Raw genomic sequence first — 115,343 nt, forward strand, 5'->3', positions numbered from 1 at the left:
GCCCGCGAGAACACACGAGCCCCCTTTCATTACGCCGTGGTTGCCATGATCATCAACGCGGCCTTGTCCTTCGGCCTCTACCCGGTGGTGGGCTGGATCGCGCCAGCCATCGCTGCGTCGGTTGCGGCCTGGGCCATGGTGTTCCTGCTGGGTATCGGTGCCCGATCGATGGGAGACGTGGCCCGGTTCGATAACCGATTTCATCAGCGGATCTGGGGTATCGTGCTTTCGACAGCGATCATGGGGGCGGTGTTGTGGGGCTCACTTCAGGTGCTTGGCTGGACGACGCAGCTGCCACATTGGCGCTACGTTGCTCTTGCCGGGTTCATCGGCCTCGGCGCAGTCAGCTATTTCGGGGCCGCCCACCTGACAGGAGCGTTACGGTTGTCCGAGTTGAAACAAGCACTGCGCCGCGGTCGCTGACGCAGGCCGCGCTCTGGTTCAAACGTCGCCTTGCCCTCATCAATCGTGACGAATCCGCCGCCGAATTCGCGCCCAGCCGCCGGGCGCGACAAAGAAGCTCAAAAGAAATCCGGTGCCGAAGCCGGCCAGGTCCGCCACCCAGTCCTTGGTGCCGCCAAAGAGCAGGCCAAAGACCAGCTGTATTCCCATCAGGAAGAGAATCAGAGTGAAGGCCCGCGCCTGATTTTCCCCAACCAGAGACAACCGTCGCCAGAGGATCCAGGTGAAGGCACCGATCAGACCATAGACAGGAGGGAAACCGCCGATCAGCCACGCTTCGTCCAGCAACAGGCCCCACACCAGTGCTCCGCCAATGCCTGACAAGACGAAGACCGCCAGCATGGCGACGCCGCCGAACAGTTCCGCCACCATCTTGCCCATCGCCAGAAGAAAGACGCAGACGAAAAGCGCTTGGGTGAAGCTGCCATTCACGAAGGGGTAGCTGATGAACCGTATCAAGTGCATCGCAGGCGCCTGCCCGGTCGCGAGCATCCAGTCGAATATCTGGCCCGAGAACCCATAGCTCTGTAATGCGTCCAGTCGCCACCCGACTGCAGGAGGTCCTCCGACAATTCCGCGCGCGCCAAGAGTAAATGCCAATTCGACCCCCATCGTGAACAGGGCCAGCGCGACCACGACTGGCGGCAATGGGTTGATCGGCGAAGGTTCTGCACTGCTCATCGGCCTGTTCCTTTCTTTGCGGGAACGCCGGGCCATGTTGACGTCCCTTTGCCCCATGGGTAAGCGACGGTGGCCGATTTTTCCAGACGGGGAGAGCCCATTCATGACCGAGTCCCAATTCACGCAGCGCGTGTTTTCCGGCATCCAGCCCTCGGGCGGGCTGACGCTGGGCAATTACCTCGGCGCGTTGAAACGATTTGCGCAGAGCCAGAACAGCGGCGTGCAGTCTATCTACTGCATGGTCGATCTGCATGCCATCACCGTCTGGCAGGACCCCGCCGCGCTGACCCGAAACACGCGCGAACTGTGCGCCGGGTTCATCGCATCGGGCATCGACCCCGAGCGTTCGATCCTGTTCAATCAGAGCGGGGTCCCCGAACATGCACAGCTGGCCTGGATCTTCAACTGTGTCGCGCGGATGGGCTGGATGAAGCGCATGACGCAATGGAAGGACAAGGCCGGCAAGAATTCGGAAAACGCGTCGCTGGGCCTTTTTGCCTATCCGGCGCTCATGGCCGCCGACATCCTGATTTACCATGCCACGCATGTGCCGGTCGGAGAGGACCAGAAACAGCATCTTGAGTTGACGCGCGACATTGCGATCAAGTTCAACAACGATTTCGGCGTTGATTTTTTTCCGATCACCGAGCCGGTGATCGAAGGCGCGGCAACCCGTGTCATGTCGCTGCGCGACGGTACGAAGAAGATGTCGAAGTCCGATCCCTCGGACATGAGCCGCATCAACATGACCGACGATGCCGATGCTATCGCACTCAAGATCCGCAAGGCACGGACCGACCCCGATCCGCTGCCCGAGACACTTGATGGCCTGAACGACCGGCCCGAGGCGCGGAACCTGGTGAATATCTATGCCGCTCTTGCCGACATCACGCCCGAGCAAGTGATCGCAGAACATGCGGGGCAACAGTTCGGAACGTTCAAACCGTCGCTGGCCGACCTTGCTGTTGCCAAGCTATCGCCGATTTCGACCGAGATGGCGCGCCTGATGGATGATCCGACCGAGATCGACCGGATCCTCGCCGGTGGGGTGGAGCGCGCGCGCGAGATCGCCGCACCCGTGCTCAAGCGGACCTATGAAATCGTCGGGATGGTTGGTTCCTGACACGATAAAGGCCGAAGCGTTCCAACAACGCTTCGGCCCCCTCCCCCTGGCACCGGTCCGCGATCAGGCGGCCTCGCGTGCCAGCATCTCGTCAACGATCGCTTCTGCCACGTCATTAGGGCTGACACCGCGCTGCGCCGCGCGGGTCAGAATGCGATCCATCGTGAGGTCCAACGCGGCGAGCTTCTCGGCCACCCAGTTCTGGCGCGCATCGACCCGCAATATCTCGGTCGCGACATTGATGATGCCGCCTCCGTTTGCGACGAAGTCAGGCGCGTACAGGATACCCCGAGCATGCAACCGCCCGGCATCTTCGGCAGTCGCCAGCTGGTTGTTCGCACCACCGGCCACGACCGAGACGTGCAAGTCACGAATCGTATTTTCGTGGAGGATTGCACCTATCGCGCAGGGTGCGAGAATATCAGCCTCGACCGACAGGATCGCCTCCGGCGAAACCGGTGTCGCACCGAAACGAGAGACCGCCTCGGCCACCGCGGATTCGGCCACATCGGCGACTGTCAACGACGCACCGGCGTCGTCGAGCAGCGCACAAAGATGCATGCCGACATGCCCCAAGCCCTGCACCGCCACGCGACGTCCGGCAAGTGCGTCCGAGCCGAACCGATGGCGCGCAGCAGTACGGATCGCGTTGTAGATCCCGCGGGCTGTCACGGGTGACGGATCGCCGCTTGCATAGGCGCCATCGGCAAGCCCGGCGACGAAGCGCGTGCGCGTACCGATGATGGCCATGTCGGCAGGCGTCATGCCCATGTCCTCGGCGGTCCAGTACCGACCATCGAGCGCCTCGACGGCCTCGCCGAATGCCGCCAGCAGGCCGGGTGACTTGTGCTTTCGCGGATCGCCGATGATGACAGCCTTGCCGCCACCCAGCGGCAGATCCGCCGCCGCGTTCTTGTAGGTCATGCCGCGCGACAAGCGCAGTGCGTCCTCAAGGGCCGCGTCTTCGCCGGGATAAGGGCGCATGCGCAGCCCACCCGCCGCCGGTCCGCGCTGCGTCGAATGTATGGCGATGAAGCCGACCAACCCGCTTGCCGACTCCTCGACCCTAACCACCTCTTCATGGCCCGCCACAGCAACTGGCGAAATCTTCATGGCTCTGCCTCCCTAAAAGATGACGCGAGTTGTGCCATGTCCCGGGGAGTGGTTTTCACCAAATATTCATCGACCAATGACGCATTTTAGAGTTTTCTGCCAAAGAATCGACAAATCATGGAGGAAACAACCATGGATGCCACAGACCGCAGGATCGTACGTGCCTTGCAGCGTGACGGACGCATGAAGATCGCCGACCTTGCCGAGTCGGTCGGCCTGTCGCCGACACCATGCGCAAGACGTCTGGACCGGCTGCAGGAGCAGGGCATCATCACCGGGTATGCCGCCCAGGTCGATCCCCTGAAACTCGGCCTGCCAGTGACGATTTTCATTTCCGTCGAACTCGACCATCAGGACCGGCGCGCCATCGATGCCTTCGAAGCCGCCATAAAACGCTGCGATGAGGTCATGGAGTGCTACCTGATGACCGGATCGCGCGATATCCTGTTGCGGGTCGTGGCCGCGGATCTCGCTGCCTTTGACCATTTCCTTGAGAACCGGTTGATGCAGATCCCCGGAATTCGGAACCTGCGCTCGAACTTTGCCCTGCGCACGATGGTCAAGCGTGACGCCCTGCCCCTGCCGCGCTAGGGCTGGACCTTCCCAAGGGATGGACCTAGGCTCCGCCCGATATGCGAGGGAGAGACCGCGATGGCGACCGGCAAGAACATCCGCACATGGTTCAACGGCACTTGGCATGAGGGCGACGTCCCGATCATGAACGCGGCCGATCACGGGGCGTGGCTGGGTTCGGGTGTTTTTGACGGCGCTCGTTTCGTGAACGGCCTGACGCCCGACCTCGACAAACATTGCGCCCGGGTAAACCGGTCTGCCGAGGCGCTCATGCTGAGGCCCACGGTCACCACCGAGGACATGGTCGAGATCACGCGCGAAGGCCTAAAAGCATATCCCAATGAAGCCGCCGTATACATCCGGCCGATGTACTGGGGCATAGACGGCGACATCACCGCGATCATACCGCAGCCGGAGACAACGGGCTTTGCCATCTGTCTCGAAGAGATTCCGATGGCGCCGGAAACGGCTTCGGCCACTTTGACCCGAACCCGGTTCCGCCGGCCGGTTCTTGAGGATGCCGTCGTGAACGCCAAGGCTGGCTGCCTCTATCCGAACAACGCACGGATGCTGGCCGAGGCGCGCTCCAAGGGCTTTGCGAACGCACTGGTTGCGGATGCGATGGGCAACGTGGCGGAAACGGCCACCGCGAATATCTTCATGGTCAAGGATGGCGAAGTTTTCACGCCTATTCCGAACGGCACATTCCTTGCGGGGATCACACGGGCGCGGCACATCGCGAACCTTAAGGCGGACGGCGTGGTCGTTCATGAAACCGTTCTTGGCTTTGACGACTTCCACGAAGCGGACGAAGTGTTCATGTCCGGGAACATGAACAAGGTCACGCCGGTCACTGCGTTCGACGACACTCAGTACCAGATGGGTCCGGTCACGCGTCGCGTTCGTGAGATGTATTGGGATTGGGCCACCGGCACGGGTTGATCCGGTTGCCAGCCCCGAATGGCTGATGCATCATCGGACCGGCAGATGGGATAAGAAGCAATGCGCAAATTCCTCGTCGTTCTCGACGACAGCCGCGAATGCCTGAACGCCATGCGCTTCGCGGCGATGCGCGCCTCCAACACCGGGGGCGGCGTGACCATATTGTCTGTCATTCCACCGGACGAGTTCAATCACTGGATCGGCGTCGGAGAGGTCATGCGCGAGGAAGCCCGCGAACGGATCGAAGCTCATTTCGAAGTCTTCGCCAAGTGGATGCGGGACCGGCAACAGGTCGAACCCGAACTGGTGATCCGCGAGGGTGAACCGGTCAACCAGATCATGGCGCAGATTGCCGAAGATCCGGACATCGGCGTTCTGGTCTTGGGCGCGGGCACCGGGCGCAAGGGGCCGGGACCGCTCGTGACACAACTGTCACGGAACGCGGGCACACTGCCCATTCCGATCACGATCGTTCCCGGTGACCTCAGCAAGGAAAAGCTGGAAGCGATCACCTGAGCGTCAAACGGTTTCCGCAGGGTTCGCAAGCTCACTTAGAACGCTTCTAAACCTTGACTTGCCGCTTCTGCGCCCGCATATCCGGTGCACCCATTATGGAGGTTGCCCATGTTCATTCAGACCGAATCCACGCCGAACCCGGCCACGCTCAAATTCCTGCCGGGCCAAACCGTTCTGGATGCTGGCACCGCAGATTTCCCGTCGCCAGAGGCTGGCGAAAAATCACCTCTGGCGCGCCGGATCTTTAGCGTCGATGGCGTATCCGGCGTATTCTTCGGGAATGACTTCGTGACGGTCACAAAGCGCGACGGAGTCGAGTGGGACCACATCAAGCCGTCGATCCTGGGCGCGATCATGGAGCATTACCAGTCGGGCCAGCCCGTTATGGGCGCCGATGCACAGACCGGTGCCGGACATGCCGAGCATTCCGGCGAAGACGCCCATGTCGTCGATCAGATCAAGGAACTGCTGGACAGCCGTGTGCGTCCTGCGGTCGCTCAGGACGGCGGGGATATCACGTTCCATGGGTTTGACCGTGGCGTTGTCTACCTGCACATGCAAGGTGCCTGCGCCGGTTGCCCGTCTTCGACATTGACCCTGAAAATGGGTATCGAGAACTTGTTGCGCCACTACATCCCCGAAGTGACCGAGGTTCGGCCGGTTGCCGTCTGACCCCCTCATTCTTGGATTCGACACGTCGGCCGCGCATTGCGCGGCCGCTTTGCTGCGCGGCGAAACGATTGTCGCCTGCATGGCCGAAGAGATGGCGAAGGGTCAGGCAGAACGCCTGATCCCCCTTCTTGAAGAAGTATTGGCTACGGGCGAAGCGCGCTGGTCCGACCTTTCGGCGATTGGCGTTGGCGTGGGACCCGGAAATTTCACCGGTATCCGCATCGCCGTGTCGGCCGCGCGCGGCCTGGCACTTGGCCTTGGCGTACCGGCGGTCGGAGTAGACGGCTTTGCCGCGCGTGCGCTTTCATGCCCGCCGGGCGCAATACCGATCATTCCTGCGCCGCGCGACCAAGTGTACGTTCGGCCACCGGGGGAACAGGCCCGACTGATGCCACGCATTGATGCGACCACTTTCGGCGTTCTGCACGAAAGAGCGACGCCCTCCTCCATCGCGGAAGCGATCGCGCGCGAGGCTGCGATGCGCTGGCAGCACACAACACAGCCACCCGCACCTCTCTACCTGAAGCCGGCGGATGCCGCACCTTCGCGTGATCAAGCGCCGATACTGATCGACCCATGACACCTGCGCAAATGGCATCGGTCCATGCCGCAGCTTTCACGCAATCCCGTCCCTGGAGCGCGGAGGAATTCGAGGAACTGCTGGCTCGGTCCGATACATTCGTTTTCGGTGACGAAATTTGTTTTGCGATCGTAAGGGTTCTGGGACCAGAGGCGGAATTACTGACCATTGCAACGGACCCGGCGCATCGACTTAAGGGGCACGCGCTGGCGGTAATGAAAGAATGGCACTCTGCCGCTCAAACCCGGGGGGCCGAGCGCGCGTTTCTGGACGTAGCGTCGGATAATGCTCCAGCACTTGCACTCTATGCCAGCTGCGGTTACGCGGCCTGCGGTCGCCGCAAGGGGTACTACAGGCGCGGTCCGGATGAACGGGTTGATGCTATTGTCATGCAACTCGATCTTTCCGCAAGCTGCGCTGGGGTCCATGCAAGCGATCAAGAAACCGGTTGACCGGCTGCCTTGCCTGCGGCCTTAATTGCCTCACCATCGCGGCCGCGGACGATCGACGGAAACGGCCATGCGAAATGACAAAACCCAACGGGAGTATAACATGACCCTCATGAAATCGCTGATGAGCGCGGCCGCAGCTATGGCCCTGACCGCGGGCGCAGCATTGGCCGAACCTGCGTTGATCTTCGATCTTGGCGGCAAGTTCGACAAGTCCTTCAACGAGGCTGCCTTCAACGGCGCGAAACGCTGGGCAGACGAAACCGGCGGCAGCTTCCGCGAGATCGAATTGCAGTCGGAGGCACAGCGTGAACAGGCCCTTCGCCGCTTTGCCGAAGCCGGAGCAAACCCGGTCATCACAGTGGGCTTTGCCATGGCCGATCCGTTGAGCACGGTTGCACCCGATTATCCCGACACGAAATTCGTCGCCATTGACGTCAACTGGCTGGACGTTCCGAACATCCGGCAGGTCAGTTTTGCCGAACATGAAGGCTCCTACCTCGTCGGGATGATGGCCGCGATGGCCAGCGAGTCGGACACGATCGGCTTCATCGGTGGCATGGACGTGCCGCTGATCCGCCACTTTGGCTGCGGCTATGCGCAGGGCGCCAAGGCGGTGAACCCTGATGTCCAGATCATCGCGAACATGACCGGCACAACCCCGGCGGCATGGAACGACCCGGTCAAGGGATCGGAACTGACCAAGGCACAGATCAGCCAAGGTGCCGACGTGATCTATGCCGCCGCTGGCGGAACCGGTGTGGGCGTCCTGCAGACGGCCGCGGATGAAGGGATCCTGTCCATCGGCGTGGACAGCAACCAGAACCATCTGCACCCGGGCAAGGTTCTGACCTCGATGCTCAAGCGCGTGGACGTTGCCGTGTATGAAGCCATGGAGGCCGGCACCGACATGGAAACCGGGGTGTTCACCCTTGGCCTTGCCGAAGAGGGCGTCGGCTATGCGCTGGATGAAAACAATGCGGAGCTGGTCTCGGATGAGATGAAATCGGCCGTCGACCAGGCACGTCAGGACATCATTGATGGCAAGATCAGTGTCGTAAGCTATTACGAGAACGACAGCTGCCCGGCCCTGAACTTCTGAAACAACTGCGCCGGTCCTGATCGGGCCGGCGCCCTATCCGCTCATCGAGCCCTGTTGGGCTTTCTTCTTTGAGAAGAGGCCGAAACGGTCGCTGAGCCCTCCCGGCCATCGAGGTAAACCATGACCATCCCCGCTATCGAGCTCAAAGGGATCTCGAAATCCTTTGGTCCAGTGCAGGCCAACAAGGACATTTCGATCCGCGTCGCGCCCGGCACGATCCACGGCATCATCGGGGAGAACGGCGCCGGGAAATCGACCCTGATGAGCATTCTCTATGGCTTTTACAAAGCGGATTCCGGGGAGATCTGGATCAACGGGAAGAAGACCGAGATCCCTGACAGCCAGGCGGCAATTGCTGCAGGTATCGGCATGGTCTTTCAGCATTTCAAGCTGGTGCAGAACTTCACCGTGCTCGAAAACATCATCTTGGGCGCCGAGGATGGCGGGTTGCTCAACCCCTCTCTCGCGAAGGCGCGCGGTGCCCTCAAGGATCTGGCCGACGAGTACGAGTTGAACGTGGACCCAGACGCGCGGATCGATGCGATCGGCGTCGGGATGCAGCAGCGGGTAGAAATCCTCAAGGCGCTTTACCGCCAAGCCGACATCCTGATCCTGGATGAGCCGACCGGTGTCTTGACCCCTGCTGAGGCGGATCAGCTTTTCCGCATCCTTCATCGTCTCAAGGACGAGGGGAAGACGATCGTCCTTATCACGCACAAATTGCGTGAGGTTATGGAAGCGACGGATACCGTTTCGGTCATGCGCCGTGGTCAGATGACGGCGACGGTCAAGACCTCGGAAACCAGCCCCGAGCAATTGGCCGAGTTGATGGTGGGCCGCAAGGTGCTGCTGCGGGTCGACAAGGTTCCCGCGCAACCAGGCAAACCAATTCTGGAAATCGAGAACCTGCGTGTCACGGACAACAAGGGCGTCGAGCGCGTCAAAGGCATCGACCTGACGGTGCGCGCCGGTGAAATCCTGGGCATCGCGGGTGTCGCCGGCAACGGGCAGTCGGAACTTCTGGAAGTTTTGGGCGGGATGCGCGAGGGAATGGGCACTGTACGCGTTAACGGCGCCCCGCTGGAATTGAGCGGCAAAGGGGCCGACGGACAGGCAAGGCGCGCACGCCATATCGCACATGTGCCCGAAGACCGGCAGCGCGAAGGGCTGATCATGGATTTCCACGCATGGGAAAACGTCGCCTTTGGATATCACCGTGACCCGGCTTATCGATCCGGCATTTTCATGAACAACGCGGCCTTGCGCGCAGATACCGAACGCAAGATCGAAAAGTTTGACGTGCGCCCTGCAGATGGCTGGCTGGCTGCCAAGAATTTCTCGGGCGGTAACCAGCAAAAGATCGTTGTTGCGCGCGAAATCGAGCGCAATCCTGACCTACTCTTGGTTGGACAGCCGACGCGCGGAGTTGACATCGGCGCCATCGAGTTCATTCACAAGCAGATCGTCGCCCTTCGCGACGAAGGCAAAGCCGTACTGCTCGTCTCTGTCGAGTTGGAAGAGATCTTTGGCCTCGCCGACCGGATCGCCGTCATGTTCGATGGCCGGATCATGGGAGAACGCCTGCCGGATCAGACCAACGAAAAGGAACTGGGTCTCATGATGGCGGGAATTGCTGGGGAGGCTGCCTAAGATGGATAGAATGCCGAAATGGGCCGACGTCGTCCTCATCCCTCTGTTCAGCCTGATCCTCGCCGCAGCACTGTCGGCCCTGGTCATTCTCGCGATCGGCGAAGACCCTGTCGCCGCCGTCAAGTTGATGGTTCAGGGCGCGTTGGGGTCGACCTATGGCTGGGGCTACACGCTCTACTACGCGACCAATTTCATGTTTACTGGGCTCGCCGTGGCCGTGGCCTTTCATGCGCGGCTTTTCAATATCGGCGGTGAAGGGCAGGCGATGCTGGGCGGATTGGGGGTGGCACTGGTCTGCCTTTACATCCCCTGGCCACACTGGACGCTCGCGCTGATCGGCGCTTGCACTGGCGCGATGTTGTTCGGCGCAGCGTGGGCGGCCATCCCGGCCTATCTGCAAGCCAAACGCGGAAGCCATATCGTCATCACCACGATTATGTTCAATTTCATCGCTGCCGCGGTGCTGAACTACATGCTTGTGAACGTGATGCGCCCACAAGGCTCGATGGACCCGGCCTCGGCCCGCTTCCCCGAGGCCGTGCATTTGCCCACACTGCACGAGTTGCTTTTGCCACTTGGCATCAACTTCTCCAAAGCAGCGCCCGCGAACGTGTCGTTGATCCTTGCGGTTATTGCCTGTGTTGTCGTCTGGGCGCTCATCTGGCGCACGCGGCTCGGCTACGAGATCCGGGCTTATGGTCATTCCGAGACTGGCGCGCTTTACGCCGGTATTTCGCCTGTCCGCATCACGATGGTCGCGATGCTGATCTCGGGGGCGCTCGCCGGCCTGATGGCCACCAACAATGTCATGGGCGAAGCCGAGAGGCTTGTTTTGAACTCGACGGAAGGTGCCGGTTTCATCGGTATCGCGGTCGCACTGATGGGGCGCAGCCATCCCTTTGGCGTATTTCTTGCCGCGATCCTGTTCGGCTTCCTCTATCAGGGCGGCGCGGAACTCGCCCTGTGGACAACAATCCCGCGCGAATTGATCGTCGTGATCCAGGCATTGGTCATCCTGTTCACCGGAGCGTTGGACAACATGGTTCGTATCCCGCTGGAGCGGATATTCATGTCCATCAGCAACCGGCGGCGCAACCGGGGCGAACCCGCGCCGCTGCCTGAACGCAAACCAACGCAGCCGTCGGAATGAGGGACCGCAGATGGATTTCCTGACGATCATCCAAGTGCTCGATTCAACCATCCGTCTTTCGACGCCGTTGTTGCTGGCCTGCCTCGCCGGACTGTTTTCGGAACGCTCCGGTGTTTTCGATATCGGGCTTGAAGGCAAGATGCTTATCGCGGCCTTCTTTTCAGCGGCAATCGCTGCCGTGACCGGCTCTGTTTGGCTGGGCCTTCTCGCCGGGATCGCCTCTTCTATGGTGCTCGCCGGGCTTCACGGGCTGGCATCGATCACCTTCAGGGGCAACCAACTGATTTCAGGAGTGGCTATCAATTTCCTTGCGGCTGGGATGACTGTGCTTATCGCGCAGGATTGGTTCCAGCAGGGAGGACGGACACCCTCGCTGATTGGTGGAGGGCGTTTCACGCCGATCGAATTGCCGTTTGCAAGTGCATTGGAAGAGGTACCCATCCTTGGCCCGATCTATTCCGAGCTACTCTCGGGCCATTCCATCCTTGTGTATTTTGCGTTTGCGGCCGTTCCCGCCACCTGGTGGATCCTGTTTCGCACCAGGTTCGGGCTGAGACTGCGCGCCGTAGGAGAAAACCCGGCGGCCGTCGATACCGCCGGCGTCTCGGTTGTGGGGCTGCGATATGCGGCCGTTGCCATCGCCGGGGTATTGTGCGGCATCGCCGGTGCATACCTTGCCACCGCGCTGCAGGCAGGTTTCGTCAAGGATATGACGGCGGGGCGGGGCTTCATTGCACTGGCCGCGCTGATTTTCGCCAAGTGGCGCCCGTGGCACGCGATGGGTGCCTGTCTGCTGTTCGGTTTTCTTCAGGCCATCGCGCTGAGGTTCCAGAATATCGACCTTGGCGGCGTGGTGATTCCGGTACAGGCGATGGATGCGCTACCCTATGTTCTGACGGTTGTCATTCTGGCCGGTTTCGTGGGCAAGGCCATCCCGCCGCGCGCGGGTGGGGAACCCTATGTGAAGGAGCGCTGATAGAGCCAGTTCAGCGCTTCAGATCAGTCCTGTTTGCTGCACGGCAGCAAGCCATGTTGATTTCGATCCCGGCAAAGGTCTAACTGGTGATATGCAGATCTACCTCCCCATTGCCGAAGTCTCCGTAAACGCGTTCCTGCTCTTGGGGCTCGGCGGAATGGTGGGGGTATTGTCCGGCATGTTTGGTGTGGGGGGCGGCTTTCTGATGACGCCCCTGCTGTTCTTCATAGGCATTCCGCCTGCAGTCGCCGTGGCGACCGAGGCGAACCAAATCGTCGCATCCTCCTTTTCCGGTGTGCTGGCACACTTCAGGCGAAAAACGGTGGATCTGCGAATGGGCACCGTTCTGCTGACGGGAGGGCTGACTGGTGCTGCCGTCGGCGTGCTGGTTTTCAACTACCTGAAAAGTCTTGGGCAGGTCGATCTACTTGTAAAACTCTGTTACGTCGTCTTCCTCGGCGTCGTTGGCGGGTTGATGTTCATCGAAAGCTTGCAAGCCCTGCGCAAAGCCCGCAAGGCGGGCGGTAGCCCTGCGCCGAGCCGCAAACAACGCGGGTGGGTACACGCCCTGCCCTTCAAGATGCGGTTCAGAACGTCCGGACTTTACATTTCGGTCATCCCACCTTTGGTGGTCGGCGTTTTCGTCGGCATCCTATCGGCGATCATGGGCGTCGGCGGCGGCTTCATCATGGTCCCGGCCATGATCTACATCCTTGGCATGCCTACCAAGGTCGTTGTTGGCACGTCTCTTTTCCAGATCATTTTCGTCACCGCATTCACAACGATGCTGCATGCCACGACCAACTACACGGTCGACATTGTTCTTGCCGTTCTTTTGCTGGTTGGTGGAGTTATCGGCGCGCAGATCGGCACCGTAATCGGGGCGCGGATGAAAGCCGAACAGTTGCGAATTCTTTTGGCCGGCCTCGTGCTCGTGGTATGCGCAAAACTGGCCCTTGACCTGCTCCTGCAACCGACCGAGCTGTATTCGCTCGGTGCCGTAGGGGGGCACTGATGCGCTGGGTGTTCGCACTTCTCCTGACGCTTTTGCCTGCGCTGCCCGAAGCAGAAGAAGTCGTGCTTGGGCTGAGCCAAGAGAATGTGGCCATCACGACGAGCTTCGATGGGTCCGAGATTCTCATTTTCGGGGCGGTCAAACGCGAGGCGCCGATTGATGACGTCAACCCGTTGGAGGTCGTGATTTCGGTGGCTGGCCCGTCCGAGCCGGTCGTCGTACGGCGCAAGGAACGAAAGCTGGGGATCTGGGTGAACACAGACTCGGTTGAGGTCGATCTCGCGCCGAGCTTCTACGCCGTGGCGACGACAGGGCCGTTCAACGAAGTGCTCAGCAATACCGAAGACTTTCGCCACAAGGTATCAATCGACAGGGCAATCCGTTCCGTCGGCGCGCCAGACAACATATCGGACTCCGAGGCATTTACCGCGGCGCTGATCCGCATCAACCGAAGCAAGCATCTTTATCAATTGCTTGAGGGACAGGTGGCGCTGGATGAACAAACCTTGTTTCGTACCCGTATCGACCTTCCCGCTGACCTGACCGAAGGAAATTACTCTACCCGCATCTTTCTGACACGCGGCGGCGAGATCGTCTCGCAATACGAAACTGCGATTGCGGTCGAGAAAGTCGGGATGGAACGGTTCCTCTTTGCGTTGTCGAGGGAAAATCCGATTGTTTACGGCCTGATGTCTTTGGTCATTGCAATCGCAGCGGGATGGGGGGCCTCGGCTGCCTTCCAGCTTCTGCGGAATTCGTGACCGTCAACCGCGGCCGATGTAAGGCATCGACGTCGCCATCACCGTCATGAATTGAACATTGGCCTCCAGTGGAAGCGAGGCCATATGCAGGACCGAGCGCGCTGCATCTTCAACCGCCATGGTCGGATCGGGTGCCCTACCCGCTTTTTGTGCAGAACGGTTAACATCTTCGATCATCGGCGTGCGGGCGTTGCCTATGTCGATCTGACCGCAAGCGATGTTGAAATCACGCCCGTCGAGTGACAAAGCTCGCGTCAAACCGGTTATCGCGTGCTTGGTAGCAGTGTAGTGCACCGACCTGGGCCGAGGGACATGAGCGGCGATGGATCCGTTATTGATTATCCGTCCCCCTTGTGGATCTTGACGCCGCATTCGGGCAAAGGCCGCGCGTGCGCAGAGAAACATGCCGTTCAGATTGACGTCGACGGATTGGTACCAATCCTCAATTTCAATCTCGTCGATCGTTCCGCCCGGCGCAAAAACACCCGCATTATTGAACAGCACGTCAAGACGTCCGGCAACTTGGACAAAGCTGTCAAATGCGGCCTCGATGCCTTTCGGGTCAGTAACATCCGTGACCAGTACGCATGCTCTGTCGCGGTCCTGCGCCAATTCAGTCAATAATTCGGCCCGCCGAGCGAGAAGCCCGACATGCCAACCGTTGTCCAAAAAGAGTTCGGCCGTTGCCCGTCCGATGCCCGAGCTTGCCCCCGTAACGACAATCGATTTCATGTCTCTTCGACCTCCAATGTCAAAGCTGCGGCCGGTGCCTGCAAATCGTCGACACGCAAGGGGTAAGTGGGTTTTGCCAACCGATTGCGAACAACCCAGATCAATCGTTCCTGCGCCCGGGTGATCGCAACATAAGCCAAACGCTTCCACAGAGGTTGTCCCGCCTCGCTTCGCCCCATGCGCGCCGCGGCATAAATATCGGGCGCAAAGACCTGCACGGTGTCCCATTGCGACCCCTGCGCCTTATGGATCGTGACAGCCGCGCCGTGCAGGAACGTCGCCCCCATACGCGCTGCATAGGGGATGAACGGTTCCTCTTCATCGGGCTTTTCGATCTTTACGATCGATGCTGCGCTGACCCTCGGGTCCTCGGCCCCCATCACGTGCAGGCGGGAAAAGCCGGGCCGCTTACCGGGACCCAGATAGATGACTTGTGCGCCCTTGATCAGTCCTCGAGCTTCGAGGTCGAGCCGTTTCTTGCGATGTTTGAGCGGTAGCTCCAGCCCGTCGCAGATCAACGGTTCGCCCTCTATCAGTTCGGTTTCAGGCGCACCGTGTACCTGACGAAACGCATTGATAAGCCGGATACGAGTTGCGTTACGCCAAACAAGGACAGGGCTGCGTGCCATCAGGTCAACCTCGACCCGTTGCCCCCAGATCACGCGGTCGTCGGAACGAGCTTTGTCCTCGATCATCCGCTCGAAATCTTCGAAACCTATTGCTGGGTCAGCCAAAGCATGAGCGAGGTCGAGAATGGGGTTGTCTGCATCCTGCCTGTGGATGCGATGCAGCATGAGCTTGCGCGGTTCCGGCAGCGCCTCGAACACCATCGACCCGGACTGGTTTACCGGTGCCAGCTGAGCAGGATCGCCAAATAACAGAAGTGTAGGAAATATCTCCTTCAGGTCCTCGAACTGCCGATCATCAAGCATAGAGGCCTCATCGACAAACCCGACGTCAAGCGGTTCTTCGCGCCTTTTCCAGCCGGTGATGAAATCCGATCCACGCAGTCCGGCAGCGGCAAGCGCTCCGGGAATGGACTTCATTTTCTCATAGAAGGCTGCGGCGCGATCGAGCGCCTCGTCTGTCAGTTCTTCGATCGCGGGGCGTTCGCCATCACCGGCCAACCATTCCGCAATACGCTCGTATTCCGGGTGGTAGACTGGCGTGTAGAGGATCCGATGTATGGTGGTGGCTGGCACACCCCGCAGGCGCAACACGCTCGCGGCCTTGTTGGTAGGGGCCAGGATGGCGAGCGTCCGTCTGTCCCGGGACCGCCGGCTTTCGTAATCCCCCGAGACGACCTGCACACCGGCTTGTTCCAGGGCCTTGTACAGTTCCGCAAGCAAGAGCGTCTTTCCCGAACCTGCCTTGCCTATCACCGCCATCACGCCGGCCGTGCTAGCACCCTCCGCGCGCAGCAGCGCTTCGTCGTCAAGGTCAATGCCGGACGTACGCAACAACTCTGTCACGCTGTCATACGCGGCGGCCTGATCGTCGGAAAACTGAACCGGAAGGTTGGACATGGCGCGACCCTACAATCCCGCGCCAATGCCTTCCAGCGCAATCAGGCGCGGCGCGCGACGCGAGGTTGTGCAGTCTTTCCGAAGGCGCTCTGGAACCAGAGACGAGACAAGGCGCGCGGCAGTCCTGCCTTTTCGGCAACGCGATCATTGACCTCGACAGAACAGGGCCAAAGACCGACCGAAATACGATCACGACCCTCACCCTCGGAGCCAAGGATCTCCGGAGAAGCACCCAGCATCCGATAGATCCGCACCATCCGAGCGTCGAACACGCCAGCGATGTGGGTCAGTCCAAAGCCCTCCATCAGCTCGCCTGCCGTCAACATGATCGCTCCGGCGACGCGCGCTTGTGCTGTCCGAGACAAACAAAACCGCGTCGCTTCCCAGATGAAAGGAGAGGAAATGGGCGAACCACCGGTCAGATGACCAAAGATATCGTTTACCATGACTGGGCCGGTGGTCGGCAGGAACCGCATTGAACCACCATGCGATCCGTCCTCTTCCTCCCAAATCGCGTAAATCGGGTTGAGCGTGTCGTACTGGTCGCGCTCTTCTCCATTGGTATTGACCTCAACCTCCCAGCCAAGACGCGTTCGAAACTGATCGGCCCGGTCCTTGAACATCGAATGCGCAAGTTTCGGGTGCCGATGCAACTCGTCGCCATACAAGTAACGCAGCATAAGATTTCCCCTTCTCGTCCGCCAATGGAACAAAGGGGGTACGGAGGAAGGGTTAATATTCGCCTATCGGGTCGTGCGGGGTTAAACCACGATCAACCCTCGACTCATCGCAGTGGCTATCGCGTGCGTCGTGTTCAGGGCACCAAGTTTGAAGCGGGCGCTTTCAATATACACGCGCAACGTGTGCTCTGAGATTGAAAGCGAATGTGCAACCTGCGCCCGGTTGTATCCCAAGGCCAATAGGGTCATTGCATCTACTTCGCGGGGCGAAAGCGACCGACTGATTTCTGGCTTTCGGTTGGCTTCGAACTCAAGGGCCTTCCTGTTGAAGTAATGCGCAATCAGGATCAGATCGCGCCCGTAGGCCTCCATGAAGTCAGCCCAAACATCATCTTCACAGGTATGATTCGCCGTGAACAAGGCGAATTGCCCGTTCGGCCCTCGGATCGGGATCGAGTATCCTTGATTGCCGACCCCATGTTCGAGCGCATCCTTGAGAAAAATTCGCGCCGCTTTCGAAGACCAGTCAAGACGCTTCCAATCGACAGGGTGAAAGCGCTGGAAGCATCCCAAGATGACCGGATCTATTCGAAGATAATTCTGGTCAGCGTATCTTTCTATCCAAGTGTCGGAATATGTGGCCGCTCCGTACTGATCGCCCGCGCTGTCGACCCAGTGATAGACGACATGATCGACGCCCAGAGTGTTTCGCAACTGGACGGTTACGCGCTCGAGATCCTCAAGCGCGCTGGTGGCTACGAGCGCTTCGATAATCGGATCGAGATCTACCTTTGTCTCCATCGGCGAGCGTCCAAACCCCTTCCCCGTTGGACGCCAGTTCGGTGGCCGCGACCAACCGGGTATCATCCAGTTGCGCCGCAAGCGCGCTCAAGCCATTTGCAGACGCAAAGGCTTTGAGGTCCGACAGTACGTCCAAGATCCACTCATTCTGCGCCATCACAGTCTCCCCCAAAGAGTTAACGAAAGGTTAAATCAACTATAGCATGTGCAGAAAACGTTAGGATATTCGCCGGTTTCTACTCCCCAAATCTGGTGAGGATGAATCTTGCAAGTCATTGAAACAATTCGGCGCCGAGAAAAAGCCCGCGAACACAAGTGTGATTCGCGGGCTTCTTCAGCGATAGAGAAACGAACTTTTGTCCGGTCAGGACTCGAGAACTTCCTCGAGGGTACGCAGACCGGTCTTCGGGGACTGTACCAAGACGGCCATGTTCCCCGGCTTGTGTTCATTCCGAAGCATCTTCATATGCGCCTCGGGCAGGTCATCCCAAGTGAACACTTCGGACATGCACGGATCCAGCCTCCGCTCGACCATCAACTTGTTGGCCGCCGATGCCTGCTTGAGATGCGCGAAATGCGAGCCTTGCAGGCGCTTTTGGTGCATCCACATGTAGCGCACGTCAAAGGTGCAGTTGAACCCGGTCGTGCCCGCACAGATCACAACCATGCCGCCCTTTTTGACAACGAAGGTCGACACCGGAAAGGTGCTTTCGCCGGGGTGTTCAAACACCATGTCGACGTTAACGCCTTTGCCCGTGATATCCCAGATCGCCTTGCCGAACTTGCGCGCTTCCTTGAACCATTCGGCGTATTCCGGTGTATTCACTGTGGGCAGCTGACCCCAGCAATTGAAGTCCTTTCGGTTCAGAACACCCTTGGCCCCGAGCTCCATCACGAATTCGCGTTTGCTCTCGTCCGAAATCACCCCGATCGCATTTGCGCCTGCGGTGTTGATCAACTGGATTGCATATGACCCCAATCCGCCCGATGCGCCCCAGACCAATACGTTTTGACCGGGCTTCAGATCATGCGGTTCGTGGCCGAATAGCATACGATAGGCAGTTGCAAGCGTCAGTGTGTAGCAAGCACTTTCTTCCCAAGTAAGGTGCTTGGGGCGCGGCATCAACTGCTGCGCTTGCACGTTCGTGAACTGAGCGAACGATCCATCTGGAGTTTCATATCCCCAGATCCGCTGGCTGGTCGAGTACATTGGATCGCCGCCGTTGCATTCTTCGTCATCACCGTCGTCCTGGTTGCAGTGAATTACGACCTCGTCCCCGACCTTCCAGCGTTTCACCTTGTCGCCAACCGCCCAGACGATGCCCGACGCGTCGGATCCGGCAATGTGATAGGGTGCCTTGTGGCCATCAAACGGGCTGATAGGCTGGCCCAACGCAGCCCAGACGCCGTTATAGTTGACGCCGGCAGCCATCACCAGGACGAGGACCTCGTGGCTGTCCAACTCCGGGACATCCACGACCTCTTTCTGCATGGCAGTGTTCGGCTCACCGTGCCGCTCCTTGCGGATGGCCCACGCGTACATCTTTTTGGGCACATAGCCCATCGGCGGGATCTCTCCCATCTCATAGAGGTCTTTCTCGGGCGCGTCATACGACGCGATGCCGCCGTCGGTGTCCAAAGCCATGCTGGCCTCCTTTGCGTAACCTGAATGCCGCGGTGCAGAACCGCGCGTCTGAGAATGGGATATTGGGCGCCGCGCAACATTGCAATAGCAATAGTGCGTAGTTTTGAAATTTTATGACCCAGCAGGTGCAGAAATTTGCTTTGCAACCGCAGCATGTCGGAAAGGCTCGATCGCAGGCGCAACGGAAGCCGCATAATAGTCAAGAAGCGCCCGCCGCGCCTCGCTTGGGGCATAAAGATCGCCCGCCCGCACAACGACACCACGCTTGTTCAGCTCGCTCATCGTATCAGGCAGCGAAGTTATCATTGCGTCAGCCGAAAGGTGAAGATCGGGGTCACGCGCAGACACCAGAAGCTTCCGAATCCGATCGGCGATCTGACTTTCACTCATTGCCCCTTCTTCCCGAAGTAGCCAACAAACCAATGGCGCGGTTACGATCGGCAGGACCTCAACGATTCGCTTCATCAGGTCTCGCGCCAAGGGGATTGAGGGATCCCCCGGTGAATTTCGAAAGTCGCTTAAGGAAACCGGCCGACCAAAATTCACTGCGGCAGTACCAAACCGCTGATAGCGACCGACCGACTTACGCCACACCTGTTTGACGAACCACCAAGTGATAACGCCGATTCGGGCCCGAAAACGTCGTTCGCGCCTAGAGGCTGCATCGGTCAGAACGCTGTCTTCGAGGACCCGATCATAGTTCAACGCAACCGGAACAAAGACAACCTCTCTTTCACCGGAACCATCGACTATGTACTTCAACAAACCCAGTTTCGGCTGCATCAGTGCCCCAGTGAGACTCAAGCCGCCTTCCGGAAAGATCGCTTGTGTCACCCCGGCCTCCGTTGCTTGACGCACGTAAGTGGCCAGCACCGCACGGTACAATTCGCTCCCGGAGCGTCGCCGGATGAAGTACGCCCCCAAGGCGCGGATCAGCCGGCTGAGCGGCCAGACCCGTGCCCATTCCCCCACAGCATAAGACAACGCGGATTGTTCGGCCGAAAGGTAGGTAACAAGGACATAATCCATGTTGCTACGATGGTTCATGACGTAAACGACAGTGGCATCGGGGTCGATTGCGCGGAACCCCGCCTCGTCAGCGTAGGCCAGCCTCACATCGTAGAGCGCGTTACCGATCAAACGCGCTGCCCGGGTTGCGAAACTGAAATATGTGAATGCGGAAAATGATGGCACGATCTCGCCTGCAAAGCGCCGTGCCTGTTCGAACACAACAGCCTCTGGTGTACCTGTCGCGCGCGCGTGGTCTTGTACCGCATGACTGACTTCCGGATCATAAATGACGCGTTGGATCGTATCGTGGCGGCGTGCCAGCTTGAACGGCTGAATCGGGCGTTGCAGGCGCGTGTTCAACCGCGAAACAGCCCGCTCCAGCCGACGGCGAAAGAACCACCGCACGGACGGGAACAGGAAATGCGACGCGAAGGTCACCGCCGCGAAAACCACGATAAGGATGAAAAGCCACAATGGCAGTTCGACCGTTTGCGTCATGTCCGGAAAGTGGCACCGAGCGGTTGCCGGGTAAAGCGAATAGCGTCCTATGCCGTCGGCAGAAACGCAAGGTGACGCCGCAACGCAGCGAATTGACACTTCCTCAAAGTTTCAAGTATGTCTCCCGTGACGCAATAAAGTTGCCCAACCCTGATTCACGAGGTGTCCGATGACGCAACCCCAGAAAGACCGCCCTTGGCTGATCCGCACCTATGCGGGGCACTCGACTGCCAAGGCGTCGAACACGTTGTATCGTGGCAACCTCGCAAAAGGCCAAACCGGCCTTTCGGTCGCATTCGACCTTCCAACGCAGACGGGCTATGACAGTGACCACGTTCTGGCGAAAGGCGAGGTCGGCAAGGTTGGTGTGCCGGTCTGTCATCTGGGTGACATGCGCGTGCTGTTCGACCAGATCCCCCTGGAGCAGATGAACACCTCGATGACGATCAATGCTACGGCCCCATGGCTGCTGGCGCTCTACATCGCGGTGGCCGAAGAACAGGGCGCAGACATCTCCAAGCTTCAAGGCACCGTTCAGAACGACCTTATCAAGGAGTACCTGAGCCGCGGTACCTACATTTGCCCCCCCAAACCATCGCTCAAGATGATCGCGGACGTGGCCGAGTATTGCTATTCGAACGTCCCGAAATGGAATCCCATGAACGTGTGCTCCTATCACTTGCAAGAGGCCGGTGCGACGCCAGAACAGGAACTTGCCTATGCGCTCGCAACCGCGCAGGCCGTTCTTGACGAGTTGCGACCGCGTGTCCCTGCCGAGGACTTCCCGGCATTGGTTGGCCGCATATCCTTTTTCGTAAACGCTGGCATCCGCTTCGTGACCGAGATGTGCAAGATGCGTGCCTTCGTCGACCTGTGGGATGAGATTTGCGAAAAACGCTACGGTGTGACCGATCCCAAGTTCCGACGCTTTCGGTACGGTGTGCAGGTAAATTCGCTTGGCCTCACCGAGCAGCAGCCGGAAAACAACGTCTACCGAATCCTGATCGAAATGTTGGCGGTTACGCTTTCGAAAAAAGCCCGCGCCCGCGCTGTCCAATTGCCAGCCTGGAACGAAGCCTTGGGCCTTCCACGACCTTGGGACCAGCAATGGTCGATGCGCATGCAGCAGATCCTGGCATATGAGACTGACCTGCTCGAATTTGATGACCTCTTCGACGGAAACGCCGTGGTAGACGCCAAGGTCGAGGCCCTGAAAGAAGGTGCCCGGGCGGAGCTGGCCAACCTCGACTCGATGGGTGGGGCCGTGGCCTCGATCGAGTACATGAAGTCACGACTGGTGGAATCGAATGCTGACCGCCTTAACCGGATCGAGCGCAACGAAACCATCGTCGTTGGCGTGAACAAATGGACCGAAGGAGAGCCCTCCCCACTGCAATCCGAAGATGGTGGGATCATGGTTGTCGACCCCGCCGTCGAACAGGAACAGATCAATCGACTGACAGAATGGCGCGAAAGTCGGAACGAAGCCGCAGTCGAATCCGCCCTGAAGGATCTACGCGAAGCGGCTAGAACCGGGGCGAACGTAATGGCGCCTTCGATTGCGGCAGCCAAGGCCGGCGTCACCACCGGCGAATGGGCAGAGGAGATGCGGAAGGCTTATGGCACCTATCGCGGCCCCACCGGCGTATCTGGTTCGGTCTCCAACAAGACCGAAGGTCTGGACGACCTGCGAATGCAGGTTGATGCGGTTAGTGACCGGTTGGGTCGGCGCCTGAAGTTTCTCGTCGGCAAGCCCGGCCTTGATGGTCACTCGAACGGTGCAGAACAAATCGCTTTTCGCGCGCGTGATTGCGGAATGGACATCACCTACGATGGAATTCGACTGACACCCGAAGAGATCGTGAACGCCGCAATCGATGAAAAAGCGCATGTGATCGGCCTTTCAATCCTTTCAGGCAGCCACTTGCCACTGGTCGAAGATGTAATGCAGCGTCTCCACGATGCAGGAATGTCACATATTCCGGTTATTGTCGGCGGGATCATTCCTGACGAAGATGCACAGCGACTGAGAGAGATCGGCGTCGCCAAGGTCTACACGCCAAAAGACTTCTCGCTTAACGTCATAATGACCGATATCATCGTCCTGGCAGACACTGTGACCGTAGCCGCCGAATAAAATGGCGTTTTCTCCGAAAAGGTGACGCTGTAATGCGCCATAAATTGCATTAGCGTCCAGCCTTAGGCTTCACGACAGGCGGGCCGAAGAGGAGAAAGAAAATGCAGATTGAACTGGAAAAGATGTCGCGCAAGGAACTCGTAGATTTGCGCGACAAGCTCGATGTGGCAATTCGCGACGCGGAAAAGCGGGAACGACAGGAAGCGCTTGCGGCTGCTGAGAAGGCAGCGGCGGAATTCGGCTTTTCGCTCTCCGAGCTTTCGGCGGACACACGCTCATCCACTAAGGGGACAAAGGCACGCGCAAAATATCGTAATCCTGAGAACCCCGAGCAAACCTGGACGGGACGTGGGCGCAAGCCGCAATGGATTCACGAGGCGCTTGCCCGCGGTGTCGACATTTCCGACCTCGAGATTTGATATTCCAGAATGACAATTCATATAGGCGCAAAAAAAGGCGAAATTGCAGAAACCGTTCTACTCCCGGGAGATCCCTATCGGGCCAAGTGGGCCGCAGAAACGTTTCTGACTGATACTAAATTGGTCAATGAAACGCGCGGAATGCTCGGATTCACGGGCACTTGGAAAGGACATCGCGTCACGATCCAAGGTAGCGGAATGGGCATGCCCTCGCTTTCGATTTACGTCAATGAATTGATCCGGGATTTCGGCGCCAAGACGCTCGTGCGTATCGGCTCTTGCGGCGGGATGCAGGACCGGGTGAATATTCGCGACATTATTATCGCGATGACATCAACAACGCTCGGCAATCCATCTCGTGGCATCTTCAGGGAACTGAACTATGCACCCTGCGCCGATTGGAGCTTGCTGCGTGCGGCCGTAACGGCCGCCGAAACCCGCGATGCGGCTGTTCACGTCGGCGGCATTTATTCATCTGACGTTTTCTATGATGAGCGCCCGGACCTGAATGAACAGATGGTCCGGCATGGCATCTTGGGCGTCGAGATGGAGGCAGCCGAACTCTACACTCTCGCTGCGCGGCATGGTTGCCGCGCGCTTGCTGTACTTACCGTGTCCGATCACCTTTTGACGGGTGCAGCACTACCATCCGACGAACGCGAGCGCAGTTTTGGCGATATGGTTGAAATTGCCTTGGAAGCGGCATTCGCCTGATACACGACTGATCGCGACCACCTTGAACTTGTAGTTATTCAAGTCATCTACCGTGGCTGCCATCGTACCCATTGGGCGATGGCAGCCGCCACTCGCCTAGTGCCCCGTCTTCAGGCGCAAACACTTCAACGAGCAAAGGGAAGCAGGCGGCTACGTCCGAGGAGTGTTCGGACGAGCAATCGCCTCCTGGACAGGCACTCAAAGCCCCGAGCAGGTCGATCTCGGCAAAAAACTCGAGATAATCGCCGGGCCTCACAGGACTGGCCTTCATGAAGTACTGACCTGTATCGCGCGTGAAACCTGTGCACATGAAAACGTTCAGTACGTCGTGCACATTTTGTTCGGCCTTGGCGAGGTCTAGCGCTGCATGATCGGCCAGCGCTCGCGTGAGATTGGAGTGGCAGCAATGATGGTACTGGGTGCCCGACAACAGATTGCCCGTGTAAGGGTCGCATCGCGTCCCGATCACATCGTGAACCGATCCGCCATAGGCATCGATCCCGTACCACCCCAGGGTATCACCGATGATCGTCGCCATTGGGCGCATGGCGGGAAAAGTGCTCCACATTCGGTCGCCAGTGGTTAGATGCGTCCCATGCAAGGCCCGGGTCTTACCAGAGTAGAAACGTTCATCAAGGTCGGACCTGTTCCAGAGATTGAGATCGCCAACCTGCGGACCCTCTATTGAGGTGATCCTGAAAAACTGTCCGGCATCAACCTCGAAACAGGCAGCATCCCGAGGTTTTACCAGCGTTTCCCCAATTTTCCGGGCGCCCCGCCGTGCCTCCATGTACAAAGATAGGTTCGGCTGAGGAAGCGTGTGCGTCGGATAACAGATGACCGGCGGGACGGCCCGACGCCTTTCGGCATCTTCCGGAGCGGTATGCGAATGGGTTGTCACGAGTGGCGACCTCATCTTAACTTCGCCCGCCACCCTGCTTGACCTGTGCGCTGCGGTAAAGACCTCAGGCTGCTTTTCGCCGCCGGTTGCGGGGACGACCGCGCTTTTGCTGCGGTTTTTGCGCGCCCGGCGCCCCACCCTTACGTCGTCCGCGTGGTTCGGAAGTCACTCCTTCCCAAGGGCGACCGCTTGCCACCGGGATGTCCAACTTCATCACCTTCTGGATGGCGCGGAACTCACTTGCTTCATCAGGCGCACAAAACGCGACTGCGCGACCTTCTGCACCTGCACGTGCAGTACGCCCAATGCGGTGGACGTAATTGTCCGGCACGTTGGGCAGGTCGAAATTGTAGACATGTCGAACGTCTGGAATATCGATGCCTCGCGCGGCCACGTCCGTGGCGACCAAAACTCGTAATTCGCCCTCTCGAAATGCCCGAAGAGCGCGATCGCGCTGCCCCTGGCTTTTGTTTCCGTGTATCGAACCGGCGGCGAATCCGGTCGCCTCGAGATTTCTCTTGAGACGTTCGGCCCCGTGTTTCGTTCTCGCAAAAACAAGTGCCAACTCATCACGATGCGCGCCCAGAAGTTCCTTCAACAGCGCTGTTTTTTCGGACTGCGCGATGAAGTGAACGCTTTGCTCGATCTTGTCGGCGGCCTTCCCCGGTGGCGAAACTTCGACCCGAACGGGATCGTTCAGGAAAGCTGCCGCAATTTCGTTCATCTGTTTTGGCATAGTTGCCGAAAACAGCATGGTCTGGCGCTGCTCAGGCAGCAAAGCCGCGATCTTTCTCAGACTGTGAATGAACCCGAGATCGAGCATCTGGTCCGCCTCGTCGAGCACGAGGAAACGCGTCTCGTCAAGCATGACGGCTTTTCGCTCTAGCAGGTCCATCAGTCGGCCAGGCGTTGCGATCAGAATATCGGTTCCACGCTCAAGCCGGTTGATCTGCGCGTTCATCGACTGGCCACCGACGACAAGACCGAGCTTCAGATGGCTCTTGCCTAGGTAGGACAAAAGGTTTTCCAAGATCTGTTTCGCCAATTCGCGCGTCGGTGCCAAAACGAGGCCACGGACGGTGCGTGGTGCAGGCTTACCATTATGAGCGAGCATGGACTGCGCCAAGGGCAGACCAAAGGCCGCCGTCTTGCCGGTTCCAGTCTGTGCGAGCCCCATGAGATCACGCCCGTCCAGAGCGACCGGGATGGCCTGTTTCTGGATCGGAGTCGGATCAGTGATGCCCGCTTCGGCAAGCCGGGACACCAAGCGCTCGGCCAAGCCGAGCTGTGCAAAATTCGTCAAATTCTTTCCTTTCAGGGAAGGCGTTATGCCTGTCCCGGGTCATTGGCCACAAAGGGCGCGCATCAGGTGCGGGTCATGTCTCGTGGTTCAGACTTCCCCGGCGGACCCCTGCGTGAAGTGGACCCAGTTGAGTTTGCCTACATCTGCGCCAAGCATTTTGAGACAGGCGACCCCGCTCACGCGGCGGGGGATGACGGCAATGCTGGGCAGATGATACTTCGAACGAACAAAGTCAATGGCTTCAATTGAATCATGGAACTCGCGGACAGAGGACCAGCAGCCCTCAGCCTTCGGACCTTGCAGCTTCGTAGGCCAATAGCGCCCGCTTGACAGGCAGCCCCCAATGATACCCGCCAAGCCCGCCAGATTTGCGCAGCGCACGATGGCACGGGATCAACCAGCTGATGGGATTTCGCCCAACCGCAGTTCCAACAGCGCGAACCGCGCGTGGCTGACCAATCGCTTGGGCAATTTCGGAATAGGTTGAAACGTGCCCTGATGGAATACGCAGCAAAGCCTCCCACACCTTGATTTGCAGGGGCGAACCAATGAGGTAAAGCGGAACCGGATCGAGGCGATCCGAAGCCGCACCAAAGGCCCGCAAGACCCAATCGCGCAGGCGCATCGGATCTTCGATGAACCGAGCCTGAGGCCAACGCGATAGCAGATCCTCCATCGCGGCCTCTTCTCCGGTCTCGGATGCGAAACCGATGCCGCAGATTCCTTTGTCAGTACCCATCACGAGAGCGGGACCAAACGGGCTTTCGAACCAACCCCAATAGATAGTAAGGCCCCTGCCCTGCCTTGCATAATCACCCGGGCTCATTGCCTCCCAGCGGAGGAACAGATCGTGCAGGCGACCACCGCCCGAAAGCCCGACACTGTGTGCTGCATCCAGGGTTGTGAACCGTTCGCGCAGCAACGCCTTGGCGTGCCCCAGCGTGAGGTACTGCTGATACTTTTTCGGCGAGACACCGACCCAGCGAGAGAAAACACGCTGAAAATGTGTCGGGCTCATGTTCATTTCACGCGCCAAATCCTCGAGTGACAATGGTGTCTCGGCACTGTCGATCAGGTCGATGGCACGGCGCATCACATGGAAATGATAGCTGTTGTCCAATCGTTCAGGGCGTGAAGAAACGTTCATGAGGTCACCTCTCTTTGCGCAACCAGTCTAAATGCAGCGACCCTCTGCCGCGACCCGGAACTTGCTGTTTGCTTGCTGCAGCCGCCTTTGGACTTGCTTGCACACGGGCAGGTCGGCATACGTTTCGAGATGGCAAAGCAACTCGACTATCACAAGATCCGCGAGATTTTCGATCGCTTCCAAGCGGCCGAGCCCGAACCAAAGGGCGAGTTGGAGCACGTAAACGCCTATACACTGGTCGTCGCTGTGGCCCTCAGCGCTCAGGCGACCGATGCGGGTGTGAACAAGGCCACACGCGCGCTGTTTCAAGTTGCCGACACGCCGCAAAAGATGCTCGACCTAGGCGAGGAGCGTCTGATCGAGCACATCAAGACGATCGGGCTCTATCGAAACAAGGCCAAAAACGTAATGAAGCTGAGCCGCATTCTCGTCGATGAGTATGGCGGCGAAGTCCCGAACTCACGCGCGGCCTTGCAATCCTTGCCAGGCGTTGGGCGCAAGACGGCCAATGTCGTTCTGAACATGTGGTGGCGGTACCCTGCACAGGCGGTCGATACCCACATTTTTCGCGTGGGCAATCGCACTGGCATCGCCCCCGGTAAGGATGTCGATGCTGTCGAACGAGCCATCGAAGACAACATTCCGGCCGACTACCAGCTTCACGCACATCACTGGCTCATCCTGCATGGTCGTTACCATTGCAAGGCCCGGAAGCCGATGTGCCCAACCTGCATCATTCGCGATCTCTGCCAATACGAGGACAAGACCCAATGAAGACCTACCAGATCGTGGGCATCGGAAATGCCGTCGTCGACGTTATCAGCCAATGCGACGACTCCTTTCTGCAGATCATGGGGATCGAGAAGGGCATCATGCAGCTTGTAGAGCGTGAGCGTGGTGAACTGCTGTTTGCCGCGATGAAGGATCGGGTGCAGACCCCCGGCGGATCCGTGGCAAACACCATCGCCGGCGCGGGGGCTTTGGGTTTGGAAGCCGCATTCATCGGCCGGGTGCATGACGATGCGCTGGGACGCTTTTATGCCGATGCAATGAATGAAGAAGGCGTTGATTTCGTCAATCCGCCCATCCCCGACGGAGAGTTGCCTACCTCGAACTCAATGATTTTCGTTTCGCCGGACGGTGAGCGATCGATGAATACTTATCTGGGGATTTCCTCGGAATTGAGTTCGGAAGACGTTTCGAAAGAGGTTGCCGGAAACGCGCAGATCATGTTCCTCGAGGGCTATTTGTTCGACAAGGACAAGGGCAAGACAGCCTTTATGGAGGCCGCCCGCGATTGTCGCGAAGGCGGCGGCAAGACGGGTATCGCCATTTCCGACCCGTTCTGCGTGGAACGGCATCGCGCCGATTTCCTGTCACTGATCGAGAACGAACTGGATTTCGTCATCGGGAATGAGGCGGAAATCCGGTCACTGTTCGAGACCGACGACCTGGAAGAGGCGCTTGGGAAAACCGCCGCAATCTGCCCTCTGGTGATCTGCACGCGCTCCGGTGACGGGGTTAGCGTCGTATCGGGCGACACGCGGATCGATGTACCTGTCGAAAAGGTCGTTCCCGTGGACGCTACCGGCGCGGGCGACCAGTTTGCCGCCGGGTTTCTCTACGGTATGGCGACGGGGCGCGACCTCGAGACCTGCGCTAAAATCGGCAATGTCTGCGCGCGTGAGGTGATCGGACATATCGGCCCGCGCCCGGAAACCAACGTGCTGGAACTGCTAAAGGAAGACGGGCTGGTTTGAAGCTTTTTCTGTCGGCTACCTAGCGAGGATCAAGGGTTCAGGGCGCGTTTCGTTGTGACGGATCTCGGGTGAACGCCTCGGTCGGAGACGTGACTTGATGCTGGGCCTTGGCGGCTTCGGCCCACCATGCGAGTTGCCGAAAGGTTCCACCGAAGTAGCCCTTCCATCTTTCTTCGTCGACGTCGGCAGCGAATGTTCCATTGTCGACCAGCACATCTTGCGCATGCGGAACGTGGACCATCGCGGACACCGGTAAGCAGCCCAACTCACTCAGAAAAGTACGCATGTTAACCGCCGCCCGTGCACCGCCCCACTGCCCGGCAGAGTAGGTCACGATGGCGCTGGGCTTGTACGAAAACAACGAACTGCCAAAGTGATTGAGCAGGTTCGCCAATGCTGGGCTCATGGAGTGATTGTATTCGGGACTCACCGCTACGTAGGCATCCGCCGCACCTATCTTCGCCGCCACCCCCCGCAGATCCGCCGGAACGCGTGACGCAGAATAGGCGAAATGGGGCTTGAAAGGCGGAGTTTGATCGATCTCCAGCGGATCTACGATCTCAACCTCGATACCCATCTCGGATAGCTGCAGGGCGCAGGCCTTGGCCACGCGCGCTCCCAGACGCATTGGCCGCGGAGGGGTACTTTCCCGGACGGACCCCAAGAATACGAGAGTTTTCATTTTCGTCATAATCCCTTGGCATGATGCAAACACATGCGTCCGTCCCGGATATCGCATGCGCAGGAAAGAGTTTCATTTGCTCTGAACAGAATGCAGGCCCATGATAGTAATCCACCATAATCCCGATTGCGGAACATCCAGAAATGTCCTGTCCCTGATCAGGGCGGCCGGATATTCGCCCGAAACAATCCCTTATCTCGATACCGGCTGGACCCGCCCACAATTGCTCGGCCTCTTCGCGGCGGCAAACCTTACGCCACGTGCGGCTTTACGAACAACGAAAAGCCCGGCGGAACAACTGGGCCTGCTCGATCCGTCCGTCGGCGGAGACGTCCTGCTGGATGCGATGCTGGAACATCCCGTGTTGGTCAATCGTCCGATCGTATGCACGCCAAAGGGAGTACGCCTCTGCCGGCCTTCCGAGTTCGTACTGGACCTTCTGGACCGCTGGCCCGAAGGCCCTGTGTTCAAGGAAGACGGGCAGATGATCTTGGATGGCTCGGGACACAGGGTAATCTGAAGGACTATCTATCGAAGCTTCCACAGGCCGGATCGCCAAAATTCTGCCGAATTGCGCTTCTATCCAATCGAGACTTTGATCGATTGGCGGGCAAGTTCATGATGTTACGTGTAGCGGTACTGGTCGACGGCGATAACTTGAGCCCGTCTCTGGCTGATGACGTACTGGAATATGCCCGAACAAAAGGCACATTGGACCTTGCCCGGGTGTATCTCGACGCCCAGCGAACGTGCGCATGGCATGATCAGTCAGATTTCCGGCTGCAACACGCAGGTACCGGCAAGAACGCATCTGACCTCTTGATGGCTGTCGAGGCGATGGAACTCGCCCTACGAGAGGGGTTCGATTGTCTGGTGCTGGCCTCTTCGGATGGCGATTTCTCACATCTCGCGCGCCGGTTGCGAGAGTTGGGATGTCTTGTCTGCGGCGTCGGCACGGCAAAAGCGCCGGCCAACCTGCGAGCCGCCTGCTCTAGTTTTCATGAAGTCGGTCAGCGCGGCGAAGCTCTCAATGGTCAACTAACAGCGTCTAGTTCGACGTCCTCCGAACGCGCGGTGCTTTCACCGCTCGATGGAAAGGTCAGGACCATCATCACTACGAATGGTAAGAATGGTCGCGGTATGACCATCTCTGACTTTGGGCAGCTGATGCACAAGGAGTATTCGGTCTCGGCAAAAAGCCTGCAAGAAGGAAACTGGCGCGCCTATCTTTCGGCGCGCCCCGCGCTCTACGAGCTAGACCCGAAAGGTCCAAATGCAAAAGTACGGCTGGCATGTGAAGGCCTGTCAACCAAGCCAGAACTAGCGGCGGAATGAGATCCATTTTGAGCCAGTCAGAGCCTTTCCTGCCCGTGTCAGCGCTTGAAATCGAGATGATCTGAAAAAGCCTGCAGGACCTGAGCATAAACTTCACGCTTGAACGGAACGATCTGGTCGATCAGGCGATCTGGTTCCTGCCATTTCCAATGTGTGAACTCGGGATGCTCGGTGTCGATCTTCACCTGATCGTCCCGGCCTGTGAAACGTAGTAGAAACCACTTTTGCTTCTGCCCCCGGAAGCGTCCCTTCCAGATGTTCGGCACCAAGGACAAAGGCAGATCATAAGTCAGCCAGTCTTCGGTCTGGTCCACCGGCTCGACGAGATCAGGGGTTACTCCGGTCTCTTCCCACAACTCGCGCAGCGCGCCCTCGAGCGGGGTTTCGCCGTCATCAAGTCCGCCTTGCGGCATCTGCCAGGCTTCCTCTTCCATGTCGTTGCGCTGTCCGGTGAAGATAAACCCCCGTTCGTTCATCAACATGACGCCGACACAGGGGCGATAGGGCAGTTTCGCTATTTCGTCTGGGGTCATGACAGATCTCTCGTTGTTCCCGTCGTTTCTCTAGCAACGCGACGCGACGGCGGGAAGGGTTTGACGCAAGGTTGGGCGTGACACGCCGGGGGAAAGGGCGTCATCGTCTTCGACAAATCCGAGGGAGAGTTTCACCATGACTGCGTACCCAAATCTGCTGGCCCCGCTCGATCTGGGCTTTACCACCCTGAAGAACCGCGTGCTGATGGGCTCTATGCATACCGGCTTGGAAGAGACAGGCGATTGGAACCGGGTGGCCGAGTTCTATGCCGACCGTGCGCGCGGCGGTGTCGCGTTGATGGTTACCGGCGGAATCGGCCCCAACCTGGAAGGCTCGGTCTTGCCGGGAGCGGCGATGATGACCACGGAAAAGGATGTCGAGAACCATTCGGTCGTGACGCAGCGGGTGCATGAGGCTGGCGGCAAGATCGCGATGCAGATTCTCCACGCCGGTCGCTATGCCTATGGGCCGAAATGCGTGGCACCATCGCCCGTGAAATCACCCATCTCTCCTTTCCCTCCTAATGAACTGGACGAGGACGGGATTGAAAAACAGATTGCCGACATCGTGAATGCGGCCGTGCTCGCGCAACGCGCCGGATATGACGGCGTCGAGGTCATGGGGTCCGAGGGCTATTTCCTCAACCAGTTTCTGGTAACTCATACCAACAAGCGCGAGGATCGGTGGGGCGGATCTTACGAAAACCGGATGCGCCTACCGCTGGAGGTTGTTCGTCGCACACGTGAAGCCGTGGGTTCGGACTTCATAATTATCTATCGACTCTCGATGATTGATCTGGTGCCCAACGGCTCGACCTTTGACGAGGTCGTCACTTTGGCGAAAGAGGTCGAAAAAGCAGGCGCGACGATCATCAATACCGGTATCGGGTGGCACGAGGCGCGGATTCCGACCATTGCTACCAGCGTACCCCGCCGCGCTTTTGCTTGGGTCACGAAAAAGCTGATGGGTCAGGTGTCGATCCCGGTCATCACCTCGAACCGGATCAACACGCCCCAAGTGGCCGAGGATGTTCTGTCCGAAGGTTGCGCAGACATGGTTTCGTTGGCCCGCCCCATGCTGGCGGATGCGGATTTCGTGAAGAAGGCCGAACTGGGTAAAGCAGATCGTATCGCGCCCTGTATTGCCTGCAACCAGGCCTGTCTCGATCACACATTCGGGGGAAAACTGACATCCTGTTTGGTCAACCCTCGCGCCTGTCACGAAACCGAACTTGTTATCACGCAGGTTGTCTCTCCCAAAAGAGTGGCCGTCGTCGGCGCTGGTCCCGCAGGGCTTTCTACTGCGATCACCGCTGCAGAGCGCGGCCATCGTGTGACACTCTTCGACCGCGCAAGTGAGATTGGCGGACAATTGAACATGGCCAAACAGGTACCCGGGAAAGAGGAGTTTTGGGGACTTGTCGACTGGTACCGAGCGATGCTGGATGACATGGGCGTCACAGTCGAGCTGGGTCGCAACGTGACGGCGGATGATCTTGACGGGTTCGACGAGGTTGTGATCGCGACCGGGGTGAACCCGCGCGATCCAAAGATACCTGGCCAAGACAACGAGAATGTCGCGAGCTATGTCGATGTGCTTCGCGGCAAAGCCAAGGTCGGCAAGCGCGCCGCAGTGATCGGAGCAGGAGGTATCGGGTTCGATGTCTCAGAGTTCCTGTTGCACGAAGGCGAAAGCCCGACCGAGAATCTGCCTTTGTGGATGAAGGAATGGGGTGTAACGGATCCGGGCGACCATCGGTCTGGACTGGCCCCCGAAGGTCCACAGCCCGAAGCGCCAGCGCGCGAAGTGACGCTGTTGCAGCGCAAGGCCAGCCGCCATGGTAAAGGCCTGGGCAAGACGACCGGCTGGATCCATCGCGCCGCGCTCAAGATGAAAGACGTAAAATTTGTGGGTGGCGTCAACTACGAGAAAATCGATGCCAATGGCCTGCATGTTACCTTTGGTGAGGGACGGGAGAACCCAACCCTGATCGAGGCCGAAACAATCGTTCTGTGCGCCGGGCAGGAATCAGAACGGTCGCTGGCCGATGCCCTGCTGAGCAAGGGAATCACGCCTCATGTGATCGGTGGTGCGGACGTTGCCGCGGAACTCGACGCAAAGCGCGCGATTAACCAAGGTGTCCGACTGGCGGCGGCACTTTGAACCCCAGTTATCGAGAGGGCGCAACGCGCCCTCTCGATCAAACGCGGTAAGGCTGCCGCCCAGGGATCGAGTGCGCTGGCAACCGTGCCCCACGGTGGATTGGCAGGTAGCCAAGAAACCTTTGCCACGGCCAGTGTAAGCCAAACGCTAGCCTGTTTCCTTTGGCTCAACGATCATCGGCTAAATCGCGATATTATCCAACCTGCGCCCATATCTCGCCCAGATTGGCAGCGATACCTTGTCCTCGACACAGGATTGAACCGAGGACCCCGGCATGGACCGACTGACCGAAATGGAAGCTTTCGCCAACGTGGTGGATCAGGGCGGATTCACGGATGCGGCAAAGAAGATGGGCATCTCCAAATCAGCCGTTTCCAAGCATGTTTCGAGTCTTGAGGCACGACTGGGTGCCCGTTTGTTGAATCGGACCACGCGCAGGGTATCACCAACCGAAATCGGGCTGGCCTATTACGACCGGGCGCGGCGCGTTCTCAACGACGCGGGAGAGGCCGATGCACTGGTCACCTCGATGCAGTCGGCACCATCAGGCCTCCTTCGGATCAGCGTCGCTACAGATTTTGGTGTAAACCACCTCTCCCCTGTTCTGTCGAACTTCCTTGCCGATTTTCCGGATATCACCGTCAACATGGTGCTCAACAACCGATACGTGGAACTGATTTCCGAAGGCTTCGACATGGCGGTTCGCATCGGCGAACTCGAAGACAGCACCCTGCGAGCGCGGAAATTGACCGAAACGACCAAACGCATGATTGCTTCGCCAGCCTATTTCGAGAAGTACGGTCGCCCGCAGAAAATCGACGAATTGAACGAACACAAGCTGCTGCACTATTCAAGCCAATCAAGCGGCAACGTCTGGCGACTGACTGCGCCTTCGGGCGAGAAACGCCAGGTGCGCACTGCCGGTTGGCTGAGCGTGAATGATGGCCAGTCGCTGCTGAATGCCGCGATCTCGGGGCTGGGGATTGCTTACCTGCCAAGCTATCTCTACGCGCCGGCCCTCAAGGCGGGGCTGGTCGAAGACGCTATGCCCAGCTTGCCCGATGAGCTGCAGGGGATTTATGCCGTGTACCCACCGGGCCGGTTCACGCAACCGAAGGTGCGGGCTTTCATCGACTTTCTTGTTCAGTCCTTTGCCGACAAAGGCGCAATGGATTGGTAGATTTTCACGTTGCTTCCCTTGGCAACCAACTGCGACCCGCGCTCTGCGCGGGTCATCTTTGTTCACACACCAAACAAATGCAAAGCTGGGCACGAGGCAACCGAAGGTTCAGTTCGCAATTACCACCGCTTCGACCCTGCGATTGGCGCGACGTCCTTCATCCGAGGCATTCGTCGCACGTGGGGCCAGATAACCCACGCCTCGGGCCGTAATTCGATCAGCGGCAGCGCCATACGTCTCGACCAGCCTGTTTCGGACCGCCTCTGCCCGCCTTTGGCTTAGCGCGATATTGTCATCAAGGTCTCCGACCGTGTCGGTGTGGCCAACAAGCACGACGTATAGATCGGGATTGAGTGCAAGCATTTCCGTCAGAACCGAAAGCGAGGGAAAAGGGCCTTCCCCCAGTTCATCCGCCCCTGTTCTGAATTCCAGATCTTCAAGCACCAGCCTGCCGGTATTCTCAAAGCCACCAGCCAGAAGTTCACTTTGTTCGGCTTCGGCGGCTCGGGGACGTGATGGCGCAAGCGGTTGCGATGGAAGGGTGTCAACCGGCAGGACGTGTATCATCTGTATATAGATGTCGGGCACGTCGCGGCTGATCAGGAGGCTCAGAGCCTCGCCGGTGCGGGTGGCCGAGAGGAAACGATAGTCGCGAATAGCAACATACATATCCGGAGCCGGGACGACCTCGGTCGAGAAACGAAAATCGAAACCGCCGCAAGCGCGCGCTGCGCAGTCCAGAACCACGTCCCATCCCTGAGCAGCAAGCCGCTCGCGCAAGGGCGAAAGGATCTGCAGCGTCGTCGCCGATCCTGCTTGCAAACGCCAGGTGAAGCGCTCAACCCGCCCTTCGAACCTGCGCGAGGGAACCGTTTCGCCGTCGAACGCCTCAACCGGTAAGTTATAGCTTTCGAGCGGACTGATGCGCTCCGACAAAAGGCGTGCGCCCTCGGGCAACGGCAAATCTTGAGCGTGCAGGGGAATCGCCCCAAAAACCAAAAAAGCCAGCGCCACCCGCAAGCGCACGAACTTCCTATCTGGACTGCGCGTGATACTCATCATTCGGTTTCATTGCCGTCGCCGACGCCACCCTGTTCGTCATATTGAAGAAACCGGCAACATTGGCGATATCCCAGATGTCCCGGTCGGAGAAGCCGACCTCTCGAAGGGTTTGTCGGTGCTCCTCTTCGATCTCGGCGCTGGCCGTCGTCATCTTGGCAGCGAAATCGAGCATTGCGCGTTGCCGGGCATCCAACGGTGCGACACGGTAGTTCATGACAAGCATTTCGCCGAGTATCGGGTCACCCGACAGTTCACGAACAGCCGCGCCGTGAGCAACAAGACAATAGAAGCACTTGTTGATCGATGAAACGACCACAGCGATCATTTCCCGCTCCAGCTTCGTCAGCCTGCTTTCGGCAAGCATCAGATCGTTATACATCGCGGTGAAGGCGTTCAGTTTGGCAATGTCAAAAGCATTGGCCTTCAGCACGTTGGGGATCATCCCAAGCTTTTCTGTGCAGATATCGAAGTATTTCTGCGTCTCGGGCGGCAATGGATCCACCATTGGCAGGTCCAGCGCGGTCGGGCTGTTCTTGTCGGTCACTTTGGTCTTTCTCCCTCAGGGCTTCAGGCGATAGTGATACGCTCCGACGACCTCCATTCCGAGGGAGCGATAAAGGGCGTTGGCCCCTTCGTTTGCCTTTGTGCAGATCACGCTAAGCGTATCGGCCCCGTTGTCCAGCGCCCAAAAGGCCGCGCCGCGCATCATCCACTGGCCCAGCCCCTGCTTGCGCTGATGCGGCAAGATCTCGACCGCGTGAACCATGGCTACACCCTCGTGTATGGCGACGAACGCAGCACCGCCTGGCTTATCATTGTAGCGGGACAAAAGTCCGGCTTTCGGTGCAGAAGCACGATCCATGACAGCTTGGCGAGCAGGACCAATGCCGCCGGCGGCCCAGATCTCTCGCATTATGGCCAATGGCTCCCACAGGGTGAACACCGTGACCCGTGGGATCGGCTTGTCGGTCAACAGCCCGGCGGCACAAGCATAGATGTTTACCGGGTCCAGCACGTCGTAGCCAAGGGCGGCAAGTCGCGCATCAAGCGCGTCCTGGCCGGGGCGGACCTGAAACAATCGACGCTGCCCCATGTCGAGCATGATTTTTTCTGCATCTGCGATCTGTTCGTCGGACACATTCCCCTCGATAGAGGCGGCCGATACCCGCGACCCACCTCCCTGCCCTTCTCTTAGTGTGATGTTGCCGATCCGTTTCACACTGGCAGCAGGCCAGGTCCCGTCAACGACCGCCGGCCAGTTTACAATCACTGTTCGAGATCCCTGCTCAACCGTGTGACCGCCGCATCGACCCGCGCGCCATCTCTACCGCGTACAACGATATTGGCACCGAAGATTCCGTCCTTCTGAAACGGATAACACCCGATGGATAGATCAGGAAAATCTCCGGCAAGGTCAGTCAGCAGGCTGGCAATGTCGCCTTCACCCCGGTTCACTCTGAGCGATTGAGAAAGAAGCGGCGCGCCGCCGGTTATCGTTGGCAACACCGAGGCAACCATTGCTTCGAACACGGCGGGGACTCCTGCCATCACATGCACGTTTTCAATGGTGAAACCAGGTGCCGTGGAAACCGGATTCTCGATCAGTTTTGCTCCGTCGGGAATGCGTGCCATGCGCAAGCGGGCGGCATTCAACTCAAGACCGGTGCGTCGGTAATGCTCTTCGAGCAGGGCACGTGCATCGTCGCGAACATCGATGGGCGTGTCAAAGGCACGCGCGATACAATCGGCTGTTATGTCATCATGGGTCGGACCGATACCACCGCTTGTAAACACGTGGTCATAGGTTGTGCTCAACTCTCTAACTGCCCTTTCGATGGCCGCCGCGTCATCACTCACAACGCGTGCTTCCCTAAGGTCGACACCGTGTTTGGTGAGTTCCTTGGCAAGGTAGTTCATGTTGGCATCACGTGTGCGGCCCGAGAGGATTTCGTCCCCGATCACAAGCATTGCGGCGGTTGGATTGGCCATGGGCGCCCCTTCTCTCGTTGGATGGTGGAGGCAGGTATAGGCCGCGGCGTAGAGGCTTTCAAACCCCACTTGCAAGCGCGTCGCGCAGGACGGCCAAATCCCGGGTGACAATTTAAGGTCAGGTTGCTAACCATCCGAAAGATTTGATGCCTCTTTGAAAAGAACGAGATCAACCTTGCAGATTGAAAAGACCGCCCTTGATGGCGTGCTGATCCTGACCCCCGCGCGATATGGCGACCATCGCGGATTCTTCTCGGAAAGCTGGAACAAGAAGCGCCTGGCAGATGCCGGTTTGGACATGCCGGAATTCGTCCAGGACAACCACTCGCTATCGGCTCAGGTCGGCACCGTACGTGGTCTGCATTTCCAGTCGCCACCGCACGCACAAGGCAAACTCGTACGCTGCGGTAAGGGACGGCTTTTCGATGTTGCGGTCGATATCCGAAAAGGCAGCCCGACCTTCGGACAATGGACTGGGGCCGAGCTGAGTTTCGAGAACGGAACCCAACTGTGGATCCCGGCAGGTTTCCTGCACGGGTTCATGACCCTCGAACCCGACACCGAGATCATCTACAAATGCACGGACTACTATGCACCGGAGTGTGATGGTGCGGTGCGTTGGGACAGTTGCGGCATCGACTGGCCGCTTGAGGGGATCATGCCCGTATTGTCAGAGAAAGACGAGAAGGCCCCCACACTCCCGGAGTTCGAAAGTCCATTCGACTGGAGCGCGAAATGAAGCTTCTCGTCACCGGAGGCGCTGGTTTCATCGGGTCGGCAGTGGTGCGGCAAGCCGTTGGTGAAGGGCACGCAGTCATCAACCTCGATGCATTGACCTACGCTGCATGCCTCGAAAACGTGGCCTCCGTGGCGAATGACCCGCTCTACAGTTTCGAGCAGGTCGACATTCGCGATGCTGCCGCGGTGGATGAATGCATCGCTCGTAACGCACCCGACGCGATCATGCACCTGGCTGCCGAAAGCCACGTGGACCGATCCATCGACGGCCCCGGCGTGTTCATCGAAACCAATGTGATGGGTACCTACAACCTGCTCCAGTCGGCGCGCGCGCTATGGGAGCGCAAGGGACGTGACGAAACGTTCCGCTTTCACCATATCAGCACTGACGAGGTTTTCGGCTCGCTACCCGCCGATCCTGACGTTCAATTCACCGAGGACACCCCCTACGATCCTCGTTCACCCTATTCGGCATCCAAGGCCAGTTCTGACCACCTCGTGCGCGCCTGGCATGAAACCTACGGTTTGCCGATAGTTCTGACCAACTGCTCGAACAATTACGGCCCGTACCATTTCCCCGAAAAGCTTATCCCTGTCATCATCCTCAACGCCCTCGCGGGAAAGCCACTGCCAATTTATGGAGACGGTTCGAATGTACGCGACTGGCTGTATGTTGAGGATCACGCTGACGCGTTGCTTTGCGTTCTGAAAAACGGTCAGGTCGGCAGATCGTACAATATCGGCGGCGAAAACGAACGCAGCAACTTGCAACTTGTGCGGACGCTTTGCGAGATTCTGGACCGGCTGAGCCCGCGTTCGGATAATGCTTCCTATGCAGAACTGATCACTTTTGTCGCTGACCGACCGGGCCACGACGCGCGCTATGCCATTGATCCGACTCGCATCCGGACCGAATTAGGGTGGCGTCCCAGTGTGACGGTTGAAGAGGGCCTTGAGCGCACGGTGCGCTGGTATCTCGACAACGAAGCATGGTGGCAAGCTTTGCAGAACCGCGAAGGCGTAGGCCAACGACTGGGCACAAAGGCATGAGGGGCCAAGCATGAAGATTCTGGTATTCGGCGCCACGGGTCAGGTCGCGCTGGAATTACAACGCCGCGCCGGGAGCCATGAGATAGAGGCTATCGGTCGGGAAGTGGCGGACTTCGCGGACCCCGATGCGTGTGCGGCCATGATCGAAAAGACCGATGCTCGGGCCGTGATCAACGCCGCAGCTTACACGGCCGTGGACAAGGCCGAAAACGAGGAAGACATGGCGATGCTGGTGAACGGTGAAACGCCGGGCGCAATCGCACGCGCTGCCGCGAGGCGTGGACTACCACTTGTCCATATCTCCACAGACTACGTGTTTGACGGTGAGGGCGACACCCCATTCACCGCAGATCATCCGACTGGACCGCTAGGGGCTTACGGCCGAACAAAGCTGGCCGGAGAAAACTTCGTTCGCGCGGCAGGTGGCGCTCACGCTATCCTGAGAACCTCGTGGGTTGTCTCGTCCCATGGCGGCAATTTCGTCAAGACCATGCTGCGGCTGGGCGGCGAGCGCGACAAGCTGACGATTGTTGCTGATCAGGTCGGCGGACCGACCTGTGCAGCGCACATTGCCGACGCCTGCCTGACAATTGCCGAACAGCTTGTAACCGACCCTAAAAAATCCGGCAGCTATCACTTTTCCGGCGCACCGGATGTCAGCTGGGCTGATTTTGCGCGCAAGATTTTTTCCCTTTCCGGCACCGAATGCGACGTAGTGGATATTCCGACAACAGCTTACCCCACCCCAGCGAAACGCCCACTCAACTCACGTCTGGATAACAGAGCAACCGAGGCTGCTTTCGGTATCACGCGTCCCGATTGGCGATTGGGCCTAAAAGACATTTTATCCGAGTTGGGAGCATTAAAGGCATGACGCAACGCAAAGGCATCATTCTGGCCGGCGGATCGGGCACCCGCCTGTATCCGATCACATTGGGCGTGTCGAAACAGCTCTTGCCGATCTACGACAAGCCGATGATCTATTACCCGTTGAGCGCATTGATGCTCGCCGGCATCCGCGAGATTGCGATCATCACCACTCCGCAGGATCAGGAACAGTTCCAGCGCACCCTTGGCGATGGCAGCCAATGGGGCCTCGAACTTACCTTCATCGTTCAGCCCAGCCCGGACGGCCTGGCCCAAGCCTATATCTTGGCCGAGGGCTTTCTGAACGGTGCCCCCAGTGCGATGGTTCTGGGCGACAACATCTTCTTTGGTCATGGCCTCCCGGAATTGCTGCAACAAGCCGATCGGCAAGAGGCAGGCGGCACCGTGTTCGGATACCGGGTTGCCGACCCCGAACGCTATGGCGTGGTAGATTTCGACAAGGACGGAACCGTTCGGTCGATCATCGAAAAGCCCGAGGTGCCCCCGTCAAGTTACGCTGTAACCGGTCTTTACTTTCTTGACGGAACAGCGCCGGAGCGGGCACGCGCGGTGACGCCGTCGGAGCGTGGCGAGTTGGAAATCACCACACTTTTGGAGATGTACTTGGCAGACGGCCAACTTACGGTGAAACAGATGGGTCGCGGATACGCCTGGCTAGATACCGGGACACATGGCAGCCTTTTGGACGCCGGCAACTTCGTGCGAACACTGGAACGTCGACAAGGTTTGCAGACGGGCAGCCCCGACGAGATCGCCTACAACAAGGGGTGGATCTGCAACGAAGCTCTATCGCAGCGCGCAAAGAAATTCGCCAAGAATGCTTATGGCGAATACCTTCTTGGATTGCTGAAGGAATAGCCCTCAGTCAGCCGTGTCCTTGGCGATCGTGATCTTCGGCAGAAAGCGCAGATCCCAACTGCCGGAGACATGTTCAAGGCGGTCGCAGCTGACTGTTTCACCGAAGACAAGAACACGGCAAGACTGGCCGTCTACCAGTTTGCGAAGCGTCTCGTGGATACGCTTCATTCCGTGTGCTTCGGCTGAATAATCGAACAGCTCGACCAGACCGACGCGCTTACCGTCTGCCTTCAGGGTAGCAACTTTTTCCACGGCTTGCTTCAACCTTGGTCCATGCAGACGGAAATCACCGGCCAGAATGACGTCAAAATGCTGCGGCTCCGCAAGCAACTGCTTGCGTTCGGGGCGCATCATCGGTGGCACGGGGAAAGGTCTATTCGCCGGATCACCACTGTATTTCAGAGTGTCTGCACGCGAATGATGATGCCTTTGCGCGTCAAAATACTCCTTGCGCACGCCAAAATAAAACCCATTCATTCCCATGACATCATCGGCCACGACCGAACTTTCACTGTCGCGCTGGAATGACAGGGGGCCAGTCGGAAGGTCGTGCACACAGTCTTTACCAAAGACCCGCTGCATCCTTCGAATAAGTTCACTGTCAGCTGCGAACCTTACTGTATCCCAATATCCAAGCTGCTCCATCACCGGCCCACGCCGGAACATGAGCGAGGATGTATTGTGGATGATGAAATTGCCCCGTCCCGTCCAGCGAGTGAATTTCAGGTCAGACAGTGCACGCGCCTGTTGAGAGGTACAGGCGATGGCCTCCGGTGTCGACATCAGGTGCCGCACCTGTGTCTCGATCTTGAGCGGGTGAGACCAATCGTCTGCATCGTTGAGCGTAACGAATTCGCCTGTCGCCTCGTCGAGGCCACGATTCCGAGCGACATAGGCACCCCCGTTCCGCTCCATGCGGATCAGCCGAATACGGGGATCTTGCTGCGCGATGCCGCTGACGACCTCGCAGGTGTCGTCCGGGCTGCAATCATCCAGAACCAGAATTTCCAGGTTGCGCCAGCTTTGCTCTGCCAGCGCGCGCAAGGTGGTTCCGATTGTATCCCGCGCAGCGTAGGCCGCCACCAAAACGGTTACCTTCGGGCCAACATCCACGGGGTTTGGAGGCGCGACTGCAGTCAACCTGTCGTAGGCTGGCAATTGGCTATCTTCGGTCAGGCGCAACGGGGGAATGTCATAGCGCCGCAACACGCGATTGATCCAATCGAGCCGTTCGCTAATTTCAGACGCGAAATTCGCCCGTGCGAGCAACGTGTCGCCGTTGACAGTGTCAGAAGCCAGCGCCGTCTCATAAGCGGCTATTCCCTCCTCGATCTCGCCGAGAAAGTGATAGCAGAGCAGTTCGGCGGTTGATATCTTGCAGAGAAAATCGTCGTCAGGCGCTCCTTTGCGTGCATTTGCAAGATGTACAAGCGCCGCGCGGTAACTTTCGGGTGTTTTTTCCCGCATCTTCCACAAGGCCAGTTCACGAGAGGCGAGTGCTCTTTGAAGGGCATGCTCCGGATCGCTTGCAAGCCTTTCCAGCTCTGCAAGGGCCGGCTCGGTAAAGCCCATACCCAAGAGTTTTCCACGCACTCTTTCGACGATACGGTAGCTTAGCATCTCTGAACTGGGACGCTTTAGCCGTCCTTCGGCTCGTCCGTGGAGCACATAATGTAAAAGAGGATTCAAACCGCTCTGGGCTACGTCCGGATAGGCCCGCAGGTAGTTCTTGGTGTGAAAGTCTTTGCCCGGATTGCGCCCGATGCGCGCGCCGTAGCGAAGGTAGTGTTCAACCGCACTCAACCCTGTTTCGGGCACGTCGCGATAGGTTTCGTTGTACCACGAACTGTGTATCAGCCCCGAGCTCTGCAAGATCCGGATTTGATGATCGAAATCCATGTCGCTAAAACCTGCTATGGGTTAGGGCCAGTGTCTCTTCCGGTTTGACCGGTACGTTTCAGGGATAACGTCGGCGCCGCACTGCCGCAAGCCGACGACAGCCACCACCGCCGTGATCAGGGTAATACGCCGCACGCCAATGCTATCAGCCCAAAAAGGTAGCGCTTGATGCACCCCCGGGTGCCGCAGATGTGTTGCAAATTCCCCTTGGGCACGGCTAGGAAAGTGACATCGTGCAATGCATCGTTTTCGTGCGGTTTTCTGGGAATCCGGGCGCATGAGCACAGAAATTGACCAAAAGGAGCTTTCCAGATGGCAGAACACCACGATCCGGAGGCTTATTCCGAAAGCGATGATGTGGCTGAACGCAGCCATGAAGAGATCCAACAATTCCTGCGTGACGAGATCGCAGACCTGCGGAGCCAGATCGAAGAACGTTTTCGCGAGATTGCAACACTGACGCGGATCCTCGAAGAGGAACGCCACGCCCATGAAAGAGCGTTGGCCCGTCAGGCCGCCCGACTTGAACGAACGTTCATGGTAAGGGGGCTGCTACACAATGTGGCCGGAAGGTACGCGGAGCATGGTTTCGCAGAAGGCGTGGCCGGACTGCAAGACCAGAAAACTGCTTTGCTGGATAGCGCCCTATTCAGCGCTGATTGGTATCTGAAGGCAAACGCCGATGTTGCCGAGGCTGGGGTTGACCCGCTCGAGCACTATCTGACTGGCGGTGCATTTGAAGGGCGCGACCCCGGTCCGGACTTCAGTTCCCTAGAGTACTATCTTGCCAATCCGGACGTTGCCGAGGCGGGTTGGCCAGCCCTTTCGCACTACGTGTTGTACGGACGACAGGAAAACAGGCTTCTCAGTTGGGAGCCTTAAGGCCTGAGATCGGGCATTCCGTCTAGCCGGGTTTTCGACGTTACGGCATGATGTTGGTAGACAAACGGGTCCTCGATGACCTAGACAGCGCCGAATTTGAAGGGAATCTGATTTCTGATGTCGACCAAATCGACCCTCCCGCTGAAAATTGATCACAAGAGCTACATCAAGACTCTGTCGGGGGAGGGAAAATACCATGCATGGAAACAGTTCAGCGACGCCTTTTGGAACAGTGAGACCCTGCGCGCCGGCAGTCGTAGCGAGTTTCTGTTTCGTCGGGGATTCCTGCGCGACAAGTGGGTGATCTATGGGTTTGACGACAACGACCCCGAGTACTTTCTGAGCGACTTCCAAGCAGCGCAGATCAATCAAGCCAACGGCATTTATGCCAACGTACTGCAAGATCGAATGCTCCTGTGCCATACTTTGGCTGGGTACTGCACGGTCCCTGAAATCCATGCCTTGCGTGGCCTCGATGCAGAAGAGGTCAGCCTGACCCAAGCATGGAGCGCCCATCGGACTGCCAAAGAGGCCCCGTCTCTCGACATAATGATCCAACCGCTTTTGGCCGGGCCGCGCGGGAAGTCCGCGACCGTGTCTGTAAACAAGGGAAAGTTCGAAGGCTTCGGTAAGTCCGGGGATATGACTTTGTTGTCAAACATCGTCCGCGACTGGTCCCAAGCCTCTCGCGTACCGTACCTGTTCACCGACAACCTGAAACAAGGGGCCTTCATGGAAGGCCTTTATCCACATACACAAAATCGGCTGTCCGTGATCATCGGCAGGGATCTGGACTCCTGGGATCCGGTTCTCATTGCGGCAACTTTGCGAATCGGGACTTCCACGACGAGCGGTAATCTCGATCTCGTGCAGGGTGGGTTGAGCGCTGTAGTGAACGCCGAGACGGGAGAACTGGGTCAAGTCGCACAGGTCGATGCCGATATGGGCTTAGGCTTCATAGAGTCTCATCCCGAAACTGGAATCGTGATCACCGGACAAGTCATTCCAAACTGGGAAGAAATCCGGCTCGAGCTTCTGCGCATCATGGACGAATCGTCGTATATGCGGATCGCCTTGCTCGACTTCACCATAATGGAAGACGGCCGGCTTGGGCTGCTCGGCCCATCGCAGCTGGATCTCAGTGCCGTACAAGTGCATCAACCACTCTTGCGCCAGAAGGTCTTTGCCGAGACCATGCGTAAGCTGACTTTGTGATGCGCGTGGGAGGAGCGGCCAAGTGAGCATGTTTGTACCCGATGGGTTGCGTCCTCCGGGGCTGTTTCCGGCGGAACCCCGTGTCATCTACAAGACAAAGCGCAAGAATCTGACCCACGAAGGTCGGATCGGTCGCATGGACCGGGTGGAAACGCTGAATGCTTTCCGCGACTTCAGCCATGCGTTCAACACGCATAGGCCGCGGCTGGAGCCCGAGTTGGGTGGCTACTTGCACAATCATGGTTTCTTGCCAGACAAGGGTGCCTTGTTCGGGATATCGCCTGAAATGATCGACCCCGAGAAACCCGACGAACACTCGGATTGGCTGGGTCAATACCTCAGCGACTTTCAGACCCGTATCTTGCCACTGGCGAATGGCCGGTACTCGGCGGCGGGTGGCAACAGGCTTTTCCTGTGGCGGCTTCACCGGCAGGTATTGCCTCTCGCGCCACTGATCGGGTCCCGGCAATCGGGACGTGTTATCCGTCATGCAGAAACGGGTGGCCCCATACTTTCCCGCACCATGGAGACGGCTCGGTCGGCATCACCTGTGTGGTCGCGCGACTTGCCCGAAGGAGAGACCAAAACCGAAGCCGGCGATCGCGTTTATCTGCAAGCTCCGCAATCCGACGAGAAAACCCGGGTCATGCGGATCGCGATTCTGCACGATCCGCGCACCAAGCTGCCCTTCGTGCTGGGCGCGGTTTTGCTTGAAGCACCGTTGGCCGAACTCGATGCGCCACATCAAGAAATAACGTGCCGGCGAATCGATCCGGAACTTGGAATGGCCGGACCAATGCGTCGTTTCAGGCGGGGTGTGGTCGAAAAACCTGAGCTTCTGGACGAAGCGCACAGGCTCGTACCTGGGTGGTGGCCGGCACTGACTGCTGTTTTGACGGGATTCCGCAAGTTGCCGGTCTGGGCCGTAATGCAGATCGACATCGTGGAGAGCGAAGCCGGCCCCGTAGTCGTCGACATGACCGATCAATTGGATGCCGCTGCGCTTCAACTTGACGGGCCGATCATGGGTTCGGAACCGGCGATCCGCTTTCTAAAGGAGTTCGGCGTATGACTCTGCCCCAGCATTTGCAAACGGGACATCACGAACGGCTCATGGAAAGCATCCAGGACCCTGTGAACCTTAAGTATCTGCGCAGATTCATGACGGACTTCGCCAAAGACCCGGCGAGTATCACGGACAAGCAGGCCACGTGGCTCTACGATCAAGGCTTCTTGCCGGAGAAAATCGAACTCTACGACTTCGATACATATGATATCGCGCTCTACCTCAGCGATGTTCAGCGGTGGATGACCCGCGAAGTCAACGGCGAGTATTCCATCGTCTTCAACAACAAGATCCTGTTTACACAGGTCTTCCGTAACTTCTGCAAGGTCGCTCCGATCACTGCGATCTGGCGCAACGGACGGATCATCCCTTACGATGACGTGTGGGAAAAATGCGTGACGGGCCAGTTGGAAGAGCCGCGCAAATTCGTCATCAAACCGCTGGGCGGCGGCGGTGGCGGCAACGTCTATTTCGTTCAGGTTGGACGCAAAAGCGCGGTCATCGAGAGCAACGAGGTCGGGCGCGAACGCTTCACACTGCCGGTCGAACGGCTCGCAGACGTTTTTATCGGTGCCAAGGTGCCTTTCATGGTTACCGAGTTCATCTACCAGGGTGAATTCACCAAGCGCCTTTATCCCCTGACGGTCAACACCGTGCGGATGCTGGTTGTACGCGATCCCGAAACGCTCTTGCCGCATGTAGTTCGTACTGTGCAACGCATGGGAACCGCGTCGTCCTATCCTATCGACAACTTCTCGCTTGGCGGTCTGTCGGCCGAGATCGATATCGAAACGGGCGTGCTGGGTCCTGCCGTGGCGGCGGCCGGGCCTCACAAAGGGCCCAGGTGGGAGTATCACCCCAATACGGGTGAACCCATTGCCGGGCAGGTGGTGCCGAACTGGTCCGCCGTTGTAGAAGGCATGAAGAGCCTGTTTCTACAGGTTCCCTACATTTCCTACTGCGGGTTCGACCTCATCCTGATGGATGATGACGTGGTCGTTCTCGAGGGCAACAGCTATAGTCAGGTGCGGCTGTTCCAGATGCACCGACCACTGTTGCCCGATCCAGTGTATGTCAAAGTTCTCAAACATAATGGTATTTTCCAACAATGACCTTTCCGGAGGAAGTCATGAAGATTGAAGCTGTCGATGTCGTTCAGATGCGCAACGTGCCGGTTCCGCGTCGCGGCAAAAAGAAACTGCCCGTTCCGGAACAGGGTTTCTCGACCGTGGTACAGATTACAGCCTCAAGCCAGGGTGGAAAACGCCATGTTGGTCTGGGCGAAATTCGGGCGATGAGCTTTCTGACCGGCGAAACGCCCATTGCTGCCTTCAACTTCGCGCGGCGTCTTGGACAGGCACTTGTCGGCAAAGTCATTCCGACCGACTTGGACGGTGAGGCAGCGACCGAGGCAAGCGCTCGGATCGTGACTGATGCAACCAAAGAAATCCTGGGCATCTCCGAAGAAGACGCGCTGGCTGACACGATGCGTCCGGCAGTTCGCTTCGGCTTTGATTGCGCAATCCTTGATTGCATCGCGCGCGAAGCTGGAAAGAGTGTGACCGCCCTGCTCGGCGGAAGCAATGAGCCGGTCCGACGCAATGTTTTCTCGCGCTCTTACGCCAAGCCGAGCATCCTGTTGAACAAGCTGCTACGCGGAAACATGCCCAACGGCTGGCTGCGCGGAAGCTATGCCAAGGACGGGGCGACGCTGGCCTCTGTTGTTGGTGCCATCGCGGCGGCGACAAGCGGTCGTGGTGACGATTTGCAGGGCGTCTGGTTCGATCTGAACAACCGCTGGAAACCGCAAGACGCCATGATGATGCTCGAAGGGCTGGAGGGAACTCCGGTTCTGAAGGCTAGTGGTGTAAAGATCCTTCTTGAACAGCCGTTCCATAGCTATGCGACAGCCTGGTACAAGGACCTTTTCGCGCGGCTGGACGAACTGGAGGCGAGAGACCGCGTTCACATCATGATCGAAGACGGGTTGACCAGCGCAGAGGCGCTGGACCCCATGAAGTCTTTGATGCCGCATGTCGATCTCAAGGTTACGCCCCAGAAATGCGGCAGCCTTTTTGGAATGATGAAAATGATCGAACGTGCCCGCGAATTGGGCTTCGACGGACGTATCTACCTCGGCAACGCGGGTATGAACACCGAGTTGAACTCCCTGATGCTGGTCTCGGTCGCGCAGATCCTGGGCGGCAATCTGCTCTTTTCGGCAGACTACAAGCGTGAGGATGGCAGCAAGATCCGCCAAGTATGGCCGCAGGTCGAAGCAGACGAGATTGATAGAAACATACTCCGCTTGCCGGAAGGCGACGGTTGGGCAGCCCAGCTTTGCCAATCGGGTCTTCAAAAGCGCCTTCGCAAATGCGACTTCATGCGCTCCTCCTCTGTCGTTCCGGATGTGGAATCCCTCAAGACCCTGCTTTTGATGCGCGCCTTCGACGATAGCACCTTGGACGTGCGCCAGATCGAAGAGGACTCCGATGAAGAGGAGACCGACACTTTCTACGAAGCCAACCTGTCCGACGACGCCGACACAGACGGGGATCCCGATACTGATGAAGATGTCGAAACGGATGCAGAGGGCGACATCGAGACCAGTTCTGGCGACAAGACCACCGCCTGATGGAACAACGAGAACGCGACAAGAAACGCCTTCTCCCACCATTTTCAACTTGGGTGTCAGAAGGCGCAAGTTTACCTGAATGGTTGTCGCGTTCTCACATGGCACGCGGAAAAAGCGCGCCACAACCTCCTTCCTTTGCCGTTCAAATGGACAGCTGGGTTCGTCGATCGCGCATTCAGGAGAAGCTGTTGGGTACGGATTCGACACCGCGCCTTTTGCGCCGCCGAGCATGGGCGTCCGATTGGTTGACCAGCCGTGGCTGGAAAACTCCCGAAATTCTGTCCGGTCCTTTTGCACTACAGGATATCGCTCAGCATCTTGAGGGCTTGGAAAGTGGCGTCATCAAACCTGTGAATGCGACAAACGCATGGGGTGTTCTGCCCTTTGTTCGCACGGGCCCTTTTGAATTCCAGAATCTCTTTGATGGCGAACGCTATCGGATGTCCGAGGTACTGGAACGGCTCCACAATCCGATGCAACGCTACATGTTTCCCAACAAGTGGCAGATCGAAACCTTGATCGCCCCCAAGGGCGAACCAAACCGTGTACCGGATGATTTCAAGGTCTATGCCTTTGCCGGGGAAATTGCGCTGATCCTGCAGGTACGGCGCCATACGTCCGGTAATCGCTACAAATTCTACGACAGCGAATGGAACCCTGTCGATACTGGCAAGTATCCCGACACGACCGACAATGACCTGCCACTGCCAGAAGTACCCGAGTCTCTTTGCGAGGTGGCAAGCAAGATTTCGAGCGCTTTGCCCGTGCCCTTTTGCCGGATTGACCTTTTCGAGGGTTCAGAGGGCTTGGCAGTTGGTGAGCTGACGCCGGAACCCGGCCGTTATCAGGCCTTTAGCGATTCTGCCGACTTGTATCTTGGAGCGTTTTTCGAGTGGGCTCTTGCCGTACAGTCACTCCAACAGTCGGACACATAGGCTCGGAAAGATACCTTGACAGCCTTGGACTTCGACCAAGCCAGACACGCGCGCACCGTGCGCGATTAAAGTACGCGCGGGGCGGTGCGACCAACCCCGCGCTGCATCGACCTAGCTCCGCTCGAACGGCTTGACGTCTGGCAATGCAGACAGGTCCGCCTTTTTACTCGACTTGACGTTCAGGGTCGGGAAGTTGTCACCCGCCTTGATCATGTCAACAAAACAACGGACCGAGGTTGGCGGCCCCATTACCAAAATCGTGTCGCCGACTGCCTTGCCGCCTTCGCCACGCTCGACCACGCCTCCCGACAGCATCTGCAAGATACAGGTTTCGGTCAGACGCGCGAATTGCTGCGGATTCAGCTTGTCTCCAAGCTCGATCATAGCGGCTTCCATCACCGGACGGGTCAGGAACTCTGCGGATTTCGGGAAGTAATGCTCAACAAGCATTCCGGCGACATCTCGCGGCTCCCCCTTGACCGGAAAGTGGTTGAGTCCGAAATCAGCGTTCATGTTCAGTTCGCACACTGCCCAACTCTGACCGTCCGGCGACTTCGTCACATCTTCAGCCAACAGGTCAATGCCGCAAATCTCGATGCCAGGCATACACTTCCTGGCCTTGACAGCCGCTTCAATGAAATCGGGATGAATGCGAGATACAGGGATGTCCTCGCTCTCGCCACCTGCCGCAAGGTTTCCGACCGTATCAAGCTCGACGTACCGACCTGCCTCGATGACGCTGTCATCGGTCAGACCCAGCTCTTTCATTGTCTGACGAACGGTTCGGGAAATCTCGAACTTCTTTTTCTTGGTAAACGCGTTGAGCAGACGTTCCTGACGCTTTTTCTCGATCAGTTGAGCGACCGTCGAAACCCCATCGCCGCGAAGATACAGGGGCCACTTCCGCAAAGCTGCCGCAACTGTGTCTCCGATCACAACGATGCGATGATCGCCGCCGGTGATGAACTCTTCGATCAGAATTCCGAACTTGGCCAAGGGACGAACTTTTTCCCACGCAAGATCGAACTGGGCTTCAGATGTGATATTCGTCGTCACTCCCTTACCACCCTCACCCGAAACAGGTTTGACAACGAAAGGCCCGCCAATGGATTGAGCGAACTCCCATGCAGCCTTTTTCTGCAGAAAATAGAATGACTTGCCCTCGGCAACCCGGACGCCTGCAGCACGCAACAGCCGTTTCGACACAGTCTTGTTGGCCATGCACTGCTGGGCGAATACCGTAGTATTACCCGGCGTCGCGCGGGCGAAATTCACCTCTTTCCCGCTGCCATCTCGGATCGTGTAGACACGTCGCGCATGGTCTACGACTTCGAGGTTACGGCCCCAAGCGGCTTGGCGGATGAGATCGAAAGCGAACTTGGCGTCCGTGTCGTAGTCAATTTGTATTTTGAAAGTCATGTTGGTCCTGTCTAAATCCCTAATCCACCGGGCCAATAAGTGCGTCAAAGCTGCGCCTGCGATCTTTGGATCGCGTTGCCTTCGCGATTTATGCCACTCCTGCCCTGCCTTTGCCAGCGCATATCTCCAACGAAGCAAGCACCTTTGGCCGCACATCAAGTGCGTTTTCGCAGGCATCCTCGGAAGGGTCATTTTCTGATGTTCGATCTTTGGTGTTGCGCATGAGCCGTACGGTTTGATCGCGCGACGTTCATCTTGGCGCGCTGAGACTGCCGCGCGTGACACCGCCATCAGGAGAGCGCCATGAACCACAGGTCCCCGATCCTCGATCTTCCCTACCTGCAACCCGCCCAAGCCCAAAAACACGTCACGCATAACAGCGCGCTCGAGATCCTCGATGCGGTCGTTCAACTGAGTGTTGAAAGCCGCACAACGGGAACTCCTCCTGCGGCAGCCGACCCCGGCATGCGGTATATAGTTGGCGAGCCCGCCAGCGGCGACTGGGCCGGTCAAGAAGGCCAGTTGGCGGTCATGTCCTCAAGTGGTTGGTACTTCTTGACACCAAGCAAGGGCTGGCTTGCCTACGTCTGCGACGAGGCCGTGTTATGTCAACGCAACGACTATGGCTGGTCTACTCCCTCTTTTGACCTGCAGAATTTGCCAAGTCTGGGCGTCGGAACTCGATCTGACGTAATCAACAAGCTCGCCATTGCATCCGACGGAAGCCTGTTCACGCATGCTGGCGCGGGTCACCGAATGGTTGTGAACAAGGCCTCGCCTTCGGAAACGGCGAGCTTGTTGCTTCAGTCGGCCTGGTCAGGACGGGCTGAGATCGGGTTGACGGGTGACGACGCTCTCAGCGTGAAAGTCAGTACTGATGGCGACACCTATCGAACTGCCTTATCGGCAGATCCTGCCTCTGGACGGGTAAGCTTTCCCTCCGGTGCCGACGTTTCAGAAACGATTTCAAGCCCCCAGGGAACGACAGTAAAGTACGCCTGCGGGACAATGGTCGCGACCGTTACGATCGAGATGGGCCGCGGCGACGAGTTCGGATCCGGCACGCTTGCTGACATGTATCGCACGCCCTTCCGATACATTTCCTGGGACGTGCCGTTCATCGCTCCACCCACGATTTCGCTGACATCGGTCTGCCCCGAGTCCACCGGCAATCACAAGGTTATCACCCTCACTTGCGCGAGCGTAACCACGAACGGGGTTTCCGAACTGCAAGCCTTCCGTACGACAGCGGGCACAGTTGACATTACGGCGCATGTCACAGCGCACGGACGGTGGGCCTGAGTGTGCTCTGCGACGCGGCATCGTCGCGTCGCGCCTCTTGGCTACGGCAATCGAACGACACTCCGGGATCGCTTCCCGGCTTTCTTAGAGTACGCGAATTCCCCATTAAAATCAAATACGTGAATGTAAGAGCAGCTTTCATTTTCGGCTCATCTGGGATAGACGACCTTCAGTTTTTTCCGTTGCATAGGTTACGGGCAATAAATTGAAGGACCGAAAAGATGGCATCTCCCTCTTGGCCGGCCGGGGGTCTCGACCCGGTCATCGAGACACTGCAGGAAGAATATCTTCCCGATATGGCGCATTACGACATTGCGGGGCTGCTAACTGACCAGCGTTTGGGCCGTTGCGCGATCGTTTCGTCGTTTGGTGCCGAAAGCGTGGTGCTGCTGCATTACGTATCGCGGATGGTGCCGGATATTCCGGTGGTTTTCATCGACACCGAGAAGCATTTTCCCGAAACCATCGAATACCGCGACGATGTGTCCGAGCGGTTCGGTCTGAACCTTGTGATCGTCAAACCCGATCCCGACGAGCTTCGCAGCGAAGACCCTTACGGCAGCCTCTTCAACGTGGACTCGACCATGTGCTGTACCATTCGAAAGGTCTTTCCGCTTCAGGATGCTTTGTCGAACTACGACAGTTGGATTTCCGGTCGCAAGCGATTCCAAAGCTCGACCCGAGCCGCGATACCCCTGATCGAACGCGACGGTGAAAAGATCAAACTCAACCCGCTCGCGCTGTGGGACAAGATCGCAATAGACGCCTACTTCGAGGCCCATGATCTTCCCCGGCACCCGCTTGAGGCGAAGGGGTATCTGTCAATCGGATGCAAGCCCTGCACACGCGCCGTCAAACCCGGAGAGGACGCGCGTGCAGGCCGATGGGCCGGCACGCCTGACAAGACAGAATGCGGCATCCACTTGGGCCCAGACGGACACTTTGCCCGAAATCGCCGCAAAGAGTGAGTTCCACTCCAACGCAGCGTTTGCCCCGCGTCCATGAAACCCCTTTGCGCACCGCAACATAGCGGCTAGAGAGGGGTAATACCTATGCGCGCGTTTCTCTTTGATCCTCAAATACACAGGGTCCCGACATGACCAAGACCGATTTCTACCGCATCGAAATTTTCCCGCTCGAAAAGATCCGCCCGACCGAAGAATACTCCCGGTCCCACACTGAAAACCTTCGCGGCGAGATCGAGATCACGGGCGTTTGGACCCATCCACTCCTGATCGATCGCGACCGCTATGCATTGATGGACGGTCACCATCGCTACCATGCCGCCCGGGCCCTCGGGCTGACTACCGTGCCGGTCATCCTGCTCAGTTATGATGATCCGGCGGTCGAGTTGAAAAGCTGGCGCCCAGGTCAGACCTATACTCCGGATATGATCTGGGAAATCTGCAACAGCGGCAAACTGCTGCCGATGAAGTCCACCCGCCATATCATTCACGCGCAGCTTCCGTTCAGCCGCGTACCGCTTGCCCAACTGCGGGACGAATCGCATCTGGGCCAGACGGTCACTCCGGCGGCACCACATCCCAGCCGACCGCAGATCCTGAGCGATGACTACCACGCTTTTGGCGCACGCATGGCCCTGCGCACAGTTTCCGCCGCCAAGCTGGATCTGGAAACATCATCGACGATCGTACCGCATAGCCACCTGCGTCATACTTTGGAAACGGACCCGGCTATGGCCGCGCTCTTGCCCGGTGCGCCATGCCGAATCGCCCTCGGCCAGCAAGAAGACTTCCCCTTCCGACTGAAAGGAGCCGACCTGCTCCTGCTTCCGCCAAGCCTTCTGGCAAGTGCCAGTGCGATGTCGGCGGCCGCTCGGTGGGGCATGGAGGCCGCATTCGCGATCCAGGCTGGGGGTGCCGGCCCTCGCCGCCTCGCCGCACTCGTCCGCCACGGTGCCGCCCTGATCGCGCAACTCGAGCAGGCAGATCGCTCTCTGCTGCTGTCGACGCAACCCGGGGGTATTTCCGCGGAGCTCAGCGGCGGATCATTGCAGCCACCCTCGCAGACGATGCTGGAATGGATGGCCGGGCTGATGGGCCTTACCGCGGAACAAGCGACCCAGGCGGATGACGATAAGCCACTGCCGCTTGAGGCACCTATTGAGCGCGTCCTCGTATCCAACGGCGACTCGCGACTCAAGGTTGATCGGCGGTCCGGCAAGAACAAATACGGCACCACCCCGCGTCCGCGCCCCGAGGCCGTGCACTTTTCATCATCGACGGCCTCTTCGATTTCGGATTATGGGTTCCTGTTCTGTGACGTCCTGCGGCGTGACCTGCTTAACCACATGCTCGACGGCGGCCACGAGGTTCACGAAACGCGCGCTGCCCTTTCCGATGCCATCGTCGGAGAGCTTCGGGATATGTGCGGCCTCGACGTATCTGAGGCCGACGGCGTGATCGCTCCGTCCGGAACCGACACGGAGGTCCTTGCCGTCTTGTTGTCTCGTGCTGCTGATCCGCAGGCGAAACTGGTCAATATCCTGATCTCGCCGGAGGAAACCGGTCGCGGTGTAAAACTGGCCGGAGCTGGACGATACTTTGATCCCGAAAGCGCGACCGGCGCAGAAATTTCGAAAGGTGCGGAAATTTGGCCGGGTGTCGAAATTGGCCTCGTCGATATTGGCATTCGCGACGACAAGGGCGATCGACTGCCGATGGAAACTCTGGACCGGGAATTTCTCGACGCGGGACGAGCCGCGCTCGACAGCGGCGCGCGCGTTCTGGCCCATGTCCTCATAGGTTCCAAGACCGGGCTTTCCGGTCCTTCGGATGCAGCGATCGAAGAGTTGGTGTCCCTGGCGCCCGATCGCGTCGATGTCGTAGTCGACGCCTGTCAGATGCGGGTCGACTATGCCCGCCTGGGCGAATGCGTCCGCCGGGGATGGATGGTTCAAGTTTCCGGCTCTAAATCGCTGACTGGTCCGCCGTTCTCGGGCGGAATGCTGTTCCCGCCGGCGCTGCGTGACCGGGTTGGCGCCACTGCGGAGCTGATGCGGCCGGGTATCGGCTATGCCGAAGACTGGTCCGAGGCTTGGGCGCAGCACCTGCCCGAAAAAGAGAGCGAACCTGCCTTCGGCGCAGCATTCCGTTGGTTGCCCGCCTTGCTCGAGGCCAAGTTGTTGCGCCATGTTCCGGAGGCACTGCGAATCCACGTCCTTGGCCGTTTCCGCGACGAAGTCTCCGAACGACTGACCCGTTCAGAGAGTTTCCTGACGTTGCAGCGCGACGCGGGTGAAGACGACAGATCCCACAGCTTGCAGTTCGCGCGCCATTCGATCATCTCGTTCCAGATTCTGGCCCGGCACTGGGATGGCAGCCAGCAACCGCTGGACGAGGCGGACTGCCGCAAGATCTTCGAATTGCTGAACGAAGACGCCCGCAGGCTAATGCCCGAAGCGTCACAAGCCGTCCGTTCGGTTTTGAGCCAAGAGTTCCATATCGGCCAGCCCGTTGCCCTGGGACGTGGCGAAAACCAGCGCGCGGTGTTGCGCCTCGTGATCGGGATGCGCTTCTTCAACATCGTTGGTCACGCAGGCCCCGGCGGGGTCGCGGCCGCACTCGAGTCAGAAATTTCGGATCTCGTTCGCGCAATCGACAAGCTTGAGATTCTTGCCGAGAACTGGTGGAGATACAGCCATGACATCTGACGGGTCCAAACCCGGCCTCGACCCTTCGGATTGGCAGGAATTTCGTGCAGCCGCGCATGATCTGTTGGACGCTTGTATCGACAGGCTGGCCTCGGCTTCGGAACATCCCTGGCAGCCCACGCCAGAAGAAGTTCGCGCGACTTACGCGTTGGCCGAGACTGGCGGCGGTATGAAGGATCCCGCACAGCTGGCAAACGATCTGCGCGATAGCGTTTTGCCCTACGGCACCGGCAACACGCATCCCCGTTTCTTTGGCTGGGTTCACGGTACCGGCCTAGCAGAAGGGTTGTTGTCGGAAATGGTGGCAGCCACGATGAACGCCAACTGCGGCGGGCGCGACCACGGAACAATCTATGTCGAGCGCGCGGTGATCGACTGGACGCGTCGGGTCATGGGATTTCCCGAGAGTTCTTCGGGCGTGTTGGTAACCGGCACATCGCAGGCCACGGTGATTGCCCTGCAAGCGGCACGACTGCGGGCCTTGGGGGCGGATATGCGCACCAAGGGCCAAAATGGACGGTGGCTCACGGCCTATGCCGGTGCTGGCGCCCATAATGCAGCGCGTAAAGCGGTAGAGCTGTTGGGGCTCGGACACGAGAACCTGCGCCGCATCCCCGAGGGCGACGCAGGTCTGGACCTTGATGCGTTGCGAGAGAAAATTGCCGAAGACCGCGCGGCGGGGGCCATTCCGTTTGCGATAATCGGCACGGCCGGCTCGGTGGATTTCGGGCGTTTCGACGACCTGAACGCCTTGGCCGACATCGCGACCGACGAGGGTCTCTGGCTCCATGTGGACGGTGCGTTCGGCGCATGGACGCGCCTTGCAGATTCACCGTGGAAAGAGCTCACCGATGGAATCGGGCGCGCAGACAGCCTTGCCTGCGACTTCCACAAATGGATGTACGTGCCTTACGATTGTGGCTTGTGCCTGATCCGCAACGAAGATGAACATCGCGCTGCCTTTGCCGCAAGACCCTCGTACCTTGCAGCACAGGACAGCGGCCTTGCCGGTGGCGACCCGTGGTATTGCGATTATGGAATAGACCTGTCGCGCGGCAACCGTGCACTCAAGGTCTGGTCGGCGATCCGCGCGCATGGCCCAGATGGTCTGGGCAGAGCGATAACTGACAATTGCCGACGCGCCGCGCAGATGGGTGAATTGGTCTCCAGCACCCCAGGAATGCGCCTGATGGCCCCTGTTGTGTCGAACCTTTGTGTCTTTACCGCCGATGAAACGCTCTCACCTGACGCACAGTCTGCGCTCAACTCGGCCATCGCGCAAAAACTGCAACTGTCGGGAGAGGTCGTTTTCTCGACAACACTGGCGCAGGACGTGACCTGCCTCCGCGCGGCCATTACCAACCATCGGACACGACCCGAGGACATCGAGTTGTCGATTGCCGCAGTGGTAAGAGAGGCCGCGGCCTCCCGCACCTGATGTCGAATACTCAGGGCACCTTGTTCATGATCGATCTAAGCCGGTCGTGAACAAGGCCCGCTAGGCTGCGCGATCAGTCCGAGCCGAACAGGTCTCGGGTAAAGACCTTGTCGACGACATCGCTCAAATCAGATGTCGCACGGTTCGCCACGATCACGTCGGCCCGGGACTTGAACTCGTCCAGGTCATGCGTCACCTCGGAACCGAAGAACGTTTCGTCTTCCATCGCGGGCTCGTAAACGATCAGCTCGATTCCCTTGGCCTTGACGCGTTTCATGATCCCTTGGATCGAGCTCTGGCGGAAATTGTCCGACCCTTGCTTCATGACCAATCGGTATACCCCAACACAGCTCGGTGACCGCGCTATGATCTGATCGGCGATGAAATCCTTGCGTGTGCGGTTGGCGTCCACAATCGCCCGGATAAGGTTCTGCGGAACGTTCGAATAGTTGGCCAGCAACTGCTTGGAATCTTTCGGAAGGCAATAACCGCCGTAACCGAAGGAAGGGTTGTTGTAATGCGTCCCGATACGAGGGTCGAGGCCAACGCCATCAATGATCTGCCGACTGTCGAGACCGTGCGCCAATGCATAGGAGTCGAGTTCGTTGAAATAAGCCACGCGCATCGCGAGATAGGTGTTGGCAAAAAGCTTGATCGCCTCTGCCTCCGACGGGTCGGTCAGCAAGACCGGAACGTCCGGGCGCAGCGCCGCCTCTTTCAAAAGTTCGGCAAAACACTCCCCATGATCGGATCGGTCTCCAACGACGATACGGCTGGGATAAAGGTTATCGTAAAGCGCCCTACCCTCGCGCAGGAACTCCGGGCTGAATATGATCCGATCATTGCCCATCCTCTTGCGCAGTTCTGCGGTGAAGCCCACGGGGATCGTCGACTTGATGACAATTGTGGCCTTGGGATTCGTCCGCTGGACGGTCTCGATAACCTCTTCGACACTCGACGTATCGAAGAAGTTGGTTTTCGGGTCGTAGTTCGTCGGCGTGGCGACAATCACGAAATCGGCGCCCGCGAAGGCGGTTTCAGGATCGTTGCTCGCGGTCAGGTTCAGTTGCTTTTCAGCGAGGTATTCCGACAGTTCCGGATCGATGATCGGCGCGCGTCGCTCCTTGATGGCGGCAACCCTCGCCTCGTCGATATCAAAGGCGCAGACGGGGTTCCGTTGAGCCAGCAAAACGGCATTCGAAAGTCCGACATATCCCATGCCGGCGACGGTAATCTTGGTTTCTGACATGAACGACGGCTCTGCTTTCGAATTGTTGTGCCTGCGCGGCAGGCAATCTTGCTTTTGCACGTTCTAGCCCCTCGCGAGGGGTATCGCAATTGCTGGCGTCCTGCCCGGGCGGCATTGCATCCCACAAGGAAAAAGGGTTTCAAAGAACGGCGTCAGAGCCCGCGATGAGCGAGAAGAGGATGTCATGGAAGCACAAGATCTCGAATTCCTCAGACAATCGTCCTTGTTCGAGCCGGAGTGGTATTGCCGAACATATCCCGACGTTCGCGAGGCTGGGATCGATCCCGCCCTTCATTTCTTGCGCTACGGCTGGGTGCTCGGGCGCGACCCGGGTCCCGAGTTTGATGTGAAATTCTACACCGAACGCTACCCCGATATTGCCGGAAGCGGCGTGAACCCCCTGCTGCATTACCTGTGGCAAGGTCAGGCAGAGGGACGGTTGCCCACGCCTGCCGCCGAAAAGGTGCGGGTCGGAATGGAGCAGGTTCGCAAGCTGCAGGCGGAATTGTGGGGCGGCTTGGCCGAACAGGCCGAACATGCGCTGCAAACACTTTGCGATACACCTACGCTGCCCGAACAAGTCCGTTTCGAGGCCGGTTGCCAATTGGCCGCCTGGTTCGACCATAGCGGCGACGAGGACCGTGCCCTGCGTTGCCTGGAACGGATGGGGGGCATGTCCTTCACTTACTCCCATTCAGCTGCACGGCTGATCCCGATGAGCGTGATTTATGCACGTCGCGGCATCGACCATGCGGCCCGCGCTGCGCTGACCCGTATCCGCCCCGGCGACCTTGAGGCGGACAAGCGCATCGCCCTTGCCAATCTCGACCCCTCAGACAGGCGGCTGGAACGCGTGAACACGCTGTACAAGGCGCGAGGTCTCGCACCCGTCGAAGTGTTGGATGCAGGCCGCTCTCTCGGCCTCGACAACCTGACGACCCAGACATTGCCTCCCTCTGCCGAAACTGCGGAACTCGGAATCGTCTCGGTCATCCTTCCCGCGTTCAATGCTGCCAAGTACATCGAAACCGCCTTGCGCGGCCTTCTCGCCCAGACGCATCAAAACCTCGAAATCATCGTCGTCGACGATGCAAGCACGGATGACACGTTTGACACCGTGTCCCGGCTCGCAGAAGCAGATCCCCGCATCATTCCTCTTCGCCAGAAAGAGAATGCTGGCGCCTATGCCGCGCGTAACAGAGGCCTGTCCGTCGCGTCCGGTGAGTACGTGACGACCCACGACGCGGATGACTGGTCACACCCTCAGAAAATCGCCACACAACTCGCAGAGCTCGCCGCGTCGCCCGACCTGATGGGCGTCATCACCCATTGGGTGCGCGTTCGCGCTCCGCTGACATTCACCACGAATTGGCGACTGAGCCCCAGTTATCTGCAATGGAGCCATTCGTCCTTGCTGGTTCGCCGCCAGGTCATGAAAAGGTTGGGCGGCTGGGACGAGGTGCGCGTATCTGCAGACATGGAATTCATCTGGCGCGTCGAGGCGGCCTTTGGGCAAGGCTCGGTGCGCCGTATCCTGCCCGACATTCCGATGGCCTTCGCCCTGGACGACGGCTCGTCCCTGACGCGCAATCCTGAAACGCATATTCAAACCAGCTATCATGGCTTGCGACACTATTACCGCGAAATCAGCCGCTACTGGCATCGCTTGGCCCCGCAGGGTCTGTCGCCCGAACAAGAGGCGCTCAAACGTGCGATGTTGCCCGCAGCCATGATCCCGAATGCTGCATTCTCAAATCAGCTGGACCTTCTGATCGAAACCGATTGCAGCGATCCCGACGCGCTCGCCCAGGTACAGCAGATGGTTCACGAAGTTCCCACCGACCGCCAGATCGGGATCACTCATGTTCCCAATCCGGACTTCACCGATCGCCGATGCGGCTATGCCATCGAACTGCACGACATGTTTTTCGAGGTGATCCAGAAAGACAACGTCACGATCGCTTGCCCGGTATCTCAATATCAGGCGACAAGAACCCTCTCGGTCTGAAGGCACCCATATATCAGATCGCCCCGCGACCCACTGCCGGTCGGAACTTCGACAGCATCTCCGGCCAGTCCGGGATATCCATCAGAACCGCTCGCTGGAGCTCCTGGTTCCGGCTGTTCGCCTCCTTGCCAAAAGGAGCAATGATGTCCTGGATCGCGGTCCACGGCACGTGCAACATCTTGTAAGGGGTGAGATGCGTATAGAACCTGTCTGGCCAGCTGTAATCCGCCCCTGCCGTTTCCATCAGAAGCTTGAGACTGGACGCAAACAGCGGCGAATTCTCAGGCGAGCGATGCAGAACCGCATACAGGCAGGTCAGAACCTCGCCAGCCACTTCGACATTACCCTGCTGCAACTGGTAGATCTGGATCGCTTCCATGTAGTTGAACAGAATCGGAAGCAGATTGTAGTCTTGAGACGCCTGCACATAAAAACAGACATGTGTCATGAAGTAACCCGATCCGTCGTAATCGACCTCTTCGGCGTAATCCATGAAGATCTCGTCATCGAAGAACACCGAATGAAGGTGATCCCGGAACACGCTGGCAAGTGACGCATCCGGGAAGAGTTCGGGGTTGTCCTGAATGCCTTTCATGACGCGTTGCGATGCGTCCAAATGGTAGAACGTGCGCGCCTCACGGGGATGAATTGCCGCAAGATCTCCGCGGATGGGCGGAACCGACGGATCGAACGTGGTCCGGACATAGGCGAGGTGCTGTTCGAGTTCCCAGAAAACAGGGCTGTCGTCCAGACTTCGGCGCTTCAACAGACCGACATATTGCATCGATGTCGCGATACGTTCGAGTTGCTCCAGGTTGATCCAGTCCACCTGTTCGAAACGTCGCAGGATCAATTGACGCCAGAATCCGGTCGCACCCCTCGAGATCCACGGAACCTTCAGGAAAATGTAGGTTGGTTGGAACAGGAACCGGCTATAGATATCCTCCAGATATTCCTGGATGAAATCACCGCTCTTGCGGTGAAACTTCTGAGCGGTCTCCAGCCAGTTCGGCATGTGAAAGACTTCGCCCTGCATCCCGATATAGTGGTCCTTTGGCAGGCGCGCCTGTGCCTCTCGCAGCGCAGCCGAGGGTTCGGGCCGCAGGATATCACGCTTGAAGATCGACTGCGACGGCACCGGAGAGGTTCGAACGGTCCGCCCGTTCTCCAGCGTCCAGTCAGCCGCCCATTCATCGCCATCACGTACCAGAACACCTTCGGCGCATCTTGGCACGATCACCCCGTCCACCTCCATCGGCTTGCGTGCAAGAACGGCATCGCCCGGATCGAGGATGTGATAATACGCATCGTGGAAATAACTGTCCGATGTCCCGGAGTATTGATCGGGGGCTGGCGCATAGGCACGCGGCAAGTCGTCCGGGCCAAGTGTCTGCAATTCCGGCTCGAACCGCGCGATCCCGGCGCATGGATCCCCATCCAGCGTCGATGCACCCATTTCGCGCGCCTCGTCCACCATCCACCGGAAGTCATCCAGCACAAGGTTGGCGATACGAGGAGTCGATTTCAGCCGGAAATGAAGCGGCGCGATCTTGTCGTAGGTCAGATGCGTGATGACCGCACTGCCAAGACGGGGCAGGATGCGATTTGCGAAACGAGCCCTCCGGAACCTGTCCATTCTGTCTTTCGTGACATCGAAAAACTGTCGAACCGTGAATTGCATCCACAGGTCCTCGACATCGTCGTCGTCGAGGAAGGGTTCGAAAATGGTTGTCATGCGCCGGTAATAGCCATCCTTCGCCGGAAGGCTTGCCAGAACCTCTCTTGCGCTTGCACCGAGCTTCAGGAAGGGGACCAGGTGCAACTCGGGCACGGGTTTCCAACGCGCCAGGTGGATCGCGACCTCTGTCAGGGCCTCGGGTGAGAGGCTTGCGCGAATATCATCTGCAAAAAATTCGATGAACCGTCCAAAAACAGGATGACCCCGCCGCCACGACACGTCGTCCGTCTGCATACGGTTAAAGCCAAAGAACAGCTTGACCAGGGATTGCCGCAAGACAAGGCCCCAGTCCACGCCGCAATCCACGATCTTGCGGGGTTTGTCCCCAAGCAGTTCGGGGCGCCATTTCGTGTTGAGCAACACCAGCGCCTTTTCCTGCGCGTCGAGCGCCTCGGCTATTTCGAACCGCTGCAGGAAGGCGGAATACTCGGCGGGGCCTTTTTCGCGAAACAGCGACCCCATCAAGTGCTTGTCAGCATACCGTTTCACGAGGATGTGGTTGGATCGAGTATCCAGCAAGGTCGCCATGTTGAGCACATGACCCAGCTTCGCCCCTCGGCTCAGCAGCAAATCGACCTTGTCCAATCCCTCACGGTCCCACGGTATCGACCACGCGACCTTGGACAAGCCATCGGGCGACACATACACGGCATCCAAGGCAGCCTTTGCGTAAGCCATCCAAGCGTCATGCGGAGCAACCACAGCCGCCACAACGAGGAACCGAACGAATTCTCGCGGCGCAAAAGGCAGTGCGATGCCCTTGTCCGGGTGATCGACGAAATGCAGGTGCTGAGTCTGCAACCAGTCATATTCCGAAAGATCGAGACTGCCCAAAAAGGCCTCGTGCACCGGCTCGAACGCCAACAGGCTGGATTTGCGAGATGGGGCGGTGGTGATCTGCGGGGCTGTCAGCGTCATTTCGAAACCAGTCCAAAAGAATATCCCTTGTTTTCCCCGATGCCTGACGCCAAGGCAACCCTGTCAAGCACCTTCGTGGCAAAGATTCAGCGCCCTCCGACAGATGCATTTCCACTCGCCTTGCTTGGTGGGATAGGGTAGCGATGCAGAGATGAATTCCGTGACGACCCCCGTTTCTGTGCAATACGATAACTTCGATCCAGTCTGGTACCTTCAGACCTACGCGGACGTGCGCAATGCGGGGCTTGACCCGTGGGATCACTACCGCCGCGCAGGTCGGGCAGAGGGCCGCCAGGGCGGACCCGTTCAGGCCCTGGAACTCGATCTGATGCTTTGGCGCGGCTACCACGATACCGCTTTGCCCGCCTTGCATATCCTCTTCGAAACCGGGCCGGCGCATGAACGCGCCGTTGCGGGATGGGTTCTGGCACGGTGGTATGTCGAACATGAAGATCTCTCGGCCGCCCGGGCCGCGCTTGAGGCGTTTCACGCAAGCGACGAAGGGGCGCGCACGGTCGGCCATCCCGGACCCTACCTGCTAGGGGTCCAGCTGGCGCTTGCCTTGGACGATCGCGATCAGGCGGCCCAACTGCTGGACCGCGGCTTTACCCGGTTCGGTGCACTTCCCGATTTCGAACTCGCTCAGATCCAGTACGACAGATTTCTGGGCCTCGATGACTGGGAGTTGTCATCGGCCCTTGCCCGCATCTACGTCCCGTATGGACTCGTCCCTTTGCACTTGCGCGACGACGTGTTCGGGCCTCGGTTCGATCGACTTCATGCCGATCCGGGACCATGGTTGAACGGCCCTACCAAGGATTTACCGCTCGTTTCCGTCATCGTTCCGGTGTTCAATGCCGCACGGAACCTGCCCACCGCCTTACGTGGGCTACAGGCGCAGACCTGGCCCAATATCGAGATCATCATCGTCGATGACGGATCATCAGATGAAAGTCTTTCCGTCGCCGAGGCCGCGGCCGAAAAGGACAAGCGCATCCGGGTGATCGCGCATACGGTCAATCAGGGCGCCTATCCCGCACGCAACACCGGCTTTGCGGCCGCGCGGGGCGACTACATCACCGTTCATGACGCGGATGACTGGTCGCATCCCGAAAAGATCGCTCGGCAGGCCACCGCCTTGATGAACGAACCTGAATTGAAGGCCACCGTTTCGCATTGGGTGCGCGCCAGCGACGATCTGGCCATGACTCGCTGGCGGATGGAGGAGGCGTGGATCTACCGCAACGTGTCCTCCCTTATGATCCGAGCGGAGCTGCGCGACATCCTGGGGTATTGGGACCGCGTCAAGGTCAATGCTGATACCGAGTACTATTATCGCCTGACCCACTCTTTTGGCCCCAAGGCCATCCGAGAGGTTTGCCCGGGTGTTCCATTGGCCTTCGGTCGAACCGATCCCGGTTCGCTCACGATGCGCAGCGCGACGCACCTGCGCACGCAGTTCAAGGGGCTTCGCCGGGATTACATGGAAGCCGCGCATTACTGGCATACGCAGGCGCGGGAGCCTTCGGAACTCTACCTGCCGCAAAACCCCGAGCAGCGCCCATTTCGCGTTCCCGAAGCGATCGGGCTCGGCGATGCCGAGGGCCCGGAAACCGATTACGACATCCTCCGTCGATCCGAGTATTTCGATGCGGATTGGTATCGGCTCAGCCACAAGGACGTTCTGTTGGCCGATATCTGTCCTGTACAGCACTACCTCCAGGGAGGCGCGGCCGAAAACCGCGACCCCGGGCCTAGATTCAGCACCGGTGGATATCGGCGCGCGCAGGAACTCCCCGAAGAGGTCAACCCCCTGTTGCACTTTGAAACGGTCGGAAAACAGAACGGGGCGGCCCCGCTTCCGGCTTTTGACGGCGTTTTGTCCGACACACCCGCCCACGTGAAACGCACGCTGGTCTTCGCCCATACCTCGGGCAAGACACTGTTTGGCGCCGAACGCAGCCTCCTTGGTGTGGTGGAGCGTATGGCGCGGCGCGGCCACTGCCCGGTCGTTGTGCTGCCGACCCTGCGCAACCCCGAATACCTGAAGCAACTGCTGACGATGACCGCTGCTGTCGAGTTCGTTCCCCAGCTTTGGTATCACGCGCTCAGACCGGCGCATGAGGACACGGTACAGGCCATCCGCGACCTTATCGTGAAATACGGGGCAAAACATATCCATGTGAACACGATGGTACTGAACGCGCCGTTGTTTGCGGCGCGCGCCGAAGGGGTCAGGACGACAGTCCATGTCCGTGAATTGCCCGATCAGGACGTCGCACTGCGCAGGCATCTGGGTGCAAGCGCAGGTGCGCTTCGGCAGCACTTGGTCGAAAACGCCGACCGCTTTGTCGCCACCTCGCCCAGCGTTGCCCAATGGCTCGGCTGCCCTGATCGCACCGTCATTCGCCCGAACTCGGTCGACGAGGATCTGTTCGACCTCAGATATTCACCCCAGACCATGCTGCGCGTGGCGATGATCAGCAGTAACATCGCCAAGAAGGGCATCGCCGATTTCCTTGGCGTCGCCCGAAGGGTCGAATCGCATGGACGCCCCATTCGATTTCTGCTGATCGGCCCGCCCAGCGAAGACCTGCATCTGATGCGGCCGTGGCCGGGCAATGTCGACTTTCGAAACTACGCCGCGACACCGGCCGAAGCGGTGGCGCAGGCCGATATCGTCATGAGCCTGTCGAAATTCGCAGAGAGCTTTGGCCGAACCGTCATGGAGGCGATGGCGGGCGGACGACCGGTTGTCTGCTACGATCGTGGCGCGCCACCGTCCTTGGTGGAAAGCGGGCGCACAGGCTTTGTCGTGCCCGCCGACGATATCGAGGCTGCCGCGAACGCCATTCTGGCCCTGGAAGCGTCGCGCAACGGCTTGATGAGGATGAGCACCGCAGCACGCGCCAAGGCCCGCAGCCTGCAGGAGCAGGCCATGCAGGCCTGACACCCGGCTTTGCATCGCCGAAACGTCGTGCTATCCGATCAATCTGTGAAGGATTTCGCCACGGAAACTCGTCCGGTGCCCAACGACGACCACTCGACATCTCGTTCTCGACCGGACGATCGGAGACTTGCGATTCTTCTGGCGACTTACAACGGCGCCCGCGACTTGCCCGCGCAGTTGGAGAGTTTCGTAGAACAAACCCGGCATCCCGACCTGATCCTCGTCAGCGACGACAATTCTCAGGACGACACGCGCGAGATCGTCAAGCGGTTCGCGACAGAACATCCAGAACTCGAACTGATTTTCATCGAGGGCCCCTGCCGTGGGGCCGCGCAGAACTTCCTCAACCTGCTGCGCCATATCCCCGCCGATGTCGACGTGGTTGCGCTGTCGGATCAGGACGATGTCTGGATGCCCGAAAAGTTGCAACGGGGCCTGGATCGCATGGATAGCGACGACGCCAGCCCGGACTGCCCGCTTCTTTACTGCGGGCGCAGCTGGGAATGCGACGAAGTCCTCGGCAATCAGAAACTGTCGCGCGGCATGCCTCGCCCTGCCTGTTTCGGTCACGCGCTGGTCCAGAACGTGGCTGGCGGCAACACCATGATGCTCAACCGCAAGGCGGTCGACCTTGTGCGGGCCGCAAGTTTCGAGGCAGGTGAAATAGTCGTTCACGATTGGTGGGTCTACCAGATCGTTAGCGGCGCTGGCGGACGCATCCTGTTCGACGACACTCCTTTCATCTTGTATCGCCAGCACGGGAACAACCTGATCGGAGCAAACCGCGGCATCTGGGCAAAGCTCAAGCGGATGAAGATGCTGGTCTCCGGTGGGTTTCGTGAGTGGAACACCCTGAACATCGCGGCGTTGGGGGCCTCTGCCCATCGGCTCACAACGGAAAACCGGGCTTTGCTTGAACGGTTCGCGACAGAACGGAATCAGGGCCTCACGCGGCGGCTGCGACTGATCTCGGGGGCGGGCTTGTATCGGATGGGTCTTGCCGGAACACTGTCACTGTACCTGGCAGCCGTTCTGGGCCGCTTGTAAAAAACATGGCGGCGCCTTTTCGGATGCGTGTTCCAACCGTTACAAAAACCGTGCTAACGTCTTGATTACCGTGGGCCTTAGGGTCCGATTTAGTTTAGGGTAAAGGTACATGACGCATTCCGCAGTCGGCATTGGTTTTCTCTCGGGTCCCACACAATACCTGCCTGATGTCGATCCCTCGACCTTCACGACATCTCCCAAGGCACTGGAGCTTTCGAACGGCGATCGCGCCGTTCTTTATGCGGCCTACACGGAAGAACGCTTTCATTCCGAACTGTTCCTGCAACTGCGGGCCGGGGCAGCCGATGCACCCGATCCCATCCTGGTCGGACCGGATGACCCCGCGCAGGGACGCAACCTCTATTTCGTGGACGCTTTGCACAGGCTCGACGATGACAGTCTGGTACTGGCCTGGAACCACTACCAATCGCTCGGTTCTGCTCAGGAAACATTTCATCGCATCCAGGTGGTCGAGAGCGATGGGACACAAGGAACGTTGATCGACGTATCGGGGCGTACGGACGCGATCATCGAGAGCACATCAGGTGCCTTCGCGCGCCTGTGGCAGGGCGACGATCGCGATCAACTCTGGGTTCAGCATCACGCAGCTTCAGGCGAGCCGCTCGCCGACCCGCTTCTGCTTGCACAGATAACCACCGATGGTGGTGACCGGGTCGAGATTTCGGACGTGGCTCTTCTGTCTGACGGCGCGTTCGCAATCTCGTGGATCGACACCGCAAACGATGCCGAGGTTCCGCCGTTTTCGCAGGTCAGCGCAAGCACTGTGCGTTTCATGATCGTCGAAGCCGATGGCACGCCTCGCAGCACACCGGTTACAGTCGGCGACGAGAATGGCAGCGCGGTCGGCCGAAACAAGCTCGTCGCGCTTCCCGATGGCGGCTTCATCATCACCTGGGAAACCGGATTCGGCTTTTCGGAGCTGTCGATGTTCGCGCAACGATTTGACCGCGATGGCGATCCAGATCTTGCGGAACCGGCCTACGAAATGCCGGTCGCTGAACTTCTGTTCGATGCGTTCGCGCTCGATGACGAGCGCTATGCAGTGGTCTATGTGCTTGGCAATGACCTGCTTGTTCAGCAGTTCACCGTCCAAGGCGAAGCCCTGACGCCGCCCGAAATCGTCTGGAACGACATGCAGGGTAATCCGTTTTCGACGTCGCTGTCGTTGGGCCCGGATGGACGATTGCTGGTGACGCGCGATGACGAAGCGCAGGTGCTGGATGTAAATCCGCTTGCGTTGCTCGGAGATGGGGACGACAACCCAACCGCGCCGACGGCTGCCGCCCGCGTAAACGGCCAAGGCGGCAACGATACACTGACCGGTTCTGAAGCCGCGGATGCATTACTGGGCGGGGAAGGTAACGACCGCATCGATGGTGCCGGCGCCAATGATCGACTTGATGGCGGGCCGGGCGACGATGCCGTTTCTGGCGGTGACGGTGACGATCTCGTGATTGGCAGCGATGGCGCCGACACGCTTTTGGGCGGTGACGGCGAGGATTCGCTGATTGGCGGTCTCGACAATGACCTGATGAACGGCGGGGCGGGTAATGACCTGCTGATGGGCGACGATACGTTCTTGTTCACCGAGAACCTGCGCGGTGGGCCGGGCATCGCCTACGATTTGTCCGACACGATCCTGGGCGGCGCGGGGGACGACACGATCGACGGCGGCGCCGGCAACGATCTTGCCTATGGCGGAGAAGGGCACGATAGCCTCGAGGGCGGGCTTGGCGCCGATACGCTGACCGGACAAGATGGCAACGACAGTCTGACCGGCGGTGCGCTTGGCGATCTTCTGTTCGGCGGGAACGGCGACGATTTCCTCAACGGCGGATCTGGCTATGACCGGCTGAATGGCGGGGAAGGGGCTGACAGTTTCTACCACGCAACCGTCCCCGTTCACGGTACCGACTGGGTGCAGGATTATGACGCCGCACAGGGAGATGTCCTGATCTCAGCCCGGGCCGACGCCGTGCCAGATTGGTTCCAGGTGAACTTCGCCCGAACACCGGGTGCCGGTGAAGACGACACGGACGAAGCCTTCGTCATTTTCCGTCCAACGGGTCAGATTCTTTGGGCGGTGGTCGATGGCGGAGCCCAGGACAGCATCAACCTCGCTCTAGATTCCGGGACGTTCGACTTGCTGGCGTAGGATCGGCAATCGCATTGCGGCGACCACTTGACCCGGTGGCACAAAGGCCTTTCGGCGGAAAGCTATGGGTTCGCGACCAATCCCGAACCCATTACCTGCCAATAATCAGAGCCACCTACAGGGGATTTCAACGGCCACCTGGCCTCCATCGTCATATCGGCGCCCGGCATGGCCCCGAACTCTGGACATGCCTTACGATAGCAGGTCGAACTCCTGACCGGCGATGACAAGGTTGATCTCGTCCTGCGCTGCACCGTCGACCAAAGCCCATATGATCTGCCCGGTCGGGCGAAAGATGATGAAGGCTTCTTCGACACCGGAGACACCGGCATTGGCGGTTTCAGTGAGATTGACCTGGAACTGGTCCACATTCGCACCGGGCTGGCCAAAGACCAGGACGTCACCCTCGGCCGCCGAATAGTCCTGGATCCAGTCGCTGCCATGATCCGCAACGCCAAGGTGATAGAAGCGGTCGGCCTCGCTGCCACCATTCATCCGGTCCTGTCCAAAGCCACCGTTGAGGAAATCGCGCCCTGCCCCACCGAACAGAACATCCGACCACGCCTCTCCTGTCAGAACGTCGTTCCCGTCCGCACCGATGACCGTATCTGTGCCGAAGCCACCGGAAATGGTGTCGTTACCGCCATCTCCACGAAGCTCGTCGTTCCCGTACCCACCGTCGATGGAGTCATTACCGTTCCCACCATAGGCGACATCGCGCAGATCGTCTTCCGTGGTTCCTCCGATCAGGCGGTCATCACCGTCGCCCCCGTTGAGCGTATCGGTCCCGTTTCCGCCGTCGATCGTGTCGTTACCGCCGCCGCCAATGATCGTGTCATTGCCGCCAAGGCCGCGCAGGTTGTCAGCTCCGAGAACGCCGGTGATGAAGTCATTGCCATCCGTACCCTCGCGGTCGAGACCACCACCCGAGATGCGCACACCCGCGGCCTCGACTCTCTCGTTCGTGCCAAACCCATCCTCGTAGCGGACAATGACCGTCAACACCGAGTCGACATCGTCCGGCGTCACATCATAGGCTGCCGATGTGGCGCCCGGCACGTTGGCGCCGTCACGCTGCCATTGATAGGAGAACTCGCCAAGGCCATCGGCATCGCTCAGGCCGCTGGTATCAACGAGCAGCGTTTCGCCCGCGACCCGATCACCCGAGATGACCGGCACGCCCACAGGACCTGCGTTGACATTCTCGATCACCCACTCAACCGTGTCAGTGACCGTACCATTCAAAGGATCGCGGGCCGTGATCGTCACCGTGTAGGGCACAAGGCTCGCCTCGAGGTTGCCGCTGACCACAAGGCCGTTCGTCGACAGCGTCACCCCCTCGGGTAGGCCCTGCACCTGCCACGACAACACCCCGCCATCTGGGTCCGAGAAGAAACGCCCGAAATTGACGGACACGCTACCCTCTGTGCTGGTAATCCGTTCAGGCAGCGTCGAGACCGGAACCGCATTCTGGCCGATCGCCGTCATCTGCGCCAAGGTCAGCGTCTGGTCCGCGAACCTGAACTCCTCGATATTCGAGACGGTGTCCTGTCCCAGATGCGAGCGGATGTTGAAAACCCCGTTGTTCAAGGTGACCGTCGCGTCATCAAGCCGGACAGTGTATACCGCCGCGTCGAATCCGCCGCCGCCATCCTTCAGGTCGTTGCCCGGACCACCATCGAGCACATCGTTTCCGTTGCCGCCCCGCAGAGTGTCGTTGCCGTCCCCGCCAGTCAGCGTGTCATTGCCGGCTTGGCCAGAAAGGCTGTCGTTGCCGTTAAGGCCCCGCAGAAAATCGTTTCCGCCGGACGCGGAGATCGTGTCATTCTCCGGTGTTCCGTACAGAACGTCGGCACCGTTGCTTGGCCCAATCGACTCCAATTGACCAATCTGGCCGATGGCGGCAATCAACTGGGCGTGGTTCCAGACCGTGCCATCCGCCCATTCGATCTGCTCGACGGCGCCGACATGGCTGGCGTTAAGAGTATTCGCAAGGATGATGACATCGCCGCTGGGACCGAAATTGATCACGATCGAATCGTTGTTGGCTGATTGCCGGTAAATCGTCGCGTTCCTGGCGAGATAATCATGGAACACGACCCGGTCGGTGCCCGATCCATTGCCCATGTCGCGAACCACGTCGAGACCATCACCGGCAAAAAACTCGTAACGGTCCGCTCCTGCGCGGCCGAACAGAACGTCGTTCCCGGTACCACCAATAATCGTATCGTTGCCGCCCTCACCGGACAGGATGTTGGCCTGTTCATCACCGATCATGAGATCGGCAAAGCCGGACCCGTCAACATCCTCGACATTCATCAGAACGTTGTCGAATTCGCCCTGCGCGATCCCAAGGATCATGTCGATCGTCATGGCCTGACGGGCATCCGTGAAACGCACCAGATCCTGGCCAGCACCCCCGTCGATCGTGTCATCGCCGACACCGGGCAAAAGAGTATCCCGCCCGTTCCCGCCAATGAGCATATCGTTACCGCCGTCACCCAGCAGGGCATCGTTGCCACCAAGACCAAGAAGCGTGTCAGCACCCTCAAACCCGAACAGGCGGTTATTGCCACCGCCGCCGGTGATATGGTCGGCGTGGACGGATCCATGCACGTTTTCGATCCCGCTCAACCGGTCGGTGCCACCGGTACCGTCACGGGCTGTTCCGGTCGAAAGGTTGATGGTCACCGGCCCGACTTCGCCGAAATAGCGAGCGACGTCTTGTCCATTTCCACCCACCATCGTGTCGTTCCCGCTCGACCCTTCGAGCGTATCTGCGCCATCGCCACCGGTCAGGCTATCGTCGCCCTGCCCGCCAAGGAGGTAGTCAGCACCGCCGCCGCCGCCGATCGTATCGGCGCCATCAAATCCGAAAAGGCGGTTTGCTGCGCCGTTGCCGGTGATGTCATCGGAATAGTAAGACCCGTGCACCACTTCGAAATTGCGGATCACATCGGTCCCGCCGCTTGCATCGCGACCGTTTCCGGCACCCAAGTTTACGGTGATGCCAGCACTGGCATTCAGGTAGCGCAGGATGTCGAAGCCGTCACCGCCATCCAGCGTATCGCTACCGGTTCCGCCCCAGATCTCGTCGTCTCCGGAGCCACCCGAAAGGCTGTCATTTCCGGAATCACCGTGAAGCGTGTCGTTGCCTGCACCGCCCGAAAGCGTGTCACCGCCATCCGAACCGAACAGGTTGTTGGCGCGCCCATCTCCGGTAATGCGGTCATCGTGCTGCGATCCACGGACGATTTCGAAATTGCTTACCGTATCGGTGCCGCCAAAGCCGTCTTGCGCCGTCCCACTTCCCAAGTTGACGTTCACGCCTGAACTGCTGTCGAGATAGCGCAGCACATCCGTGCCGTTGCCGCCGTTTAGCGTGTCGTTGCCAGCGCCGCCGGAAATCTGATCATCGCCACCTTGACCTTGCAGGTTGTCGTTTCCGTCGAGCCCGAGAAGATCGTCGTTGCCGGCGCCACCTTCCAACAGGTCATTGCCCCCGAACCCGCGCAAGACGTTGGCACCGTCATTCCCGCGCAGCGTATCGCCGAATTCCGAACCGTCGAGGTTCTCGATCCCCCGGAGAACATCTGTCCCACCCAGTCCGTCGTGGCCTGTTCCAGCGGCCAGGTCCACTGCGACCCGCGACGTGCTGGTCTGATAGCGGGCGACATCGATACCGCCGCCGCCATCCAGCGTGTCGTTGCCTGCTCCGCCCCACAGTTGGTCATCGCCTGTCTGGCCCAACAGGCTGTCATTGCCACCATCACCAAGCAGCGTATCCGCACCGTTATTGCCGGACAGAGAGTCATTTCCGGCGAATCCGCGCAGTTCGTTGCCCAGCACGTCGCCGCGAATGACATCGCCCTGAGCCGAGCCATCGACATTCTCGATCCCGCTCAGACGATCGGAACCGCCCAAACCGTCCTGCGCCTCGCCCGACGCGAGATCGACGACGACACGACCGGTGCTGTCGCGATAGCGCGCGAAATCACGTCCCGCGCCACCGTTCAGCGTGTCATTGCCGAGACCACCCCAAAGCTCGTCATCTCCGGCACCGCCCTCGATGATGTCATTGCCCGAGCCGCCAAGCAGCATGTCATCGCCCTGGGCTCCGTTGATCGTGTCGTTGCCGCCAAAGCCCTGGATCTCGTTTGCGCCCACATCGCCGCCTAGCGCATCACCAAATGCGGAACCGTGCACAGCTTCGATTCCGATCAGGACGTCGGATCCGCCGTCACCATCGTTGGTCGTCCGGCCGCTGTTGAGGTCCACTGCCACGCCGGCGGACGCTTCGATGTAGCGGGCGATGTCCTTGCCGGCGCCGCCGTTCAAGGTGTCATTGCCGGCCTCGCCCCAAAGCTCGTCGTCACCTGCGCCGCCATTCACAACGTCGTTTCCGCCACCGCCGAGCAGAACGTCACGCCCGCCATTGCCGACAATACGGTCCGCCCCGCCGTAGCCAAAGACACGGTTGTCGTTGCTGTCGCCGATCACCTCGTCGTTCATGTTCGAGGCATAGACTTCCTCGATTCCGCTGATCAGGTCGGTATCGCCGAAACCGTCGACTGCCGTTCCGGCGTTCAGATCCACCCGAATGCCAGCGGTGCCGCCGCGTGCGAAATCCTCCTCGTAGTGGATGCGGTCGATACCGCCACCGCCGATCAGCGTGTCTGCACCCTCAAGGCCCCAATAGGCATTTTCGCCATCGTCGCCGCGAATATTGTCCGCGAAGGACGTAGCGCGAATGTCGTCGATGTTGATCAGCGTGTCGGTGAACCCGAACGCGTCGCGCGCGGTCCCCGCTGCAAGATCGACGATCAGGCCCATGGTGCCAAATTCGTGCCGGCCGAGGCGGAAGTTGAAAGACCCGGTCACGACCTCGGCCTCATAGGCCATGGTATCCGCGTTCCCGGCGCCGCCATCGATCGTGTCGTTGCCCTGGTAGCCAGTGAACCATTCAAGATAGTCGTGGTTCGGATTGCCCCCGACCAGCACGTCGTTATGCATCGTCCCCTTCACTTCGAGGAAATGCAGCGCTTGCGTGAAGTCGAGGTTCATGCTCGCCGAGGACGCGCGCCCCGTGGCCAGGTTGACTGTGACCGCCTCGTCGATCTGAAAGATCAGCTGATGCGCGTACGGAGTACCCAGCGCCGTCGTGCCGATGACCGTCTTGTTGCCCGCCCCGCTGATGATGACGTTGTCGCGAACATCCTGCGATTGCGTCCCGACAGCTACCGTATCATTGCCGGCACCTGTGTAGATCAGGTTTTCACCGTCGCGCCCGTCGAGGTAGTCGTTCCCGGCAAAACCGAACAGGCGGTTATCCTCGTTGTCAGCGCCGAAAATGCGGTCGTTGCGATCGGTGCCGTTGACATATTCGATGCCGATCAGCCGGTCGGTGTTTCCCCAACTATCCGTCGCGGTCTGCGTTCCCAGATCGACGGTTACGCCCGAGGCGCCTCCGTCGGTGAGGTAAGACGCGGTGTCATGGCCCGCACCACCGTTCAGCGTGTCATTGCCGGCCTTGCCAACCAGCAGGTCGTCACCACCCAGACCGGAAACGAAATCATTTCCTTCCCAGCCATCCAGCGTGTCGGCCGCGCCCGAACCCTGCATCGTGTCGTTCAGCGACGAACCATAGACCCATTCGATCCCGCTAAGCCGGTCGATGTTGCCATAGGTATCGGTGACCTGCCCGGTCGTCAGGTTGACATTGATGGCACGTGCACCGCCATCGCGAAAATAAACGGCGCGGTCCAATCCCGCGCCGCCGTTCATCGTGTCGTTGCCTGCACCGCCGACAAGCTGATCTTCACCCGCAAGCCCGTTGATCAGGTCGTTGCCGTTCCAGCCATGCAGGGTGTCCTGACCGGCCGACCCGATGATCGTGTCGTTGTTCAACGAGCCGAAAAGCCACTCGATCGAGCGCAGGATGTCCTGATCACCCCAGGTGTCCAGCGCAACTCCGGTCGTCAGGTTGACGTCTACTCCGCGCGGCCCGCCATCGCGATAATACACGACCTGATCAAGACCCGTGCCCCCGTCGAGGATATCGCGCCCAGCCTGCCCGACGAGAACGTCATTCCCCCCGGCACCGGTGATTGTATCGTCGCCACCATTGCCGGAAATCGTGTCGTTACCCGGCCCCCCCGGTATAACTTCACTCACAGCCAGCCCCACTATGCTGAGATTTCCGTTATTCGATGACATAGCCTGCCCCTTCTCCGAGTCTACCGTCCGTCTTGGCCTTTCACGCTGAAGCCCGCAAAAAGACGGCCGCCGCCTCGAAATGAGGCGATCAGGTGAAGAAAGCGTTACGACGGATCGCTTTTACTGCTCAGGCCAAGGAGACCATCAATGTGATTCTCCGTGAACCTCCTCCTGCTGTAGCAGCATGTCCTGTGCGAGATTTCGACAGAACTGTAGCCAGAATGTGACGCCGATATCTTCGCGGAACAGGCCGAATTTCGACCGATCCGCCGGGGACATTGCAAAGTCGGGCTGATACGGGGCACGGCGACGCTGGAGCTCTTCATTCAAAGGGTCGAAGTGTTCCTTGAGCCGGTCGAACTCTGCCCGGGTAAACAGGCAGTGTTTCGAATTGGGTCCATACTCCTGCCGGAGAAAATTCTCGGCACGCCACAACAACCAAGACGGCGCCAGTTTGGGCTCGGAAAGGATGCTTGCCGCCCATGTCGCCAATGGCGGCGGAGAGATGTTCGACACTCCGTTCAGCATTGCCGCCAGATCCGGATCGGCCGGATCCAGTCCCAAGAACCGCAGCATCGAACCGACCACGCCATGTTCCGACGTGCGACACGTATCGAAATCCATGAAGGTCACGTTCTCGGGTCCGAACGCGCCTTCCAACCGGTCAAGAAGCAACGTGTAATCGGCCCACAGACCGGCAAACACGCCACGCTTCAACGCAGGCGTGAGCAGGGCTGGCGGACGGGGCGGGCAGGTCTTCTTCGACAACTCCAGATAGACCGACTGGATGAATTGCCATTGCTGCCGAACCACGCAGACGACCTGTATCTCGTCGAAGCCGTCCAGCCTCCGGCGCAGGTCCTGATAATCGACACCGCCATTTGGTTCGGCGCGTGAGAATTCCTCGCTGCTCAGAAACACGGTGAAATCGCTATCGGCATAATCCGCCACGATCTCGGCGAACCCGGCTTCGGGCCCTTGTGCCAGCAACATATCGTCTTCGACCGGCGACCAGAGCGCCGTCAGGCCGTGATGTCCGGGAATCTGATTGAGCCTCGGATACACGATACCGCGGTCGGCCAGTTCCGGTGCCCATTCCCGAAACTTCTCCTGGATGGTCGTGGTCGCGGTCTTGTGCGTTCCGATATGTAAGATGACTTTGGCCAAAGGTCGTGCCTCTTCAAGGATTTTGCCGCGGAGCGTTAGCGCAATTGATGGGCAAGGTAAATTCGACGCTTCGGATTAACGCGCGGTATCCGGCTGATCGACGCTGGCACGGTCCAACGCCGCCCGTGCTTGCGTCACGTCGAACGCGTCTGACAGGTTTTCAAGCTCGCGCAGCAATGCGTCTACTGGCGGCACCGTCCAACCATCACCGATGAACCCCCGGGATGCCAGATCCCGCCCGAGGCCAGCAAAGTCCAACAAGCACTGCGCCCGCGCATTGGCGCCGGGAAACTTCCTGTGGAAAAGCGTTTCCATCACGTGATTGTCTCCCACGGGAACCGGCCCGCCGAACGAGGTGATCTGCCGTTCGAAGACCGGAAAGACCGTCTTGCGGCGCCAGATTATGAAGACCTCCTGACCGGGGCGCGCACCGAGCGCGTAGAGATGCAGCGCAGACCCTTCGGAAAAGACAAGCTTTTCCGCATCCGCGTAGTGCCGCAACTGCTCCGCCGGCCCATGTTTTTCGGGGTGAAGAACCGTATACCCCTGTGCCCTCATGTTCCTGTCGATTTCGGTCTCGAGAACAAAGCGCGCGCCCTCTCGCGCGAGAGCCGCCCGTGACACGAAAACCTTTTTCGGTCCTGCCGGTCGCCCGTCTCTCGCGCGCGCCACCCGTCGCGCTGCAAAGTCGCGCATCAGGGGATGCCCCGCCACGAAACCGGCCGGAAACCGGAACGAGGCCGGAACAAACAGGTTTTCGAACCGCGTCGGTCGATCAACCCGGATCAGCGGGATCCCCGGAAGAAGGAACTGCAAAACGTTCAGCACGGAGGCATGAACAGGCTGGTCGGGGAACAAGGCGTAGTAGATGACACCGTCAAGCTCAGACAGCAGGTCGGCACCCCAAAGACGCGATATGTTTTCAGAGATGAAATGCCCGAAATGCGCATTCTGCAACAGGCCGAGATAGAGGTAACGCCCCTTCATCGTTGTCTCGGCTACCGCAGGGTCGATCTCTTGCGGCGGCTGGTTCACGTGACTGTTGAATACGCTTTCCCCGCGCGCGAACCACGCCCCGCTGGATCGATAGGCACCGCCCCCAAAAACACCCGAAACGACTCCGCCACCTTCCGGCTTGGGACGGGGCGGTGTGTAGTGCGACGACGGAATCACGATGGCGTCGCCCAGTATCTCGATATTCGCTGCGCTCATTCCACTTTGTGTCCCACGTGGGAAAACTGGTTGTCGAGCGCTTCCTCGTCACACACGAGCTGAACGACACGCTCCATTTCCTTTGTTGCCGCGTCCCCCTCCTCGGGCGCGACAGGGGCGCTTCCGATCTCGGCCGGTTCGATGCCTGCAAGCGACTTGAAGAACAGCCGCATGACATGCGCGACACCTTCCTCCCGTACCGATCGCAGGTCTTCGGCTAGGTAGGACCCGCGCGCGTGCGGCCCAAGGATTACCTCGTATGACGGGAAGTACATGACCCTCGGCAGGCTCTGTTCCAGCATCTCGCACGCGACGCGCAGCACCGACTTGGAATAGGTGGTCGCGCTAAGAACATGCTTGCCCGACGCTGTCGCGATGAGCGGTACGGGCGAAACCGTCAGAATGATACGGGCCTTGGGGTTCACCCCATGCAGCAGGGCAACGAATTGCGTCATGTCCGATACGGTTTCCGAGACCGAGAAATTATGAAACGCATGCCTGCCCGGATCGAATTGCCCGCCCACCGTACCAGGGCAAAGCGGAAACACCGCGCCATCCTCTTTCGACACCCAGCCTTCGGTCAGGCCGAGGGTAAAGACAAAGACGTCAAGCTCTTCGAACCCGCGGCGCACGGCGGCAAAGTGCTGTTCACGGTCGATGTCGTATTCGCGCTTCGTGGCGAAACCACCGGGCTGGATTTGCGGACGAAACGGGTCCAGCAGGCTGCCATCTGCTTCGACCCAGACATCTTCGGCCGGCTGAAACTGCCCATATGCGCGCCTGAACAATTGCAGCAACTGCCGCACGACGTAGATATTGCCGTAGCGCGCCGTGAAGGTTCCGTAGTTGTAAAGCGCCGCGTTTTCGGCCGAGATCATCGGATGCGCGGTTTCGGTGATCATGGCGTTGAACCCGCTTTGCCGCATGTAGCGGGCAATATGCTGGGCGAAACAGCTTCCAGCCGTCATGACCTTATCTGCCGGCCCGACGCTGAAGCGCGGCAGGTTGGGAACGGGATCCACCTCTTCTGCAGGGAGCCCGGCAACGGAGCGGCGCCAATAGGCGTTATCGGGCAGAAGGGAATAGGGTGTCTGCCGCGTCATGAAACGACCTCGTTCAAATGCTCTGCCAGTTGGTCCAGAACCGCGTGCCCGTAAGCCGGGCCGGCATGGGTCGGATCGTCCCGCCAGGCTGCCTGGACAAGGAAACCGTACTTATCCTTCATGCTGTCGGGTATCGGCAGGCAGCCGATCCCGTTCTCGGCGCAGACATCCTTTGTGATCTGCGCCTGCAGATGCCAGAATCGCAAGATGCGTTCCGGACGCGGCAAACCGTAATGATGGATCAGTGGCAGGAAATGCTTCGCGTGTTGCCGCACATGTCCCGGCGGCACCGGCGGAGGTGATTCCAGATGAAGCATGGGGGTTGCGGTGGCGGCTCGTATCGCCGGCAGGACGGGGATGGTCTCATGCGCCATCTCGAGCAGGTGTTTTCGGATCAACCCATAGGGCAGGATCTCGGCACCTTCCTCAAGCGGCAGATCCGGCGCTTGAGGAAGCACGAAATCGTATTTCCTGGGGTTGTTCACCAGGCCGAGGCTGAAATGCGCATTCCCCGCAAGACAAGAAACGATCATGTCGAACCGGGGCTCACGGACGATCTGGGCGATCGTCGGGTGCAACTCTCCGGCAGCGTCGAGATTGGGCTGGTAACTGGGGCTGCCAACCGGTGCGAATTCGATATTCAGCCCATCCACCTTGCCCGCACGCTCGGAAAATGCCTGCTGGAGGTTGCCGATATGGCTGTGGCCGACGATCAATACGTTCTTCATTCACCCACTGCCCTGAACCGCGTCGCCTGAACCACACCCTGTTTACCTGTTGCCCGAGGTGCACGGCAAGCGCCCTTGGGTCAACCCCTCACCAGTTCATTGAACGGTATTGAAGGTCGGCCTCGACAGTCCTTGCTCGGCCTCGGGCCGGCCCATCAACAGGCCGAAACCGATACGCGCCATGCGCAACCAGAAGGCAGCCGAAACATCCTCCCTGAACAGGTTCACGCCCGTGGGGGCCAAAGGAGCCATCTGAAAACCGGGTTGTACCGCCTGCCGTCGGCGTTGCAATTTGTCGTTCAACGGCTGACACCATTTCTGAAGGCTGTACATCTCATCCCTCGAAAAGACGCATGTCGAAAGCGGCTCGCCGAATTCAGCCTTCAACGCCCGTTGCGCGTGATCGACCAGCCAGTCCGATGCCACATCGGGCGCGGTCAGCTGATTGGCCACCCAACAAGCCAGCGCAGGTGCCGAAACGTTCGACGCTCCAAGGCACATGTCGCGCAACCCATCATCAGTCGGATCAAGGCCAAGAACATCCAGCATCGCCCCGACGACTCCACCCACCCCCTCGGTACAGGTCTCGTAGTCAAGAAAGGTGACGTTTTCCGCACCGAACGCACCCTCGAGACGGTCCAGCAACAGGTTGTAATCCCCCCACAACCCGGCAAACACGCCCTTCTTTTGGGACGTGATGATAAAGCGCGCAGGCTCGGGCGGGGCCATCACCTTGGACAGTTCGACATAGACCGATTGCATGAACTGCCACTGCGGACGCAAAACGCAAACGACCTGAACCTCGTCGAAATCGGACAGGTAGCCGCGCAACTCGCCGTAATCGACACCGTTGTTCGGCCCGGACCGCGAAAACTCCTCGCTGCTGAGGAACACGGTAACGTCTTCACCGGCATATCGGCGCGCAAGTGCCCCAAAGGCTTCTACAGCCCCACCGGCCAACAGAAAGCCGGGATCGACCGCTTCCACGGGCGACCACGGCGCCGTCAGCCCATGATGGCCGTGATTGTTGTCGAGGCGGGGGTAGATCACACCACGCTCTGACAGCAGGGGGGAATTCGTCCAGAACTTCTGCTGTATCATCGTGGTCGCGGTCTTGTGCGTGCCGATGTGAAGAACCAACCTGGACAACTCGTTACCCCGCCAATGCACTTAAACCGAAGCGCGAGGCAGTCTTGCCCGGGTCGTCATGACTTTCGCGACCTCAACATCTTTTCGAATCCCATTTTCGCCATTCTCGCCCAGTACGCGGCCGAAATGTCTTCACGGAACAGGTTCACGCCACGCGGCTCCAACGGTGAAATCGAAAACCCGTTGCGTTGCGCCGCCGGGCGAAGCGCCAGCTCTGCGTTCAAAGGGTCGAAATGAGATTTCAGTGTGGCAAATTCGGCTCGGGTGAACAAGCAGGGCTTTACGACTCCACCGAATTCCTGCCGCAGCCCGTGGGCCGCCTTGTCAATCAACCACAGGGGCGCAGGTGTTGGTTCTGCCAGAATGTTCGCGGCATAGCTTGCCAGAGACATTGGCGAGACGTTGGAATTGCCTTCGTTCACCGTTTCCAGTTGCGACTGGTCGATATCCAGCCCGAGATGCTCAAGAAATCGGCCCACGATCCCGCCGGGATGGTTCCTGCATTCCTCGAACGAGAACAAAGTGATTTCCTCGGGGGCAAACACACCTTCGAGCCGTTCGACCAACCGGTTGTAATCGACCCACAACCCTTCATAGAGGCTCGTCTCGATTGCCTGCTCGACCACCTTTCCGGGTCGCGGCGGGCAACGCCCGCGCGAAACCTCGACATAGGCCGATTGCAGGAACTGCCATTGCGACCGCAACACGCAGATGACCTCGATCTCGTCGAACGGGGCCAGAACCTCGCGTATCTTGGCAATATCGACAAGGCATCGGTCGCGTGAAAATTCCTCGCTGCTCAGAAACAGCGTCTGGTCGCCGGGCCCGTAACGCTCCGCCAAGGCGGTGAGGGTCCCGATGTCACCATCCGGAAGGCGAAACATCTTGGGCATCTTCGCCCAGTTGATCACCAGTCCATGATGGCCGGTCTGGCGATCGAAACGGGGATAGATGACCCCATGTTCGGCCAACGTGTCCGCGTTGCCATGAAACATGTCCTGAATGGTGGTCGTAGCTGTCTTGTGGCCACCGATATGAAGGACGACTTTCGACACGTTCCGCTGTTTCCCCTCTCAGGCCGTCAGGCCCGCTGCCTCGACACTTCTTCGTCTTTTGCAGGCTGGACGCCCAGCAATTCGTCGCCGAGAACCGACAGGTACATGTTTCCGAAATTCTCGCTTGGCTCCAGAACGGCCTTTTCGGCCCATTCGTTCCACGCGTTCAGGAACAACTCCTGCCGATAGGACTTTTTCAACCGGCTTTCGCGCAGTCGATGCAGCCAGTGCCGGAACCGCGCAGGGTTGGCGCCATAGGCGATATGGGCATTCAACCCACGCCGCGCCGTGTTGTCCCAGCTGGGCATGGCGCCACAGATCGTGTTCCCGGGCAGGCTGTCGACATAGTCGCGCTCGACCGAGCGCTCGATGACCTTGTTGTAGTCGTAGACGAGGCCCTTGAACCCGCCATGAACCTCGCGTCCCAGCAGATTTCCCAAGGGTCCGCCGAACAGGTACGCAGGCTCTCCCACCATGCCATGCGGCGGCATTTCCACCCAAAAGTCGAACAGATCATCCTCGACAGGGTTCTCGCCATCGATGTGGAAACAGACCGCGCCCAATTCGACGTCGCCGATACCGGCACGTGCCCAGGCCGAACGCATGCGGGCGACGCTTGAAGCGGGGTCGGGCATATCCTCGGGCCGGTAGATCATGAAACGCGGCCGACGACCGTCGGGCCGGACATAACGCGGATCGCGCATGTAGCGCAGGCTGTCCGCAACCAGCTTGTCCTCGAACCCATCGGCATAGGTCTGATCCAGCAGGACCTCTCCCGACAGACCGTCCCAATTGCGCCGCCAGCTTTCATTGGCCCAGCACAGGTAGAACGGGAAATCGATTTCCGGCCGTTCAAGCAGCTTGTCCAGTGGCTGTTCCAGGATCCTGCGGCCATCGAACCAGTAATGATAGACGCAGAACGCGTCGATCCCGGCGGCGCGCGCCATGTCAGCCTGCTGGCCCATGACCTCGGTCACGCGCAGGTCGTAAAAGCCGAGATCCGAGGGCAGCAGCGGCTGCGTATGGCCCGCGAACAGGCTTGAGGCCGTTACCGTCCCCCGCCACTCGGTAAATCCTTTGCCCCACCAGCTGTCATTCTCCGGAACTGGATGGAACTGCGGCAGGTAAAAGGCCGAGGTATAGGCCGGGCGCGGCAGGGGCGCGCGCGCCTTGCCACGGCCCTTGGCCTTGTCCGAAAGCTGCGTCGTCTGGGCCACGCCCTGCCCTGCCGCCATCGCCAGGAAACCCATCGCGCGTTCCAACGCGTGGGCAAGCGTACCGTCGACCTGCGCGGTCTCCTCGTCGAACAACGCCTCGTCGAGCTTCATAGCCTTGAGCATGCCGACGATCAGCGGCTTCATCCAATAGATCGACCCGGCCGGAAAGGACAGGACATCGCGGCTGATCTCGATCTCGAGGCGGCGCAAGAGGTAGCTGGTGACGTCGAAATTCGACCCCCACCACTCGACCCCGGTGTAGTGCTGTCCATCCGCAACCCAGAACGCGCTTTGTTCGTCGCGCAGGAACGCATCGAGAAGTGCGTCAAGATTGCTTTCCGGCAGGATGCCATTGATGAGGTGGCGGCGCCAGTGATCACCGTCGTCGCGATGCGGCGACTTCTTGGTATGCAGTTTGCAAACGGCCTCGTACCCGTCCAGAGCACCCGCATTGACCAACGTCATGAAAGGCAGGATGTCCCGGCCACGATTGTTGACTGGCAGAACAAAGGCCTTGGGAAAGCGCTCGCATATCTCTTCGGCCAGTTCGTCCGTCTCCTCGCCGCGATAGGTCAGCGTGACATATAGGTCGTAATCGATTCCGAGCCGCTCGAATGTTTCGGCGAACTCCGTCCACAGGTCCGGGTAGTAGATATGGGCGACCACGGCGAACCGGGCCTTCGGCCGGTCCGGGTCAAAGCGAAGAACCTTGCGCTTGACCTCCGGCAGTTCCTCACTTTGCGGCAAGTCCTTGGTTACGCGCTGCTCGGTATGACCGGCCTGAATGTAATGCAGGAAGGGCGGCATGCCCAGCTCTGCCACATCCGGATTGTACCGCAGGTAGGACCGGGGCGAGAAATCGGGATTCGGTCGATACCCGCGCGCCTCGCCGAACAGGATGTAATGGCGCAGCGGATCCTTGAGATAGAGCCCGTTGATTGACGGATAGGCCCCCCGGTAATAGACCGGATCGAACAGTCCCGATCGCCTTGCGGCTTTTAGATAGCTGCGCTCTTTCGGCGTCATCAGAAAGAACCGAGACAACCTCTTCACCCGGGCGAGGGGCGTCATCGAAAGATCTGTCATACGTCTTGAAACCCGTTCATTTCGCCCCGGATAGCAATGCAACTCGGGCAAGGCAATGGGAGCCCTTGGCGCATACTCCCCGAACGGCAAAACCTGCCGCCCTGCCCAGAGGTGGAGAGTCTATGCACCTTCGTCCCTCATAATTCGGTGGTATCTGTACAGCAGTAGCATCCCGAAGGCACTCAGGATCAACGAAATCAGGTAAACATAGACTTCGGACACATAGTAGGCATCATATGTATCGTATATGCCACGCCGGAACAGCATGATCGGATGCGCCACCGGGTTCCACAAAAGAGCTTCGCGCGCCGGCGCCGGCAATCCGTCATAAAGAAAGAAAATCCCCGACACGATGAAGAGCGGTCTGTTCAGCACCGCCCAGACGAATTGCCAGATGGGAAACATGCTCATCATGTAGCAGTTCACCAGCCCCACACCGACGCCAAGCGCAACGGCAAGTAATATGCCCCGTGCGCATGTGATGAAGTCGACATTCAGCCTGACACCGTACAGCACGACGATCACCGACAGCAGGATAAAGGCGACCGTAATCTGTGTCAGCACGTTCAGGATCAACCGCGCGACGATGGCATCCACATAGGTGACCGACGGATAGGCCAGCAATTGCCGCGAGTAATGGATTGCGGCACCCACCTTGGTCGACGTGGTCTGGTAGATCATGAAGGGGATGACGCCGGTGGCAAAGAACAGCGGAAAGTTCGACCCAAGCGGCGGGCTGCGCGTGATCAGGGCAAAAATCGCGGTCAGCAGGACGATGCCGCCGATCGGCTCGGCCAGCGCCCAGATGTACCCACCCGGAGAACGCCCGTAAGTCGTGCTCATTTCCCGCAGGATCAGGGCCATCACCGCGCGCGGGAAAATGAATCTCGGCCTGCCCGTTGCCGCGCTGCGCATCGTGTTCCTCTTTTCCGCTCACACGCCGACCATCACCATCCCGGCTGGGTCGCGCCTCGTGCCTCTAAGCGATTTACCCTTGCAATACGAGGCATAAAATCAGAAACGTGCCTGAAGTGTCCACAAAGCGGAGGCCGGTCCCATTTCCAAAGATCCCGCGCCCCAGCCAGCCCAACAACCCGCGCAGCAGGCCCGGCCCGCCGCGGTTCCGAACCCGGCAAACCAGCCAGCGCAGGGGGCACAGCCCGCGCAACCCGCCGCTCCGGCCCAGCCCGGACCGGGCGCACCGGCGGGTCAGCCGCCGCAACCGGCAGCGCGCAAGGCACCACCTACCGCCGGTCCCGCGCAGGCGAAGAAGCGCCATTACGGGGTCTTGTTCAGCTTTTTCCTTCTGGTGATCGGACCTTTCGCCGCGGCGGTCTTCTATCTTTACTCGATAGCTGCCGACCAATACGCCTCGACCTTCGGCTTCGCGGTCCGCTCCGAGGAACTCGACAGCGCACAAAACCTGCTGGGCGGGCTTGCAGACCTGTCCGGCAACAGCTCGTCGGATACCGATATCCTGTACGAGTTCATTCAAAGCCGCGCGATGGTGGAGAAGGTCAACGATCGCATCGACCTGCGCACCATCTACTCACGGCCTGAATTCGACCCGGTGTTCGCCTTCGACCCCACCGGCTCGATCGAGGATCTGGTAGATTACTGGCAACGCATGGTGCGCATAAGCTACGCCAACAGTTCCGGCCTTCTCGAAGTCAGGGCAAACGCGTTTAGGGCACAGGATGCACTGGCCATCGCCGAGGCAATCGTCGACGAATCGACACTGATGATCAACGAGCTCTCGGCCATCGCGCGCGAGGACGCGACACGCTACGCGCTCGAGGATCTGGAACAGGCCGTTGAACGGCTCAAGACAGCCCGCGAGGCGCTGACGCGCTTCCGCTCGGACACACGCATCGTTGACCCCAGCGCCGATATCCAGGGTCAGATGGGGCTCTTGAACTCCTTGGAGTCGCAGCTTGCCGAGGCCATCATCGAGATGAACCTGGTGATGGAAACCGCGCGCGAGGGCGACCCGCGCGTCGAACAGGCCCGCCGCCGCATCGCGGTGATCGAATCGCTGATCGAACAGGAACGCCAGAAATTCGGCATGGGCGGTACCGCGCGGGTGACCGACGGCAAGGACTACTCGACGCTTGTGGGCGAGTTCGAGCGGCTCATGGTCGACCGCGAATATGCCGAAAAATCCTATCTCGCGGCGCAAACCGTCCTCGATACCGCACAGGCCGAGGCTCAGCGCCAAAGCCGGTACCTGGCAACCTACGCCAAACCGGCACTGCCTGAATCCGCGCAGTATCCGCAGCGCATCATCCTGTCGGCACTGGTCTTCGCCGTCGCCCTTCTGGGATGGGCGATCGGCGTGCTGATCTATTACAGCGTGCGCGACCGACGCTGAGAGCGCCATGATCGAACTGGTCAACCTGTCCAAGACCTATCGCCTGAACGGGATCGAAAAGGTCGTCGCGAACGACATCTCCTTCGTGTTCCCATCCGGTGAGAGCGTTGCACTCATCGGCAAGAACGGCGCCGGGAAATCGACAATGCTGCGCATGATCGCCGGCACCATCCAGCCGACCGCGGGCGAAATCATCCGCCACGGCTCCGTCAGCTGGCCGGTCGGTTTTGCCGGCAGTTTCCACCCCGACCTGACCGGCATGCAGAACGTCAAGTTCGTGGCGCGGCTCTATGGCGTGGACACGGACGAAATGGTGTCTTTCGCCCATGACTTTGCGCAGCTTGGCGAGCATTTTTTCCTGCCGGTGCGCAGCTATTCCTCGGGCATGAAATCGCGGTTGGCCTTCGGGATGTCGATGGCCATGCATTTCGACACCTACCTGATCGACGAGATCACGGCCGTCGGCGATGTCGGGTTTCGCGCGAAAAGCGAGGCGATGCTCCGCGACCGGCTAAGGGACAGCGGCGCGATCTTCGTGTCCCACAACCCCGAGCAGATGAGAACGATCTGTCAGTCGGGCGTGGTTCTGCAGAACGGCAATTTCTATTACTACGCCGATATCGAAAAGGCGCTCGAACACTACGGCTTCACGGTCCGGGACCAGTTTCCACCGTGGCTGCGCAGAAAACGCCCGGCGCCGCAGCGATAACCTGTCGCGCAGCGTCACAGGCCGGACGATTCGTCGCGTGGGGTTGAATCCCCATGCCCTGAACGTCACATTACGCCCCGAAGCGGTAACAACGCTGACATTAGCGGCGTTTGAAACTGGCCCTCGCGCTTCTCGGCGCGTAAACATACCCTTAAGTAAAGACCATGGAGCCTGCGTTGAACAAGGATCTGAGGGGCCGCCTTACACGGGACGGCATCCGCATCTACGAACAGTCGGATTTCGCCGGAATGCACAAGGCCGGCGAACTGGCCGCGCGCATCCTCGACGCAATGGCGGACCACGTCTTTCCGGGTCAGACGACGGGCGAGATCGACCGCATCATCACCGAGATGGTCGAAGAGGCAGGCGCGACCTCGGCCACGATCGGCTACAAGGGCTACCAGCACGCCAGCTGCATCTCGGTCAATCACGTCGTCTGCCACGGCATCCCCGGTGAAAAGAAGCTCAAGGATGGTGACATCCTCAATATCGACGTGACCGTGATCGTCGATGGCTGGTACGGCGACACGTCTCGCATGTATGTCGCAGGAAAGCTCCCGCGCAAAGCCGAACGCCTGATTCAGGTCACCCATGACGCCCTGTTCAAAGGGATCGAGATGGTCAAGCCGGGTAAGACCTTCGGCGATATCGGGCACGCGATCCAGTCTTACGTCGAATCGCAACGCATGAGCGTCGTGCGCGATTTCTGCGGGCATGGTCTGGGCCGGGTGTTCCACGCGCCCCCGAACGTACTGCATTACGGGCGTCCGGGAACCGGTGCCGTGCTTGAAGAGGGCATGCTCTTCACCATCGAGCCGATGGTGAACCTTGGCCGACCTGAGACCAAGACGCTGGCCGATGACTGGACGGCGGTGACCCGGGACAAGTCTCTTTCGGCCCAGTTCGAGCATTCGGTGGGCGTCACGGCGGATGGCGTGGATATCTTCACCCTGTCGCCAGCAGGCCGCTTTCACCCGACCTATTCGTCCTGATCTTCCGCCTCCCGACGCATCTGAGCGTAAAGCAGGGTGGTCCCCTGCCAAGGCATGATAGCATCATGAATGAAGACCGGCGCGCTCTTGCGGGGTGGCGGGCCGGTGCGCGTGGCCGTACGTTCGGCCGGTTTCGACAGCACCCAGAATGGCGCCTTGGCGACGCGTTCCATACACGAAGCCTAGTCGAAATTCAGCCGTCGCGCCACATCAGCGTGATATGCGTGTCTCCGTACCGCCGCGCGCTCTCGACCGTGAATCCGTCGGGCGCGGCTATCTCTGCGTTCTCTTCCCAGACCACCAAGGCGCCCGGCGCGATCCAGCCCCCCGCGACCGCCGCCGCGATGGCCTTTTCGCCCAACCCCTTGCCATAGGGCGGGTCGAGAAAGACAAGGTCGAAGGCCGCACCGTCGTGCCTCCCCGGCCGCGTCGCATCCCTGCGCAATAAATGCGTGCGATCTGCGCTGTGGGTCAGTTCGACATTCTTTCGGATCAAGCCCTGGCCCACGCGGCCATTCTCGACAAAGCAGACATGCGCCGCGCCGCGAGAAAGTGCTTCGAGCCCCAAAGCCCCGGTTCCAGCAAACAGGTCCAGAACCCGCGCCTCTTCGATCACGTCAAGATGGGCAAGCACGCTGAACAGACTCTCCCGCACCCGGTCGGCAGTCGGGCGCAAATGTGCGCCCGCATCGCCCTTGCCGACCGAGGCCAGCGCCCTGCCCCGGAACTCTCCGGCGATGATCCTCACGCCTTGAGCAACGGCTTGAGATCGGCCTCCGGGTCGCCTACCACCTCTGGATCGGCCGTCTTGCCGCTGTCGATCAGGCGCTTGCCGACCATGTAGGCGCGCGGATCGTTCATCGCGTCGACCGCAAGAAGCTGATCGCCGAGGTAATACCAGAACGACATCGTTCGCCCCTCGCCCGCGCGTGTCACCACGCGGTCATAGCCCGTGTTCAGGCCGGCGATCTGCAACTTTACGTCATACTGATCCGACCAGAACCACGGCGTTGCGACATAGTCCTTCTCGGCGCCCATCATGTTCTGCGCGACGATCTCGGCCTGATCGATCGCATTCGGCACGCTTTCAAGGCGGATTCGTCCACCTTTGTAAGGGAACGAGGCGCAATCGCCAGCCGCCCAGATCGACGGATCCGATGTGCGGCCATGCGAATCCACGCGGATGCCGTTCTCGATCTCCAGCCCTGCCGCCTCGGCTAGTTCCGTCGCGGGCGTGATGCCGACGCCAACGACGACAAGATCGACCCCGATCTCGGTCCCGTCACTCAGAACCGCCCCCGCCACGTGGCCATTGGCCTCGGTCAGCCGGGCAAGCCCGATCCCTTCACGGATGACGACGCCATGGTCGCGATGCAGCGCGCGGAAATAGTTCGAGGTTTCGGGCGCCGCCACGCGCTGCAGGATCCGGTCCGCCATCTCGACCAGCGTCACGTGAAGCCCGCGCTTGGCACAGACCGCCGCGGCCTCAAGCCCGATGTAACCGCCACCGACGATCAGCGCATGCCGGCCTTCGGTCACTGCGGGGGCCATGGCGTCGATATCGGCCAGTGTACGCACGACATGCACGCCCTCAAGCTCACCACCGATGGCACCGGGCAGGCGACGCGGCACCGACCCGGTCGTCAGCGCAAGCTGATCAAAGGCGATCTGCTTTCCGCCGGCGATGACCACCTTGTTCTTGCGGTCGATGGCGACGGCCGTTTCGGACAGTTCCAGTTGGATATCGTTCTCCGCGTAAAAACTCTCGGGCCGCAGGTACAAACGATCCACGGTCATCTCGCCCAGCAAGTACGCCTTGGACAAGGGCGGGCGCTGATAGGGAATCTGCGGCTCTTCCCCGATCAGGGTGATCTGGCCGTCAAACCCGTCCTTGCGCAGCTTAGCCACCAACGAGGAGCCTGCCTGCCCGGCCCCGATCACGACGATATGGCTCATTGTCTCTCTGCTCCCTGAAATCACTGGCCTCTACCCGGTCTCCAGCTATATGCCGGGGGTACGAATTCCGCAAATCCAACCGCGAGGTGAATTGACATGATTTCCATAGGCGACGAACTGCCGGGCGCGACCCTGATCCAGATGGGCGACGAAGGTCCGCAGCCGGTGGCCCTTGGCGACCGCATGAAGGGGCGCAAGATTGTCATCTTCGCCGTTCCCGGCGCCTTTACCCCGACCTGCCATTCCGCGCATGTTCCCAGCTTCATGCGCACCAAGGACCAGTTCGACGCCAAGGGCGTGGACGAGATCATCTGCGTGTCGGTGAACGACCCCTTCGTGATGAAAGCGTGGGGAGAGGCCACGGGTGCCAGCGCAGCCGGCCTGACGATGCTCGCCGATCCCGAATCGGCCTTCACCCGCGCCATCGGGATGGATTTCGACGCACCGCCCGCCGGGCTGATCGGCCGGTCCAAGCGCTATGCCATGGTGGTCGAAGACGGCAAGGTCACCGCCCTGAACCTCGAAGAGAATCCCGGCGCCTGCGAAGTTTCCGCCGGCGAGGGTCTCTTGGAATCGATGTAACGAAAACGGCCGGGGTCTGATCCCCGGCCGTTCACCAATTCCGTAGGCTCAGTGCCCCGCCAGCCCGTCCATCTTGCGGGCCAGCTTGGGGTCGAGCGCGGACAGACCGCCCACGTCATGTGTTGTCAGCGTGACCTCGACCGTCTTGTAGACATTGCGCCATTCCGGATGATGGTTCCACTTCTCGGCCCAGATCGCCACGCGGGTCATCCAGCCGAACGCCTCGACGAAATTCTCGAATTCGAAGGTCTTGCAGATCGCATCCTCGCCCTCGGCGAGGGTCCAGCCCGTCTTGAGCAGAGGGTCGAGAAGGGGGCCGCGCGTTTCGGGCGACAATCGTTCGCTCATTGCTGTTCCTCTATTTCCGTCTTCTTGAACGGTCCGTAATCCGTCAGGATCTCGATTTCTTCGTCCACCGCGGCGCGCTCTGCATCAAGATACCGTTTTACAGCGTCGGCAAAACCCGGATCGCCGATCCAGTGCAGGCTATGCGTTGGCGTCGGCAGATACCCGCGGGCCAGCTTGTGCTCGCCCTGTGCGCCCGCCTCGACCTGCTTCAACCCGTGGGCGATGGCGAAATCCATGGCCTGATAATAGCACAGTTCGAAGTGCAGGCAGGGGTGATGCTCGATGCAGCCCCAGTAACGGCCATAGAGAGTCTCTCTCCCGATGAAGTTAAGCGCGCCGGCAATGGGCTCACCATCACGTTCCGCAATGGCCAACGCCATGTCATCGGCCATGGTTTCATGCGCGATGTCGAAAAATGCCCGTGTCAGGTAAGGAGAGCCCCATTTCCGCGCACCCGTATCCTGGTAGAACTCCCAGAAAGCATCCCAATGGTGCAGCTCGATCTCCGATCCCGTCAGCATGCGGATCGTACCGCCGAAATCCTGCGCCTGCCGCCGCTCCTTGCGGATCGTCTTGCGCTTGCGCGAGGACAGCGCGGCAAGGAAGGCGTCGAAATCGGCATAATCACGGTTCAGCCAGTGAAACTGCTGCGAGGCGCGGTGCATCAGGCCCATCGCCTCACCGGCCGCAACTTCCTCCCCGGTGCAAAAGGTGATGTGCAATGTGGCGATACCGTTGTTCGCGGCCAGTTGAACCGCGCCCTGCACCAGTGCCGACGACCCGATCTCCTCATAGCCGGGCCGCACCAGGAACCGCCGACCCGTGGCCGGCGTAAACGGCACGGCGATCTGCAGCTTGGGATAATAGCGCCCGCCCGCGTTCTCATAGGCATGGGCCCAGCTGTGGTCAAAGATGTACTCGCCCTGACTGTGCGACTTGGCATACATCGGCGCGGCGGCGATCATCATGCCGTCAAGATGCGCTGTCAGGTATTGCGGCTGCCAGCCCGTCCCCGGCCCGACCGAGCCGCTCTCCTCCAGCGCCAACAGGAACCGGTGTGTCGTGAACGGATCAAGCGGGCGACCGCCATCCGCAGCCTCGGGGCAGGCACAGGCATCCCAATCAGCCGCCGCGATCTGGCGCAGCGACCCGAGAACCTGAACTTCTATTTGTGCTTGGTCCATGTGCTCTCCGCGTTGCGCCTAATCTGTGCTGTCGCGGGCGGGGATCAAGATGGCAGCGCAGAGAGGTAGCCCTCGAATGTCACGTTATCTGCCACGCGCCGCGCCTCGGCCTCATCCTCGGCGGACCGGATTGTCCAGCACAGGATCGGCACACCGCGCGCCTTCAGCTCTCTCACACGCGGACGATCAAGATCCGTGGCATGGTGGCTGATGAACGCTGCGCCGACGCGGTCGAAATCCGGGATGTCACGCAGGCGCGCGCAGGTTTCGGCCGAGAGCGGCCAGTCGGCAGGATCATAACCGCATGTTACCAGCCCCCGAGGTAGTTCCGGCGCGATCCGCGCCATCTCGGCCACGCTATGCGGGTTGAACGACATGACCGCCACAGGGCCGTTATAGCCGCGTAGCCCCTCTGCCGCGGCCCGCTCCAAGGGGCCAACATCCGGCCCCATCGCCCCGTCCTGATCCTTGATCTCAACCAGCAGCGGCACCTGCCCGGCGACGATCTCCAGAACCTCGGAAAAGCCGGGAATGCCTTCGCCCTCCGCATCGCGTAGCGGAACCTCGGCAGCCTCGGCCGCCGAAAGCCTCCGGATCGGACCCGCCCGGTCGGTCAAACGCCCCATGTCGTAGTCGTGAAAGACCATCGCCGCGCCATCGGCGGTCAGTTGCAGGTCGATCTCGATCCCGTACCCCGCAGCGACAGCCGCGCGTATCGCCGCGCGGCTGTTTTCCGGCCGTCCCTGCGCCCGGTCGTGCAAAGCACGATGGGCAATTGGCAGACGCGAGAATATTCCTGGTAGCGATGGCGAGGTCATCGGACCTGAAAGATCCCCTCGATCTCGACCGCCACACCCAGTGGCAGCGAGGCCGCGCTGACGGCTGACCGCGCGTGGCGGCCCTTGTCCCCGAGCACCTCGACCAGAAAGTCCGACGCCCCGTTGATCACCTTGGGCTGGTCGGTGAAATCGGCTGTGGAGTTGACGAAACCGGTCAGTTTGACCACACGCACCAATCGTTCCAAGTCGCCGCCGCAGGCCGCCTTGACCTGGGCCAGCAGGGCAATGGCGCTGCGCTTTGCCGCCGCTGCACCGGCTTCGGTCTCCATGTCATCGCCAAGACGGCCGGTGATCAGGCCGTTTTCATCCATCGAGATCTGGCCCGAGACATGCACAAGGTCTCCCACCTGCACGAAAGGCACGTAATTGGCCTCTGGCGCCGGTGCATCCGGCAGGGTCACGCCCAGCTTGGCAAGGGTCTCTTCGATCGTCATGGCGTCCTCCCGAATAAGGTTCGGGCGGACGCTAGCCGGGATCGCCCCGCACGAAAACCCCCGAGATCAGGTTTCGCGGAACGCCTTGGTGAAATAATCCGTCAGCGGTTTGACCAGGTAGTAGATCGGAGACTGGTCCTCGGTTCGGATGAAGGCCTCGACCGGCATGCCGGGGATCAACACCGCACCTTCGGGCAGCTTGGCCTGCTCGCCTTCGCCCAGTTCGATCTCGGCCCGATAATAGGAAACGCGGCTCGCCTCATCCTCGAACGCATCCGCCGAGATCTGCGTGACCTTGCCGAACAGTTCCGGTGTCTGCCGCTGATCGAGCGCGGAAAAGCGCAGAACCACTTCCTGCCCGACATAGATCTGGTCGATATGAATCGGCTCCACGCGCGCCGCGATGACCAACGGGCGATCCTGCGGCACGACGAACAGGACCGGATCGGCCGGCCGGATGACCGAACGCGGCGTGTGCACCTGCAGGCCATAGACAATGCCCGAGACCGGCGCCCTGATTTCCAGCCGCGACAGCTGCTCCTGAAGCGACCGGCGCTGTTCGGCCAGTTCCAGCTCGCGGTAACGCAGGTCGCGCAACCGGCTGATCGCCTCTTCGCGCTGGCGGGTCTTGAGCTTCAGGATCTCGATATCGATCTCGGTGATGCGCCCTTCCTGCGCGGCTTCGCTGGCGATCAGCTCGCCCAACGAACCCGAGAGGTCGGCCTCGGTACGGCGCAGGGCAAGAACGCGGCCCGCCTGTGCCAGGCCCTTGTCCAGCAGGGTCTGCTGGTCGATCAGCTCTTCGCGGATCAGTTCCAGCTGCTGTTTTAGCGAGTCCTGCTGCGCCACGATACCTTCGATCTGGTTCTCGATCTGCAACCGGCGTTTCTCCAGCTGCTCGGTCTCTCGACCGATCGAATCCTGCCGCGCGGCAAACAGACGCTTCTGACCCTCTATCAGATCCGCCACCTCGGGCCGGGTCTCTGCCTGTTCCAGCAGTTCGGCATCAAAGGTAATGGTTTCGCTGCTGTCACGTTCGGCGTCCAACCGCCCCCGCCGGGCCATGAGCTCGAACAACTGCCCCTCGACGATCAGCAACTGCGAGGTCAACAGGTTCGCGTCGAGCCGGATCAGCGTCTGACCTTCCTCGACCTCGTCGCCCTCGTCGACAAGGATCTCGTCAACGACACCGCCGTCGAGATGCTGTACCACCTGGCGATTTCGTTCTACCTCGATCCGGCCACCGGCGATGATCGCGCCCGCGATCGAACTGCGCACCGCCCATGTCCCGAATCCGCCCACAAGGACGACAAGGCCAATCAACCCGATGATGATCGGTTTGCGGGCCGACCAGGTCTGCTCGCTCATCTTATGCCTCCGACAGCCGCGCTTTTCTGCAGCTTCTGATGGTTGACAACGGTCTCGCGCAGCACCTCGTCGCGCGGGCCAAAGGCAGCGCGCGCACCCTGATCCAGCACCAGCAACAATTCGCATTCCTGAATCGCCGCGGGCCGGTGCGCCATGATGAGCACCGACTTGCCCTGCTCTTTCAGCGTGCGGATCGCCGCGTTCAGCGCCTGCGACCCTTCGTTGTCGAGGTTCGAGTTCGGCTCGTCCAGGATCACGATCACCGGATCGTCGTAAAGGGCACGCGCCAGCGCGACGCGCTGCATCTGCCCGCCCGAAAGACGCCCGCCGCCCGGCGTGATGCGCGTGTCGTACCCGTCCGGCAGATGCACGATCATGTCATGTGCCGCGGCTTTTTTGGCGGCAGCGACAACCTTGTCGGCGTCGGGCTGGGCCGAAAGACGTGCGATATTCTCGGCAATCGTGCCTTCGAACAGCTGAACCCGCTGCGGCAGGTATCCGATGTGCTGGCCCAGGACATCCGGCTCATATTGCTCGATCGAGGCACCGTCCAACCGGATCACGCCGCCGGCAGGACGCCAAACGCCCGTCAGTGCCCTCGCCAGCGTCGACTTGCCCGCCCCCGAAGGGCCGATCACGCCAAGCGCCTGCCCCGGCTCCAGCTTGAAGCTCAGCGTCTTGAGTTGCGCGCGCGTGTCGCCTGGCGGAACGACGGTCAGGCCCTGCACGTCCAGCTTCGCCTTCGGCTTGGGCAGGGCTGTGCGCGGCTGTTCGGGCGGCACGCGCTCCAACAGGCCGCCAAGGCTCTCCCAGCCTTTCATCGCCGCCTGCACCATGGCCCACTGGTTGATTACCATCTCGATCGGCGCCAGCGCCCGACCCAGAAGAATCGACCCCGCGATCATCGCACCAGGTGTGATCTCACCCAGTAGCACGAGATAGGCACCAAGACCCAGCATCGCCGATTGCAGGAACAGACGCAGCGTCTTCGTCATCGAGCTGAACGTGCCGGTCACGTCGGTCGCGCTCATGCTCTCGTTCAGGGAAACGTCGCGCGCGACTTTCCAGCGATCAAAGGCCGCCCCGCGCATACCCATCGCCTGGATGTTCTCGGCTTCCTTTCGGATTTCCTCGGACAGCATCCCGGCACGGTTCGTGGCAATCTGGGCCTGTTGCGCCGGTTTGCGCGAAAAGGCCTGGTTGATGAAGGTGATGAAGATCAGCACCGCACCGCCACCGATTGCCAGCATGCCCAGCCAGGGATGGAACAGCGCAATCCCGAACAGAAAGACCGGAGTCCACGGAATATCGAAAAAGGCGCTCAAGACCGGCGACGAAATCAGCCGCTGGATCGATTGCAGGTCCCCAAGGCCCGTCTGCGCCGCGGCATCCTGCGCCACGGCCGAGCGTCGAATCATCGCGTCAAAGACCCGCTTGTCCAGCGCGGCCTGGAACCGGGCCCCGGCCCGCGCCATGATCCGGCCGCGGGTGTAATCGAGGATGCCCATGATGCCGTAAAGAAAGACCACCAGCAGCGACAAGGCCACCAGCGTCTCCTCGGACCGGCTGCCCAGCACCCGGTCATAGACCTGCAGCATGTATAGCGGCCCGGTCAGCATCAGCATGTTCGCGAAAAAGCTGAACACCCCGACGATCCAGTAGAGCCCGCGGCTCTGCCGCCGCGCGTCGCGCAGTTCTTCAACCCCGTATTGCGGCTTCATTTCGTCCCGCCCATCAAAAAATACTGCAACTGCAATGTTGTCATCAGCATTAAGCTATGCCCTGCGCGAGTTAAAGTCTGTGAAATTCTTATCACTTGGTAACGACGCGGCAATGTACCGCGAAAGGCATCTCCCGGGCCCGCTGCTTCATCGGCCAAAGATCCCCCGCAGCAACTCGTTCACCGCGCCGCCAAGGCTGTTGTCGCGGGCCGGTGCCCGCCGCGGTTGTGCCACCGGCTCGGGCCGCGCAGGCGCTGCCATCGGCAAGGGTTCAGGCTCCATCCCCTCGGTCACGCGCAACATCGTCTCCTGCCAGATCTCGGCAGGCAGCCCGCCGCCCGTCACCCCGGTCAACGGCGTGTTGTCGTCATAGCCCATCCAGACGCCGGTCACGTAATTGGCCGTGAACCCGATGAACCACGCGTCGCGTGCGGCCTGCGTGGTGCCGGTCTTGCCCGCGACCTGCCACCCCGGCAGGGCGGCACGACGCCCGGAGCCTTCGGTGACGACCTTTTCCATCATCCAGATCAGCTGCTGCGCCGCTTCCTCGCGGATCACCCGCTCCCCGATACCACCATCGGTTCCCATCATCGCGGTGTCCTCGCCCTGCAGGCTCAGCTCGATCAACCCGTAAGGCGTCACCGAAGAACCTCCGTTGAGGATACCTGCATATGCGCCCGTCATTTCGATCAGCGTACTTTCCGAGGTTCCCAGCGCCAGCGCCGGCCCTGCGTCCAGATCGCTGTCGATCCCGAACTCGCTTGCCACGTGGCGCACCTTGTCGCGGCCTACCGCCTCGGACACCTTCACCGCCGGGATGTTCAGCGAATCCTTCAGCGCATGGGTCAGGGTCACGCGACCGTAATGCTTGTTGGTATAGTTATTCGGACACCATTGCCCCGAGCCGGGAATGTTCATGCAATAGGGCTCGTCCACCACGGTGTCATAAGGCGAATAGCCCATCTCCAGCGCCGTGGCATAGACGAAGGGCTTGAAGGCCGAGCCGGTCTGCCGCAGGGCTTGCGTGGCACGGTTGAACGCCCCGTTCACCCGCAAGGTGCGCCCGCCAACCATCGCACGCACCGCACCATCGGCCGACATCACCACGATCGCCGCCTGCGCCTTGGATCCCGGCCGCACCTTTTCCTGGAAGATGTATTTCAGTGCCTCTTCGGCCGAGGTCTGGATACGCTGGTCCAGCGTGGTCCGGATGATGACATCTTCGGTCGTGTTGCGCGTAAAGAACTCCGGCCCGCTCGCCATGACCCAGTCCGCGAAATAGCCGCCCGCCCGCGCTGCCGCCGCCTCGGACAGTTCTGCGGGGTTGGCCTGCGCATGCTGCGCCTGTGACGCGGTCAGATAACCCTGATCCTCCATCAGCCGCACGATGGTCGCGGCCCGGTTCTGCGCGCGATCCAGATCGTTGGTCGGCGCATAACGCGACGGCGCCACCAGCAACCCCGCCAGCATCGCGGCCTCTGCCGGGTTCACCTCGTTCGCCGATTTGCCGAAATAGCGCTGGCTTGCCGCCTCGAACCCGCGCGCGCCCGCACCCAGGAAAGCGCGGTTCATGTAGATCATCAGGATCTCGTCCTTGGTATAGGCGACCTCCATCGCCATCGCATAGACGGCCTCCTTTGCCTTGCGCCAAAGCGTTCCGGCCCGGCACTGGGCCTCGTATTCCGCCTCCGTCTGCCCGCTGTCGGGGTCGAACGGCTCTCCCAGGCACAACAGTTTTGCGGTCTGCTGCGTGATCGTCGAACCGCCATGACCCGAAAGCGGCCCGCGCCCCTCGCTGAGGTTGATGCGCACCGCGCTGGCGATCCCGCGCGGACTGATCCCGAAATGCCGGTAGAATCTCTTGTCCTCGGTAGCGATGATCGCGTTCTTGAGATGCGGCGATACAGTGTCGACGGTAATCACCCCACCGAACTGATCGCCCCGCCAGGCAAAGACCTCGCCGTCGCGGTCCAGCATCGTCACCGATCCGCGCGCCCGCCCATCCAGCAGCATGTTCGCATCGGGCAAGGTCGTATAGGTCAGACCGATGGCCGCCAGCAGGATCAGGGCAAAGATCATGCCAACACGCCAGGTGAACCCCCAGATCAGTCCGAACACCCAGCCAAAGAAGCGCCGGATCGCACCACCGATGCCGCCGCCGCCCCCCCGGGTGCGCCGGGTGCTCTTGCGGGCGGCGGGCTTGCGAGTCTTCGACGTCTTTGACGCCGCCGGCTTCGCCCGTTTGCCGGAGGACGACTTGGCGCTGCGGCGCTTGTCGGCAACCAGTGGGGCCTTGCGCCGTTTGGACTCACTCATGTGCTCTTTCCTGCCCGATCTTTCGTTTTGCGGCACAATAACCTGCATGCGCCCGGGTGTTTAGGTCTGAATCCCCACCAATTCCCCCTGCGCACAACGCCCATTTTTTAGGCAGCAGCCCCGATTTGTGCAAGAATTGTGCAACTTCTCCGGATTCAGCCCTTCGGATTCGCCCGTTGCGCGTTCCCTTGACCCCTTTCCACCGCTCTTTTTCTGCACATGCAACATGCCGCGCCGCGTTTGGGGCCGTGGCGGAAAGGAAGGGGAAGACCGTGAAACTGATCATTGCAACGATCAAGCCGTTCAAGCTGGAGGAGGTCCGCGAAGCGCTGACCGGTGCCGGCGTGCGCGGCATGATGGTGACCGAAATCAAGGGGTTCGGATCGCAGTCCGGCCATACCGAGATCTACCGCGGGGCGGAATACGCGGTGAATTTCGTGCCCAAGATCAAGCTTGAACTCGTCGTGCCGGCCTCTGCCGTCGACCAGGTGGTCGAAACGATCGCCTCGACAGCCAAGACCGGCAAGATCGGCGACGGCAAGATTTTCGTCCTCGACGTCGAGCAGGCCGTGCGCGTGCGTACCGGCGAAACCAACGAAGACGCGCTGTGATCCGCGCGGCAGAAAATTCCAAGGGAAACGGAACCATGAAGTTCATCACCACTCTCGCCCCCGCCGCCGCGCTGATTGCGCTGCCGACGCTGGGCCTGGCGCAGGAAGACGGCCCCGTTCCGGGCGTCAACGCCTCGACCGACTCGGTCTTCATCTTCAACTCGCTGCTGTTCCTGATCGGCGGCTTCCTGGTGTTCTGGATGGCCGCGGGCTTTGCGATGCTCGAGGCGGGGCTCGTACGCTCCAAGAACGTCACGATGCAGCTGACCAAGAACATCGCGCTGTTTTCGCTGGCTGCGATATTCTACTACCTGATCGGCTATAACCTGATGTACCCGTTGGGCACATGGATGGTCGACGGCGTGCTGTCGGGCGTCTGGGGTCCCGGCGTCCTGGAAGCCGTTGGCGTGACCGCCGAGGAGGCCGACGATTACGGCTATGCCTCGACCGGCTCCGACTTCTTCTTCCAGCTGATGTTCTGCGCCACCACCGCATCGATCGTATCCGGTACGCTGGCGGAACGGATCAAGCTCTGGCCCTTCCTGATCTTCGTGATCGTTCTGACCGCGGTCATCTACCCGCTGCAGGCCTCGTGGAAGTGGGGCGGCGGTTTCCTCGACGCGGCAGGCTTCCTCGACTTCGCGGGCTCGACCGTCGTGCACTCCGTCGGTGGCTGGGCAGCCCTCACCGGCGCCCTGATCCTCGGACCGCGTATCGGCAAGTTCGGCAAGGACGGCAAGGTTCACCCGATCCCCGGCTCGAACCTGGCGCTGGCCACCCTCGGCACATTCATCCTGTGGCTCGGCTGGTTCGGCTTCAACGGCGGCTCGCAGCTGGCAATGGGCACCGTGGGTGACGTGGCCGATGTCAGCCGTATCTTCGCCAACACCAACACGGCCGCGGCCGGTGGCGCCGTCGCCGCGCTGATCCTGACGCAGATCCTGTACAAGAAGCCGGACCTCACCATGGTGCTCAACGGCGCGCTGGCGGGCCTTGTGTCGATCACCGCCGAACCGCTGACGCCCTCGCTGGGCATGGCGACCATCATCGGCATGATCGGCGGCGTGATCGTGGTCTTCACCGTCCCGCTTCTCGACAAGCTGAAGATCGACGACGTGGTCGGCGCCATCCCGGTGCACCTGCTGGCCGGTATCTGGGGCACCATCGCGGTCGTGCTGACCAATGGTGACGCGTCGCTCGGCACCCAGCTCTACGCGATCGTCGTGGTCGGCGCCTTCACCGTCGTCGTCTCGGGCGTGGTCTGGTTCATCCTCAAGGCCGTGATGGGCCTGCGGGTTGACGAAGAGACCGAGATCAACGGGCTCGACATGTCCGAGTTGGGCATGGAGGCCTACCCGGAGTTCTCGAAAGGATAACGACTTCCTTCCTCACGTGATGTGAGACTGGCCCGGGTCCCCGCACCCGGGCCTTTTTTTCGTGGCTGCAATCCAGCGGAGCGCGCCCTTACGGGCGCGCGCACAGGTAGCGCGCGTGCCGCGCGCAGAGCGAGGCTCTGCCTCGCGCTCCGGGATATTTTCGGCAAGAGGAAGGAAGCGGCCGCTCAGATGCCCGCGTCGACGATTGCCTTTGCGAGGATCGGAACGGTGGCCTGGTTCAGCCCGGCGATGTTCATCCGGCTGTCACCCACCATGTAGATGCCGAAATCGTCGCGCAGCCTGGCGACCTTTTCCGGCGAGGTACCGAGGCGCGAGAACATGCCCCGATGTTGTGCGAGGAAGGCAAACCGGTCCGAGCCGGTCAGTCGCCGCAACTCGTCGGCCAGCTGCTGGCGCAGGCCCAGCATCGACTGGCGCACCTCTTCCAGCTCGGCCGCCCAGTCGGCCCGCAATTCGGGGTCGTTCAGGATCGTCGCCACCACCCGCGCGCCGTGATCGGGCGGGAAGGAATAGTTCTGACGGTTCAGAAAGGCCAGCGTTCCCTGGTTCAGCTTGGTCTGCTCGGGCTTGTCGCTGATCGCCATCAACAAGCCTGTCCGCTCGCGGTAGACACCGAAATTCTTGGAGCACGAGGCCGCGATCAGGCATTCCGATACCGAAGACGCCACAAGCCGCGTCGCCGCCGCATCCTCGTCCAGCCCGTCGCCGAATCCCTGGTAAGCGATGTCGATCATCGCGACCAGCTCGTTCTCGTTGATGAGGTTCACGACCTCCTGCCACTCGACCATGTTGAGGTTGGCACCGGTCGGGTTGTGGCAGCAGCCATGCAGAAGCACCACGTCGCCGGGGTGCGCGTCCTTGAGATCAGCCATCATGCCGTCGAAATCGACACCGCCCGTCTCGCTGTCGAAATAGCGATAGGTTACGGTTTCCATACCGAGGTAATTCAGGATCGACAGGTGGTTCGGCCATGTCGGATCCGAGACGAACACCCGCGCCTTGGGATTGGCCATGCGGATCAGCTCGAAAGCCTGCCGGCAGGCGCCGGTTCCGCCGGGCGTGGCGACCGCGGCGATCCGGTCGCGGTCCACCGCACCGTCCAGCACCAGCCCGATCATCGCATCGGCAAAGGCCGGGTCACCCGCAAGCCCGGTATAGGACTTGGTCTGCTGTTCTTCCCAGATGCGCTTTTCAGCGGCCTTTACCGCGCGCATCACCGGCGTAATGCCCTCGGCGTTCTTGTAGACCCCGACACCAAGGTCGATTTTCTGTTCGCGCGGATCGTCGCGATACATCTGCATCAGCGCGAGGATCTTGTCGGCGGGTTGTTCTTTCAGGTTCTCGAACATCAGTTTTCTCCGGTGGCGACGGGCAGGGTGGGAAACGCGCCCCATTCGGCCCAGGACCCGTCGTAAAGCGAGTGATCGGTCTTGCCCAAGCGCTCCAGCGCGAGGCTGAGGATGGCCGCCGTCACGCCCGAGCCGCAGGTGGTGATGACCGGCTTTGCCAAGTCGACGCCTGCGGCCTCGAAAACGGCGCGGGTCTCGTCGGGGGATTTCATCGTGCCGTCCGCGTTCAGCAGGCTGGCGAAATGCACGTTCCTCGACCCCGGTATATGCCCGGCGCGCAGCCCCTCGCGGGGCTCCGGCTCGCTGCCCGCAAAGCGTGCGGGAGAGCGTGCATCGACGATCTCGGTATCGCCCAGCTTGGCCGCCGCCGAGACCTGGGTGACATCGCGGCGCAGATGGTTCTGGACCCGCACCGTCATGTGACGGTCGCGGATCACCGGCGGCAGATCCTCGATCTCGCGCCCTTCGGCCTGCCATTTCGGCAAACCGCCATCCAGAACGGCGACATCCTCCTGGCCCATTAGCTTGAACAGCCACCAGACCCGTGCCGCCGACATCAGCCCGGCACCGTCATAGACCACCACCTGGTGGCCGTCGCCGACGCCCATCGCGCGCATCCGCGACATGAACTTCTCGACCGGCGGCGCCATGTGCGGCAGGTCCGAACGGTGGTCCGAGATCTCGTCGATATCGAAGAACCGCGCACCCGGGATATGGGCGGCATCATACTCGGCGCGGGCATCGCGGCCCTGCTGCGGCAGGTACCACGACCCGTCGAGGATCCGCAGATCGGGATCCTTGATATGGGCCGCCAGCCAGTCGGTGGATACGAGCGTTTTCGGATCGTCGGTCATCGCGGGCCTCTCCTCATCGTCGTCCTTTTGGGTATACCGCAGGCCAATCCGGTGCAAGCGAAACGCCGCCGGAAGACGCCAGCGCCGGGTGTATCCCTAGCGGGTTTCCTTCAGCAGGCGCTGTTTCTGGCGGCCCCAGTCGCGCTTGGCCTGGGTCTCGCGCTTGTCATGCGTCTTCTTGCCCTTGGCGATGCCCAGCTTGATCTTGGCGATGCCCTTGTGGTTGAAGTACAGCACCAGCGGCACCAGCGTCAGGCCCTTGCGCTGCGTCGCGTTCCACAGGTCCGACATCTCCTTGCGCGACACCAGCAGCTTGCGCCGCCGACGTTCCTCATGCTTGAAGGTCTTGGCCTGCTCGTAGGGCGGGAAATAGCTGTTGACCAGCCACAACTCGCCATTCTCGACGGCGGCATAGCTGTCGGCGATGTTCACGCCACCCCCGCGCAGCGACTTGACCTCGGAGCCTTCCAGAACGATGCCGCACTCTATATCGTCCTCGATCGCGTAATCGAAGCGTGCCCGCCGGTTCTCGGCGACAATCTTGTAATTGGGGTCGGTCTTCTGCTTGGCCATGGGGGCTTGACTTAGGCGCGCGCCGCCCCGCGCGCAAGCGCTCAGACCATTTCGCTCGACAGAAACTCGGCCAGCAGGTCGAAAACCACCCGGATGCGCCGCGCGGTGTGCAACTCGCGATGGGTAACCAGCCAGACCGGAAAGGAAATCGGCGCGCGCTCGGGCAGAACCCGTTCGATGCCACGGCTGGCGCGCGCGACATGGTCCGACATGAGCGAGATACCCAGCCCCGCCTCGACCAGCGCCCAGGCCGCGACGCCCGATTCCGACCCGACCGGGAAATTCTCGCGCTTCAGCGGCAGGCCAACCTCGGCGAGAAACCCGATCATCCGGTCCACGTCCCCGAACGAGATGAAATCATGCCCAGAAAGATCCGCCTCGGTCCGCGGCCGCCCGCGGCGGTCGAGGTAGCTGGTCGCCGCGTAGAGCTGCGCACTTCCATCTTTCAGCATCCGCGCGATCAGCTCGGGCTGGGTAGGTCGCGCATGCCGGATGGCGATATCGGCCTCGCGCCGCTGCAGGTCGCGCAGGTCGTCTGCCGCAACGATATCCAGCATCAGCCGCGGTGCGACCTCGCGCAGCCGCAACAGGACCGGCGGAAGTACATGGGTACACATGACTTCGGACGCCGTGATGCGGATCGTTCCGCCGATATCCTGCGACTGGCCCGCCGCGCTCAATGACAGATGCGTGGCCGCGTCGCGCATCGCGCGCACATGGGTCAGCAGCTCCGCCCCGGCAGGCGTCAGGATCAGCCCCTTGCCGACACGTTCGAACAGGGTGACGCCCAGCTCCGCCTCCAGCGCGGCGACCTGCCTGCCAAGGGTCGGCTGCGTCACCCCCAACGCCCGCGCGCCCGCCGACAACGACCCCTCCTCGGCCGTCGCCAGGAACGCCCGCGCATGGTTCCAGTCAAAGCGGATGCCCTGCCAATTCATGCAAAATCGTATATCACCCCTGCGGAAATCGACAATTCCACGAACACCCCCGCAGCGGTACTGTCTCTGTCAAAGGAGACACCGCCATGAAACCCGACGCCGCCTTCTGGGACGGGATCGCCGACCGCTACGCCGCGCGCCCGATCGACGACCCGGATGCCTACCAATACACGCTTGAGCGGACGCGCGCCTATCTCGGCGCGAACGACTCGGTGCTTGAACTGGGCTGCGGAACCGGATCGACCGCTTTGCTGTTGTCACCCCAAACCGGCCGATACGTGGCCAGCGACATATCGCACAGAATGATCGAAATCGGGCAGGAAAAGGCCCGCCAACAGGGAGAGTCCCATGTGGAGTTTACTACAGCGGATCTACACGATGCGCAGTTTGCGGGCGCGCATTTTGACGCCGTCCTGGCACTGAACCTTCTGCACCTTGTCCGCGACCTGCCCGGCGCATTGGCGCGGATACACGACATGCTGGAATCCGGCGGCCTGTTTATCTCGAAAACGGTCTGCACGCCGGGTCCCGGCGCCCCGTTCAAGTACCGGCTGATGCGCCTGCTGATCCCGGTGATGCAGATGCTCGGCAAGGCACCCTACGTGAACATCCGTCCGGTGGCCGAGTTCGAGGAGATGTTGACGCAGGCCGGCTTCAAGATCGTGGAGTCCGGCGATCATCCGCCGCCCAGTCGCTACATCGTCGCCCGCCGGGTCTGAGGATCAGTCGCCCAGCTTGGCATGGATCTCGTCCAGATCGATTTCGCCGATCGGCATCTTGTTGGCCGGGTTCTCGAAATCGTATTTGAACAGTTCGAAATCACGCTTGTAGATCTCGTAGACGAGATGCATCGACAGGTCGTCGAAGTAATCCTCGACCGGATGCGCGCGCTTGGGTCCGTGACCCTCGGACTCGTTGAACCGGGGGATCTGCGCCAGGTCCACGGGCCGGGGCGTGTCGATGCTGTGCAGCACCTCTTGCATCCCCTCGTTGAATTTCTCGGTCCAGAAGATGTGATCGTACTGTCCGCCATTGACGATGAAGGTCGAGATATGGCCCGACATGGCCGACCAGTGAATGTCCGGGTCCATCGGTCGCCGCCAGCGGATCGTGTCGCGGGCGAACAGCAGGAACCGGCGAAAGCTCTGGATCTGGTCGAACTCGCCCTTGCCGTCCTCGCCACCCACCTCAACGCCGTATTTGAACACCAGCGTCGGAACGAGGTTGCCGCGATACCGTTTGCCGTTGCGCTGGATCCCGCAGATCTTATCAAAGAATGAACTCAGGATGCGGGTGTAGGGGTTGCGCACGCAGGTGAACGCAAAGGACCGATGCGCCTGCACGTTGCGCGTGATCGGACCCTGGCTCTCCTCCAGTGCCCATTTGTGCATGCCGCCTTTGGCATCGTGGATGTCGCCGTCAAAGAACTCGCCATGATCCGAGTAATACATGATCTGCCCGATGGTCGAGCAGGCGCATTTCGGCACCACGCGATAGACCATGCTCTCGCTTTGCGTCATCCAGGTTCCGGGAAACCCCATCTGCCTTGCCTCCTTTTCCCCTTTCGCCTTACGTTGGACGACGGGCCTTTGGCCACAAAAGAGCAAAGAAACTCTGTTTATTCAATCGCTCTTCACCTTTAACAAAGTAAACAAAGAGCAGAAGCAAGGGCGCATCGTTTCGAATATGGCAAAGATTGCCTATATCCTGCTATGCCACAAGGATCCTGACGCCGTCGTTATGCAGGCCGAGCGGTTGACGGCGGCAGGCGACTACATGTCGATCCATTTCGACGCCAGTGCCGACCGGTCCGCATATGACCGGATCCGCGGGGCGCTGTCCGACAACCCGAACGTGACCTTTGCCCGCAAGCGCATCCGCTGCGGCTGGGGAGAGTGGTCGCTCGTGCAGGCCACGCTGTACGCGATCGAGGCCGCCGTCGACCAGTTTCCCCGCGCCACCCATTTCTACATGCTTTCGGGCGACTGCATGGCGATCAAGACCGCCGAATACGCACATCGCTTTCTCGACGAGAACGATCGCGACTACATCGAAAGCCACGACTATTTCGAAAGCGACTGGATCAAGACCGGCTGGAAGGAAGAGCGGCTGATCTATCGCCACTGGTTCAACGAACGCACCCAGAAACGCCGGTTCTACGCGATGTTCCACACGCAAAAGAAACTTGGCCTGAAACGCGACATCCCGCATGACATCCAGGTCATGATCGGCAGCCAGTGGTGGTGCCTGCGCCGCCGCACGATTGAGGCGATCCTCGATTTCACCCGCGCCCGGCGCGACGTGATGCGCTTCTTCCGGATGACCTGGATCCCGGACGAGACGTTTTTCCAGACACTCGTGCGCCACCTCATCCCCGAGGACGAGATCGAAAGCCGCACGCTGACCTTCCTGATGTTTTCCGATTACGGGATGCCGGTCACCTTCTACAACGACCACTACGACCTGCTGCTCAGCCAGGATTTCCTCTTCGCCCGGAAAATCAGTCCCGAGGCCAAAGAGCTCAAGGCCCGCCTTGGCCGCCTCTACGCCGCCCATGACGTCGATTTCCAGATCTCGAACGAAGGCCGCAGCCTCTTCACCTTCCTCACCGGGCGCGGCCGGATCGGGCGCCGCTTTGCCATGCGGTTCTGGGAGACCGAAAGCACGCTGGGCCGCGAACGCGAACTGATGATCGTCGTCTGCAAGAAATGGCACGTCGCCAAGCGCTTCCTCGAACAGGTGCGCCACGTCCTGAACGTGCCCGCCATCGAATACCTGTTCAACGAAGAGGGCACCAACCTGCCCGACCTCGGCGGCATCCAGGCCACGCTGGAAAAACGCACCCGCCACCGCCGTGCCCTGATGCGAATGCTGTTCGAGTATTACGAGACCGACCGGCTGATCATCTGCATGGACTCCTCGAACCTCGACCTGATGCACGATTTCTTCTCCGACAGGTCCGTGACCCGCCTGCTCGAGATCGAATGCCAGTTCACCGACGATTACCTGATCGGTCACGCGCACCGCGTGGGCCTTGCGGGCGAACGCACGCCCCGGCCCACGCTGGAACGGTTGCTGCCCACCATCCGCAACGACCTCACCCACGAGGCCGACCTGATCCGCGACGCGGGCTTTCCCCGCTATCACCGCGTGCACGAGGCCGAACCGCCCGAGGTCAACGCACCGAAAGTCGCAGATTTCCTGTCGATCCCCGAGGACCAGGCCCTTGGCATCATGCAGGCCCCGCACCTTTTTGCAGACTGATCAACGTCGCGCGAGGAGCCATGCGAAACAGGCCAGCGCAGTCTTGCACCGGCCCGCTCATTCCTGATCCGTGTTGATGCAGACCCGTTCGACCGCCTCTTACGACCGCCAGCTGTCCCGCCAACGGCGGAACCGGCCACGGCGTTCGTCGATGGCGTCGCCCGCGGCATAAAAGCCGTCCTCGACATTCTCCATCATCGGGTCGATCCGGCGTTCGCGGAACCGCCGCCAACGCACCCAGATGCCCCAGACCAGCGCCGCGAAAAGCACCAGGAAAATGATGTTGAACCACGGGATGATCCGCGTCGCCGGGTCATCGACCGGCCACACCTTCACCGCGTTGGGAAAGATCGAAATGAACTCGTTGCGCCAGCCATAATGGCGCAGCGCCACCCAGCGCGGATTGTCTTCGGTCGATTTCAGGTCCGCCGCCTCGGCCTGCAGGTTCGAGGAGTTGATCTTGAAATAGGGTGGCCAGCTCCAGCCGGTATCCTCGTTGCGATAAACCATGACGCGCCCGTTCGCCTTGCGTGTCTGGATGAAAAACACGTCGCGATTCGCGGTGGTGGCATCGCTGCCGACGTCATGCTGCGCCCAGAAGATCGAGTTCTCGCCCGGATCGATCCGCCGCTCGTAGGTGTCGGTGATCCGCACGATGTCATGCTGCGGCAGCGTGTAGTGCAGCACCGCGGCGATAAAGCCCCAGAACAGGATGATGAAGGCCCATTTCACATATCGCATCGCGCGGCTCCTCACATGTAATTCGTCACGTAGATCAACAGGGCGATGAGGCCAAGGGGGACAATATACACCCCAAGCAACAGTTTCTTGCGGATCGACTTGTCATAGCGCCTGAGCCCGCGCTCGACAAAGGCCTCCCGGTCGCCCGCAAGGCCCTTTTCTTCCCATTTCGCCTCCAGCTTGTCGCGGCGAATCCCGCGCGAGCGCCACGACAGGGAAAGGTAGACCACTGTCAGCACCACCAGAAGCGGCACGAGAAAGCGCAGCGCGACCAGCATCAGCGCCGCCCCGGAACGGGCGGCACCGGTGTCCACGACCGGGTTCGGCAAGGCTGGTCAGAGAGGTTCATCGAAATCGCCCCGTTTCCTCAGGCAATACGATGGATTCGCCGCCAAGACCAGCCGCACCGGGCCCAAGGTCCGGGTCGGGATCAGCCGACCACGTTGAATTCCGGCCCATAGGGATAGCCGGTGATGTTCTCGTTGCCGTCCTCGGTGATGATCAGGATGTCATGCTCACGATACCCACCCGCCCCGGGCTCGCCATCGGCAATGGTCAGCATCGGCTCCATCGAGATCACCATGCCCGGGCGCAGCACCGTGTCGATATCCTCGCGCAACTCCAGGCCCGCCTCGCGGCCATAGTAATGCGACAGCACGCCAAACGAATGCCCATAGCCAAAGGTGCGATACTGCAGCAGGTCGCGTTCTTCGAGGAAGGCGTTGATCTGGTGGGTCACTTCGGCACAGCTCACGCCCGGCTTCAGCAGCGACATGCCGTATTCATGCGCGGCCACGTTCGCCTCCCAGATCTTCAGGCTGGCCGGGTCGACCTCTCCCACGAACATCGTCCGCTCCAGCGCGGTGTAATAGCCCGAGATCATCGGGAACGTGTTCAGCGACAGGATATCGCCGCGCCGCAGCTGCCGCGCCGTCACCGGATTATGCGCGCCATCGGTGTTCAGCCCCGACTGGAACCAGACCCAGGTGTCGCGATACTCGGCCTCGGGGAACCGCTTGGCGATCTCCAGCTCCATCGCGTCGCGCCCCGCCATCGCGATGTCGATCTCGCGCGCGCCTTCCTTCACCGCGTCGCGGATCGCGTAACCACCCACATCCGCCACAGCTGCGCCCGCGCGGATCAGCGCGATCTCGGCCTCGGATTTCATCATCCGCTGGCGCATCGTCATCGGCGCGACATCCAGCATCGTCATCGGGTTCAGGAAGTCTTCCAGCTTGTCGCGCTGGACCAGCGTCAGGTGATCGCCCTCATGCCCGATCACCGCGCCCTCGCCCGTAACCGATTTCACCGCCCGCCAGAAATTGTCGCGCTGCCAGTCGGTATAGGTGATGTTGTCGCCATAGGACCGGCGCCAGGGCTGGCCGGCATCAATGCCCGCGCTGATGGTGACGCAGTCCTCCTCCGTCACGACCAACCCATAGGGCCGCCCGAACGCGCAATAAAGAAAGCCCGAGTAATAGGCGATGTTGTGCATCGAGGTGAAGACACAGGCCGAAACGCCCGCCTTCTCCATCGCGGTGCGCAATCCGCGCAGCCGCGCCTCGTACTCCGCACCGTCAAAAGGCAGGGCGGCCTTGTCGCCATTGTGGTAACGATAGAATTCAGGACGCGTGGTCATGTGACCCTCCTTTTCAGAAAGGTCCCGGCGTACAGGACGGGAAAATCCGGGCGCCCGCACGCGGCAGGACGGCGACGCCATCGCCTTGCCCGCGCGCAAGATGCCGCCCGGCCCCGGCCTTGGCAAGCCCCATCGCACGAAACTGGCCCTTTCCCGGAACGCCACCCTGCACTAGCAATTGTACCTGAATGCGCACACCGGGCGCAGCCGCAATTCCAAAAGGTGGAGACCAGCCATGCTCGACGATACGACCGATCTCAAATCCCTGCTCAAAGACCCCAGCCTGCTTGAACCCCGCGCCTATATCGACGGGAAATGGGTTGATGGCGAGGATGGCACCTTCGACGTGACCAACCCCGCGCGCGGCGACGTGCTGGCGCAGGTGGCCGATGTCAGCCGCGCCCAGATCGCCGGCGCCATCGACGCCGCCTACACCGCGCAAAAGGACTGGGCAAAGTGGACCGGCAAGGAACGCGCCGCCGTCCTGCGCAAATGGTACGACCTGATGATGGCGAACCAGGACGACCTGGGCCGCATCATGACCGCCGAGCAGGGCAAGCCGATGACCGAGTCGAAGGGCGAAATCGCCTATGCCGCAGGGTTCATCGAGTTCTTCGGCGAAGAGGCCAAGCGCATCTACGGCGAGACCATTCCCGGCCACCAGCGCGACAAGCGGATCACCGTGCTCAAGCAGCCCGTCGGCGTCGCCGCCTCGATCACGCCGTGGAACTTCCCCGCCGCCATGATCACCCGCAAGGCCGGGCCCGCCTTGGCGGCAGGCTGTTCCTTCGTCGCGCGCCCCGCGTCGGAAACGCCGCTCTCGGCAACTGCACTGGCCGTGCTGGCAGATCGCGCGGGCATCCCGGCAGGCGTCTTCAACGTCGTGCCCTCCACCTCCTCCAGCGAAGCGGGCAAGGAATTCTGTGAAAACCCCAAGGTCCGCAAGCTGACCTTCACCGGCTCGACCGAGGTGGGCCGCATCCTGCTCAGCCAGGCCGCCGACCAGGTGATGAAATGCTCGATGGAGCTGGGCGGCAACGCACCCTTCATCGTGTTCGACGACGCCGATCTCGACGCCGCGGTCGAGGGCGCCATCGCCTGCAAGTTCCGCAATAATGGCCAGACCTGCGTCTGCGCCAACCGCATCTACGTGCAGGCCGGCGTCTATGACGCCTTCGCGGAAAAGCTGAAAAAGGCGGTCGAGGCGCTCAAGGTCGGCGACGGGCTCGAAGACGGCACCGATACCGGCCCGCTGATCAATTCCGGCGCCGTCGACAAGGTGCGCGAACATATCAAGGACGTGCTCGACAACGGTGGCCAGATCCTGACGGGCGGCGAGGAACACGCGCTTGGCGGCACGTTCTTCCAGCCCACCGTCGTGACCGGCGTCACGCAGGACATGAAAGTCGCGACCGAGGAAACCTTCGGCCCGCTGGCGCCGCTCTTCAAATTCGACGATGTGGATGACGTGATCGAGATGGCGAACGACACCATCTTCGGCCTTGCCTCCTATTTCTATGCCCGCGATCTCAGCCGTGTCTACAAGGTGGCCGAGGCGCTGGAATACGGCATCGTCGGCGTCAACACCGGCATCATCTCGACCGAGGTCGCGCCCTTTGGCGGCGTCAAGCAATCCGGCCTGGGCCGCGAGGGCAGCCATCACGGGATCGAGGATTACCTCGAGATGAAATACATCTGCATGTCCGTATGACCTGCTGACGCCAAGTCAGCCATCGGAAATCCTCCTCCCCATGTTACGTTAACGTAAAGCGACAGGGGAGGAGGAACCATGCCGCTAAAACTCAAGGACATTCCGCCCTTTCCCGATACGGTCGAGGGCGAAACCGACCACGAATTCCTGTACCGCGCACGGGAAAACGGGCCGCTCGCCATCGACAAGTTCGGTATCGTCACCGCTTTCTCGCTCGATCACCTGCTCGCCTTCAACGACGATCGCTGGACCCGCCAGATCGAGCTTGAGGGGATGCGCGCATCCGGTGTCTCGTCGGGCGCGATGTATGATTTCGTCTCGAACGTGATGCTTTTTGCCAATGGGCGCACGCATCGCGACCGCCGCGCGCCTGCCGCCGCCACCTTTGCTCGCCCCGCCCTCGCCGCCCTGCGGCCCGAGGTGCGCGCCCGCGCCGACGCGCTCATCGCTCCACTGGTGGGCCAAGGGTCAATCGATTTTCTCGACTGCGTTGCCAGCCCCCTGCCCGCCCGCATCATCGCATCCCTGATCGGCGCCCCCGAAGAGGATAGCGACTGGTTCGGCAAGCGGGTCTATTCCGCAATCCGCGGGCTGTCGCTCTGCACGGACGAGGTGCGCGCGGAATCCGATGCCGATGCCGCGCTGCTGCGCGACTACGTGCAAACGCTGCTCGACATGCGCCAAGAGCACCCGCAGGACGACTTCCTGACCGCCTATCTCGCCCGTGTCACCGGCGGGCCGCTCGACACCGACGAAATCCGCGCCCAGATCATGGGGTTGGTGCTTGCCGGGTCGGACACCACGCGCGGCGCGCTCGCCTCGACGGTTTCGCAACTGCTTCAGCACCCTGAGCAGTGGCAGATGCTGGTGGACGATCCCGAAACCCATGCTGCCCCGGCCGTGTCCGAGGGGTTGCGCTTTGACCCGGTCATCGCCTCGCTGGGCCGCCTCACCACGGAACCGCGCGAGGTCGAGGGCGTGATGCTGCCCGCCTATACCTTTGTCGCGGGCTCCATGCTCACGGCGCTGCGCGATCCTGCGGTCTATGACTCTCCGGACCGGTTCGACATCACCCGCGGCGATCACCCCCGCTATCACCCGGTCTTTGGCGGCGGCCCGCATCGCTGCCTGGGCGAGGCGCTGGCACGGATCGAACTGGAAGAGGCGCTCAAGGCGCTCGCCACGCACGCGCCCCACATGGCGCTCGACGGCCCGCCCGTCAGGCTCAAGGGCCGCGGCGCGACACGGCAGCTCGGACCGATGCGCGTGACACTTTGAAACGCAAAACGCCCCATGCCGGGCAGGCACGGGGCGTCTACGGTCATGCGATACCCGAGGGAAAGCGGATCATCGCCAAGTCATCGCGCCCTGCCTTGCAGCTTCGGGCGCGATCCCCTTTTCGGATCAGTTGACCGGCTTCGCCTCGATGGCGTCCGACTTGTCGCCGCGGGCGGATGCAATCTCGATCCGGCGCGGTTTCAGCGCTTCGGGCACTTCGCGCTTCAGGTCGATATGCAGCATGCCGTTCTCATGGCTCGCGCCGGTCACGACGATATGGTCGGCCAGGGTAAAGCGGCGCTCGAAGGCGCGCGTCGCGATGCCGCGATGCAGATAAGTGCGCTCACCGTTCTCGGCGGCTTTCCGGCCCGACACCACAAGGGCGCTTTCCTTGACCTCGACGTTCAGGTCGCCTTCGGCAAAGCCGGCAACGGCCAGCGAGATCCGATAGGTCTCGGCGTCGGTCTTCTCGATGTTGTAGGGGGGATAGCTGGGCTGAGTCACGTCGTTGGACATCACCCGGTCCATCAGGTCGGCAATCTGGTCAAAGCCGACGGTTGCACGGTGCAGCGGTGCAAGATCAAAACTACGCATAGGTCGTCATCCTCTTTTCATACGAGCGATAAGCGATTGATGCCCTCCTTTTCGGACGGGCGGTCTTGGTTGTCCGAACCCCGTCAGTGGCGGCCCGGTAAACTGGAAATGGGAAGCGCCCCGCGCGCTGTCAAGACCCTCCGGGGCGGACGAATTTCGCCCCCGAAACACCCGTGCCCGACCCCGCGCGCAGCCGCTTGATCCCCGCCTGCGGCACAGGCGCATCCCGGCGCAACTGGCGTTTGAGATCGGCCACCACCTGCGGCAGCGCCATGCCCAGCGCCACGCGCTTGCCGTTCAGCTCGGTCATGCCCGAGATCACCGAAACGACCCGTCCGCGCCCGCCCTCATGGGCCAGCACCGCCGACCCGGACGAGCCAAAGGTCACGTCGCAGTCGAACACCATGATCCCCTGCTCGGCCATCAGGATCCCGCAGTCGCGCTGTCGCGAAATCGCCTCGGACCGCCCCATTCCGTAAGACGCAAGCGATACCCGCACCCCGCGCGGCGGCCCCTCGTGCAGGGCAAAGGGATCGGCCTCGCTCACCGTGATCGGGCGCGCCAGCCGCATCA

100 protein-coding genes and 1 pseudogene (2 of these 101 running past the window's edge) are annotated in these 115,343 nt (G+C 60.2%); 51 read left to right on the forward strand and 50 right to left on the reverse strand.

Annotated elements, in window-relative coordinates; translation table 11 throughout:
- Window positions 1–423, forward strand: the end of a protein-coding gene (gene murJ / locus ACFORG_RS01340; protein WP_386733573.1) for a murein biosynthesis integral membrane protein MurJ. 1,122 nt of this gene lie to the left of the window's left edge; only the last 423 of its 1,545 coding nucleotides appear in the window; its start codon lies beyond the left edge, outside the window; the stop codon is at window positions 421–423.
- 39 nt (window positions 424–462) lie between these two features.
- On the opposite strand, the gene ACFORG_RS01345 is transcribed toward murJ, so the two are convergent.
- A complete protein-coding gene (locus tag ACFORG_RS01345) occupies window positions 463–1,143 on the reverse strand; it encodes a rhomboid family intramembrane serine protease (protein ID WP_386733574.1) in 681 nt (226 codons plus the stop codon).
- Between the two features lie 103 nt (window positions 1,144–1,246).
- Here ACFORG_RS01345 and trpS point away from each other — a divergent pair, with 103 nt between their 5' ends.
- Window positions 1,247–2,266, forward strand: coding sequence for a tryptophan--tRNA ligase (gene trpS / locus ACFORG_RS01350; protein ID WP_386733575.1), 1,020 nt, complete (start codon window positions 1,247–1,249; stop codon window positions 2,264–2,266).
- A gap of 63 nt (window positions 2,267–2,329) precedes the next feature.
- Here trpS and ACFORG_RS01355 read toward each other — a convergent pair whose 3' ends face one another.
- Window positions 2,330–3,379: a Glu/Leu/Phe/Val family dehydrogenase gene (locus ACFORG_RS01355; protein WP_386733576.1), complete on the reverse strand. Its 1,050-nt coding sequence runs from the start codon at window positions 3,377–3,379 to the stop codon at window positions 2,330–2,332.
- Between the two features lie 132 nt (window positions 3,380–3,511).
- Here ACFORG_RS01355 and ACFORG_RS01360 point away from each other — a divergent pair, with 132 nt between their 5' ends.
- The 12 genes from ACFORG_RS01360 (at window position 3,512) to ACFORG_RS01415 (ending at window position 13,765) form a co-directional block, all read left to right on the forward strand.
- Entirely contained in the window at window positions 3,512–3,970 is a 459-nt protein-coding gene (locus ACFORG_RS01360) for an Lrp/AsnC family transcriptional regulator (RefSeq protein WP_386733577.1), read from the forward strand.
- A gap of 60 nt (window positions 3,971–4,030) precedes the next feature.
- Window positions 4,031–4,894 carry a branched-chain amino acid aminotransferase gene (locus ACFORG_RS01365; RefSeq protein WP_386733578.1) on the forward strand — a complete coding sequence of 288 codons (864 nt, stop codon included), beginning with the start codon at window positions 4,031–4,033 and terminating at the stop codon, window positions 4,892–4,894.
- Between the two features lie 60 nt (window positions 4,895–4,954).
- Window positions 4,955–5,410 carry a universal stress protein gene (locus ACFORG_RS01370; RefSeq protein ID WP_386733579.1) on the forward strand — a complete coding sequence of 152 codons (456 nt, stop codon included), beginning with the start codon at window positions 4,955–4,957 and terminating at the stop codon, window positions 5,408–5,410.
- Between the two features lie 108 nt (window positions 5,411–5,518).
- The gene (locus tag ACFORG_RS01375) at window positions 5,519–6,082 is read left to right on the forward strand and encodes a NifU family protein (protein WP_386733580.1); all 564 of its coding nucleotides are present in this window, start codon (window positions 5,519–5,521) and stop codon (window positions 6,080–6,082) included.
- Window positions 6,072–6,662, forward strand: coding sequence for a tRNA (adenosine(37)-N6)-threonylcarbamoyltransferase complex dimerization subunit type 1 TsaB (tsaB, locus tag ACFORG_RS01380; RefSeq protein WP_386733581.1), 591 nt, complete (start codon window positions 6,072–6,074; stop codon window positions 6,660–6,662). The genes ACFORG_RS01375 and tsaB overlap by 11 nt, the downstream gene beginning before the upstream one ends.
- A complete protein-coding gene (locus tag ACFORG_RS01385; protein ID WP_386733582.1) occupies window positions 6,659–7,114 on the forward strand; it encodes a GNAT family N-acetyltransferase in 456 nt (151 codons plus the stop codon). Before tsaB ends, ACFORG_RS01385 begins: the two co-directional genes overlap by 4 nt.
- 100 nt (window positions 7,115–7,214) lie before the next feature.
- Entirely contained in the window at window positions 7,215–8,213 is a 999-nt protein-coding gene (locus ACFORG_RS01390) for a BMP family lipoprotein (protein WP_386733583.1), read from the forward strand.
- A gap of 120 nt (window positions 8,214–8,333) precedes the next feature.
- Window positions 8,334–9,863, forward strand: coding sequence for an ABC transporter ATP-binding protein (locus ACFORG_RS01395; protein ID WP_386733584.1), 1,530 nt, complete (start codon window positions 8,334–8,336; stop codon window positions 9,861–9,863).
- Between the two features lies 1 nt (window position 9,864).
- Window positions 9,865–11,013: an ABC transporter permease gene (locus ACFORG_RS01400; RefSeq protein WP_386733585.1), complete on the forward strand. Its 1,149-nt coding sequence runs from the start codon at window positions 9,865–9,867 to the stop codon at window positions 11,011–11,013.
- 10 nt (window positions 11,014–11,023) lie between these two features.
- Window positions 11,024–11,989 (forward strand): ABC transporter permease, encoded by a 966-nt coding sequence (locus ACFORG_RS01405; RefSeq protein WP_386733586.1) that lies wholly within the window; start codon window positions 11,024–11,026, stop codon window positions 11,987–11,989.
- A 91-nt stretch (window positions 11,990–12,080) separates the two neighbouring features.
- The gene (locus ACFORG_RS01410; RefSeq protein ID WP_386733587.1) at window positions 12,081–13,004 is read left to right on the forward strand and encodes a sulfite exporter TauE/SafE family protein; all 924 of its coding nucleotides are present in this window, start codon (window positions 12,081–12,083) and stop codon (window positions 13,002–13,004) included.
- On the forward strand, window positions 13,004–13,765 hold the full coding sequence (locus ACFORG_RS01415) for a TIGR02186 family protein (RefSeq protein WP_386733588.1): 762 nt from the start codon (window positions 13,004–13,006) through the stop codon (window positions 13,763–13,765). The genes ACFORG_RS01410 and ACFORG_RS01415 overlap by 1 nt, the downstream gene beginning before the upstream one ends.
- A 3-nt stretch (window positions 13,766–13,768) precedes the next feature.
- On the opposite strand, the gene ACFORG_RS01420 is transcribed toward ACFORG_RS01415, so the two are convergent.
- The 6 genes from ACFORG_RS01420 to ACFORG_RS01445 form a co-directional block, all read right to left on the reverse strand.
- Entirely contained in the window at window positions 13,769–14,497 is a 729-nt protein-coding gene (locus tag ACFORG_RS01420; protein WP_386733589.1) for an SDR family oxidoreductase, read from the reverse strand.
- Window positions 14,494–16,023, reverse strand: coding sequence for an ATP-dependent DNA helicase (locus ACFORG_RS01425; protein ID WP_386733590.1), 1,530 nt, complete (start codon window positions 16,021–16,023; stop codon window positions 14,494–14,496). The genes ACFORG_RS01420 and ACFORG_RS01425 overlap by 4 nt, the downstream gene beginning before the upstream one ends.
- A gap of 41 nt (window positions 16,024–16,064) precedes the next feature.
- On the reverse strand, window positions 16,065–16,703 hold the full coding sequence (locus tag ACFORG_RS01430; protein ID WP_386733591.1) for an acyl-homoserine-lactone synthase: 639 nt from the start codon (window positions 16,701–16,703) through the stop codon (window positions 16,065–16,067).
- A gap of 81 nt (window positions 16,704–16,784) precedes the next feature.
- Complete coding sequence (locus ACFORG_RS01435) at window positions 16,785–17,504, reverse strand: helix-turn-helix transcriptional regulator (RefSeq protein WP_386733592.1); 720 nt, start codon at window positions 17,502–17,504, stop codon at window positions 16,785–16,787.
- 364 nt (window positions 17,505–17,868) lie between these two features.
- The gene (ccrA, locus tag ACFORG_RS01440) at window positions 17,869–19,149 is read right to left on the reverse strand and encodes a crotonyl-CoA carboxylase/reductase (protein WP_386733593.1); all 1,281 of its coding nucleotides are present in this window, start codon (window positions 19,147–19,149) and stop codon (window positions 17,869–17,871) included.
- Window positions 19,150–19,260: 111 nt separating this feature from the next.
- Window positions 19,261–20,658: a 1-acyl-sn-glycerol-3-phosphate acyltransferase gene (locus ACFORG_RS01445; RefSeq protein WP_386733594.1), complete on the reverse strand. Its 1,398-nt coding sequence runs from the start codon at window positions 20,656–20,658 to the stop codon at window positions 19,261–19,263.
- 166 nt (window positions 20,659–20,824) lie between these two features.
- On the opposite strand from ACFORG_RS01445, the pseudogene ACFORG_RS01450 reads away from it, so the two are divergent.
- From ACFORG_RS01450 to deoD, 3 genes and pseudogenes are all read left to right on the forward strand, one after another.
- A pseudogene (locus ACFORG_RS01450) lies at window positions 20,825–22,795 on the forward strand (methylmalonyl-CoA mutase family protein); the annotation flags it as partial.
- A gap of 101 nt (window positions 22,796–22,896) precedes the next feature.
- The gene (locus ACFORG_RS01455; protein ID WP_386733595.1) at window positions 22,897–23,214 is read left to right on the forward strand and encodes an H-NS histone family protein; all 318 of its coding nucleotides are present in this window, start codon (window positions 22,897–22,899) and stop codon (window positions 23,212–23,214) included.
- Window positions 23,215–23,223: 9 nt separating this feature from the next.
- The gene (gene deoD / locus ACFORG_RS01460; RefSeq protein ID WP_386733596.1) at window positions 23,224–23,928 is read left to right on the forward strand and encodes a purine-nucleoside phosphorylase; all 705 of its coding nucleotides are present in this window, start codon (window positions 23,224–23,226) and stop codon (window positions 23,926–23,928) included.
- Between the two features lie 43 nt (window positions 23,929–23,971).
- Here deoD and ACFORG_RS01465 read toward each other — a convergent pair whose 3' ends face one another.
- The 3 genes from ACFORG_RS01465 to ACFORG_RS01475 all read right to left on the reverse strand — a co-directional run bounded on the left by ACFORG_RS01465 (window position 23,972) and on the right by ACFORG_RS01475 (window position 27,279).
- On the reverse strand, window positions 23,972–24,844 hold the full coding sequence (locus ACFORG_RS01465) for an urea carboxylase-associated family protein (protein WP_386733597.1): 873 nt from the start codon (window positions 24,842–24,844) through the stop codon (window positions 23,972–23,974).
- A 49-nt stretch (window positions 24,845–24,893) separates the two neighbouring features.
- Window positions 24,894–26,132, reverse strand: a complete 1,239-nt coding sequence (locus ACFORG_RS01470; protein WP_386733598.1) for a DEAD/DEAH box helicase — start codon at window positions 26,130–26,132, stop codon at window positions 24,894–24,896.
- 283 nt (window positions 26,133–26,415) lie between these two features.
- Window positions 26,416–27,279, reverse strand: coding sequence for a bifunctional helix-turn-helix domain-containing protein/methylated-DNA--[protein]-cysteine S-methyltransferase (locus tag ACFORG_RS01475; RefSeq protein ID WP_386733599.1), 864 nt, complete (start codon window positions 27,277–27,279; stop codon window positions 26,416–26,418).
- Window positions 27,280–27,408: 129 nt separating this feature from the next.
- On the opposite strand from ACFORG_RS01475, the gene nth reads away from it, so the two are divergent.
- Both nth and ACFORG_RS01485 read left to right on the forward strand, forming a co-directional pair.
- Entirely contained in the window at window positions 27,409–28,053 is a 645-nt protein-coding gene (gene nth / locus ACFORG_RS01480; RefSeq protein ID WP_386733600.1) for an endonuclease III, read from the forward strand.
- Window positions 28,050–29,039: an adenosine kinase gene (locus ACFORG_RS01485; protein ID WP_386733601.1), complete on the forward strand. Its 990-nt coding sequence runs from the start codon at window positions 28,050–28,052 to the stop codon at window positions 29,037–29,039. The genes nth and ACFORG_RS01485 overlap by 4 nt, the downstream gene beginning before the upstream one ends.
- 37 nt (window positions 29,040–29,076) lie before the next feature.
- On the opposite strand, the gene ACFORG_RS01490 is transcribed toward ACFORG_RS01485, so the two are convergent.
- Window positions 29,077–29,778 carry an NADPH-dependent FMN reductase gene (locus tag ACFORG_RS01490; RefSeq protein ID WP_386733602.1) on the reverse strand — a complete coding sequence of 234 codons (702 nt, stop codon included), beginning with the start codon at window positions 29,776–29,778 and terminating at the stop codon, window positions 29,077–29,079.
- Window positions 29,779–29,821: 43 nt separating this feature from the next.
- Here ACFORG_RS01490 and ACFORG_RS01495 point away from each other — a divergent pair, with 43 nt between their 5' ends.
- Window positions 29,822–30,241: an arsenate reductase family protein gene (locus ACFORG_RS01495; RefSeq protein WP_386733603.1), complete on the forward strand. Its 420-nt coding sequence runs from the start codon at window positions 29,822–29,824 to the stop codon at window positions 30,239–30,241.
- 83 nt (window positions 30,242–30,324) lie between these two features.
- Window positions 30,325–31,056 (forward strand): NYN domain-containing protein, encoded by a 732-nt coding sequence (locus ACFORG_RS01500; RefSeq protein ID WP_386733604.1) that lies wholly within the window; start codon window positions 30,325–30,327, stop codon window positions 31,054–31,056.
- A 38-nt stretch (window positions 31,057–31,094) separates the two neighbouring features.
- Here the strand turns inward: ACFORG_RS01500 and ACFORG_RS01505 are convergent, their stop codons facing one another.
- Window positions 31,095–31,589, reverse strand: a complete 495-nt coding sequence (locus ACFORG_RS01505) for an RNA pyrophosphohydrolase (protein ID WP_386733605.1) — start codon at window positions 31,587–31,589, stop codon at window positions 31,095–31,097.
- Between the two features lie 136 nt (window positions 31,590–31,725).
- Between ACFORG_RS01505 and ACFORG_RS01510 the strand changes: the two genes are divergently transcribed.
- Window positions 31,726–33,753 (forward strand): FAD-dependent oxidoreductase, encoded by a 2,028-nt coding sequence (locus ACFORG_RS01510; protein ID WP_386733606.1) that lies wholly within the window; start codon window positions 31,726–31,728, stop codon window positions 33,751–33,753.
- 274 nt (window positions 33,754–34,027) lie between these two features.
- Window positions 34,028–34,933 carry a LysR family transcriptional regulator gene (locus tag ACFORG_RS01515; RefSeq protein WP_386733607.1) on the forward strand — a complete coding sequence of 302 codons (906 nt, stop codon included), beginning with the start codon at window positions 34,028–34,030 and terminating at the stop codon, window positions 34,931–34,933.
- 108 nt (window positions 34,934–35,041) lie between these two features.
- On the opposite strand, the gene ACFORG_RS01520 is transcribed toward ACFORG_RS01515, so the two are convergent.
- From ACFORG_RS01520 to ACFORG_RS01535, 4 genes are all read right to left on the reverse strand, one after another.
- On the reverse strand, window positions 35,042–35,890 hold the full coding sequence (locus ACFORG_RS01520; RefSeq protein ID WP_386733608.1) for an OmpA family protein: 849 nt from the start codon (window positions 35,888–35,890) through the stop codon (window positions 35,042–35,044).
- A gap of 76 nt (window positions 35,891–35,966) precedes the next feature.
- Window positions 35,967–36,539, reverse strand: coding sequence for a peroxidase-related enzyme (locus tag ACFORG_RS01525; protein WP_386733609.1), 573 nt, complete (start codon window positions 36,537–36,539; stop codon window positions 35,967–35,969).
- 15 nt (window positions 36,540–36,554) lie between these two features.
- Window positions 36,555–37,265, reverse strand: coding sequence for a GNAT family N-acetyltransferase (locus tag ACFORG_RS01530; protein WP_386733610.1), 711 nt, complete (start codon window positions 37,263–37,265; stop codon window positions 36,555–36,557).
- Window positions 37,262–37,984: a competence/damage-inducible protein A gene (locus ACFORG_RS01535; protein WP_386733611.1), complete on the reverse strand. Its 723-nt coding sequence runs from the start codon at window positions 37,982–37,984 to the stop codon at window positions 37,262–37,264. The genes ACFORG_RS01530 and ACFORG_RS01535 overlap by 4 nt, the downstream gene beginning before the upstream one ends.
- Before the next feature lie 175 nt (window positions 37,985–38,159).
- On the opposite strand from ACFORG_RS01535, the gene rfbC reads away from it, so the two are divergent.
- The 4 genes from rfbC to rfbA are packed head-to-tail and all read left to right on the forward strand — an operon-like array spanning window position 38,160 to window position 41,518.
- Window positions 38,160–38,723 (forward strand): dTDP-4-dehydrorhamnose 3,5-epimerase, encoded by a 564-nt coding sequence (rfbC, locus tag ACFORG_RS01540; RefSeq protein WP_386733612.1) that lies wholly within the window; start codon window positions 38,160–38,162, stop codon window positions 38,721–38,723.
- Window positions 38,720–39,772 (forward strand): dTDP-glucose 4,6-dehydratase, encoded by a 1,053-nt coding sequence (gene rfbB / locus ACFORG_RS01545; protein WP_386733613.1) that lies wholly within the window; start codon window positions 38,720–38,722, stop codon window positions 39,770–39,772. Before rfbC ends, rfbB begins: the two co-directional genes overlap by 4 nt.
- Before the next feature lie 10 nt (window positions 39,773–39,782).
- Entirely contained in the window at window positions 39,783–40,646 is an 864-nt protein-coding gene (rfbD, locus tag ACFORG_RS01550) for a dTDP-4-dehydrorhamnose reductase (RefSeq protein ID WP_386733614.1), read from the forward strand.
- Entirely contained in the window at window positions 40,643–41,518 is an 876-nt protein-coding gene (gene rfbA, locus ACFORG_RS01555; protein WP_386733615.1) for a glucose-1-phosphate thymidylyltransferase RfbA, read from the forward strand. Before rfbD ends, rfbA begins: the two co-directional genes overlap by 4 nt.
- A gap of 3 nt (window positions 41,519–41,521) precedes the next feature.
- Here rfbA and ACFORG_RS01560 read toward each other — a convergent pair whose 3' ends face one another.
- Window positions 41,522–43,417 (reverse strand): glycosyltransferase, encoded by a 1,896-nt coding sequence (locus tag ACFORG_RS01560; protein WP_386733616.1) that lies wholly within the window; start codon window positions 43,415–43,417, stop codon window positions 41,522–41,524.
- 312 nt (window positions 43,418–43,729) lie between these two features.
- Between ACFORG_RS01560 and ACFORG_RS01565 the strand changes: the two genes are divergently transcribed.
- The 6 genes from ACFORG_RS01565 to ACFORG_RS01590 all read left to right on the forward strand — a co-directional run bounded on the left by ACFORG_RS01565 (window position 43,730) and on the right by ACFORG_RS01590 (window position 50,150).
- Window positions 43,730–44,299: a hypothetical protein gene (locus ACFORG_RS01565; RefSeq protein ID WP_386733617.1), complete on the forward strand. Its 570-nt coding sequence runs from the start codon at window positions 43,730–43,732 to the stop codon at window positions 44,297–44,299.
- Between the two features lie 117 nt (window positions 44,300–44,416).
- The gene (locus tag ACFORG_RS01570) at window positions 44,417–45,514 is read left to right on the forward strand and encodes a sugar-transfer associated ATP-grasp domain-containing protein (protein ID WP_386733618.1); all 1,098 of its coding nucleotides are present in this window, start codon (window positions 44,417–44,419) and stop codon (window positions 45,512–45,514) included.
- Window positions 45,515–45,536: 22 nt separating this feature from the next.
- The gene (locus ACFORG_RS01575) at window positions 45,537–46,586 is read left to right on the forward strand and encodes a hypothetical protein (protein WP_386733619.1); all 1,050 of its coding nucleotides are present in this window, start codon (window positions 45,537–45,539) and stop codon (window positions 46,584–46,586) included.
- Entirely contained in the window at window positions 46,583–47,692 is a 1,110-nt protein-coding gene (locus ACFORG_RS01580; protein ID WP_386733620.1) for a sugar-transfer associated ATP-grasp domain-containing protein, read from the forward strand. Before ACFORG_RS01575 ends, ACFORG_RS01580 begins: the two co-directional genes overlap by 4 nt.
- A 17-nt stretch (window positions 47,693–47,709) precedes the next feature.
- A complete protein-coding gene (locus ACFORG_RS01585; RefSeq protein ID WP_386733621.1) occupies window positions 47,710–49,215 on the forward strand; it encodes a hypothetical protein in 1,506 nt (501 codons plus the stop codon).
- Window positions 49,215–50,150 (forward strand): ATP-grasp fold amidoligase family protein, encoded by a 936-nt coding sequence (locus tag ACFORG_RS01590; RefSeq protein WP_386733622.1) that lies wholly within the window; start codon window positions 49,215–49,217, stop codon window positions 50,148–50,150. The genes ACFORG_RS01585 and ACFORG_RS01590 overlap by 1 nt, the downstream gene beginning before the upstream one ends.
- Window positions 50,151–50,261: 111 nt before the next feature.
- On the opposite strand, the gene ACFORG_RS01595 is transcribed toward ACFORG_RS01590, so the two are convergent.
- Entirely contained in the window at window positions 50,262–51,860 is a 1,599-nt protein-coding gene (locus tag ACFORG_RS01595; RefSeq protein WP_386733623.1) for an ATP-grasp domain-containing protein, read from the reverse strand.
- A gap of 12 nt (window positions 51,861–51,872) precedes the next feature.
- On the opposite strand from ACFORG_RS01595, the gene ACFORG_RS01600 reads away from it, so the two are divergent.
- The 4 genes from ACFORG_RS01600 to ACFORG_RS01615 all read left to right on the forward strand — a co-directional run bounded on the left by ACFORG_RS01600 (window position 51,873) and on the right by ACFORG_RS01615 (window position 57,982).
- Window positions 51,873–52,871: a DUF2793 domain-containing protein gene (locus tag ACFORG_RS01600; protein ID WP_386733624.1), complete on the forward strand. Its 999-nt coding sequence runs from the start codon at window positions 51,873–51,875 to the stop codon at window positions 52,869–52,871.
- A 221-nt stretch (window positions 52,872–53,092) separates the two neighbouring features.
- Window positions 53,093–53,839, forward strand: coding sequence for a phosphoadenylyl-sulfate reductase (locus ACFORG_RS01605; protein ID WP_386733625.1), 747 nt, complete (start codon window positions 53,093–53,095; stop codon window positions 53,837–53,839).
- A gap of 128 nt (window positions 53,840–53,967) precedes the next feature.
- Window positions 53,968–56,544: a ParB N-terminal domain-containing protein gene (locus ACFORG_RS01610; RefSeq protein WP_386733626.1), complete on the forward strand. Its 2,577-nt coding sequence runs from the start codon at window positions 53,968–53,970 to the stop codon at window positions 56,542–56,544.
- Window positions 56,534–57,982 (forward strand): pyridoxal phosphate-dependent decarboxylase family protein, encoded by a 1,449-nt coding sequence (locus ACFORG_RS01615; protein ID WP_386733627.1) that lies wholly within the window; start codon window positions 56,534–56,536, stop codon window positions 57,980–57,982. Before ACFORG_RS01610 ends, ACFORG_RS01615 begins: the two co-directional genes overlap by 11 nt.
- A 73-nt stretch (window positions 57,983–58,055) precedes the next feature.
- On the opposite strand, the gene ACFORG_RS01620 is transcribed toward ACFORG_RS01615, so the two are convergent.
- Complete coding sequence (locus ACFORG_RS01620) at window positions 58,056–59,231, reverse strand: nucleotide sugar dehydrogenase (RefSeq protein ID WP_386733628.1); 1,176 nt, start codon at window positions 59,229–59,231, stop codon at window positions 58,056–58,058.
- Between the two features lie 184 nt (window positions 59,232–59,415).
- Between ACFORG_RS01620 and ACFORG_RS01625 the strand changes: the two genes are divergently transcribed.
- Complete coding sequence (locus ACFORG_RS01625) at window positions 59,416–61,239, forward strand: glycosyltransferase family 2 protein (RefSeq protein WP_386733629.1); 1,824 nt, start codon at window positions 59,416–59,418, stop codon at window positions 61,237–61,239.
- 13 nt (window positions 61,240–61,252) lie between these two features.
- On the opposite strand, the gene ACFORG_RS01630 is transcribed toward ACFORG_RS01625, so the two are convergent.
- A complete protein-coding gene (locus tag ACFORG_RS01630; RefSeq protein ID WP_386733630.1) occupies window positions 61,253–63,895 on the reverse strand; it encodes a hypothetical protein in 2,643 nt (880 codons plus the stop codon).
- Between the two features lie 160 nt (window positions 63,896–64,055).
- Between ACFORG_RS01630 and ACFORG_RS01635 the strand changes: the two genes are divergently transcribed.
- The 3 genes from ACFORG_RS01635 (at window position 64,056) to ACFORG_RS01645 (ending at window position 70,068) form a co-directional block, all read left to right on the forward strand.
- On the forward strand, window positions 64,056–66,845 hold the full coding sequence (locus tag ACFORG_RS01635; protein WP_386733631.1) for a glycosyltransferase: 2,790 nt from the start codon (window positions 64,056–64,058) through the stop codon (window positions 66,843–66,845).
- Between the two features lie 75 nt (window positions 66,846–66,920).
- Window positions 66,921–67,892, forward strand: coding sequence for a glycosyltransferase family 2 protein (locus ACFORG_RS01640; protein WP_386733632.1), 972 nt, complete (start codon window positions 66,921–66,923; stop codon window positions 67,890–67,892).
- A gap of 109 nt (window positions 67,893–68,001) precedes the next feature.
- Complete coding sequence (locus ACFORG_RS01645; RefSeq protein ID WP_386733633.1) at window positions 68,002–70,068, forward strand: calcium-binding protein; 2,067 nt, start codon at window positions 68,002–68,004, stop codon at window positions 70,066–70,068.
- A gap of 192 nt (window positions 70,069–70,260) precedes the next feature.
- On the opposite strand, the gene ACFORG_RS01650 is transcribed toward ACFORG_RS01645, so the two are convergent.
- From ACFORG_RS01650 to ACFORG_RS01690, 9 genes are all read right to left on the reverse strand, one after another.
- Window positions 70,261–76,284 carry a calcium-binding protein gene (locus tag ACFORG_RS01650; protein WP_386733634.1) on the reverse strand — a complete coding sequence of 2,008 codons (6,024 nt, stop codon included), beginning with the start codon at window positions 76,282–76,284 and terminating at the stop codon, window positions 70,261–70,263.
- A gap of 144 nt (window positions 76,285–76,428) precedes the next feature.
- The gene (locus ACFORG_RS01655) at window positions 76,429–77,451 is read right to left on the reverse strand and encodes a hypothetical protein (protein ID WP_386733635.1); all 1,023 of its coding nucleotides are present in this window, start codon (window positions 77,449–77,451) and stop codon (window positions 76,429–76,431) included.
- Window positions 77,452–77,526: 75 nt separating this feature from the next.
- The gene (locus ACFORG_RS01660) at window positions 77,527–78,663 is read right to left on the reverse strand and encodes a glycosyltransferase 61 family protein (protein WP_386733636.1); all 1,137 of its coding nucleotides are present in this window, start codon (window positions 78,661–78,663) and stop codon (window positions 77,527–77,529) included.
- The gene (locus ACFORG_RS01665) at window positions 78,660–79,766 is read right to left on the reverse strand and encodes a GSCFA domain-containing protein (RefSeq protein ID WP_386733637.1); all 1,107 of its coding nucleotides are present in this window, start codon (window positions 79,764–79,766) and stop codon (window positions 78,660–78,662) included. The genes ACFORG_RS01660 and ACFORG_RS01665 overlap by 4 nt, the downstream gene beginning before the upstream one ends.
- Window positions 79,763–80,494 (reverse strand): hypothetical protein, encoded by a 732-nt coding sequence (locus tag ACFORG_RS01670; RefSeq protein ID WP_386733638.1) that lies wholly within the window; start codon window positions 80,492–80,494, stop codon window positions 79,763–79,765. Before ACFORG_RS01670 ends, ACFORG_RS01665 begins: the two co-directional genes overlap by 4 nt.
- Before the next feature lie 96 nt (window positions 80,495–80,590).
- Complete coding sequence (locus ACFORG_RS01675) at window positions 80,591–81,634, reverse strand: hypothetical protein (RefSeq protein WP_386733639.1); 1,044 nt, start codon at window positions 81,632–81,634, stop codon at window positions 80,591–80,593.
- Between the two features lie 65 nt (window positions 81,635–81,699).
- Window positions 81,700–82,698 carry a hypothetical protein gene (locus ACFORG_RS01680; protein WP_386733640.1) on the reverse strand — a complete coding sequence of 333 codons (999 nt, stop codon included), beginning with the start codon at window positions 82,696–82,698 and terminating at the stop codon, window positions 81,700–81,702.
- A gap of 26 nt (window positions 82,699–82,724) precedes the next feature.
- Window positions 82,725–84,986, reverse strand: a complete 2,262-nt coding sequence (locus ACFORG_RS01685) for a glycoside hydrolase family 99-like domain-containing protein (protein ID WP_386733641.1) — start codon at window positions 84,984–84,986, stop codon at window positions 82,725–82,727.
- A gap of 135 nt (window positions 84,987–85,121) precedes the next feature.
- Window positions 85,122–85,916, reverse strand: a complete 795-nt coding sequence (locus ACFORG_RS01690; RefSeq protein ID WP_386733642.1) for an ABC transporter permease — start codon at window positions 85,914–85,916, stop codon at window positions 85,122–85,124.
- A 373-nt stretch (window positions 85,917–86,289) separates the two neighbouring features.
- On the opposite strand from ACFORG_RS01690, the gene ACFORG_RS01695 reads away from it, so the two are divergent.
- From ACFORG_RS01695 to map, 3 genes are all read left to right on the forward strand, one after another.
- Window positions 86,290–87,372: a sugar transporter gene (locus tag ACFORG_RS01695; protein ID WP_386733643.1), complete on the forward strand. Its 1,083-nt coding sequence runs from the start codon at window positions 86,290–86,292 to the stop codon at window positions 87,370–87,372.
- Window positions 87,373–87,379: 7 nt separating this feature from the next.
- Window positions 87,380–88,081 (forward strand): ABC transporter ATP-binding protein, encoded by a 702-nt coding sequence (locus ACFORG_RS01700; protein ID WP_386733644.1) that lies wholly within the window; start codon window positions 87,380–87,382, stop codon window positions 88,079–88,081.
- Between the two features lie 176 nt (window positions 88,082–88,257).
- Window positions 88,258–89,073, forward strand: a complete 816-nt coding sequence (map, locus tag ACFORG_RS01705) for a type I methionyl aminopeptidase (protein ID WP_386733645.1) — start codon at window positions 88,258–88,260, stop codon at window positions 89,071–89,073.
- Here map and ACFORG_RS01710 read toward each other — a convergent pair.
- Genes ACFORG_RS01710 through ACFORG_RS01720 form a run of 3 tightly spaced genes read right to left on the reverse strand, consistent with a single transcriptional unit; the run spans window position 89,061 to window position 91,029 of the window.
- Window positions 89,061–89,246 carry a hypothetical protein gene (locus tag ACFORG_RS01710; RefSeq protein WP_386733646.1) on the reverse strand — a complete coding sequence of 62 codons (186 nt, stop codon included), beginning with the start codon at window positions 89,244–89,246 and terminating at the stop codon, window positions 89,061–89,063. The two genes, map and ACFORG_RS01710, sit on opposite strands and share 13 nt — an antisense overlap.
- A gap of 20 nt (window positions 89,247–89,266) precedes the next feature.
- On the reverse strand, window positions 89,267–89,821 hold the full coding sequence (gene rsmD, locus ACFORG_RS01715) for a 16S rRNA (guanine(966)-N(2))-methyltransferase RsmD (protein ID WP_386733647.1): 555 nt from the start codon (window positions 89,819–89,821) through the stop codon (window positions 89,267–89,269).
- The gene (locus ACFORG_RS01720; protein ID WP_386733648.1) at window positions 89,818–91,029 is read right to left on the reverse strand and encodes an NAD(P)/FAD-dependent oxidoreductase; all 1,212 of its coding nucleotides are present in this window, start codon (window positions 91,027–91,029) and stop codon (window positions 89,818–89,820) included. Before ACFORG_RS01720 ends, rsmD begins: the two co-directional genes overlap by 4 nt.
- A gap of 96 nt (window positions 91,030–91,125) precedes the next feature.
- On the opposite strand from ACFORG_RS01720, the gene ACFORG_RS01725 reads away from it, so the two are divergent.
- Window positions 91,126–91,611 carry a peroxiredoxin gene (locus ACFORG_RS01725; protein ID WP_386733649.1) on the forward strand — a complete coding sequence of 162 codons (486 nt, stop codon included), beginning with the start codon at window positions 91,126–91,128 and terminating at the stop codon, window positions 91,609–91,611.
- A gap of 48 nt (window positions 91,612–91,659) precedes the next feature.
- On the opposite strand, the gene ACFORG_RS01730 is transcribed toward ACFORG_RS01725, so the two are convergent.
- The 7 genes from ACFORG_RS01730 to ACFORG_RS01760 form a co-directional block, all read right to left on the reverse strand.
- Window positions 91,660–91,959, reverse strand: a complete 300-nt coding sequence (locus ACFORG_RS01730; protein WP_386733650.1) for a 4a-hydroxytetrahydrobiopterin dehydratase — start codon at window positions 91,957–91,959, stop codon at window positions 91,660–91,662.
- Window positions 91,956–93,143: a GNAT family N-acetyltransferase gene (locus tag ACFORG_RS01735; protein ID WP_386733651.1), complete on the reverse strand. Its 1,188-nt coding sequence runs from the start codon at window positions 93,141–93,143 to the stop codon at window positions 91,956–91,958. The genes ACFORG_RS01730 and ACFORG_RS01735 overlap by 4 nt, the downstream gene beginning before the upstream one ends.
- Before the next feature lie 44 nt (window positions 93,144–93,187).
- Entirely contained in the window at window positions 93,188–93,961 is a 774-nt protein-coding gene (locus tag ACFORG_RS01740) for a glycerophosphodiester phosphodiesterase family protein (protein ID WP_386733652.1), read from the reverse strand.
- Window positions 93,958–94,416, reverse strand: a complete 459-nt coding sequence (locus ACFORG_RS01745; RefSeq protein WP_386733653.1) for a RidA family protein — start codon at window positions 94,414–94,416, stop codon at window positions 93,958–93,960. The genes ACFORG_RS01740 and ACFORG_RS01745 overlap by 4 nt, the downstream gene beginning before the upstream one ends.
- Before the next feature lie 66 nt (window positions 94,417–94,482).
- Window positions 94,483–95,784: an HlyD family type I secretion periplasmic adaptor subunit gene (locus tag ACFORG_RS01750; RefSeq protein WP_386733654.1), complete on the reverse strand. Its 1,302-nt coding sequence runs from the start codon at window positions 95,782–95,784 to the stop codon at window positions 94,483–94,485.
- On the reverse strand, window positions 95,781–97,505 hold the full coding sequence (locus ACFORG_RS01755; protein WP_386733655.1) for a type I secretion system permease/ATPase: 1,725 nt from the start codon (window positions 97,503–97,505) through the stop codon (window positions 95,781–95,783). The genes ACFORG_RS01750 and ACFORG_RS01755 overlap by 4 nt, the downstream gene beginning before the upstream one ends.
- A gap of 147 nt (window positions 97,506–97,652) precedes the next feature.
- Window positions 97,653–99,821 carry a transglycosylase domain-containing protein gene (locus ACFORG_RS01760; RefSeq protein ID WP_386733656.1) on the reverse strand — a complete coding sequence of 723 codons (2,169 nt, stop codon included), beginning with the start codon at window positions 99,819–99,821 and terminating at the stop codon, window positions 97,653–97,655.
- Window positions 99,822–100,093: 272 nt separating this feature from the next.
- Between ACFORG_RS01760 and ACFORG_RS01765 the strand changes: the two genes are divergently transcribed.
- Entirely contained in the window at window positions 100,094–100,432 is a 339-nt protein-coding gene (locus ACFORG_RS01765; RefSeq protein ID WP_386733657.1) for a P-II family nitrogen regulator, read from the forward strand.
- 35 nt (window positions 100,433–100,467) lie between these two features.
- The gene (locus ACFORG_RS01770) at window positions 100,468–101,808 is read left to right on the forward strand and encodes an ammonium transporter (protein ID WP_386733658.1); all 1,341 of its coding nucleotides are present in this window, start codon (window positions 100,468–100,470) and stop codon (window positions 101,806–101,808) included.
- Window positions 101,809–101,993: 185 nt separating this feature from the next.
- Here ACFORG_RS01770 and ACFORG_RS01775 read toward each other — a convergent pair whose 3' ends face one another.
- The 4 genes from ACFORG_RS01775 to ACFORG_RS01790 all read right to left on the reverse strand — a co-directional run bounded on the left by ACFORG_RS01775 (window position 101,994) and on the right by ACFORG_RS01790 (window position 105,543).
- The gene (locus ACFORG_RS01775) at window positions 101,994–103,178 is read right to left on the reverse strand and encodes an amino acid aminotransferase (protein WP_386733659.1); all 1,185 of its coding nucleotides are present in this window, start codon (window positions 103,176–103,178) and stop codon (window positions 101,994–101,996) included.
- Window positions 103,178–104,032, reverse strand: coding sequence for a 3-mercaptopyruvate sulfurtransferase (gene sseA, locus ACFORG_RS01780; protein WP_386733660.1), 855 nt, complete (start codon window positions 104,030–104,032; stop codon window positions 103,178–103,180). The genes ACFORG_RS01775 and sseA overlap by 1 nt, the downstream gene beginning before the upstream one ends.
- Window positions 104,033–104,128: 96 nt before the next feature.
- Window positions 104,129–104,605, reverse strand: coding sequence for an SsrA-binding protein SmpB (smpB, locus tag ACFORG_RS01785; protein ID WP_386733661.1), 477 nt, complete (start codon window positions 104,603–104,605; stop codon window positions 104,129–104,131).
- A gap of 41 nt (window positions 104,606–104,646) precedes the next feature.
- Window positions 104,647–105,543, reverse strand: a complete 897-nt coding sequence (locus ACFORG_RS01790; protein ID WP_386733662.1) for a LysR family transcriptional regulator — start codon at window positions 105,541–105,543, stop codon at window positions 104,647–104,649.
- Window positions 105,544–105,629: 86 nt separating this feature from the next.
- Here ACFORG_RS01790 and ACFORG_RS01795 point away from each other — a divergent pair, with 86 nt between their 5' ends.
- Window positions 105,630–106,262, forward strand: a complete 633-nt coding sequence (locus ACFORG_RS01795; RefSeq protein ID WP_386733663.1) for a class I SAM-dependent methyltransferase — start codon at window positions 105,630–105,632, stop codon at window positions 106,260–106,262.
- 3 nt (window positions 106,263–106,265) lie between these two features.
- Here the strand turns inward: ACFORG_RS01795 and ACFORG_RS01800 are convergent, their stop codons facing one another.
- Window positions 106,266–107,084 carry a sulfotransferase family protein gene (locus ACFORG_RS01800; RefSeq protein WP_386733664.1) on the reverse strand — a complete coding sequence of 273 codons (819 nt, stop codon included), beginning with the start codon at window positions 107,082–107,084 and terminating at the stop codon, window positions 106,266–106,268.
- Window positions 107,085–107,229: 145 nt separating this feature from the next.
- Here ACFORG_RS01800 and ACFORG_RS01805 point away from each other — a divergent pair, with 145 nt between their 5' ends.
- Window positions 107,230–108,807 carry a DUF5928 domain-containing protein gene (locus tag ACFORG_RS01805; protein ID WP_386733665.1) on the forward strand — a complete coding sequence of 526 codons (1,578 nt, stop codon included), beginning with the start codon at window positions 107,230–107,232 and terminating at the stop codon, window positions 108,805–108,807.
- 99 nt (window positions 108,808–108,906) lie between these two features.
- Here ACFORG_RS01805 and ACFORG_RS01810 read toward each other — a convergent pair whose 3' ends face one another.
- The 3 genes from ACFORG_RS01810 to ACFORG_RS01820 form a co-directional block, all read right to left on the reverse strand.
- Window positions 108,907–109,548, reverse strand: a complete 642-nt coding sequence (locus ACFORG_RS01810) for a DUF1523 family protein (RefSeq protein WP_386733666.1) — start codon at window positions 109,546–109,548, stop codon at window positions 108,907–108,909.
- 11 nt (window positions 109,549–109,559) lie between these two features.
- Window positions 109,560–109,862, reverse strand: coding sequence for a hypothetical protein (locus ACFORG_RS01815; RefSeq protein ID WP_386733667.1), 303 nt, complete (start codon window positions 109,860–109,862; stop codon window positions 109,560–109,562).
- Between the two features lie 116 nt (window positions 109,863–109,978).
- Complete coding sequence (locus tag ACFORG_RS01820) at window positions 109,979–111,187, reverse strand: aminopeptidase P family protein (RefSeq protein WP_386733668.1); 1,209 nt, start codon at window positions 111,185–111,187, stop codon at window positions 109,979–109,981.
- 235 nt (window positions 111,188–111,422) lie between these two features.
- On the opposite strand from ACFORG_RS01820, the gene ACFORG_RS01825 reads away from it, so the two are divergent.
- The gene (locus ACFORG_RS01825; protein ID WP_386733669.1) at window positions 111,423–112,898 is read left to right on the forward strand and encodes an NAD-dependent succinate-semialdehyde dehydrogenase; all 1,476 of its coding nucleotides are present in this window, start codon (window positions 111,423–111,425) and stop codon (window positions 112,896–112,898) included.
- A 78-nt stretch (window positions 112,899–112,976) separates the two neighbouring features.
- Window positions 112,977–114,176 carry a cytochrome P450 gene (locus ACFORG_RS01830; RefSeq protein ID WP_386733670.1) on the forward strand — a complete coding sequence of 400 codons (1,200 nt, stop codon included), beginning with the start codon at window positions 112,977–112,979 and terminating at the stop codon, window positions 114,174–114,176.
- 126 nt (window positions 114,177–114,302) lie between these two features.
- Here ACFORG_RS01830 and ACFORG_RS01835 read toward each other — a convergent pair whose 3' ends face one another.
- Together ACFORG_RS01835 and ACFORG_RS01840 are read right to left on the reverse strand one after the other, a co-directional pair.
- Window positions 114,303–114,770 carry an Hsp20 family protein gene (locus ACFORG_RS01835; RefSeq protein WP_386733671.1) on the reverse strand — a complete coding sequence of 156 codons (468 nt, stop codon included), beginning with the start codon at window positions 114,768–114,770 and terminating at the stop codon, window positions 114,303–114,305.
- Between the two features lie 130 nt (window positions 114,771–114,900).
- Window positions 114,901–115,343: the 3' portion of a trypsin-like serine peptidase gene (locus ACFORG_RS01840; RefSeq protein WP_386733672.1), read on the reverse strand. 364 nt of this gene lie beyond the right edge of the window; 443 of the gene's 807 nt are visible here — the last part of the coding sequence; the start codon falls outside the window, past its right edge; the stop codon is at window positions 114,901–114,903.

Source organism: Lutimaribacter marinistellae, assembly GCF_042648365.1.
GTDB lineage: Bacteria > Pseudomonadota > Alphaproteobacteria > Rhodobacterales > Rhodobacteraceae > Lutimaribacter_A > Lutimaribacter_A marinistellae.

Excerpts from the sequence above, each read along its gene's own strand:
- ACFORG_RS01345 (WP_386733574.1), bottom strand. The coding sequence starts at position 1,143 with ATGAGCAGTGCAGAACCTTCGCCGATCAACCCATTGCCGCCAGTCGTG.
- trpS (WP_386733575.1), top strand. The coding sequence starts at position 1,247 with ATGACCGAGTCCCAATTCACGCAGCGCGTGTTTTCCGGCATCCAGCCC.
- ACFORG_RS01355 (WP_386733576.1), bottom strand. The coding sequence starts at position 3,379 with ATGAAGATTTCGCCAGTTGCTGTGGCGGGCCATGAAGAGGTGGTTAGG.
- ACFORG_RS01360 (WP_386733577.1), top strand. The coding sequence starts at position 3,512 with ATGGATGCCACAGACCGCAGGATCGTACGTGCCTTGCAGCGTGACGGA.
- ACFORG_RS01365 (WP_386733578.1), top strand. The coding sequence starts at position 4,031 with ATGGCGACCGGCAAGAACATCCGCACATGGTTCAACGGCACTTGGCAT.
- ACFORG_RS01370 (WP_386733579.1), top strand. The coding sequence starts at position 4,955 with ATGCGCAAATTCCTCGTCGTTCTCGACGACAGCCGCGAATGCCTGAAC.
- ACFORG_RS01375 (WP_386733580.1), top strand. The coding sequence starts at position 5,519 with ATGTTCATTCAGACCGAATCCACGCCGAACCCGGCCACGCTCAAATTC.
- ACFORG_RS01385 (WP_386733582.1), top strand. The coding sequence starts at position 6,659 with ATGACACCTGCGCAAATGGCATCGGTCCATGCCGCAGCTTTCACGCAA.
- ACFORG_RS01390 (WP_386733583.1), top strand. The coding sequence starts at position 7,215 with ATGACCCTCATGAAATCGCTGATGAGCGCGGCCGCAGCTATGGCCCTG.
- ACFORG_RS01395 (WP_386733584.1), top strand. The coding sequence starts at position 8,334 with ATGACCATCCCCGCTATCGAGCTCAAAGGGATCTCGAAATCCTTTGGT.
- ACFORG_RS01400 (WP_386733585.1), top strand. The coding sequence starts at position 9,865 with ATGGATAGAATGCCGAAATGGGCCGACGTCGTCCTCATCCCTCTGTTC.
- ACFORG_RS01405 (WP_386733586.1), top strand. The coding sequence starts at position 11,024 with ATGGATTTCCTGACGATCATCCAAGTGCTCGATTCAACCATCCGTCTT.
- ACFORG_RS01410 (WP_386733587.1), top strand. The coding sequence starts at position 12,081 with ATGCAGATCTACCTCCCCATTGCCGAAGTCTCCGTAAACGCGTTCCTG.
- ACFORG_RS01415 (WP_386733588.1), top strand. The coding sequence starts at position 13,004 with ATGCGCTGGGTGTTCGCACTTCTCCTGACGCTTTTGCCTGCGCTGCCC.
- ACFORG_RS01420 (WP_386733589.1), bottom strand. The coding sequence starts at position 14,497 with ATGAAATCGATTGTCGTTACGGGGGCAAGCTCGGGCATCGGACGGGCA.
- ACFORG_RS01425 (WP_386733590.1), bottom strand. The coding sequence starts at position 16,023 with ATGTCCAACCTTCCGGTTCAGTTTTCCGACGATCAGGCCGCCGCGTAT.
- ACFORG_RS01430 (WP_386733591.1), bottom strand. The coding sequence starts at position 16,703 with ATGCTGCGTTACTTGTATGGCGACGAGTTGCATCGGCACCCGAAACTT.
- ACFORG_RS01435 (WP_386733592.1), bottom strand. The coding sequence starts at position 17,504 with ATGGAGACAAAGGTAGATCTCGATCCGATTATCGAAGCGCTCGTAGCC.
- ccrA (WP_386733593.1), bottom strand. The coding sequence starts at position 19,149 with ATGGCTTTGGACACCGACGGCGGCATCGCGTCGTATGACGCGCCCGAG.
- ACFORG_RS01445 (WP_386733594.1), bottom strand. The coding sequence starts at position 20,658 with ATGACGCAAACGGTCGAACTGCCATTGTGGCTTTTCATCCTTATCGTG.
- ACFORG_RS01455 (WP_386733595.1), top strand. The coding sequence starts at position 22,897 with ATGCAGATTGAACTGGAAAAGATGTCGCGCAAGGAACTCGTAGATTTG.
- deoD (WP_386733596.1), top strand. The coding sequence starts at position 23,224 with ATGACAATTCATATAGGCGCAAAAAAAGGCGAAATTGCAGAAACCGTT.
- ACFORG_RS01465 (WP_386733597.1), bottom strand. The coding sequence starts at position 24,844 with ATGAGGTCGCCACTCGTGACAACCCATTCGCATACCGCTCCGGAAGAT.
- ACFORG_RS01475 (WP_386733599.1), bottom strand. The coding sequence starts at position 27,279 with ATGAACGTTTCTTCACGCCCTGAACGATTGGACAACAGCTATCATTTC.
- nth (WP_386733600.1), top strand. The coding sequence starts at position 27,409 with ATGGCAAAGCAACTCGACTATCACAAGATCCGCGAGATTTTCGATCGC.
- ACFORG_RS01485 (WP_386733601.1), top strand. The coding sequence starts at position 28,050 with ATGAAGACCTACCAGATCGTGGGCATCGGAAATGCCGTCGTCGACGTT.
- ACFORG_RS01490 (WP_386733602.1), bottom strand. The coding sequence starts at position 29,778 with ATGCGATATCCGGGACGGACGCATGTGTTTGCATCATGCCAAGGGATT.
- ACFORG_RS01495 (WP_386733603.1), top strand. The coding sequence starts at position 29,822 with ATGATAGTAATCCACCATAATCCCGATTGCGGAACATCCAGAAATGTC.
- ACFORG_RS01505 (WP_386733605.1), bottom strand. The coding sequence starts at position 31,589 with ATGACCCCAGACGAAATAGCGAAACTGCCCTATCGCCCCTGTGTCGGC.
- ACFORG_RS01510 (WP_386733606.1), top strand. The coding sequence starts at position 31,726 with ATGACTGCGTACCCAAATCTGCTGGCCCCGCTCGATCTGGGCTTTACC.
- ACFORG_RS01515 (WP_386733607.1), top strand. The coding sequence starts at position 34,028 with ATGGACCGACTGACCGAAATGGAAGCTTTCGCCAACGTGGTGGATCAG.
- ACFORG_RS01535 (WP_386733611.1), bottom strand. The coding sequence starts at position 37,984 with ATGGCCAATCCAACCGCCGCAATGCTTGTGATCGGGGACGAAATCCTC.
- rfbB (WP_386733613.1), top strand. The coding sequence starts at position 38,720 with ATGAAGCTTCTCGTCACCGGAGGCGCTGGTTTCATCGGGTCGGCAGTG.
- rfbD (WP_386733614.1), top strand. The coding sequence starts at position 39,783 with ATGAAGATTCTGGTATTCGGCGCCACGGGTCAGGTCGCGCTGGAATTA.
- rfbA (WP_386733615.1), top strand. The coding sequence starts at position 40,643 with ATGACGCAACGCAAAGGCATCATTCTGGCCGGCGGATCGGGCACCCGC.
- ACFORG_RS01560 (WP_386733616.1), bottom strand. The coding sequence starts at position 43,417 with ATGGATTTCGATCATCAAATCCGGATCTTGCAGAGCTCGGGGCTGATA.
- ACFORG_RS01565 (WP_386733617.1), top strand. The coding sequence starts at position 43,730 with ATGGCAGAACACCACGATCCGGAGGCTTATTCCGAAAGCGATGATGTG.
- ACFORG_RS01570 (WP_386733618.1), top strand. The coding sequence starts at position 44,417 with ATGTCGACCAAATCGACCCTCCCGCTGAAAATTGATCACAAGAGCTAC.
- ACFORG_RS01580 (WP_386733620.1), top strand. The coding sequence starts at position 46,583 with ATGACTCTGCCCCAGCATTTGCAAACGGGACATCACGAACGGCTCATG.
- ACFORG_RS01585 (WP_386733621.1), top strand. The coding sequence starts at position 47,710 with ATGAAGATTGAAGCTGTCGATGTCGTTCAGATGCGCAACGTGCCGGTT.
- ACFORG_RS01590 (WP_386733622.1), top strand. The coding sequence starts at position 49,215 with ATGGAACAACGAGAACGCGACAAGAAACGCCTTCTCCCACCATTTTCA.
- ACFORG_RS01595 (WP_386733623.1), bottom strand. The coding sequence starts at position 51,860 with ATGGCGGTGTCACGCGCGGCAGTCTCAGCGCGCCAAGATGAACGTCGC.
- ACFORG_RS01600 (WP_386733624.1), top strand. The coding sequence starts at position 51,873 with ATGAACCACAGGTCCCCGATCCTCGATCTTCCCTACCTGCAACCCGCC.
- ACFORG_RS01605 (WP_386733625.1), top strand. The coding sequence starts at position 53,093 with ATGGCATCTCCCTCTTGGCCGGCCGGGGGTCTCGACCCGGTCATCGAG.
- ACFORG_RS01610 (WP_386733626.1), top strand. The coding sequence starts at position 53,968 with ATGACCAAGACCGATTTCTACCGCATCGAAATTTTCCCGCTCGAAAAG.
- ACFORG_RS01615 (WP_386733627.1), top strand. The coding sequence starts at position 56,534 with ATGACATCTGACGGGTCCAAACCCGGCCTCGACCCTTCGGATTGGCAG.
- ACFORG_RS01620 (WP_386733628.1), bottom strand. The coding sequence starts at position 59,231 with ATGTCAGAAACCAAGATTACCGTCGCCGGCATGGGATATGTCGGACTT.
- ACFORG_RS01625 (WP_386733629.1), top strand. The coding sequence starts at position 59,416 with ATGGAAGCACAAGATCTCGAATTCCTCAGACAATCGTCCTTGTTCGAG.
- ACFORG_RS01630 (WP_386733630.1), bottom strand. The coding sequence starts at position 63,895 with ATGACGCTGACAGCCCCGCAGATCACCACCGCCCCATCTCGCAAATCC.
- ACFORG_RS01645 (WP_386733633.1), top strand. The coding sequence starts at position 68,002 with ATGACGCATTCCGCAGTCGGCATTGGTTTTCTCTCGGGTCCCACACAA.
- ACFORG_RS01650 (WP_386733634.1), bottom strand. The coding sequence starts at position 76,284 with ATGTCATCGAATAACGGAAATCTCAGCATAGTGGGGCTGGCTGTGAGT.
- ACFORG_RS01660 (WP_386733636.1), bottom strand. The coding sequence starts at position 78,663 with ATGAGCGCAGCGAATATCGAGATACTGGGCGACGCCATCGTGATTCCG.
- ACFORG_RS01665 (WP_386733637.1), bottom strand. The coding sequence starts at position 79,766 with ATGACGCGGCAGACACCCTATTCCCTTCTGCCCGATAACGCCTATTGG.
- ACFORG_RS01670 (WP_386733638.1), bottom strand. The coding sequence starts at position 80,494 with ATGAAGAACGTATTGATCGTCGGCCACAGCCATATCGGCAACCTCCAG.
- ACFORG_RS01685 (WP_386733641.1), bottom strand. The coding sequence starts at position 84,986 with ATGACGCCCCTCGCCCGGGTGAAGAGGTTGTCTCGGTTCTTTCTGATG.
- ACFORG_RS01690 (WP_386733642.1), bottom strand. The coding sequence starts at position 85,916 with ATGCGCAGCGCGGCAACGGGCAGGCCGAGATTCATTTTCCCGCGCGCG.
- ACFORG_RS01700 (WP_386733644.1), top strand. The coding sequence starts at position 87,380 with ATGATCGAACTGGTCAACCTGTCCAAGACCTATCGCCTGAACGGGATC.
- ACFORG_RS01710 (WP_386733646.1), bottom strand. The coding sequence starts at position 89,246 with ATGGAACGCGTCGCCAAGGCGCCATTCTGGGTGCTGTCGAAACCGGCC.
- ACFORG_RS01720 (WP_386733648.1), bottom strand. The coding sequence starts at position 91,029 with ATGAGCCATATCGTCGTGATCGGGGCCGGGCAGGCAGGCTCCTCGTTG.
- ACFORG_RS01725 (WP_386733649.1), top strand. The coding sequence starts at position 91,126 with ATGATTTCCATAGGCGACGAACTGCCGGGCGCGACCCTGATCCAGATG.
- ACFORG_RS01730 (WP_386733650.1), bottom strand. The coding sequence starts at position 91,959 with ATGAGCGAACGATTGTCGCCCGAAACGCGCGGCCCCCTTCTCGACCCT.
- ACFORG_RS01735 (WP_386733651.1), bottom strand. The coding sequence starts at position 93,143 with ATGGACCAAGCACAAATAGAAGTTCAGGTTCTCGGGTCGCTGCGCCAG.
- ACFORG_RS01740 (WP_386733652.1), bottom strand. The coding sequence starts at position 93,961 with ATGACCTCGCCATCGCTACCAGGAATATTCTCGCGTCTGCCAATTGCC.
- ACFORG_RS01745 (WP_386733653.1), bottom strand. The coding sequence starts at position 94,416 with ATGACGATCGAAGAGACCCTTGCCAAGCTGGGCGTGACCCTGCCGGAT.
- ACFORG_RS01750 (WP_386733654.1), bottom strand. The coding sequence starts at position 95,784 with ATGAGCGAGCAGACCTGGTCGGCCCGCAAACCGATCATCATCGGGTTG.
- ACFORG_RS01755 (WP_386733655.1), bottom strand. The coding sequence starts at position 97,505 with ATGAAGCCGCAATACGGGGTTGAAGAACTGCGCGACGCGCGGCGGCAG.
- ACFORG_RS01760 (WP_386733656.1), bottom strand. The coding sequence starts at position 99,821 with ATGAGTGAGTCCAAACGGCGCAAGGCCCCACTGGTTGCCGACAAGCGC.
- ACFORG_RS01770 (WP_386733658.1), top strand. The coding sequence starts at position 100,468 with ATGAAGTTCATCACCACTCTCGCCCCCGCCGCCGCGCTGATTGCGCTG.
- ACFORG_RS01775 (WP_386733659.1), bottom strand. The coding sequence starts at position 103,178 with ATGTTCGAGAACCTGAAAGAACAACCCGCCGACAAGATCCTCGCGCTG.
- sseA (WP_386733660.1), bottom strand. The coding sequence starts at position 104,032 with ATGACCGACGATCCGAAAACGCTCGTATCCACCGACTGGCTGGCGGCC.
- smpB (WP_386733661.1), bottom strand. The coding sequence starts at position 104,605 with ATGGCCAAGCAGAAGACCGACCCCAATTACAAGATTGTCGCCGAGAAC.
- ACFORG_RS01790 (WP_386733662.1), bottom strand. The coding sequence starts at position 105,543 with ATGAATTGGCAGGGCATCCGCTTTGACTGGAACCATGCGCGGGCGTTC.
- ACFORG_RS01795 (WP_386733663.1), top strand. The coding sequence starts at position 105,630 with ATGAAACCCGACGCCGCCTTCTGGGACGGGATCGCCGACCGCTACGCC.
- ACFORG_RS01800 (WP_386733664.1), bottom strand. The coding sequence starts at position 107,084 with ATGGGGTTTCCCGGAACCTGGATGACGCAAAGCGAGAGCATGGTCTAT.
- ACFORG_RS01805 (WP_386733665.1), top strand. The coding sequence starts at position 107,230 with ATGGCAAAGATTGCCTATATCCTGCTATGCCACAAGGATCCTGACGCC.
- ACFORG_RS01810 (WP_386733666.1), bottom strand. The coding sequence starts at position 109,548 with ATGCGATATGTGAAATGGGCCTTCATCATCCTGTTCTGGGGCTTTATC.
- ACFORG_RS01820 (WP_386733668.1), bottom strand. The coding sequence starts at position 111,187 with ATGACCACGCGTCCTGAATTCTATCGTTACCACAATGGCGACAAGGCC.
- ACFORG_RS01825 (WP_386733669.1), top strand. The coding sequence starts at position 111,423 with ATGCTCGACGATACGACCGATCTCAAATCCCTGCTCAAAGACCCCAGC.
- ACFORG_RS01830 (WP_386733670.1), top strand. The coding sequence starts at position 112,977 with ATGCCGCTAAAACTCAAGGACATTCCGCCCTTTCCCGATACGGTCGAG.
- ACFORG_RS01835 (WP_386733671.1), bottom strand. The coding sequence starts at position 114,770 with ATGCGTAGTTTTGATCTTGCACCGCTGCACCGTGCAACCGTCGGCTTT.